The following is a 115,343-nucleotide window of genomic DNA, read 5'->3' on the forward strand; positions in this document are numbered from 1 at the left end:
GGCTGCCGGACGCGATCGACCATGTGGCCAAGGTGCATCGCGCTCACTATCCCGGCGCCGACCTCGAGCCTTTGCGTCGGGCCTACCTTCTCGCCGAGTCCTCCCACCGTGGCCAGTTGCGCAAGAGCGGGGAGCCGTACATCACCCACCCCTTGGCGGTCACCCTGATCCTGGCCGAGTTGGGAGCCGAGACGACCACTCTGACCGCGTCACTGCTCCACGACACCGTCGAGGACACTGATGTGACGCTCCATCAAGTGGGCGAGGAGTTCGGCGAAGAAGTCCGCTACCTCGTCGACGGGGTCACCAAACTGGAGAAGGTCGACTACGGCTCCGCGGCCGAGCCCGAGACCTTCCGCAAGATGCTCGTCGCCACCGGCAACGACGTCCGCGTGATGTCCATTAAGCTGGCCGACCGGCTCCACAACATGCGCACCCTCAGCGTCATGCGCCCGGAGAAGCAGATCCGGATCGCCAAGGTGACGCGGGATGTGCTGATCCCGCTGGCGGAACGGTTGGGCGTCCAAGCGCTCAAGACCGAACTGGAGGACCTCGTCTTCGCCGTCCTCCACCCCGAGGAGTACGTCCGCACGCGCGCCCTCCTCCTCGACCACGCGAGCCGCCCGGACCCTCTGGACGGGATCGCGGTGGAGGTGCGGTCGGTCCTGAGGGAGGCGGGCATCGCCGCCGAAGTCCTGGTCAGGCCGCGGCACTTCGTGTCCGTCCACCGGGTGCTGCTCAAACGGGGCGAGCTGGGCGGCACCGACTTCGGCCGGATCCTGGTGCTCGTCGCGGAGGACGCCGACTGCTACGCCGTGCTCGGCGAGCTGCACACCTGTTTCACCCCGGTGATCTCCGAGTTCAAGGATTTCATCGCGGTCCCCAAGTTCAACCTGTACCAGTCGCTGCACACCGCGGTCGCGCGCCGGCCGGGCGGGGAGGTCGCCGAAGTCCTCATCCGCACGCACCAGATGCACCGGGTGGCGGAGGCTGGTGTGGTCGCCCTGGGCAACCCGTACGCCCCGGGCTCCGAAGGCACCGAAGCGGGCGACGCTGCGGACGGCGAGCGGGCCGATCCGACGCGCCCGGGGTGGCTGTCCCGGCTCCTGGCATGGCAGCAGGCCGTTCCCGACTCCGACACCTTCTGGGCCTCGCTCCGCGACGACCTCGCCCAGGACCGGGAGATCACGGTGTTCCGCACCGACGGCGGCGCGTTCGCCCTTCCCGCGGGCGCCAGTTGCGTGGACGCCGCGTACGTGCTGTACGGGGAGGCGGCGCACACCTGCATCGGCGCCCGGGTCGACGGACGCCTGGTGTCCCTGGCCACCGTTCTCGCCGACGGCGACACCCTGCAGCTCCTCATGGGGGAGGGGGAGACCGCCGCCGGACCTTCCCCGGACTGGCTCGAGTACGCCCGGACACCGGCAGCCCGGATCGCCATCTCCCGTTGGCTGTCGGCCCACCCTGATGCGGCGAAGCCCCCTGCCGACCTGGTGCATCCGATGGAGCACGCCGGCGCCCCCGCCGAGCCGGCCGCTCGGGAAGCGGATCAGTCCGCGCCAGCCGCGGTCATTCCGGACCTGCCCGGCGTGACCGTACGGCTCGCCCGATGCTGCACCCCCGTGCCTCCCGACGCGGTCACCGGGTTCGCCGTGCGCGGTGGCGCCGTCACGGTGCACCGCACGCAGTGCCCCGCCGTCGGCCGGATGCAGGTGGGCGGCCGGCCCCGGATCAGGGTGCTCTGGCGTGGCGACGGCGGTGGCGGGGACTGCCGGGTCACCCTCGTCGCCGAGGCTTTCGGGAGGCCGCGGCTGCTCGCTGACCTCACCGAGGCGATCGCTCTGAAGGGGGCGGCCATCGTCTCCGCCGCCGTCGAACCTCCGCATGAGCAGCGCGTCCGCCACACGTACACCCTCCAACTGCCCGACGCCGAGGGGCTGCCCGCCTTGATGCGCGCCATGCTGCGGGTCCCCGGGGTGTACGACGTCAGCCGTGCGCAGCGACCGGTCGCCGCCGCTGGGGGCACCTCTGGGGGCACGCCCCCTGGCTTCGCCGGGGGAGGTAGCTGGGGGAGGTAGCTCAGGCAGGGCCGCGACTTGAGGTGAGTTGCCGCCTCGAGGCGTCGGCTTGACCAGCGGGACTGAGAGAGGGGCCGGAAGCGCCCGTTCGAGTGTGTTTGGCGGGGCCTCCGGCTGAGGTCGCAGCCGCGTTGGTAGCCGTAAGTCATGATCCGACGCCCATTCCGCAGGGCCGCTCTCGCCGCCGCTGCCATGGCCACCTTCGTCGCGGCCGGCGCGCCGTCACCTGTTCCGCTCGGGGTGGGTGACCGGCTCTTCCCGTACCTGGGGAATCCCGGTTACGACGTCCTGGCCTACGACATCGCGTTCGCGTACTCCGGCAGCAACAGCAAGCCGCTCGAGGCCGTCACGGCGATCGACGCCCGTGCCACCGCGCGGCTCAAGGCGTTCAACCTCGACTTCGCGCGCGGCAGGGTCCGGTCCGTCCGGGTCAACGGCAAGCCCGCCCGGTTCCAGACGGTCCGCGAGGACCTGGCCGTCACCCCGGCGGAACCGGTCCCGCACGGCGCCCCCCTGCGGATCACCGTCGCCCACACCAGCGCTCCGGACTCCCAAGGCAACGGCGGGTGGGTGCGTACCCAGGACGGCCTGGCGATGGCCAACCAGGCGGACGCCGGGCACCGCGTCTTCCCCTGCAACGACCACCCCTCCGACAAGGCGCGCTTCACCTTCCGCGTGACCGCCCCCAAGAACCTCACGGTCGTGGCGAGCGGGCTGCCGCTGTCCCGGGAGAAGCGCGGGCGGACCACGACGTGGGCCTACCGCACAGCCCACCCCATGGCGACCGAGCTGGCGCAGCTCTCCATCGGCCGGTCCGCGGTACTGCGGCGCAGTGGGCCGCGCGGGCTGCCGATCCGGGACGTGGTTCCCGCTGCGGACCGCAAGCGGCTGGCGAAGTGGCTCGCCAAGACTCCTGGGCACATTTCCTGGATGGAGCGGCACGTCGGCCGGTTCCCGTTCGAGACGTACGGCGTGCTGATCGCTGACGCGCGGACCGGCTTCGAGCTGGAGACGCAGACGCTCTCGCTCTTCGAGCGGCGGCTCCTCACGGATCCCCGGTTCCCCGAGTGGGCCGTCGAGTCGATCATGGTGCACGAGCTGGCCCACCAGTGGTTCGGCAACAGTGTCAGCCCGGCGACCTGGTCCGATCTCTGGCTCAACGAGGGCCATGCCACCTGGTACGAGGGGCTGTACATGGCGAAGGCGGCCAAGTCGGCCAGGTCGCCCTTGGCCGCGAAGGTGACGCTCGACGAGCGGATGCGTCAGGCCTACGCGCGCTCCGACAGCTGGCGGGCCGCGGGAGGGCCGCCCGCCGCCCTGAAGGTCCCCGAGCCCGGCAAGAAGACCGGCATCTTCCGTCCGGTCGTCTACGACGGGAGCGCGCTGGTCCTGTACGCGCTGCGGCAGCGGATCGGGGCGCCGGCCTTCGAGCGGCTGGAACGCGCCTGGGTCACTAAGCACCGCGACGGGAACGCCTCGACCGCCGACTTCATCGCGCTGGCCTCGAAGGTGTCCGGACGCGACCAGACCGCGTTCCTCCGGTCGTGGCTGTACGACACCAAGACGCCGCCCATGCCGGGACACCCGGACTGGAAGGCCGATAAGGCCGCCCCCGGGTCAGGCGGCGGGAAGGGCGCGGGAGAGGGCTCCGGACGGGCGCCGAGGCCCCCGCACGCGGCGACCATGCTGATGACGGGCCACGGGCCCGGAAAACCCGCGTGACGGCCCGGCCCGGCCGTGCGACCATTTCCAGGTCGGCGGCGCGAGGCCGGACGGGGGGAATCCTCCGGACGTTCCGGACGTTGTATCCGACGAAGCCCCCCAGCTACCTCCCCTGGCGAAGCCAGGGGGCGTGCCCCCTGAGGTGTCCCCAGCATCGACGTAAAGGATCAAATGACCTCCTCTTCATCGCCTTCCCAGGACGCCCAGCGCTTCTCGACAAGCCTCCGGGCCGACGCCCTGATGGAAGAGGACGTCGCCTGGAGCCTAGAGATCGACGAGGAACGCGACGGCGATCAGTTCGATCGCTCCGATCGCGCGGCGCTGCGCCGGATCACGGGCCTGTCGACCGAGCTCGAGGATGTCACCGAGGTCGAGTACCGGCAGCTGCGCCTGGAGCGCGTGGTGCTCGTCGGCGTCTGGACCGCCGGCACCGTCGAGGACGCGGAGAACTCCCTCGCCGAGCTGGCCGCGCTGGCCGAGACGGCCGGTGCACTGGTGCTCGACGGGGTGATCCAGCGGCGCGACAAGCCCGACCCGGCCACGTATATCGGCTCGGGCAAGGCCCAGGAGCTGCGTGACATCGTGCTCGAGACCGGGGCGGACACCGTCGTCTGCGACGGCGAGCTCACACCTGGCCAGCTGATCCACCTCGAGGATGTGGTCAAGGTCAAGGTGGTCGACCGCACCGCCCTGATCCTCGACATCTTCGCCCAGCACGCCAAGTCCCGAGAGGGCAAGGCGCAGGTCTCGCTCGCGCAGATGCAGTACATGCTGCCGCGGCTGCGCGGCTGGGGTCAGTCGCTGTCCCGGCAGATGGGTGGCGGTGGCTCCGGCTCTTCGGGTGGCGGCATGGCCACCCGCGGCCCCGGTGAGACCAAGATCGAGACGGACCGGCGGCGGATCCGCGAGAAGATGGCGAAGATGCGCCGGGAGATCGCGGCGATGAAGACCGGCCGGGACATCAAGCGGCAGGAGCGCCGGCGCAATAAGGTGCCCTCCGTCGCCATCGTCGGGTACACCAACGCGGGTAAGTCCTCCCTGCTCAACCGGCTGACCGGCGCCGGTGTGCTGGTGGAGAACGCGCTGTTCGCCACGCTCGACCCGACCGTACGGCGCGCGGAGACGCCCAGCGGGCGGCTCTACACCCTCGCCGACACCGTCGGGTTCGTACGGCACCTGCCGCATCACCTCGTGGAGGCATTCCGCTCCACGATGGAGGAGGTCGCCGACGCCGACCTGATCCTGCACGTGGTGGACGGAGCCCATCCGACGCCGGAGGAGCAGCTGGCCGCCGTACGGGAAGTGATCCGCGATGTGGGTGCGGTCGATCTGCCCGAGATCGTGGTGATCAACAAGGCGGACGCCGCCGACCCGCTGGTGCTCCAGCGGCTGATGCGCATCGAGAAGCGCGCGCTCGCGGTGTCGGCCCGCACGGGCCAGGGCATTAACAAGCTGGTGGCACTGATCGACGCGGAGCTGCCGCGCCCGCAGGTCGAGGTCGAGGCACTGGTGCCGTACACGCAGGGTCAGCTGGTCTCGCGGGCGCACGCCGACGGCGAGGTGATCTCCGAGGAACACACCCCGGAAGGCACCCTGCTCAAGGCGCGGGTCCACGAAGAGCTGGCCGCCGAGCTGCAGCCGTACGCACCGGTGGGCCGCCACTGACCGCTGGCCTGGAGCCGGCTGTCGCGTCGGCGGACGCACGGTGCAGAAGGCCCGTTCCCATCGTGTGCGTGTTGGGAACGGGCCTTCTGCAGCGTTGCGCCCACGGGCGGGCTACCGGCCCGCGAACTTCCTACTGACCGCGTCGAACATGTTCTGTGCCTCCCGTCCCAGGTGCGGACCGGCCAACCAGGTGGCCGTGACCGGGCCGATGGAGGTGTTGGACACCAGCGCCGGGCGGCCGTCGGCGCCGGCGGCGAACCAGCCACCGCCCGAGGAGCCCCCGGTCATGGTGCAGCCGATGCGGTACATCGTCGGCTGTGACGAGGACACCGAGAGGCGGCCCGGCCTGTCGACGCACTGGTGCATGGACACGCCGCTGAACGGCTGGGCCGCCGGGTAACCGATGGCCCGGATGCTCTGGATGCTCTGCACGGGCGGGGCGTTGAACTCCACCGGGAGTGCCGCCCCGACGGTCTCCTCCAGCGACTTGCCCTCCCGGCCCTCCTCCGGCTTCACATGCAGCACCGCGTAGTCGTGCGGAGCGCCGCCGCCGCCCGAGGCCGAGCCCTCGGAGATCCACTGCTGGGAGGTGGAAGCCCAGTCGGCCCACCAGACGCCGTAGGGCGCGAGCTCCTCGCGTGGTGCGCTGTTCACCTGTTCGGCCGGAAGGCCGTTGTCATTGAAGGACGGGACGAAGGCGATATTGCGGTACCAGCCGCCGTTCCTGCCCGCGTGCACACAGTGCCCGGCCGTCCAGACCATGTTGGACCTGCCCGGGTTGGCCGGGTCTTTCACGACCGTGGCGGAACAGACCATCGCACCCTTGGGGCCGTCGAAGAAGACCTTGCCGACGGGAGCGGCGTTCTCGTGGTACGGCGTCTGGACCGGCTGGGCCCGGACCGGCTGCGGCTCGGGATCCGTCACGCCCTGGTCATCCGAGACATCTGCGGGAACGGTCTTCTGCGGATCCTCCGCCTCCTGCATCCGCTCCGGCTTCCACAAGTCCTGGATGATCGGGTTGACGAAGTCCCCGGCCTCACGAAGCCAGTCGTCCTTGCTCCAGTCCTTCCACTCGCCGTTCTTCCACTTGTCCAGGTCGAGGCCCAGCTCCTTCAGACGGTCCTCGAGGTCGGGCAGCGCGATGTCGCCCGGGCCCTGCCGCCCCGCGGAGGCACCCGGCTGGTCCAGCGCACCGTTGCCCTCCGGGCCGCACGCGGTCGCGGTCACCGCGAGCACGGCCGCCAACGCGGCTGCGGCAAGGGTCGATCCGATGCCGCGGGCGCGCTGCGCCCCCAGGGGGAGGTGGCGGTGGAGGCCCCCATGCCGAAGTCCGGGGGAGGGCGGGCGTATGGCTGGCATGGGTGGGACTCCCCCTGATCTGGTCGCGTCGGCGATGGACTGGTCATGTGGCCCGACGAGAGGCGCGGGGCCCCACTATGCCGGTGACGTTGGGGACGGTCACGGGCGTGTCCGTGGTTCCTCCCCCAGCTAACGCCGGGTGGGGTCCCCCCCCGGCCGAAGCCAGGGGGCGTGCCCCCAGCTCGGCGGCTCCCGCCCGTCCGTCGGCCAACGATCTTCCGCTTGCCCGTGATCCGCCGCTCGCGGCGTCGTTGGTACGTACGCGGGACAGCGCAGAAGCGTTCAGCGGGAGGATCGACGAAACGTGGCCGTGACCCAGCCACCTCCCCCTGGGGGTACTCCCCCAGCGAAGCCAGGGGGCGTGCCCCCAGGGTGGGGGTCCCCCCGGCGAAGTCAGAGGGCGTGCCCCCAGGTGGCCTCCTCCGAACCTGCGATCGATGCCGTACAGGACGGCATCCTGCGGCGGCAGTCGCTCCGAGAGTCGGCGGCCCGCACCTATGCGCGGTCGCTGCCCATCGTGCCGGTGAGAGCCAGGGGGATGACGATCGAGGGCGCCGACGGGCAGCGCTATCTCGACTGCCTTTCCGGAGCAGGGGCGTTGGCCCTGGGACACAACCACCCCGTGGTTTTGGAGGCCATCCGGTCGGTCCTCGACTCCGGGGCGCCGCTGCACGTCCTCGATCTGGCCACACCCGTCAAAGACGCCTTCATCACAGAGCTGTTCCGCACCCTGCCCCGCGAACTCGCCCGCCGGGCGCGGGTGCAGTTCTGCGGCCCGGCCGGCACGGACGCAGTGGAAGCGGCGCTCAAACTGGTCCGGACCGCGACCGGACGCACCGGGCTGCTCGCCTTCTCCGGCGCACACCACGGAATGACCGTCGGGGCACTCGAGGCATCGGGCGGCGCCGACGACCCGCGGGTGGCACGGCTGCCGTATCCGTACCACTACCGCTGCCCCTTCGGGGTCGGCGGCGAGCAGGGCGCGGAGCTCTGCGCCCACTGGGCGGAGAACCTGTTGGGTGACCCGAAAGGCGGGGTGGGGGCCCCTGCGGGAATGATCCTCGAACCCGTTCAGGGAGAGGGCGGCGTGATCCCGGCCCCCGACAGCTGGCTGCGCCGGATGCGTCAGCTCACCGCCGCTCGCGGCATTCCGCTGATCGCTGACGAGGTGCAGACCGGCGTCGGTCGGACCGGCGCCTTCTGGGCGGTCGAGCACAGCGGGATCGTGCCCGATGTGATGGTGCTGTCCAAAGCCGTCGGGGGAAGCCTCCCCTTGGCGGTCGTGGTCTATCGGGACGATCTGGACACCTGGGAGCCCGGCGCCCATGCCGGCACCTTCCGCGGCAATCAGCTCGCCATGGCCGCAGGCACGGCCACCCTGGCGTACGTACGGGAGTATGGACTCGCCGCGCGGGCCGCGACCATCGGCGGTCTCATGCTTCAGCGACTGCGTGAACTCGCCGCGCACCAGCCGTGCATCGGGGACGTACGCGGCAAGGGGCTCATGATCGGCGTGGAGCTGGTCGATGAGGAGGCGGAGGGTGACGCGGACAGCTCGGGGCGACCGGCCGCCCCGGGCCTCGCCTCGGCGGTTCAGCAGGAGTGCCTGCAGCGCGGGTTGATCGTCGAACTCGGCGGCCGTCATTCCAGTGTGGTCCGGCTCCTCCCGCCGCTCACCATCACCGACGAGCAGGCGGAGGCCGTGCTCGACCGCCTGAGCGACGCCATCGTCACCGCCGGTCGCACCGCGGGGCGCAGAGACTCCCGGGACGGCGGCAGGCCTCGCCTGCCCCGGCCGGCTGCCGGCACCCACCGGTGACCACAGTCCGGTGGCACCCCGGTGCCCCGCCCGGCCGGCCGCACCGGGATCACGAGCACAGGTTCCGGGAGCCCGGCGGCCGCTCCAGGCACCCCACGCCCAGCCCATAGACGAAGGAGGAAGGCGCCTCCTCCGCGGCCTCACCGCCGGGATCAGCGCGCCGACGAGACCATGACCGCACGCACCGGCCGCACGACCCCCGTGGCCACCGTCGAGCACACCGTGCCACAGCAGGCCCGCCCCGCCGACCCCGGCCCTGTCGCCCCCGACCCGCTGGACCACCCCGATCCCCGAGCGGCGGCAGATGCGGCGGCCGTGGAGAATCTGCTGCGCTGCTGGGCGAGAGAGCACGGCATGCCGCAGCCGAACGGTGACTGGCTGCGCATCCCCCTCGGCGCCAGTGGCACCGCGCTCCGGGTCCCCGTCCGCTACTGGTCGGCCACCGGCTGGCACCGGTTCGGCAGCCCCGCCCTGGAGAACGCCCCCACGGATGCACCGGCCGTGGACGCCGTCACCCTCGCAGCTCTGCTCAGCCGGGAGGGCGGACGTGGCGCCGGCCCCATCGGCGGCGCAGAGGGAGCGGACCTGGTCGGCCGCGTCGCCGATTCCGTACGCCGTACCGCCGAGTTCATCCGCGACCGACGGAGCCGCCCCGCCCCACCGGCCACCGGTGATCTCTTCCTCGACGCCGAGCAGTCGCTCGTTCTCGGTCATCCGCTCCACCCCACTCCCAAGAGCCGCGAAGGGCTCTCTGACTCGGAACTCCGCGCCTACTCGCCGGAACTGCGCGGCTGCTTCCCCCTGCACTGGATGGCCGTCGACCCGGCCATCCTGACCACCGACTCGGCCTGGACCGAGCACGGCCGCCCGGTGACCGCCGGGCAGCTCGTGACCGACCTGGCAGCCGGTGGTCTCGAACTGCCCCACGGCACTGTGCCGTTGCCCCTCCACCCCTGGCAGGCCCGCGACGTCCTGCACCGCCCCGTAGTCGCCGACCTCCTCGACGCGGGGCTGCTGCACTATCTGGGGGCCCATGGCCAGCCCTGGCACCCGACCTCCTCCGTACGCACCGTGCACCGGCCCGGCGCGGCCGCCATGCTCAAGCTCTCCCTGGGACTGAGGATCACCAACTCGCGCAGGGAGAACCTCCGCAAAGAGCTGCACCGCGGTGTTGAGGTCCACCGCCTGCTGCGCACCGGCCTGGCCGACCAGTGGCAGACCGCGCACCCCGGCTTCGACATCGTCCGCGACCCGGCTTGGCTCGCCGTCTCCGGAGTGGACGAGCGCCCGGCCCCTGGTCTGGACGTCGTCATCCGGCACAACCCCTTCGGTCCGGGTGACGACGCCGTGTGCATCGCCGGACTCACCTCGCCGCGCCCCTATCCCGGAAGCGACTCCGTCGGCACCCCGGTGATGCGCTCCCGGCTCGCCGACGTCGTGGGCAGGCTGGCAGCATCCACCGGCCGTACCTCGGGCGCCGTCTCCACCGAGTGGTTCCTGCGCTACCTCGAGGCCGTAGTCCGGCCGGTGCTGTGGCTCGACGGTGAAGCCGGGATTGCACTCGAGGCCCACCAGCAGAACACGCTCGTCCTGCTGGACGCCGACGGCTGGCCTGCGGGCGGCCGATACCGCGACAACCAGGGCTACTACTTCCGCGAGTCCCACCGGGCGGAGCTCGACCGGAGACTGCCCGGTATCGGGACCGAGAGCGACACCTTCGTCGCCGACGACGTCACCGACGAGCGCTTCGCCTACTACCTCGGCATCAACAACGTGCTCGGCCTGATCGGGGCCTTCGGAGCTCAGCGTCTCGCCGACGAGCGTGTCCTCATCGCGGCGTTCCGACGCTTCCTGCGCGAAGCCGCCTCGGGAGAGGCCAAGCTCGGCTCGCCGCTGCCCGAGCTGCTCCTCGAGTCGTCCACCCTTCGCTGCAAGGCCAACCTCCTCACCCGCCTGCACGGACTCGACGAGCTCGTCGGGCCGGTGGAAACCCAGTCTGTGTACGTCACCGTTCCCAACCCACTGGTCGCCTGAGCGGCATGACCCCGAGCCGCCCCTCAACAGTGGGGACCGAGATCAGAGGACTATCCGAACCCATGGGACTGACCAGATCCGCGGGATGCATCCCAGCGTCGAGAGGAGACCGCCGCCGTGCCGTCCCCCGAATCCAGTGCCGGCTCCACCTCCGACGACACCCTCGATCTGCCGCTGCCGGACGAGCTGACCACGCTGATCGCCCGGGAATGCGCCCTCCTTGCTCGCACGGACACCTCGTCCGAGAAGCCGACGCCCCACCAAGCGACCGAACCCGACCTGCTCGACGGCATCGCCCAGTGGGGACCCGGCACGACGCCGTCGGGCGGATCCTTCCAGCTCGTACCCGTGCGCATCCCCCGGGATCTCCCGCTCATCGCACGCTGGATGAACGACCCCGCGGTGGCTGCCTTCTGGGAACTCGCAGGCCCCGACGAGATCGCCGCCGCCCACCTACGTGCCCAACTCGAGGGCGACGGCCGGCGCGTGCCCTGCCTCGGAGTCCTGAACAGCACCCCGATGAGCTATTGGGAGCTCTATCGCGCCGATCTCGACTCCATCGCCCGCCACTATCCCGCGCGACCCCATGACACGGGCCTCCATCTGCTCATCGGCGCCATCGGCGACCGCGGCCGCGGAGTGGGCACCTCGCTCCTGCGCACCGTGTCCGACCTGGTCCTGGACAACCGCCCCCGGTGTACCCGGGTCATCGCCGAGCCCGATCTGCGCAACACCCCTTCCGTGGCCGCCTTCCTGGGCGCGGGCTTCCGCTTCCACGCCGAGCTCGATCTCCCCGACAAGCGGGCTGCCCTCATGATCCGCGATCGTGTCCACCGCCATCTCCTCTGATCCGGCTCGTCCCGGCATCCCGCCGGTTTCCCCACTGCTTTCTCTACACCGCTCGGCCCATGTCCGTTCCCATCCCGTCCCCGTCCGAGGAGCCCAGACCCTTGCGTCCGTCACCGACACAACGGCCTGCCGCCTGGCACCGAGCGGCCCGCCGCCTGCTCGCCAAGATGCTCGCCGAGTTCGCGTACGAAGAGGTGATCGCGCCCCGGCCCGACGGCACCGACGCGCTCGCGTACCAGCTCCCCGTCGCCGACGGCATCACCTATCGCTTCCGGGCCCACCGCGGCGCGTACGGGCACTGGCGGGTCGACCCGGACTCGATCACGCCAAGTGCCGACCCTCTGCAGTTCGTCGCGCAGGCCCACGACACGGTCCTCGGCCTGACCGGTGACACCACCGGCCACCTGCTGCGCGAGCTCACCGCCACCCTCGCCGCCGACACCCGGATCGACGCCACGGCGGCAGGCGTCACGGATCTCGCCGACCTCGGCTACGCCGACCTCGAGGGCCACCAGACCGGCCATCCGTGGATCGTCGTCAACAAGGGCCGTCTCGGTTTCTCCGCCGGCGACACGACGCACTGGGCGCCTGAAGCGCGCATCCCCCGTCGCCTGCCCTGGCTCGCCGTCCACCGCGATCTCGCCCAGTACCGCGGCGTCCCCGGACTCGCCGACCCCGAGCGGCTCTATGCCGAGGAGCTCAGCGCCGTCACCCGGGCAGCCTTCTCCCGCACCCTCACGAACCACGGCCGTGACCCCGCGGACTACCTCTGGCTCCCCGTCCACCCCTGGCAGTGGGACGAGAGCATCGCGCCCCTCTTCGCCCCGCAGATCGCTGACGGAACGATCATTCCGCTCCCGGAGGACGAGGACTTCCGGCTGCCTCAGCAGTCGATTCGCACCTTCCTCAACACCAGCCGCCCGCACGCCCGCACGGTGAAACTGCCACTCTCCATCCTGAACACCCTGGTGTGGCGGGGCTTGCCCACCGAACGCACCCTCGCAGCGCCCGCGGTCACCGGCTGGGTGCACGCCCTGCGCGACGCCGATCCCTTCCTCCGCGACGAAACACGCGTCGTCCTGCTCGGGGAGACCGCCTCCGTCACGGTCGAGCACCCGCTGTACGACCGGTTGCCGGGCGTCCCGTACCAGTACCGGGAGCTCCTCGGCTGCATCTGGCGAGAGCCGCTCGGCCCCCGCCTCGACGCCAGGGAACGGGCCCGCACCCTGGCAGCGCTCCTGCTCACCGATCCCCAGGGCCGCTCGTTCACCGCGGAGCTCGTCCGCCGCTCCGGACTCGCGCCGACCGCCTGGCTGGCCCGTCTCTTCGCCGCACTGCTGCCCCCGCTGCTGCATTTCCTCTACCGGTACGGCACGGTCTTCTCGCCGCACGGCGAGAACGCGATCGTGGTCTTCGACGAGCACGACGTGCCGGTGCGGCTGGCGGTGAAGGACTTTGTCGACGACGTGAACGTGAGTGCCGAGCCGCTGCCGGAGCACGACACCATGCCCGACGAGGTACGGGCCGTGCTGCTCACCGAGCCGCCCGACTTCCTCACTCAGTTCATCCACTCCGGCCTCTTCGTCGGCGTCTTCCGCTACCTCGCACCGCTCTGCGAGGAGCACCTGGGGGTGCGCGAAACCGCGTTCTGGTCACTCGTGAGGGAGGAGATCCTCCGCTATCACGCACGTTTTCCCGAGCTCAAGGACCGGTACGAGACCTTCGATCTGCTCACTCCCCGCATCGAAAGGCTGTGCCTGAACCGCAACCGGCTCCACCTCGACGGCTACCGCGACCGCCCCGACCGGCCGCACGCCGCCGTCCACGGCACCGTGCCCAACCCCCTGTGCAGGCCGTGACGGTGAGCGATGTCAGTGCGGCCACGTAGGGTGGGTCCGCTATGACGAAGCCCTCACTTGCCGACCTGCTGCACGCCGCCGTCACCGCAGTCGGCGGCACCGAGCGACCTGGTCAGGTGACCATGGCCGAGGCCGTGGCCGCGGCCGTCGACAGCGGCCGTCACCTGCTGGTCCAGGCCGGTACCGGCACCGGCAAGTCCCTGGGATACCTGGTGCCCGCGCTCGCGCAGGGGGTGGCGGCACCACCCGGCGAAGCCGGGGGGAGGGTGGTCGTCGCGACCGCGACGCTTGCGCTCCAGCGGCAGCTCGTCGAGCGCGATCTGCCGCGCACCGTGGAGGCGCTGCATCCGCTGCTCCGCAGGCGCCCACAGTTCGCCATGCTCAAGGGACGTTCCAACTATCTGTGTCTGCACCGTCTGCACGAAGGCGTTCCACAGGAGGAGGAAGACGGCCTGTTCGACGTCTTCGAGTCCGCGACGCCGACCAGCAAGCTCGGCAAGGACCTGCTGAGGATGCGCGACTGGGCGGACGAGACGGAGACGGGGGACCGGGACGATCTCACCCCCGGCGTTTCGGACCGGGCGTGGGCCCAGGTGTCGGTCTCCTCCCGCGAGTGCCTCGGTGCTTCGAAGTGCCCCTACGGCGCCGAGTGCTTCGCCGAGGCCGCGCGGGAGCGGGCCAAGCTCGCCGAGGTCGTGGTGACCAATCACGCTCTGCTCGCGATCGACGCCATCGAGGGGGCGCCAGTACTGCCCCGCCATGACGTGCTGGTCATCGACGAGGCTCATGAGCTGGTCTCGCGTGTGACGGGCGCGGCCACCGGTGAGCTGACCCCCGGGTCCGTCAACCGCGCTGTGCGCCGTGCCGCCAAGCTGGTCGACGAGAAGGCGGCGGACGCGCTGCAGACGGCTGCCGAGACCTTCGAGAGGCTGATGGAGCTGGCGCTTCCCGGCCGGCTCGAGGAGATTCCGGAAGACCTCGGCTATGCGCTCATGGCGCTCCGCGACGCGTCCCGCACGGTGATCACCGCACTCGGCACCACACGCGACACATCGGTGCAGGACGAAGATGCCGTGCGCAAGCAGGCCCTCGCCTCGGTCGAGAACGTCCACGCCGTCGCGGAGCGCATCGCGAACGGGTCCGAGTACGACGTCGTCTGGTACGAGCGGCACGACCGGTTCGGGGCCTCCCTGCGGGTCGCGCCGCTCTCGGTGTCCGGACTGCTGCGCGAGAAGCTCTTCGCCGACCGCTCCGTCGTCCTGACCTCGGCGACGCTCAAGCTCGGCGGTGACTTCACCGGGGTGGCCGCGTCGCTCGGCCTGTCCCCGGAAGGCATGAAGGACGAGGGAGGCGGCGAGGACGCCGACGCCGCCGGCCTGCTGTGGACGGGCCTCGACGTCGGCTCGCCGTTCGACTATCCGAAGCAGGGCATCTTGTACGTGGCCAGACACTTGGCTCAGCCGGGCCGCGAAGGAGCCCGCACGGACATGCTGGACGAGCTCGCCGAGCTCGTGGCGGCCGCGGGCGGTCGCACCCTCGGTCTGTTCTCCTCCATGCGGGCGGCACAGGGGGCGGCGGAGGCCTTGCGGGAGCGGCTCGACCTGCCGGTCCTGCTGCAGGGCGAAGAGACGCTCGGTGAACTGATCCGGGCCTTCGCAGCCGACGCCCGGACCTGCCTCTTCGGCACCCTGTCGCTGTGGCAGGGGGTCGACGTGCCAGGGTCGAACTGCCAGCTGGTCGTGATGGACAGGATTCCCTTCCCCCGGCCCGACGACCCGCTGATGAGCGCCCGGCAGAAGGCCGTCGAGGAGGGCGGAGGGAACGGCTTCATGGCCGTCGCGGCGAGCCATGCGGCGCTGCTGATGGCGCAGGGCGCCGGTCGGCTGGTCCGGGCCTCGGGAGACCGGGGCGTGGTCGCGGTGCTCGATCCCCGGCTGGCCACCGCCCGCTACGGCGGCTTCCTCCGCACCTCGATGCCCGACTTCTGGTACACCACGGACCGTAACCAGGTACGCCGCTCGCTCGCCGCCATCGACGCCGCCGCCAAAGCGGCCGATCAGTAGCCCCTGATCGCCGTCTTACCGCAACCATCAATTGAGTAACCCCGACGGTGATCAACCAGGTCCTCCCCCCGCTACCGCTGGGAGGTGCCCCCCAAGCGGCGCCGGCTTAGGCGCAAGAAACGGGCCCCGGAACCGGCGCAGGGGTCCCGGGGCCCGGTCGCAACGGGCGTCTCAGACCCGGCGGAGAACGGCAACCACCTTGCCGAGGATCGTCGCCTCGTCACCGGGGATCGGCTGGTAGGCGGAGTTGTGGGGGAGCAGCCACACATGGCCGTCCTCCCGCTTGAAGCGCTTCACCGTGGCCTCGCCCTCGAGCATGGCGGCCACGATGTCGCCGTTCTCCGCGACCGGCTGGCGGCGCACGGTCACCCAGTCACCGTCGCAGATCGCCGCCTCGACCATCGAGTCACCCACGACCTTGAGCACGAACAGCTCACCGTCACCGACCAATTGGCGGGGGAGCGGGAACACGTCCTCAACCGATTCCTCGGCGAGGATCGGGCCACCGGCTGCGATCCGGCCGACCAGCGGCACGTAGGACGCGGCTGGCTTTCCCGTGGTGTCGGTCGGCTGGGCGGTCGGTCCGTCCGAGCCGCGGACCTCGTAGGCCCGTGGGCGGTGCGGGTCGCGGCGCAGGAAGCCCTTGCGCTCCAGAGCCATGAGCTGGTGGGCGACGGAGGACGTGCTCGAGAGTCCGACTGCCTGGCCGATCTCGCGCATCGACGGTGGGTAACCGCGCCGCTGCACTGAGTCCCGGATCACCTCGATGACCCTTCGCTGCCGGTCCGTGAGGCCGGAGCTGTCGGCCCGGATTCCTGGAGGTCGGCCGGGCAGCGAGCGAGCGGGCTTCTGCCCTTCAGGGTTCATGGCTGCCGTGTCGTTCATCGTGCGCGTCTGGTCGAGTCGGTGCTGGGAGCGGTCCTGGGCGGTGATGGTGGCACTGTCTGCGGTGGTGGTCACGTCGTCGGCCCCTCTCGAGATGTTCTCCCCAGGGCACAACGGTAGTTGCTTTCGAAAGGTTGCGCCAAACACACGTTCGAGTGAAATTTCGTAGATGTGCTGACGTGATCACGGGGGCGGGTGTATTAGGCGGGCACTCCCGCCGCTGCCCCGTCCCCGCCGACATGGCCGACGGGTGCCGGGCCCGGAGGGTTCCCGTCGTGGCACCCAGTGTGTCATCTCCGCCCCCGCCGGTCGGCCCGCAGGGGTCTCCCGTACGCTCATGGCGACCGCGACAGCGCGACACGCAAATCGGCGCGCCTGGCGGGCGACCACCACATCTAGTGGTTAGATTGTCGGCAGTCACCTACAAGTTGTGGTGCCCGGTCCTCCATGAGCCCGGATATCGCCTATGCTTGAGGCTGTTCCCAGGGCCCGTTCGCGGGTCCGGCGGAGCTGTGCAGCCGTGCTGTGTCGTGCTGCGTCGCGCTGTCCTGTGTCGTACGACGGTCATGAGGGTCGAGGAGGGTGAGGACATGCACTGCCCCTTCTGCAGGCACCCCGACAGCCGCGTCGTGGACAGCCGTACCACCGACGACGGGACCTCCATCCGCAGGCGTCGTCAGTGCCCCGACTGCTCCCGCCGATTCACCACGGTGGAGACGGCGTCACTCATGGTGATCAAGCGGAGCGGGGTCACCGAGCCCTTCAGCCGCGACAAGGTCATCTCCGGCGTGCGCAAGGCGTGCCAGGGCCGTCCTGTCACTGAAGACGCGCTCGCCAAACTCGGCCAGCGGGTCGAGGAGGCGGTGCGCGCCACCGGCAGCGCCGAGCTGTCCACCCATGACGTCGGACTCGCGATACTCGGCCCGCTCCAGGAGCTCGATCTCGTCGCTTACCTGCGGTTCGCGTCCGTGTACCGGGCGTTCGACTCGCTGGAGGACTTCGAGGCCGCAGTCGCGGAGCTGCGCGAGCAACGATCTTCCGCGGGCGCCGCCGGGCCCGCCGGGGACCGCGAGGAACCTGCCCCGGCGACTGCCGCCGACTAGCGGCGCACACAGACCTGCCCGGAGCGCGGCGAGCGCGCGGGCACCAGACAGACACCGTGCCCAAGGGGAAGAGAATGGGCACATCAGGGCGTTATAGCCCGTACAGGGAGGCGGCATGACAGAGACGACGAGCGGCCCGGCACGAGGCTCCCGCGCCAAGGGCAGTAAGGCGAGCAAGGGGCTGCGCATCGAGCGCATTCACACCACCCCCGGCGTGCACCCGTATGACGAGGTGGTGTGGGAGCGCCGTGACGTCGTCATGACCAACTGGCGTGACGGCTCGGTCAACTTCGAGCAGCGTGGCGTCGAGTTCCCCGACTTCTGGTCGGTGAACGCGGTCAACATCGTGACGAGCAAGTACTTCCGGGGTGCGGTGGGGTCCCCCGACCGCGAGTCGAGCCTGAAGCAGCTCATCGACCGCGTAGTCGGGACGTACCGCAAGGCCGGTGATGACCACGGCTACTTCGCCTCTCCGGCGGATGCCGAGATCTTCGACCACGAGCTCACCTACGCCCTGCTGCACCAGGTGTTCAGCTTCAACTCCCCGGTGTGGTTCAACGTCGGCACCAAGCAGCCGCAGCAGGTCTCCGCCTGCTTCATCCTCTCCGTCGACGACTCCATGGAGTCGATCCTCGACTGGTACAAGGAAGAGGGGATGATCTTCAAGGGCGGCTCCGGCGCCGGTCTGAACCTCTCCCGCATCCGTTCTTCCAAGGAGCTGCTCTCCTCCGGCGGCAACGCCTCGGGTCCGGTTTCCTTCATGCGCGGGGCCGACGCGTCCGCAGGAACGATCAAGTCCGGTGGTGCGACCCGCCGCGCGGCCAAGATGGTCGTCCTGGATGTGGACCACCCGGATGTCGAGGCCTTCATCGAGACCAAGGTGAAGGAGGAGGAGAAGATCCGCGCACTGCGCGACGCGGGCTTCGACATGGACCTCGGCGGCGAGGACATCACCTCCGTCCAGTACCAGAACGCCAACAACTCGGTCCGGGTGAACGACGAGTTCATGAAGGCCGTCGAGTCGGGTTCCAGGTTCGGCCTGCGCGCGCGGATGACGCATGACGTCATCGAGGAGGTCGACGCCAAGGGCCTCTTCCGGAAGATGGCCGAGGCCGCCTGGGCCTGCGCCGACCCGGGGATCCAGTACGACGACACCATCAACCACTGGCACACCTCGCCGGAGTCGGGCCGGATCACCGCCTCCAACCCGTGCAGCGAGTACATGCACCTGGACAACTCCTCGTGCAACCTCGCCTCGCTCAACCTGATGAAGTTCCTGCGCGACGACGACCTGGGCAACCAGTCGTTCGCCGCCGAGCGCTTCGCCAAGGTCGTCGAGCTGGTCACCACCGCGATGGACATCTCCATCTGCTTCGCGGACTTCCCGACCCAGAAGATCGGCGAGACCACGCGCGCGTTCCGCCAGCTGGGCATCGGCTACGCCAACCTGGGCGCCCTGCTGATGGCCACCGGCCACGCGTACGACTCGGACGGCGGCCGCGCGCTGGCCGGCGCTATCACCTCGCTGATGACCGGCACCTCGTACAAGCGCTCCGCCGAGCTCGCCGCGGTCGTCGGCCCGTACGACGGCTACGCGCGCAACGCCGACGCCCACAAGCGCGTTATGAAGCAGCACGCGGACGCCAACGACACCGCCAAGCGCATGGACGACCTGGACACCCCGGTGTGGGCCGCGGCCACCGAGGCGTGGCAGGACGTCCTTCGCCTCGGGGCGAAGAACGGTTTCCGCAACGCCCAGGCGTCGGTGCTGGCCCCGACCGGCACCATCGGCCTGATGATGGACTGCGACACCACCGGCGTCGAGCCGGACCTGGCCCTGGTCAAGTTCAAGAAGCTCGTCGGCGGCGGGTCGATGCAGATCGTGAACAACACGGTCCCGAAGGCGCTGAAGCGGCTCGGCTACCAGCCCGAGCAGGTCGAGGCGATCGTCGCCCACATCGCCGAGCACGGCAATGTGATCGACGCCCCGGGCCTGCGCCAGGAGCACTACGAGGTCTTCGACTGTGCGATGGGCGAGCGCTCCATCTCGCCGATGGGCCACGTCCGGATGATGGCGGCCGCCCAGCCGTTCCTGTCCGGCGCGATCTCCAAGACCGTGAACATGCCGGAGCAGGCCACCGTCGAGGAGATCGAGGAGATCTACTTCGAGGGCTGGAAACTCGGGCTGAAGGCGCTCGCGATCTACCGCGACAACTGCAAGGTCGGCCAGCCGCTCTCGACCAAGAAGTGGAAGGAGAAGGCAGCGGAGGTGACCGAGCCGCCGGCGGAGAAGATCGTCGAGTACCGACCGGTCCGCAAGCGCCTGCCGAAGGGCCGCCCCGGCATCACCACCTCCTTCACGGTGGGTGGCGCCGAGGGCTACATGACGGCCAACTCCTACCCGGACGACGGCCTCGGCGAGGTCTTCCTGAAGATGTCCAAGCAGGGCTCGACCCTCGCGGGCATGATGGACGCCTTCTCCATCGCCGTCTCGGTGGGCCTGCAGTACGGCGTGCCGCTGGAGACCTACGTCTCGAAGTTCACCAACATGCGCTTTGAGCCGGCCGGTATGACCGACGACCCGGACGTGCGGATGGCACAGTCGATCGTCGACTACATCTTCCGCCGCCTGGCGCTGGACTTCCTGCCGTTCGAGACCCGTTCGGCGCTCGGCATCCACTCGGCCGACGAGCGTCAGCGCCACCTGGAGACCGGTTCGTACGAGCCGTCCGACGACGAGATGGACGTCGAGGGGCTCGCCCAGTCCGCACCGCGTCAGGTCGAGGTGCCCAGGGTGACCTCGCAGAACTCGCCGAAGCCCGAGGTGACGGCGGCTGTGCCCGCACCCAAGGAGGCGCACAGCTCCACCGAGCTGGTGGAGATGCAGCTCGGGCTGAACGCGGACGCCCCACTGTGCTTCTCGTGCGGCACCAAGATGCGCCGCGCGGGCAGCTGCTACCTGTGCGAGGGCTGTGGCTCGACCAGCGGCTGCAGCTGATCGCGAACGATCGACGCGTGGGAGCCGGCCGGTGGTCGGCTCCCACTACGATGGCGCGGTGCTGGTCAAGTGGATTCGCTGCACCGTGGTGGACCGCCGCGGTTTCGAGCGGGGGCAGCGAAAGTGGGCGGGGCTGCTCGGCGAACCGGGATTCCGGGGACAGGGCGGTGGATGGAGCCGGGCGCGGCCGGATGTGGTCCATCTCTTCGCCTTCTGGGAGAGCCGGGCGTTCTACGACTCCTTCATGGCGCGGTCGCACACCCGGCTCGCAGCCGCGCAGTCCGGCACCTTCAAGGACGCCCGGATACGCCTCTTCGAGCACCGCTTCGATGTGAAGGTCGGTTTCCGGCCGGTCTTCTCCGACGCGGATGTGGCGCGGGTGGCCCACTGCCGAGTCCGTCCGGACCGGGTGGAGCACTTCACACTCATGCAGGAGAAGGTGTGGAATCCGGCCATGGCCGGGTCGCCCGGCATGCTGCGGGGGGTCTTCGGGGAGGCGCCGGGCAATGAATTCCTGGTGCTGTCGCTGTGGGACTCCGCGGCGGAGCACGGGAAGTACCGTGCGGAACGCGTGGAGCGCCTGGCGCTGCGCACCCAGATCGAGGCCGACGTATCCGCACTCGCCGGCGACGTCGTCGCCCTCGAACCGTCCTGGTCGGTCTGAGGGCGCGCCGGTCCCCGGCCCGCGATCTATGGTGGCGGCATGGCACGGCCGCGGCGCATCGTTCTCCTCCGGCACGGAGAGTCGGAGGGCAACGTCGATGACACGGTCTACGAGCGGCAGCCCGACCATGCGCTGCACCTGACCCCGGCCGGATGGCGCCAGGCGGAGGAGGCGGGGGAGCGGCTGCGGGCACTCTTCGGTGACGAGAGGGTCAGCGCGTACGTCTCCCCGTACCGGCGGACCCACCAGACCTTCCGGGCGCTCGGACTCGACCCGAGGCTGGTGCGGGTCCGGGAAGAGCCGCGCCTTCGGGAGCAGGACTGGGGCAACTGGCAGGACGCCGAGGACGTGCGGATGCAGAAGGTCCACCGTGACGCGTACGGGCACTTCTTCTACCGCTTCCCCCAGGGGGAGTCCGGTGCGGACGTCTACGACCGGGTCGGGGCGTTTCTGGAGAGCCTCCACCGGAGCTTCGAGCGGCCGGATCACCCGCCGAACGTCCTCCTGGTCACTCATGGCCTGACGATGCGGCTGTTCTGCATGCGCTGGTTCCACTGGACGGTGGCCGAATTCGAGTCCCTGTCCAATCCTCGGAACGGAGAGTTCCGGACGCTGATCCTCGGCGCGGACGGCCGCTACCGCCTGGACCGGCCGTTCGAGCGCTGGTGCACCCCCGAGTCGTACGACACCACCGGTTAGAGTGTCACGGCGATGACCGCTGATCCCCCTCTGATGCGACGCTGTGAGCGCGCCCTGGCGAGCCTGCGGGGGCTGGCCGTGGGCGATGCGCTGGGCTCCCAGTTCTTCGTGCCCTCGAACTACCCGGCCCTGAAGCGGCGAGAGCTGCCTCCCGGTGTCTGGCAGTGGACGGACGACACGGAGATGGCGTGCTCGGTACTGGCCGTCCTGGTCGACCACGGACGCGTCGACCAGGACGCGCTCGCCCGGTCCTTCGCCGAGCACCACGACGTCGACCGCGGCTACGGCCCGGCCGTCAACCGGATGCTGCGCCTGATCCGGGAGGGCGGCGACTGGCGTGAGCTCGCCTCCGCCCTGTTCAACGGGCAGGGGTCGTGGGGTAACGGTGCCGCGATGCGGATCGCTCCGCTCGGGGCCTGGTACGCGGGCGACCCGGAGCAGGCCACGCACCAGGCGGAGATCTCGTCCTACATCACGCACCAGCACCGTGAGGCCGTCGCCGGAAGCATGGCGGTCGCCGCCGCGGCGGCCCTGGTCGCGGACCCGAAGGGCTGCGCCGGACCGGAAGCCCTCCTGGACACGGTGATCGAACTCGTGCCGCGCAGCGCCATGCACGCCGGACTGCGGCGCGCCCGCGACATGCTCGACTACGGCGATGCCGGAACGGTGGCCGCCGTCCTCGGCTGCGGGCGCCGTACCAGTGCACACGACACCGTGCCCTTCACGCTCTGGGCCGCCGCCCGCCACCTCGGGGACTTCACCGGGGCGTTCTGGACCACGGCGCAGGTGGGCGGCGATGTGGACACGACCTGCGCCATCGTGGGCGGCGTCGTCGCGGCCGCCGAGGCAGGTGCGCCGCCGCGCGAGTGGCAGGAGCACACCGAGCCGTTGCCTGCCTGGGCACCGGCGGAGGCGGGCTGACCCGTCGTCCGGACCGCCTGACGGGGGCCCGGCCTGTGTCACGGTCATGCCACAGCTTCCGCTTACCGACCCCCGGTCGCCGTCACCTGCATCGGAGCGGCTTACCCTGACGCCCATCCACGGGCCGATCATGGCTGGTGGTACCAACGAGACACCGGGCCGACCTCGCCGATGCACCAGGGGCGGCGGCCTGGTCGGGAGGGGGTCCCGTGTCCGATTCGCCGTCCACCGCTCCGAGACCGGAGGAACAGGCCGAGGAGCACGACCAGCAGGCGGAGCAGTTCGACGAGTACGTCGACGCGGATGCCGACGAGCACGAGCACAGCTCAGCCGGGGAGCGCGCGGAGGAAGAACCGGAAGCCTCCATGCCGGATCCCTGGCATGCACCGTCGCACCTCCGGAAGGAGCAGCACCCGACGCAGTGCAGCAAGGCGCAGTCGCTCTCCGGCCCGCTCCCGCCACCGCACTGGCGTGAGAAAGTCCAGTCCGGACGGCCCGCTGCCATCCGGCCCGCCACCGCGTGGGCGGCACTCGCCACCGCCGTCCTGAGTGCGCTGCTGCTCGACGAGGGCATCGGAATCAACCTGCTGATCGTTGCTGTGCCGGCGGCTCTCGCGGCGGCCTTCGCAGCCCGGGAGGCAGGCCGTCGGACCCGGCCCTGGACCCTGGTCTGGGCGGGCGGAGGCCTGGCCCTGCTCGCCGTACCCGCAGTGCGCGACGCCGGTTGGCCGACGTTCCTCGCGATGCTCGCCGCACTTGCGCTCGGCTCCCTCGCCCTGCACGGCTGCCGCACCTGGCGGGGCACCCTCCTCGGCTCGGTCGGTGTGCTGGGCGCGGTGCTGCCGGGGGCCCGTTGGGCCTGGCAGGGACTGCGCCAGTCCTCCGAGGGCACGCGGCAGCGCTGGGCACCGGTGGCGCGCCCGGCGGGAGTCGCCGTCCTCCTCCTCGCCGTCTTCGGGGCCCTCTTCGCAGGCGCCGACGCCGCCTTCGCCGATCTGCTCGGCAGTCTGGTGCCCGATGTCACCGTCGCCCCGCTCCGCGTCTTCTTCTTCCTGCTGGGCCTGCTGGGCGCGCTCGCCGCTGCCCGGACCGCTGCGGCACCGCTGCACTGGGACCGGCTGGGGAGCACCGGCGGGCGGCCGCGCGCCCGCCTGGAGTGGGCCCTTCCGCTCATCGTGCTCAATGTGCTCTTCGCCGCCTTCATCGCGGTCCAACTCGCCGTGCTCCTCGGCGGCTACGACACGGTGCTCAAGGAGACCGGTCTGACGTACGCGGAGTACGCCCGCCAAGGGTTCTGGCAACTGCTCTGCGCCACGCTCCTCACGCTGGTCGTCATCGCTCTGGCGCTGCGCTGGGCGCCTCGCGGAAACCGGCACGACCGCACTCTCGTCCGCGCCGTGCTCGGCACGCTCTGCGTCCTCACCCTGGTGGTGGTCGCATCCGCCCTGCGGCGCATGGACCTCTACGTCGACGCCTACGGGCTGACCCGGCTCCGGGTGTCGGTGGCCGGCGCCGAACTCTGGCTCGGCCTGGTCCTCGTGCTCATCATGGCCGCGGGACTGCTCGGTGACGGTCGGCTGCCGCGCGCGGTCATCGGCAGCGCCGCGGCGGCGGTGCTGGCCTTCGGCCTGCTCTCACCGGACGGACTCGTGGCGGAGCAGAACGTCGGGCGGTATGAGCGCACCGGCAAGATCGACCTGGAGTATCTGCAGGACCTCTCGGCCGACGCCGTACCGGCCCTCGACCGGCTCCCGGAGCCGCAGCGCTCCTGCGCCCTGCGCGACATCGAGCGCAGCCTGGTGGCACATCGCGACCCCTGGTATGCCACCAGCCTCGGCGCATCCCGGGCCCGTGCCATCCTGAAGGACCGGCCGGTTTCCGACCCCCAGGCCGCCTGCGCCCGCGCGGGAGCGTACGAGGCCGAGCGTGACGCCTACTGAAGGGCATCACCCGGTGCGGTGCTCTGCTGCCGCACCGGGTCTGGGCCCGCCTCCCGTAGCGCGGCCCGAGCGGCGTAATCTGAGGACGCCATGACGTACGAACCGCCTACTCATCGCGTCGAGCGCTCACTGCGCGCCACCACCGGAGCCAGAATGGTGGCCGGCGTCGACGAGGTCGGGCGTGGTGCCTGGGCCGGTCCGGTCACGGTGTGCGCCGCGGTCACCGGCCTGCGCCGACCACCCGAGGGCCTGACGGATTCCAAGCTGCTCACGCCCAAGCGGCGAACGGAATTGGCGGGGGTGCTGGAAGGCTGGGTCACCTCCCACGCCCTCGGGCACGCCTCGCCCCAGGAGATCGACGAGCTGGGGATGACGGCAGCGCTGCGACTCGCGGCGGGGCGAGCCCTGGAGGCGCTGCCGGTCCGGCCCGATGCGGTGATCCTGGACGGCAAGCACGACTACTTGGGAGCGCCCTGGCGGGTCCGTACGGTCATCAAGGGCGATCAGTCCTGTGTCGCGGTCGCCGCCGCCTCCGTGATCGCCAAGGTCTGCCGGGACGCCATGATGGCGGAACTGGGCCTGGAGTTCCCCGACTTCGACTTCGTGGGAAATGCGGGCTACCCGTCGCCTGTGCACCGTGCGGCACTGGAGTCGCTCGGGCCCACGGTCCACCACCGGATGTCCTGGGCCTACTGGGACGGCCTGCCGCACTGGCGGCATCTGAAGCGGGAGCGCGTCGTGCCGCGGCAGACGTCCCTGGAATCCGGAGGGCAACTCGGATTCGACTTCTGAGCGGCCGTCCTGTCATCCACCCGGCCCCGCGGATGCGCATCGCACCGACGTTTGATAGACATCAGCCCATGCCTCTCATCCCCGAGGAGCCTCCGATTCACGAGAGTGTCCCGGGTCCCCGCGTCAGCCCGGCCGCCGGCCGTACCGCGCAGACCCCTCGTCCCGTCCCCGGTCCGGGGCTCAGGCCTGCCACTGGGCGGCCCGGTCGCCCCGGACCCCAGCGTGGCCCAGCCGCCACACCGGTGCAGCGCAGCCCGCGTGATGCCGCCAAGTCCCCGGCGTCCACCTCGGGTCCGCAGATCCAGCTGATCCCTGCCCCGGCCGAGGGGGCGCTGGACGCGGCCGAAGAGGCCGTGGATCTGCTGCTGGACTCCGGACGTGCCCCCCACGACGTCCTGGTGCTGACCACGGGCGATCAGCATCCATGGGCCGCACACGAGTTGTCCTTCGGCGAGGAGTCGTACTGGGCGCAGCACGATGCCCGCGACGATGTGTTCTACGCGGACGCCGCGGTGGCCGGGCGAGCGGCGGGGCGTCCTGTCGTGGTCGTCGCGGTGAACGGGGGCGCGGACGATGCCGCGATCCGTGCGCTGCCCGCCGCCATGGCCAAGGCGGGAGTGCTGCTGATCATCTGCGGAGATCCGCAGCGGATCAACGCGCTCATCGGCGCCGGGGTCTGACCCGACCGCCGGAGTCGGTGAGCGGCGGCGTCATCGAGCGGCGGTGCGGGCAAGGTCGGTGACTCCGGCCGTCATGTGCCGGGGGACAGGGGGCTTCGTGCCGTGCCGCCGACCCTGTCGAGGGCCCTCCTCCTGGTGGGAAGCGGAGTGGGGCCGACGACCCCCGCGCCCCTCGCCGAGCACCTGCCAGCCGTCACCGGTCAGCGTGATGTACGCGCCACAGCGCAGGCCGTGGAGAGTGCAGGCGTCGCGCAGTCCCCACATCCATGCGCCGTCCTCCTCCGTCCACCGGGCCTCGCCGTCCCGGCAGTAGAGCAGAACCGCGGTACGGACCGGGACCCGGCGCCGAAGGTCGTGCGGGATGATGCGGCGCAACTGTGCCAGCAGGGCGTTACGGAGCACCCAGCCGTCGGGTGCGATGGAGCGCCGCGTGAACGAAGCGCTCGCGGTGACTCTCTCGTTCGGGTCGAGGACGGCGACGACCGCCGTCGTGGGCGTGGGCAGATGACGGACGTGCAGGCCGGTGACGACCTCGCGGGGATTGCGGAGCAGGGGGATGCCCGCCGAGGCCCACTCCGACGGCTCGAGCATGCGGCCCAGGCGCGCGGCGGAGTCGGTCGGCACCGAGAGCGACGCGGCCGGGGACGGAGCGAATCCGGAGGTCACGGTCCTCCTTCGTCTGCACGCCCGCACACCGGGCAGGGTCGGTTCGGGCGCACCGCAGCACAGCTCCTTGCGAACCGAGGAAAGGGCGGTGCGGGAAGCACGGACAATTCTTGCGGCCCTACTGGCCAGCGGCAATGAGCAATTGGCGCCACTGACCGGTATCGGCCGGTCCGGCTGCTATATCCCTGCCGGACGTCTGCCCGGTGCTGCTCCCCTCGTCCCTGGTCATCCCCCTAGTCATCCCTGGACCGCGAGGACCAGCGGGAACACCCCCTCGGCTCCTGCCTGGCGGAGCAGTCGTGCGGCCACAGCGAGCGTCCAGCCCGTATCGGTCAGATCGTCCACGAGGAGCACCGGCCCGCCGGCCGCCGTCAGTGCCGCGACGAGCGCGGGAGGGACCGTCAGCGCGCCATGCAGAGCGCGAAGCCGCTGTGCGCTGTTGGACCGCGGAACCCTGGTATCCGCGCCCTCCGCGTAGGCGAGGGAGCCGAGCAGCGGCATTCTGCCGATGGCCGCGATGCGTTGGCCGAGAGATCCGATCAACTCCGGGCGGGTGTGCGATGCCATGGTGACCACTCCCACCGGCCGGGCGGGGGCATCCGGTGCTCCGGACGACCAGCCTCCAGGGCCTTTCGCCCAGTCGGCGAGCACCGTCACCACCGCGTCGGCGACATCGTCGGGCACCGGTCCGTCGAGGGCCTGGGCGGAGAGCATCGGCCGCAGCCGGTTTCCCCATCCGATGTCGGACAGTCGGCCCAACGCGCGGCCGGGAGCGGCCTGTTCGCCCGCCGGGATGCGGCCCTTCAGGTCCACCCCGACGGCAGCGAGCCCGGACGGCCACATGCGGCGCGGGTCCACCTCCACCCCGGGCCTGCCCAGCTCGCCACGGGCCGCCTCCAGGGAGGTCGCGGAGACGTCGGCGGTGAAGCGGGCCCCCGCGCAGTTGTCACAGCGCCCGCAGGCCACCGCTGCCTCGTCGTCCAACTGCCGGCGCAGGAACTCCATGCGGCAGCGGTCCGTGGTGGCGTAGTCGCGCATCGCCTGCTGCTCGGCCTCGCGCTGCCGAGCCACCCAGGCGTATCGCTCGGCGTCATAGGTCCACGGCCGTCCTGTGGCGGTCCAGCCGCCGCGGACCCGGTGCACGGCCCCGTCCACGTCGAGGACCTTGAGCATTGCTTCCAGTCGCGATCGCCGCAGATCGACCTGGGGCTCGAGTGCGGGAAGGGACAGCGGCCGCCCCGCCTGGGCCAGGACGTCGAGCGTACGGCGCACCTGCTCCTCGGCCGGAAAGGCGAGCGATGCGAAGTAACGCCAGATCGCCTCGTCCTCACGGCCGGGGAGCAGCAGCACCTCGGCGTGCTCCACCCCGCGCCCCGCGCGCCCCACCTGCTGGTAGTAGGCGATCGGCGAGGACGGAGAGCCGAGGTGCACGACGAAGCCCAGGTCCGGTTTGTCGAAGCCCATGCCGAGTGCCGATGTGGCGACGAGCGCCTTCACCCGGTTGTCGAGCAGGTCCGCCTCCGCCGCCCGGCGGTCGGCATCCTCGCTCTTTCCCGTGTACGAGGCCACGGCGTGTCCGCGCTGCCGGAGGAAGGTGGACACCTCCTCGGCCGCAGCCACCGTCAGCGTGTAGACGATCCCGGATCCCGGGAGGTCGTCGAGGTGGTCGGCCAGCCAGGCCAGCCGGTGGGCCGCATCCGGCAGCCGCAGCACGCCGAGGCTCAGACTCTCGCGGTCGAGCGGGCCGCGCAGGACGAGCGTTTCCGAGCTCTCCTCTCCAGTGCCGAGCTGATCGGCGACGTCTGCGGTGACACGTGCGTTGGCCGTCGCCGTCGTCGCGAGCACGGGAACGCCGGGAGCGAGCTCGGCGAGCATCGTGCGGAGCCGGCGGTAGTCCGGCCGGAAGTCGTGGCCCCAGTCGGAGATGCAGTGCGCCTCGTCGACCACGAGCATCCCGGTGCTCGCGGCGAGCTTCGGCAGCATCTGGTCGCGGAAGTCGGGGTTGTTCAACCGCTCCGGGCTGACCAGCAGCACATCGACCTCGCCCGCGGCCACCTCGGCCTGGACGGAGTCCCACTCCTCGGTGTTCGCGGAATTGATCGTGCGCGCCCGAATGCCCGCACGCTCGGCGGCCTCGATCTGATTCCGCATGAGCGCGAGCAGCGGCGAGACGATCACCGTGGGCCCACTGCCGCGGCTCCGCAGCAGCGCTGTGGCCACGAAGTACACCGCCGACTTGCCCCAGCCCGTGCGCTGCACCACCAGCGCCCGGCGGTGGTCCGCGACCAGGGCCTCGATGGCGCGCCACTGATCCTCGCGGAGTCTGGCGGCTCCGCCTGCGTCCCCGACCAGGCGGGCGAGTACGGCATCGGCTGAGGCGCGGAGTTCTTCGTTGCTCATGCCCCCATGCAACCCGATGGCACGGACACCTCGCGAATGCGGGTGCCCGGCCTGTGGAAAACTCGTCGGCGACACGCACCGTCCACACCGTTCGGTACGACAGAACTGCCGAGAGTTATCCACAGGGGTTTCGGCGGTGAGCGGCGGGGCGGCACTGTCGGGGCATGACTGATCACATCGAACCGCTGCAGCCGTCCGCCGATGAGCAGATCACCCTGCGCAGTCCGGCGGAACTGGCCGATGCACTCCCGTACTTGATGGGTTTTCATCCCGACGACAGCATCGTCATGGTCGCCCTGCACGGCCGTCGCGGCCGCTTCGGCGGACGTCTTCGGCTGGGCATTCCGGGCAACTGCGATGAATGGCCGGATGTTGCCGCGCAGCTCGCCGAATGCCTGGTCGCGGGCAGCGCGAAGCGCAGTGGCCGACCCGACGGCGTTGTCGTCTTCTTGTGCAAGGACCCTTCCGGGAAGCAGACGGGTCAGGAAGTGATGGAGCAGCTGCGACCGCTGGCCGGGCGACTGCGCACCGCCTGTGGTGAGCTGGATGTGCCCGTTCTGGAAGCCCTCTGCATTTCCGGCGGCCGCTTTTGGTCCTACTGCTGTCCCGATGACCGGTGCTGCCCTGCGGAAGGCACACCGCTCGTCCTGCCCGGCACCTCGGTGATGGCGGCTGCCGCAACCTACGCCGGGATCCAGGTGCGCGGCTCGCTGCGGGACATGGAGGCCAGACTGGCTCCTCTGGGACCGCCCGCCGCGGCGGCTCAGGAGGAGGCCCTGGACGCGGCCACTGCGGAACTCGTTCCGCGGATCCTCGGGGGAGTGGACCGCGAGACGGTCTGCGAAGAGACGATCGCTCTCGTCCAAAGGCTTCTGGACCGCCTCTCCGAGGCGCCCGCGACCGGTGATCCCCGTGCGGCGGATGCTCGCGACGACCTGATCGTGACCGACGAAGAGGCCGCAGCGATCATCCTCGGGCTGCAGGACCGTGCCACCCGGGATCGCGCCGCGGAGTGGATGGAGGGCCCGCAGGCCGAACGCGCGCTCCGGGTGTGGCGAGCGCTCGCCCGGCGCTGTGTCGGGGCCTATGGCGACCACGCGGCGGCTCCCCTCACCCTCGCCGGGTGGGTGGCCCTGTCCACCGGGGACGAACCGTCTGCCCGGGTTGCCTTGAGCATGGCGTTGCGGGTCGACCCCGATTACCTCTTCGCCAAGCTCCTCCACCAGGGCGCCAATGAAGGCCTCGACCCGGAATTGCTCCGACGCTGCCTCCGACAGGAGCGGGCGGGCCGCACCGCCGGGCGCCCCGTACCCATCCCTGCGCCTCCTGGAAGCGGCCGGCGCGAGCGAACCCGGCCCACCGGACCCGCGGGCAGCCGTCAGCGCAGTCGCGCGCGTCGTCGCCGGACGCGCCGACGCGGGGCGAGGAGCGATGCATGACGCTCGGGTGCGGCATCGCGGCGGATGAGGTCGGCGCGCGGCTCCGGTCGCCGGTCGCCGGTGTGAAGTGGATCCTGAAGATCCTGATTATCGTCAGGCAGACGACTATGATCGCCGCATGGCGCCCTACGACCCGTCGGCCTTTCCGCCCTTCGCCGTCACTGTCGACCTGGTCGTGCTCACCGTGCGGCGGCATGCGCTGTGTGCGCTCGCCGTCCGTCGCGGCGAGCCGCCGTTCCAGGGGCGCTGGGCGCTGCCGGGCGGGTTCGTGCGACCCGACGAGGACCTCGCGGCGGCCGCGGCACGTGAGCTCGCCGAAGAGACCGGGCTGCTCGTGCACGACCCCTTCGGCCCGACCGCCGCCAACGGAGCGCATCTCGAGCAACTCGCCACGTACGGCGACCCCCAACGGGATCCCCGGATGCGGGTGGTGAGCGTGGCACATCTGGTGCTGGCGCCCGACTTGCCGGCTCCCCGGCCGGGCGGTGACGCGCACAGCGCGCGGTGGGCTCCGGTGGAGGTGCTGCTGGCCCAGGAGGGCGGCCTGGGCCGCGACGGGGAGGCGGCGGCACCGCTCGCCTTCGACCATGCCCGGATTCTCGCGGACGGCGTCGAGCGAGCCCGCTCCAAGATCGAGTACTCCTCGCTGGCCACGGCCTTCTGTCCGCCGGAATTCACGGTCGGAGAGCTGCGCCGGGTCTACGAAGCGGTCTGGGGGGTCGCCCTCGATCCACGGAACTTCCATCGCAAGGTGACGGGCACGCCAGGTTTCCTGGTGCCGACGGGCGGCACCACGACGCGCCAGGGCGGCCGTCCGGCCCAGCTGTTCCGTGCCGGTGGGGCGACGCTGCTCAACCCGCCGATGCTGCGTCCCGAGGTCTGAGCGGAATCCAGGACACGACCGGGCGAGGCAGGGCCACGCTCCGCAGGAAATAGGACATATCGGGTTATCTTGCTGCGGTACGTGCCGCAGCCGCCGAGCGGTCTTCCGTCCCGCGGGAGAAGCGATGATCCAGGCCATCGGACTGACCAGCGCCGCACGGCGCAGTGCCCCGCCCGCCGTCGAGGACCTGACGTTCGAGGCCCGCCCCGGCCATGTCACCGTCCTGCTCGGAGCGGCTGGCGCGGGCAAGACGACGGCGCTGCGACTGATGCTGCAACTCCAGCCGGGCCGTGGGGTGGCTCTGATCCGAGGCCGTCCTCTGCACCGCATCCCGCACCCGCCCCGTGAGGTCGGAGTCCTGCTCGGGGATGTGCCGGGCCACCCCGCGCGCAGCGTCCGTGGCCATCTGCGCATGCTCGCCGCTGCCGCGGGCGTCTCCACTGGCCGGGCCGACACCGTGCTCGAACTCGTAGGTCTCAGCGGTCTCGCCTACCACAGGCTCGGGTCGCTGTCCCTCGGGATGGACCGCAGGCTCGGTCTGGCCGCCGCACTTCTGGGCGACCCGCACACTCTTGTCCTCGACGAACCCCTTCTCAGCCTGTCGCCCCGCGAGTCGGCATGGGTGCGCGGGCTGCTCCGCAGCTACGCCGCTCAAGGCGGAGCCGTCCTGGTGACGACGCCCGACCCCCTCGAGGCGACCCGCGTCGCCGATCGGGTCGTGACCATTGACGGAGGGCGTCTCGTGGCCGACCAGAGTGCGGCCGACTTCTCCCGCACCCGTCTGCGCCCTCGCGTCGCCGTCCGGTCTCCGCACGCCGACCGGCTCGCGGCCCTCCTCAGCGACGGAAAGCGCCGGGGCGGTCCGGTCGAGGTCGTACGCGAGAGCAGAGCTCGTATCTCCGTCTACGGCAGCAGCTGTGCGGCCGTGGGTGAGACCGCCTTCCGCCACGGCATCCTGGTCCATCAACTGGCCGACGAGATCGGTGACACCGGCCCGGTGCCCCCGCTCGACCGGGCCGATGGCCGTCCCGTGACGCCTGAGCCTCGGACCGCTGCGACCGCTTCGGCGCACAGGGGCTCAACTGCCGTGCCACCGGAGGCCGGAGGCTCCTTCCCCCGGGCCGCGCCGCCGGGCCCGGCCTGGCCGCTCCGCTACGAACTGCGCCGCGCGGGCGGCGTACGGACCGGGTGGCTGGCGGCCGGGGCCACGCTTGCCGCCTCTCTGCTGGCCTCCGCGCTGGCAGCGCGCGCGGGCGAGACGTCCGCCGCGCGCCTGCTCGCAGGCTGGCCGGTAGAACTCCCACTCCCACCGACGGCGTTCGGCGCCGCTCTCCTCGGAGCCCTGGCATTCGGGCAGGAGTTCCGTTACCCGGTGCTCGGCTACGCTCACACTCCGGTTCCACGGCGGCTGGGACTGCTGCTCGCCAAACTCGCCGTCTGCACCGCGGCCGCGGTTGTCCTCGCCCTGGTTTCCGTGGTGCTCAACGAAACGGCCCTGAGGCTGATCTTCGGAGCGGAGGCGGCGGTTCTGCCCGCCGACTGGCCCGTGGCATTCGCGGGCTGGGCCGGGCTCGTCACCGGCTGTGCCTGCGCCGGGCTGCTCGCCGCGGGTCTGTTCCGCTCCACCGCCATGGGTCTCGCGGTGGTTCTGGCCGGGCCCGTGGCCGCGGTCCCCGCGGTCCGGGCGCTCCTGGCCCGCCCGGATTCTCGCCCGCTCGCCGGTCTGCCCGGGTGGCTCCGCACAGGAGGCCCGGCGCGGTGGCCCTCGGGGCTCGACGGATGGATCTCCGGCGTGCTGCGACTCGTATCCCAACCTGTCGGCCGGGCCTTGGCGTTGTCGCTCTGCCTGTTGCTCTGCGCATATCTGATGACGGTGTTGCACCGCAAGGCGCGTTAGTGCCGGTAATCCGCCGACATGTGCCCTGCGAACTGCCCACAACCCAGCGGAGATAGCCCGATTACTTCCGATTGGGCGTCAATTATCAGGTGATGGGCGATCACCCTTTCGTGTGCTTTTCACCAAAGACCTCAAGGGTGCCTGGAACGTCGCCGACAAAGGATGCGTGAGTACCCTTGCGCACACCATGATGACCGCGGCTCGCCCCGTCGACTCCGGACTATCCGGTCCGGGCGAGCTTGACCGCTATCCCTACGGCGAAGCTCCCGGCGTCGACCGGACCGGCAGCCCTTCCTGGGACGGGGGCGACACGGAGATGGGCCGGGTCGGCCGGCGCGCAGCCGGCAGTCGCGGCCGCGGGCTCCACGGCCAACTCGTCCAGCAGCTCGGCCAGATGATCGTCTCCGGCGACCTCGGCGCCGACCGGCCGCTCGTCCCCGAGGAGATCGGGCAGCGTTTCGAGGTCTCCCGGACCGTCGTCCGCGAGTCGCTCCGAGTCCTTGAGGCCAAGGGCTTGGTCAGTGCTCGGCCCAACGTCGGTACCCGGGTACGTCCGGTGAGCGACTGGAATCTGCTGGACCCGGACATCATCGAGTGGCGGGCGTTCGGCCCGCAGCGCGACGACCAGCGTCGGGAGCTGTGCGAACTGCGCTGGACGATCGAGCCGCTCGCCGCCCGCCTCGCGGCGGGACACGGGAGGGAGGACGTACAGCAGCGGCTCGCCGACATGGTGGAGATCATGGGACACGCCCTGGCGCAGGGTGACACCCTCACGTTCTCCCGCGCCGACACGGAGTTCCACGCGCTGGTGCTCCAGCTCGCGGGCAATCGGATGCTCGAGCACCTGTCGGGGATCGTCTCGGCCGCGCTCCAGGTCTCCGGCGGTCCGGCCACGGGCTGCGACCGCCCGGCCGAGGCCTCCGTGGGCCTGCACTCGCGGATCGTCGAAGCGCTCGGCAGCGGTGACGCGCCTGGAGCCGAGGTGGCCATGCGCCAGCTGCTCACCGTGCACCCCGAGGTGGAGCGCGTGGTGCCCGCACCGCGCGAGCACTGAGCCCACCGACGCGATACCGGGAGCTTTCGTGCCGCCGGAACCCGGGCCGGGTCACTGAACTCCGGCCCGGCCCGGCGGCCGCTGCCGCGGGCGGACAGGCCGTCCGGACACGGTGGACCGGACGGCCACTGCGACGGGACATCCGGCGGGGAGGGACGAGTCGCGCGTCAGTCGCCATATTCGACATTCGACCGGTCACAACCAGTTTGTGGTCGCTGCGTGGTGTGACTCGGACCACGTGGATTGGGCGTAACACTCTGCGGGCAAGCGCGATGACCTAAGAGGTGACAGCCGCTGGGGGAATACGAGTGTCGTGCGCGATGCTGTGTTGCTCTGCGGTTCCGCCCGCGCCGTCGGGTCATCCCCGCCGGCGGTCGTCGGCTCCGGTCCACTGTGGACGGGGCCGGAAGCCGTTCCCATCGTTCCGAGAGGTTGTTCGTGTCGGCCAGCACATCCCGTACGCTCCCCGCGGAGATCGCCGAGTCCGAGTCTGTGATGGCGCTCATCGAGCGGGGAAAGGCTGAGGGGCAGATCGCCGGCGATGACGTGCGTCGGGCCTTCGAGGCTGACCAGATTCCGCCAACCCAGTGGAAGAATGTTCTGCGCAGCCTCAACCAGGTCCTCGACGAGGAGGGTGTGACGCTGATGGTCAGTGCCGCAGAGGCGCCCAAGCGCACCCGCAAGAGCGTCGCAGCGAAGAGCCCGGCGAAGCGCACCGCCACCAAGAGCGTCGCGGCCAAGACGGCAGCGGCCAAAACGGCGGCGGCCAAAAAGGCCACCGCGCCCGCCGCCGAGGCCGCTCCCGCGCCGGAAGCCGTGGACGCTGTCGTCGACGAGGCCGTGGCTGCGCCCGCCAAGAAGACCGCTGCGAAGAAGACCGCGGCCAAGAAGACGGCTGCGAAGAAGACCGCGGCCAAGAAGACGGCGGCCAAGAAGACCGCGGCCAAGAAGGACGCCGAGGAGCCGGTCGAGGCCGATGAGGCCGTCGACGAAGCTCCTGCCCCAGGGAAGGCCGGCGCCGAGCCGGCCGAGGGCGGCCCAGAGAGCGAGGGCTTCGTACTGTCCGACGAGGACGAGGACGACGCCCCGGCGCAGCAGGTCGCCGCAGCCGGCGCAACCGCCGACCCGGTGAAGGACTACCTCAAGCAGATCGGCAAGGTCCCGCTGCTCAACGCCGAGCAGGAGGTGGAGCTCGCCAAGCGCATCGAGGCCGGCCTGTTCGCCGAGGACAAGTTGTCGAACTCCGACAAACTCGCGCCGAAGCTCAAGCGCGAGCTGGAGATCATCGCCGAGGACGGCCGCCGCGCCAAGAACCATCTGCTGGAGGCGAACCTCCGCCTGGTGGTGTCCCTGGCCAAGCGCTACACCGGCCGCGGCATGCTCTTCCTGGACCTCATCCAGGAGGGCAATCTCGGTCTGATCCGCGCCGTCGAGAAGTTCGACTACACCAAGGGCTACAAGTTCTCCACGTACGCCACCTGGTGGATCCGTCAGGCGATCACGCGAGCGATGGCCGACCAGGCCCGCACCATCCGTATCCCGGTGCACATGGTCGAGGTCATCAACAAGCTCGCCCGTGTGCAGCGTCAGATGCTCCAGGACCTGGGCCGCGAGCCCACCCCGGAGGAGCTGGCCAAGGAACTCGACATGACCCCGGAGAAGGTCATCGAGGTTCAGAAGTACGGCCGCGAGCCGATCTCCCTGCACACCCCGCTGGGCGAGGACGGCGACAGCGAGTTCGGTGACCTCATCGAGGACTCCGAGGCCGTGGTCCCGGCTGACGCGGTGAGCTTCACCCTGCTGCAAGAGCAGCTGCACTCGGTCCTGGACACGCTCAGCGAGCGCGAGGCGGGCGTGGTGTCCATGCGCTTCGGCCTCACCGATGGTCAGCCGAAGACGTTGGACGAGATCGGCAAGGTCTACGGCGTGACGCGTGAGCGCATCCGGCAGATCGAGTCGAAGACGATGTCGAAGCTGCGCCACCCGTCCCGGTCCCAGGTGCTGCGGGACTACCTCGACTGACGGCCGCGCGGCAGCGGGCGGCAAGCACAGCCCTCGGCCCGGAACCTTCAGGGGTTCCGGGCCGAGGGCTGTTCGATTTGATGCGTCCGTCCGAGTGCGTACGACGCCCATTCGGGTCACTCTGGGTGTGCGAGGTGCGTCTCAGAGTGAGGAGTCACCCCATGCGTCCCATTCCCCGAGTCCTCGTCGGCGCGCTGGCTCTGGCATCGGCCGCAGTCGCGCTCCCCCTTGCGGAACCGGCCCCCGTGGCGGCGGACGGAGTGATCATAGGAGGCCAGCCGGTTTCGGCGGCCCGAACTCCCTGGGCGGTGGCGCTGGGGAGCCGAGAGCGGTTCGGTGACGTGCGGTCGGGACAGTTCTGCGGCGCCGTCCTGGTCGGGCGGGCGAAGGCGATCACGGCAGCGCACTGCATGAGCCGGGAGGTGCTGGGCACGGAGCGGAGTGCCGTGCGCGATCTGCGGATCATTTCGGGGCGCGGCGATCTGCGGGGCTCGGAGGGCAAGGAAATCCCCGTGCGCGAGGTCTGGGTCAATCCGGCCTATGACACGGTGACGAATGTTGGGGACGTCGCGGTGCTCACGCTGGAGCGCCCGCTCCCCGCGAACCACGTCATATCCATGGCGGCGAACGGTCACCCCGCGTACCGGCCGGGTACTCCGGCGACCGTCTACGGCTGGGGGGACACCACCGGGCGGGGTGCGTACTCGACCAGGCTCTACGCGGCGAAGGTCCGGGTACTGCACGACGCCGCTTGCCGGAAGACCTATCCCGGGACCCTGGAAGGCCGCTACGAGCCCGCGTCCATGCTCTGCGCCGGGGAGGCCACGGGCGGGCGTGACGCCTGCCAGGGAGACAGCGGAGGGCCGTTGGTGGCTCGGGGACGGCTGATCGGGCTGGTCTCGTGGGGAAGCGGCTGCGGCAAGGTCGGCCGACCCGGCGTCTACACCCGGGTCTCGGCGGTTGCGGGACTGGTCGGGGCGCGGCCATGACCGCGCCTGGAGGAAGATCGCGCGCGATGGATCGCACGCGGATCGGTGAGGAAGGCGGGACGAGAGTGGGCGGCCGCCCCTGCGTCACAGGGATGACCGCCCACCGACCGGCCCTGGGCCGGCACTGGCTCGTCGGGGATGCGAAGCGTCAGTGCTCCTCACTCGTCGCGGAGGGGGGAACTGTGGTGAGGCGCTCAGTCTCGTCCTGTATTTCCGCGGCGATCTTCTTGAGCTCCGGCTCGAACTTCCGGCCATGGTGGGCGCAGAAGAGCAGTTCGCCGCCGCTCATCAGGACGACGCGCAGGTATGCCTGTGCGCCGCAACGGTCGCAGCGGTCAGCGGCCGTCAGCGGGGTCGCGGGGGTCAGAACAGTAGTCACGTCGCCTCTTCTCTAGCTCGACGAGCTGTCGTACCAGGGTCAACATCCAACCAGGCCGAAAACGTTCCCGCTCGGGGCTTCTCCTCGAAACTGCCATTCCGAGGTGGCGAATGTTGCCGGTTGGCGGCGAATGAGCCGTATTGCGTTGGCTTACGTATTCATCGCGCTTGTGGGGGCTTGTCTGGCTTTGTCCTTCCGGCCGGGTTGCCGGTTGTTCATGAGGACGTGCCCGGAGCCTAAATGGTTCATGCCTGGAAGGGAACGTGATGTGTGTGTCACTCGATCGACGTATCGAACACATAAGCGACTCTGGACTACCATGGACGTTCTCACGGGTGGCTGCGCAACGGCTCTATCAGGCCTCGGTACTCTCTGACGGGCGACCCAGCCACCCCTGAGCCCCCTGATACGGGCCAGCCAGAAAAATTCAGCGAGGAGCGAACCGCGTGACCGCCGAGACGTCCGTGCCGTCCACTGCGCTGCTGACGGGAGCAGACCGAGACGGTTCCAACTACACCGCGCGGCACCTGCTCGTCCTGGAGGGCCTGGAGGCCGTGCGGAAGCGGCCTGGCATGTACATCGGATCGACCGACAGCCGTGGCCTCATGCACTGCCTCTGGGAGATCATCGACAACTCCGTCGACGAAGCCCTCGGTGGTCACTGCGACCGCATCGAGGTCATCCTCCACGAGGACGGCTCGGTCGAGGTCCGGGACAATGGCCGCGGCATCCCCGTCGACGTCGAGCCGAAGACCGGTCTGTCCGGCATCGAGGTGGTGATGACCAAGCTCCACGCCGGCGGCAAGTTCGGCGGTGGCTCGTACGCGGCCTCCGGCGGTCTGCACGGCGTCGGCGCGTCCGTCGTCAACGCCCTGTCCGCGCGGCTCGACGTCGAGGTCGACCGCGCCAGCCGCACCCACGCGATCAGCTTCCGGCGTGGCGTTCCCGGGATCTTCACCGAGTCGGGTCCGGACGCGCCCTTCGACCCCTCCAGCGGCCTGCTCAAGGGCAAGAAGGTGCCGCGGACCCGTACCGGCACCCGGGTCCGCTTCTGGGCGGACCGGCAGATCTTCCTCAAGGACGCCAAGCTCTCGCTCGAGACGCTCCACGCCCGCGCCCGGCAGACGGCCTTCCTGGTGCCGGGTCTGACCATCGTCGTACGGGACGAGCGGGTGCTCGCCGAGCAGGACGGGGCCGACAAGCCGAGCGAGGAGATCTTCCGCTTCGACGGAGGGATCAGCGAGTTCTGCGAGTACCTGGCCCAGGACAAGCCCGTCTGCGACGTGCTGCGGCTCACCGGCCAGGGCACCTTCAAGGAGACCGTGCCGGTGCTGGACGACCGCGGCCACATGACGCCGACGGAGGTCACCCGGGAACTGGGGGTCGACATCGCACTGCGCTGGGGGACCGGCTACGACACCACGGTCAAGTCGTTCGTCAACATCATCGCCACGCCCAAGGGCGGCACGCACATCGCCGGCTTCGAGCGCTCCCTGACCCGTACGGTCAACGAAGTGCTGCGGCAGTCCAAACTCCTGCGCGTCGCCGAGGACGACATCGTCAAGGACGACGCGATGGAGGGCCTGACGGCGGTGGTGACCGTACGGCTCGCCGAGCCCCAGTTCGAAGGGCAGACCAAGGAGGTGCTCGGCACCTCCGCCGCCTCCCGGATCGTGGCCAATGTGGTGGCCAAGGAGCTCAAGGCCTTCCTGACCTCGACCAAGCGCGACGCCAAGCAGCAGGCGCGGTCGGTGCTGGAGAAGGTCGTGGCGGCGGCCCGTACGCGCATCGCAGCGCGCCAGCACAAGGAGGCGCAGCGGCGGAAGACGGCACTGGAATCCTCCTCGCTGCCCGCGAAGCTGGCGGACTGCCGAAGTGACGACGTGGACCGCAGCGAGCTGTTCATCGTGGAGGGCGACTCGGCGCTCGGTACGGCCAAGCTCGCGCGCAACTCCGAGTTCCAGGCGCTGCTGCCGATCCGGGGCAAGATCCTGAACGTTCAGAAGTCCTCGGTCTCCGACATGCTCAAGAACGCCGAGTGCGGGGCGATCATCCAGGTCATAGGGGCCGGGTCGGGACGGACCTTCGACATCGACCAGGCGCGGTACGGGAAGGTGATCTTCCTTGCCGACGCCGATGTCGACGGCGCCCACATCCGCTGCCTGCTGCTCACGCTCTTCCAGCGCTACATGCGGCCGATGGTGGAGCAGGGCCGGGTCTTCTCGGCGGTGCCGCCGCTGCACCGGATCGAGCTGATCAACCCGAAGAAGGGCCAGGACAAGTACATCTACACGTACACCGACAACGAGCTGCGGGAGACGCTGCTGGAGCTGCAGCGCAAGAACGTCCGCTTCAAGGACGGCATTCAGCGCTACAAGGGCCTCGGCGAGATGGACGCGGACCAGCTCGCGGAGACCACGATGGATCCGCGGTACCGCACGCTGCGCCGGGTCAACATCAGCGATCTGGAGGCGGCGGAGGCGGCCTTCGACCTGCTGATGGGTAACGAGGTCGCGCCGCGCAAGGAGTTCATCACCAACTCCGCCGCCACACTGGACCGTTCGAGGATCGACGCCTGACGTGCCATCGGGTGGCGGTGGCCCCCCGGCCGTCTAACCGAGGGTCCGGTCGCGGTCCCATACGTAACGGTGCTCAGGATGGCCCGTCTCGCCGTACTTGAGGCTCATCCGTACCCGTCCTGCACGCTCCAGCAGCTTCAGATAGCGCTGCGCCGTCTGGCGGCTCAGCCCGGAGCGTTCGGCGACCTCCTGCGCCGACAGCGGGCCGTCCGCGCCGCGCAGTACCTCACGGACGAGATCCGCGGTGAGCGCCGAGTGCCCCTTGGGTAGCTGGGCTCCCGCGGCTGCGGCGCCTGCGGCGGCGCCCGCCGGGGGCGCCCCCAGCGCTCCGAAGATCCGGTCCACCTGGGCCTGTTCGGCCTCACCGCTGCTGTCGAGAGCGCGGCGCAGAGCGGCGTAGCCGTCGAGCTTGGCGCGCAGCCCGGCGAACGTGAAGGGCTTGACCAGGTACTGCAGCGCGCCGTGGCGCATCGCCGCCTGTACGGTCGCGATGTCCCGGGCGGCCGTCACCATGATCACGTCGGTGTGGTGACCGCGCTGCCGCAGCCGCCGTACCAGGGCCAGCCCCGTCCCGTCGGGGAGGTAGTGGTCCAGGAGGACGAGGTCCACCGCAGTGCGCTCCAGAAAGGCCAGCGCCTCGGCCGCGGTGTGTGCCGTGCCCACCACCCGGAAGCCTGGGACCCTCCCGACGTACGCGGCGTTGATGCCGGCGACCCGCACGTCATCGTCCACGACCAGTATGTCGATCACCGAGACTCTCCCGCCGTGGCCGGCACCGCTGGGTCCAGCTCCTCCGCCAGCGCCTCCGGCAGGACGACCGTGAACTCGGCCCCGCCGCCCGACCGGGCGGCGACGCGGGCGCTGCCGCCCTGCCGCTCGGCCAGCCGCCGCACCAGTGCCAGCCCGATGCCGCGCTGCCCGTGCGCCGGCGGCTCCTTTGTCGACCAGCCCTCCGTAAAGATCAGTTCGCGCTGCTCGGGCGGCACACCCGGACCGGAGTCCCCGACCCGCAGCACCGCCGTACGCCCCTCCGCCCGCAGGGCGACCTCCACCAGCGGATCCGCGGTGCCTGCCGCCGCGTCCAATGCGTTGTCGACGAGATTGCCCACCACGGTCACCATGCCGCGCGGGTCCACGACCCGGTCGGGCAGCAGGGTGTCATCGGAGATCCGCAGCGGAACACCGCGCTCCGCCGCGACGGTCGCCTTGCCGACGAGCAGGGACGCCAGCAGCGGATCCCGCACCCGCTCCGCCACCTGCTCCGCCGTCGCCCGGTGCACCCCGACGACCTCGGTGACGAACTCCATCGCCTCTTCGTGCAGCCCGAGTTCGAGCAGCCCCAGCACGGTGTGCATCCGGTTGGCGTGCTCGTGGTCCTGGGCGCGCAGCGCATCGATCAGGCCCCGCGTGCCGTCCAGCTCCCGCCCGAGCCGCTCCAGCTCGGTGCGGTCGCGGAGGGTCGCCACGGCTCCGCCGTCGTCGGTCGGCATCCGGTTGGCGACGAGGACCCGGTTCCCCCGCACGGTGAGCAGATCGTCGCCGGTCACCCGGCCGGCCAGGACGTCGGTCGTACGACCGGGGCCCAGCACCTCGTCGAGCGGTCGCCCGGTGTCCACGGGGGTGAGGCCCAGCAGCCGCTGCGCCTCGTCGTTCATCAGCCGGATCCGACCGTGCACGTCGATGGCGACCACGCCCTCGCGGATGCCGTGCAGCATCGCCTCACGCTCGGCGAGCAGGGCGGAGATGTCCGAGAAGGCCAGGTCATGGGTGCGCCGCTGGAGCCGGCGGGACACCACGTACGCCGCCAGCGCCCCGACGGCGAGTGCCCCGCCCGCGTACGCGAGCAGTCCGGGCACGGCCGAGATCAGCCGGTCGCGGACGCTCTCGTAGGCGATGCCGACGGACACGGCGCCGACGACGTCGCCCGCGGAGTCGCGCAGCGGCACCTTGCCCCGGGCCGAGCGTCCGAGCGTGCCCTCGTCGATCTGCATGACCTCGTGGCCTGCCAGCGCCTGGCTGGGGTCCGTGGAGACGTGTCTGCCGATCTCGCGCGGCGAGGTGTGCGACCAGCGGATCCCGCGCTTGTCCATGATCACGACGTACTCGGCGCCCGTGGACCTGCGGATGCGCTCCGCCTCCGCCTGGACGGGGCCGTCGGGGGAGGGCGGGGAGTTCTGCAGCCGGTCCGCCAGGCCAGGCCGGGTCGCGGTGGTCTGCGCGATCGCCAGGGCGCGGCGCATCGCCTGGTCGTCGAGCTGGTCGCCCAGCGGCGCCAGGAAGAGACCGGTGGCCAGGGCGGTCACCCCGGTGGCGATGGTGAGCTGCATCAGCAGCACCTGGGAGAAGACACGGCGGGGCCACCCGATGCGCATACGTCCGCCTCCGTCCCGCCGCCCGCCGTCCCGGAGCCCCGGCCGCGGGGCCTCCTCCGCCGATTCGCTCATGCGAACGAAGCGTAAGGGGCGGGTCCGATGAGTGTCGTGTCTCGCTGTTCACAGCGGTTCTAGCGCGAGCGAAAAGCGCAGAACAGGGGCTGCGTCAGAATGCGTCCAAGGCCCTTTCGCGGACGGCGACGACGGCCATCCCGGCGGGGGAGCCGAGGGCCGCACCGCAGCTCTCCGGCCGCGGGGGATGTGCCATCCGCTGCACGACGTCCGCCTGCCAACTTCGGCCGTCGGTGTGGGCCACGGTTACGGTCCAGGCGGGAGCGGGGCCCCCGGGCCGTACCGCAGTGCCGATCACCTCGAGCGCATCGGCCCGGTCCTCGCCGGTCAGCTCGCGGACCGCCAGGTCCGCCGCCTGCCCCGGCCGGTCCCAGGCCGAGCGCCCGCGGGAGCCCGCCGTCACGACCCGCCCGTCGCGTGCCGCCTCCAGCACGTCCTTGATGGCATGGGGGGTGGCCCGTCCGTACGCGTAGCCATAGGGGAGTACGAGGAGCGTGGGGGAGAAGCGGTGACCGCCGATATGGGTCACCTCCCAGACCTCGGCGCCACCGTGGGCCACCAGATCCGCCGCGAGCGGGCGGCCGAGCAGCGCGCAACAGCGGTCCCGCTTGCCGTTGGTGCACACGAGGGCGAGCGGGTCGCCGTGGTAGGCGTGCCACAGGTCGCCGTGCTCGCCTGCCCCTAGCGCGGCGAGGTCCAGGGCGAGGAGCTGTTCCGGCTCGTCGATCTCCGCTGTACGGATCCATGACCGGCCGGGCCGGGTGTGTGCCGCGTACACCCTCCGCCGGGAGGGTGTGTGCAGGTCCGCGTGGCGCCCGGGCTGCCGGATGAGCGCGAGGCGCACGCCCGTGCCGTCGGCGGCCCGCTCCAGCGCGCGGCCGACCGCCGGGTCGAGATGGCTGGACGTGAGCGCCTTGACGCCCCAGGGGCCGGGTTGTTCGATCAGCAGCCACGTCCTGGCGGTGGCAGCCGTGGCCGCCATGGGCTCGGCCAACTCCCGCGAGGCGGTCGCGCAGGTACTCACAAAGGTGAGCCTAACCCGGTGGCCACCAGCGGCACGGTGTCGGGCCGTCCTGGCTACGGGAGCGGCCGGGGCGGGAGCGGGGCGCGGTAGTGGCCGGTGGGGCGCATCCGCAGCGGCTGCTCTTGGTACTCCTCCAGCGCATGCGCGATCCACCCGGCCGTACGGGCCACCGCGAAGATCGTCTCGCCGGCTTCCGGAGGCATGTCCATCGTGACGGACAGGACGGCTAGTGCGAGATCCACGTTGGCGTGCAGCGGGACGTGGCGCGCGGTGGTCGCCTCGACCTCACGGGCGGCGTCAAGGGCCCTCGCCGCGCCCGGAATGTCCTCCAGCATCCCGAACAGCGCCTGCGCGCGCGGGTCTTCGCCCGGCTGGAGCCGGTGACCGAGTCCGGGCACCCTCCGCCCGGCCCGCAGGTGGTCCGCGACGACCGCGGCCGCGCTGCCCCGCTGCAGGACCTCGGTCAGCATCCGGTGCGCCAGCCCGCTTGCGGCACCGTGCAGCGGTCCGTCGAGGGCTCCCAGCCCGGCGGAAACCACGGCGTACGGGTGGGCGCGCGCCGAGGCGGCGAGTGGTTCCGAGCCGGGCCCAGCCGCGGTGCCCGCTATCGAGCGCTATCTGATCTCCACCGACTCTGTGCCGAGGGTGCGCCGTCTCTTCAGGCGGGGAGGGGATCGGCTCCTTGGAGTGCCAATATTCTGGAGCAGGCCGAGGACGGCAAGATCATCCGGCCCGCTGCGCGCTACGTGGACCGCCCCCTGCGCAGCCGGTCCCGGCGGCGTGACGCCGGTCCGGAGCTGGACGGGAAGTCCCGTAGCGCGCCTGTCCGGTTGGGGTACGTCCCGGCGACAGCTGGGGATGGGAACCGGCCGCCGACCCGGCTGAGGTGCCCCACTACCATCGCCTCTCGTGGCGAAGAAGCAGATCCCGGTCGTCGTCCTCGCAGGATTCCTGGGGTCCGGCAAGACCACTCTCCTCAACCATCTGCTGCGCAGCAGCAGAGGCAGCCGCATCGGCGCGGTCGTCAACGACTTCGGCAGCATCGAGATCGATGCCATGACCGTCGCCGGACAGGTCGATTCGATGATCTCCCTGGGGAACGGCTGCCTCTGCTGTGCCGTCGACACCACCGACATGGACGAGATGCTGGACCGTCTCACTCGGCCCGCGGCCCGGATCGATGTCATCGTGATCGAGGCGAGCGGCGTGGCCGAGCCGGAAGAGATGATCAGGCTGATCCTGTCCAGTTCGAACCCGCGCATCGTCTACGGCGGACTCGTCCAGGTCGTCGACGCGGCCGAGTTCATGAGGACGCGGGCCAGGCACCCGCAGATCGACCGGCATCTGGGCGTCGCGGACCTGGTCGTGCTGAACAAGACCGATCGCCTGGAGGAACAGGAGCGCCGGGACATCACCGGGCTGCTGGAGAAACTCGGCGCCGGTGGCCCGGTGGTCCATGCGTCGTACGGCAGGGTGGACCCCGAGCTGCTCTTCGACCGGAAGCCGCGGGTGCGGGACGAGGCGGCGGTGCGGCAGCTCTCCTTCGACGAGCTCTGCGATGACGACCACGATCACAAGGGCCACGGTCACGACGACCAGCACGCCGGTCATCTCCACGCCGCCTACGAGAGCGTGGAGTTCACCTCTGAGGACCCCATGGACCCGCGCCGCCTCATGGAGTTCCTCGACGCCCGGCCCCAGGGGCTCTACCGCATCAAGGGCTTCGTCCACTTCGGGGTGACCGGACACCGGCAGAAGTTCACCCTGCACGCCGTCGGCGACTTCCTCCGCTTCTACCCCTCGCCCTGGGGGCGAGGCGAGAGGCGCACCACCCAGCTGGTGATGATCGGTTCCGGGATCGACGCCGGTGCCCTGCACAGCGGGCTTGCGGCATGCACCGGGACCGGCCCGGAGAAGGCCGGCCCCGAGAGCATGTGGGGCGTGCTGCGCTACGCGCAGGCGTCATGACCGCCGTACAGCAGGGGAACGCGCTGACTACACCGGCCCGGCCACCACCGCTACCGCCTTCGCCAGCGATACCCCTGACCCGTCGCGCCGCGGGTCCATATCGGGGAGGTCCGCCGGGGATCCGTTCGCTGTCGCTGCACGGGCGGGCGTGGCGCCGGCCCAGGCGAGGACCAGGCACTCCTCGCCCTTGAGGAAGCGCTGGCAGCGCACGCCGCCGGTCGCCCGCCCCTTGCGCGGATACTGGTCGAACGGGGTCAGCTTGGCCGTGCCCTGCGTGGTGCCGACCAGAGTGCCCCGGGAACCGGCCACCGTGAACACCACGGCTTCGGCCGCCGGATCCACCGCGGTGAAGGAGATCACCTTCGCGCCGGAGCCCACCTTGACGCCCGCCATCCCGCCCGCCGGGCGGCCCTGCGGCCGGACCTGCGAGGCCGGGTAGCGCAGCAGCTGGGCGTCGTCGGTGATGAAGACCAGGTCCTCCTCACCCGTGCGCAGCTCCACCGCGCCGACGATGCGGTCGCCCTTCTTGAGGGTGATGACCTCCAACTCGTCCTTGGTGGCGGGATAGTCGGGCACCACCCGCTTGACCACGCCCTGCTCGGTGCCGAGCGCCAGGCCCGGTGAGGACTCGTCCAGCGTCGTCAGACAGACGACGGTCTCGTCGGCCTCCAGGGAGAGGAACTCCGAGAGGGGCGCGCCTCCCGCGAGGTTCGGCGCGGTGGCGGTCTCCGGCAGCATCGGCAGGTCGATCACCGACAGCCGCAGCAGCCGCCCAGCCGAGGTCACGGCGCCCACCTCGGCGCGCGCCGTCGCCGGAACCGCCGACACGATCACATCGTGCTTGGCCCGTCTGGCCGTGCCCTCCTCGGGGAACGGCTCGCCGTTCGACGTACGGGCCAGCAGCCCGGTCGAGGACATCAGCACCCGGCACGGGTCGTCGGCGACTTCCAGCGGCACCGTCGGCTCCGTGGCGCCTCCCGACTCCAGCAGTACGGTGCGCCGCTCGGTGCCGAACTTCTTCGCCACCTGAGCGAGTTCGCCTGACACCAGCTTGCGCAGCTCCGCATCGGACTCCAGGATCCGGGTCAGCTCCTCGATCTCCACGCCCAGCCGGTCGCGCTCCGCCTCCAGCTCCAGCCGGTCGAACTTGGTCAGCCGGCGCAGCGGGGTGTCCAGGATGTACTGCGTCTGGACCTCGCTCAGCGAGAAGCGGGCGATCAGACCCTCCTTCGCCTCCGCCGCGTTCTCACTCGACCGGATGATTCTGATGACCTCGTCGATGTCGACCAGGGCGACGAGCAGACCCTCGACCAGGTGAAGCCGGTCGCGGCGCTTGCCGCGCCGGAACTCGCTGCGCCGCCGCACCACGTCGAAGCGGTGGTCCAGATAGACCTCCAGCAGCTCCTTCAGGCCCAGCGTCAGCGGCTGCCCGTCCACCAGCGCGACGTTGTTGATGCCGAAGGACTCCTCCATCGGCGTCAACTTGTAGAGCTGTTCCAGCACGGCCTCGGGGTGGAAGCCGTTCTTGATCTCGATCACCAGACGCAGGCCGTGCGTGCGGTCGGTGAGGTCCTTGACGTCCGCGATGCCCTGCAGCTTCTTCGCGTTGACCAGATCCTTGATCTTGGAGATCACCTTCTCGGGACCCACGGTGAACGGCAGCTCGGTGACGACCAGGCCCTTGCGCCGGGCCGTCACGTTCTCCACCGTCGTGGTCGCACGGATCTTGAAGGAGCCGCGCCCCGTCTCGTAGGCGTCCCGGATCCCGCTCAGGCCGACGATCCGCCCGCCGGTCGGCAGGTCCGGACCGGGAACGTGCCGCATCAGGGTCTCGAGGTCCGCGCCCGGGTGCTTGATCAGGTGGCGGGCCGCGGCGATCACCTCGCCCAGGTTGTGCGGGGGCATGTTCGTCGCCATGCCCACAGCGATCCCGGAGGCGCCGTTGACCAGCAGGTTCGGATACGCGGCCGGCAGGGCGGCGGGCTCCCGCTCCTGCCCGTCGTAGTTCGGCGCGAAGTCGACGGTGTCCTCGTCGATCGATTCGGTCATCAGGGACGTCGCGGCGGCCATCCGGCACTCGGTGTACCGCATCGCGGCCGGCGGGTCGTCGTTGCCCAGCGAGCCGAAGTTCCCATGCCCGTCGACCAGCGGCAGCCGCATCGAGAAGGGCTGCGCCATGCGCACCAGCGCGTCGTAGATCGAGGCGTCGCCGTGCGGGTGCAGCTTGCCCATGACCTCGCCGACGACCCGGGCGCACTTCACATAGCCCCGGTCGGGGCGCAGGCCCATCTCGTTCATCTGGTACACGATGCGGCGGTGCACCGGCTTCATGCCGTCGCGGGCGTCGGGGAGCGCACGCGAGTAGATGACCGAGTAGGCGTACTCCAGGAAGGATCCCTGCATCTCGTCCACGACGTCGATGTCGAGGATGCGCTCCTCGAACTCGTCCGGCGGCGGGGTCTTCGTACTGCGGCGGGCCATCGCGGCTGCTGCTCCTTAGAACTGCCTGAGCGGGTCCTGGCCCCTCCCTGCGCCGAAGGCGGCGAGGGGAGGGAGGGTCTGACGCGGACCATTGTGGACCCACCCGCCGACAACGTGGTCCGCGACCCGTGTGAGCTCCGCACGGTACGGGAACTTCGCCAGGTGGCAGCGCGCTTGCATACAGTGGCAGCACTGTTCACGACCTGCAGTCACACCCGCGATCGAAGGGACGTACATGCCCATGGGTCACACGGCCACGCAACAGGCCGGTTCCGGCGGCCTGACAGCGACCGAGCACCGCCTGGCCAACGGCCTGCGCGTGGTGCTCTCCGAGGACCACCTGACCCCGGTCGCCGCGGTCTGCCTCTGGTACGACGTCGGCTCCCGTCACGAGGTCAAGGGCCGGACCGGCCTGGCGCACCTCTTCGAGCACCTGATGTTCCAGGGTTCCGCCCAGGTGCCGGGCAACGGCCACTTCGAGCTGGTCCAGGGCGCCGGCGGCTCCCTCAACGGCACCACCAGCTTCGAGCGGACGAACTACTTCGAGACCATGCCTGCCCACCAGCTGGAGCTGGCGCTCTGGCTGGAGGCCGACCGCATGGGGAGCCTGCTCGCCGCGCTCGACCAGCAGAGCCTGGACAACCAGCGGGACGTGGTGAAGAACGAGCGCCGCCAGCGCTACGACAACGTGCCGTACGGCACGGCCTTCGAGCGGCTGATCGCCATGGCCTACCCCGCGGGCCACCCGTACCACCACACCCCGATCGGCTCGATGGCCGACCTGGACGCCGCGTCCCTGGAAGACGCGCGGAACTTCTTCCGCACCTACTACGCGCCGAACAACGCGGTGCTGTCGGTCGTCGGTGACATCGACCCGGAGCAGACGCTCAGCTGGATCGAGAAGTACTTCGGCACCGTCCCGGCCCACGACGGCAAGCCGGAGCCGCGTGACGGCTCACTGCCGGACGTCATCGGCGAGCAGCTGCGCGAGGTCGTCGAGGAGGAGGTCCCGTCCCGTGCCCTGATGTGCGCCTACCGCCTCCCGCACGACGGTGCCCGCGCGGCGGACGCCTCCGACCTGGCGCTCACGGTCCTCGGCGGCGGCGAGTCCTCCCGCCTCCACAACCGCCTGGTGCGCCACGACCGTACGGCCGTCGCCGCGGGCTTCGGTCTGCTGCGCCTCGCCGGCGCGCCGTCCCTCGGCTGGCTGGACGTGAAGGCCTCCGGCGGTGTGGAGATCCCGGACATCGAATCAGCGGTCGACGAGGAGCTGGCCCGCTTCGCCGAAGACGGGCCCACCTCCGAGGAGATGGAGCGGGCCCAGGCGCAGCTGGAGCGCGAGTGGCTGGACCAGCTCGCCACCGTCGGCGGCCGCGCCGATCAGCTGTGCCGGTACGCGGTGCTGTTCGGCGACCCGCAGCTGGCGCTCACCGCCGTCCAGCGGGTGCTCGACATCACCGCCGAGGAGGTCCGAGCGGTGGCCGCCGCTCGGCTGCGCCCGGACAACCGCGCGGTCCTGGTCTACGAGCCGACCGCCCCCGCCGACAGCCAGGCCGCCGACGAGACCGTAGAAGAGGAGGCGGCCCAGTGAACGACGCCACCCCCACTGGTAGCACGATGACCTTCCACCCCCAGCCACAGGGCGGAGTCGCCAAGCCGTGGGCCTTTCCGGCCCCGCAGCGCGGCACCTTGCCCAACGGCCTGACCGTGCTGCACTGCCATCGCCCCGGCCAGCAGGTCGTGGCGGTGGAGGTGAACCTGGACGCCCCGCTCGACGCCGAGCCCTCGGGGCTGGACGGCGTCGCCACGATCATGGCGCGGGCGCTGTCCGAGGGCACCGACAAGCACACGGCCGAGGACTTCGCCGCCGAGCTCGAGCGCTGCGGTGCCACGCTCGACGCGCACGCCGATCACCCCGGCGTCCGCGTCTCGCTCGAGGTCCCGGCCTCCCGGCTGCCCAAGGCGCTCGGTCTGCTCGCCGACGCCCTGCGCGCGCCCGCGTTCCCCGACAACGAGGTCGAGCGGTTGGTCCGCAACCGGCTCGACGAGATCCCGCACGAGCAGGCCAACCCCGCCCGGCGGGCCGCCAAGGAGCTCTCGAAGGAGCTGTTCCCGGCCGCTTCCCGGATGTCCCGCCCGCGACAGGGCACCGAGGAGACGGTCGAGCGGATCGACGCCGCGGCCGTACGGGCCTTCTACGAGGCGCACGTCCGGCCGGTGACTGCGACCGCCGTGGTCGTCGGCGACCTCACCGGCATCGACCTGGCCACGGTGCTCGGCGACACCCTGGGGGCATGGACCGGCGGGACCGCCGAGCCCCGCCCCGTGCGGCCGGTGACCGCCGACGACACGGGGCGTGTCGTCATCGTCGACCGGCCAGGAGCCGTGCAGACCCAGCTGCTGATCGGCCGGGTCGGCTCGGACCGGCACGACCGGGTGTGGCCCGCCCAGGTGCTCGGCATCTACTGCCTCGGCGGCACCCTGACGTCGCGTCTCGACCGGGTGCTGCGCGAGGAGAAGGGCTACACGTACGGCGTGCGCGCCTTCGGTCAGGTGCTCCGATCTGCTCCGGACGGCACGGGCGCGTCGCTGCTCGCCATCAGCGGGTCGGTGGACACCGCCTCCACCGGCCCGGCCCTGGGGGACGCGTGGAAGGTGCTGCGGACTCTCGCCGCCGAGGGGCTGACGGACGCCGAGCGCGATGTCGCCGTGCAGAACCTGGTGGGTGTCGCACCGCTCAAGTACGAGACCGCGGCCGCGGTCGCCGGCACCTTCGCCGATCAGGTCGAGCAGCACCTGCCGGACGACTACCAGGCCCAGTTGTACGCCCAGCTCGCCGACACCGGCACGGTCGAGGCGACGGCGGCGGCCGTCAGCGCCTTCCCGGTCGACCGTCTGGTCACCATCCTCGTCGGCGATGCGTCCGCCATCGAGGAGCCCGTACGGGCCCTCGGCATCGGCGAGGTGAAGGTCGTCGGCGGCTGACCGCCACCAAGAATCCTCCCTTTTCCAGGGATATGACGTGCCCCGGCGCCTCCACGGCGCCGGGGCACGGCCGTTTGGGGTGGTGTGGCCCCTGTCCGTTTTGTTGGTGAGGCTGCCTGTTCTTCTGTGGTGTGCGCTACAAAACCCTGTATCCGTTTGGTGCTTGACAGATGTCCCGTTTAGCGTCGGTCCGGCTGTCCGGCCGACCACCGGCCGCATCCGCGGCCCCGGGCAGCCATCGCCGAGTCCCCGTACGGCGCGAGCCAGGGGAGCCGGGGACCCACGTCCCCTGGGGTGAATCGGGTGCCTCTCCGAGAGGGCCCGTAGGAGACCTTCCTGCTCCGAACCCGTCAGCTAACCCGGTAGGCGAGAAGGAAGGAAAGGAGTACGCCGCCCCATGGCGTTCACCCGTGCCGCCGGGAAGCACCGCCGGCCTCGCCGTCTTGCGCGCTCCGGCGCGAACCTCGCGGGCATAGCCACGCTCGCCGCCACCGGCGTCGTCGCCTCCCTCGCCGCCACGCCCGCGCTCGCCGCCCCCTCCGCCGAGGCACCGGAAGCCGAGGAGACCGGGCTGCGCCAGGCAATCGTCGCCGGCGACACCCTCGAGGACACGATCGAGCGGCAGGCCCAGGCGCAGCAGGAGGCCGCCGAACGAGCCGCGGCCCGGGCGAAGGCCGAGGCCGAGGCGAGGAAGCGAGCCGAGGAGGCACGGCGCGCCGCCGAGGCCGAGGCCAAGAAGGAGCGCGAGGCGAAGGAGCGCGCCGCCCGCGAGGCCGAGCGCAAGCGCCTGAACACCTACGTCCTGCCGGTCGAGGGGAGTTACGTCTCCGCCCAGTACGGGGCCTCCGGCGGTGCGTGGTCCTCCGGCAGCCACACCGGCGTCGACTTCCACGCCGGTTCGGGCACCTCTGTCCGCGCGGTCGGGGCGGGCACCGTCGTCGAGGCCGACTGGGCCGGCGCTTACGGCTACAACGTCGTGATCAAGATGACCGACGGCACGTACACGCAGTACGGCCATCTCTCGTCCATCGGAGTCTCCGTCGGCGAGCGTGTCACCCCCGGTCAGCAGATCGCCCTGTCGGGGAGCAGCGGCAACTCCTCCGGTCCGCATCTGCACTTCGAGGCCAGGACGTCCCCGGACTACGGCTCGGACATCGACCCGATCGGATATCTCCGCTCGCACGGCGTGAGCCTCTGAGGCACCGACCAGGCCCCGTCTGGCCGGTCCTTTGGCCAAAAGATATCCATATCCGGGCCGTCGCTGTCGGAAATTCAACCGCATTGCAATAGAGTCCCTGAACAAGCGGTGTTCGAGCGTGTTTCACGGGGATTAAAGCGGAGGTCCGGCCATGCGGGGTCGAGTGTGAGTGGCGAAACAGTGGCCAGGAGCCGCATTCCGGCGCACGCGGTCTGTCAGGCGATTCGCGACGACATCGTCGCGGGGGTGCACCCGCCCGGCGGCCGGCTGACCGAGGAGGTCCTGGCCCGGCGCTACGGCGTCTCGCGGGTGCCCGTCCGCGAGGCCCTTCGCACCCTGGAGTCCGAGGGCTTCGTGACCACCCGGCGGCACGCGGGCGCTTGTGTGGCCGAGCCGTCCGAGCAGGAGGCGGCGGACCTGCTCGACATCCGCGCTCTCCTGGAGCCGCTGGGCGCCGCGCGTGCCGCCCAGCGGCGCACGGAAGCACACCTGAAGGTGTTGCGCGGACTGGTGCGACTGGGGCAGGAGCGCGCCCGGCGTGGACACTTGGCGGATCTGCGGTCGCTGGGCGGCTGGTTCCACGAGACGCTCGCCCAGGCCTCGGGCAGCCCCAGCCTGGCTGCGCTGCTCACCCAGGTCCGGCTGAAGATCGCCTGGATGTACGTGCCCGAGGCGGCGGTGCGGGCGGTCGACTCCTGGGAGGAGCACGGGGCGATAGCGGACGCGGTGGCGCGCGGTGACGCCGACCGGGCGCGCGCCGTCATGGCGGTGCACACCGAGCGCACCCTCGCCGGATATCGGCGCCGTCGCCCGCCTCATGTGAGAACTTCGAAACCCGCCGTAAACACGGTGAGCGCCCGGAATTAACAGAAAGCCTGTATACAAAGGCCGGGAATTCCTCTGGGCACTGCGGGAAAAGCAGAAAAGAAGGGAGCCGCGGTGGCGAGTACGGCCACCGCGGCTCTCTCATGCATTCCGCCGCCGCCGAATCGGCGGAGCGGAGAAGAATTCAGACGGTCTCAGGGAGCTCTTCGAGCCCCTCCGCGACCAGCTTCGCCAAGCGGTCCAGAGCGATCTCGGCGCCATCGGCCTCGGAAGCCAGGACGATCTCCTCGCCTCCCTGGGCGCCCAGGCCCAGTACGGCGAGCATCGAGGCGGCGTTGACCGGGCTACCGTCGGGCTTGGCGATCGTCACGGGAACGCCGGCGGCGGTCGCGGCGCGGACGAAGATCGAAGCGGGCCGGGCGTGCAGGCCCTCAGCGAAGCCGACGGTGACGCGGCGCTCAACCATGGTGTTGCCCTTCGGGTGGTGTCAGGTCGTGTCAGGTTAGGTGGTCACGGTTGTCTAGACCAGTCGCGTCCGTCAAGTCTCTCACGTCGTGTGGAGTGCTCCGCTCCACCCCCCGCCCGTACGCTTGGCCTCATGCGGACGCCGTCGGAGCATGTGTACCCGACCCATTGGGAGGCCGACGTCGTGCTGCGCGACGGTGGCACGGCGCAGATCCGTCCCATTACCCCCGACGACGCGCAGCGCTTGGTGAGCTTCTACGAACAGGTCTCGGACGAGTCGAAGTACTACCGCTTCTTCGCACCGTACCCCCGGCTCTCCGACCGTGACGTCCACCGCTTCACCCACCACGACTACGTAGACCGCGTCGGACTGGCCGCCACGGTCGGCGGGGAGTTCATCGCCACGGTCCGCTACGACCGGATCGACTCCCGTGGGATGCCCGCATCGTCCCGCCAGTCTCCCACCGCCACCCTCAACGGACGCTTCGCGGTACCCCCTGATATCGCCGACGAGGCCGAGGTCGCCTTCCTTGTGCAGGACGCCCACCAGGGCCGCGGCGTCGCCTCCGCCCTCCTGGAACACATCGCCGCCGTCGCGCGCGAGCGCGGTGTCCGCCGCTTCGCCGCCGAGGTGCTGCCCGCCAACACCAAGATGATCAAGGTGTTCACGGACGCCGGCTACACCCAGGAGCGCAGCTTCGAGGACGGCGTCGTCCGCCTCGAACTCGACCTCGAACCCACCGACCAGTCGCTGGCCGTCCAGCGCGGCCGTGAGCAGCGCGCCGAGGCCCGGTCCGTCCAGCGGCTGCTCGCCCCCGGCTCCGTCGCCGTCGTCGGCGCGGGCCGTGCGCCCGGTGGCGTCGGGCGCACGGTGCTGCGCAATCTCCTCGACGGTGGCTTCACGGGCCGGGTGCACGCGGTCAACCACGCATTCCCCGAGGGGTACCCGACCCTCGAACCCGAGGGCGTCCCGGCCCACCGCTCCGTACACGAGATCGCCGAGCCGGTGGATCTGGCGGTCGTCGCCGTCCCCGCCGAGCATGTGCCGGCCGTCGTCGCGGACTGCGGCGAGCACGGGGTGCAGGGTCTGGTCGTGGTCTCCTCCGGCTATGCGGAGAGCGGGCCCACCGGGCGCGACCGGCAGCGCGAGCTGGTCCGCCAGGCCCGCTCGTACGGCATGCGCATCATCGGGCCGAACGCCTTCGGCCTGCTCAACACCGCCCCCGCGGTACGCCTCAACGCCTCGCTCTCCCCCGAGCTGCCGCCCGCCGGACGGCTGGGGCTGTTCTCCCAGTCCGGCGCGATCGGCATCGCGCTCCTCTCCGGACTGCACCGGCGCGGTGCGGGCCAGGTCGGCATCTCCACGTTCGTCTCGGCGGGCAACCGCGCCGATGTCTCGGGCAACGACTTCCTGCAGTACTGGCACGACGACCCGGATACGGACGTCGTCCTGATGTACCTCGAATCCATCGGCAATCCGCGGAAGTTCACCCGGCTCGCCCGCCGCACCGCCGCGGTCAAGCCGGTCGTGGTCGTCAAGGGCGCCCGGCACAGCGGCAGCGAGCCGCCCGGCCACACGGTGCCCACGACGCGTATCCCCGACGCCACCGTCTCCGCCCTCTTCCGGCAGGCCGGGGTGATCCGCGTCGACACGATCACCGAGCTCGCCGACACCGGTCTGCTGCTCGCCGGACAGCCGCTGCCGTCCGGCCCGCGGGTCGCGATCCTCGGCAACTCGGAGTCCCTCGGCCTGCTCGCCTACGACGCCTGCCTGACCGAGCGCCTCCGTCCGCTCCCGCCGCGCGACCTCACCACGGCCGCGACCCCCGACGACTTCCGCGAGGCGCTGACCGAGGCCCTGGCCGACGACGTGTGCGACGCGGTCGTCGTGACGGCCATCCCCTGGGTGGCGGACGACGTGCACCCGGACCCCGCGGAGGGCGAGCCCGCCCTGGCGGCGGCGCTACGCGAGGCGGTCGCCGCAGCCGGCGCGACCAAGCCGGTGGTGGTCGCCCACCTGGAGATGGAGGGCCTGACCGCCGCCCTCCAGGAGCCGCTGCCGACGCGCGGCGCGTGCATCCCCACCTACCCGGCCGCCGAGCGGGCCGTGCGGGCGCTCGGCGAGGCCGTGCGCTACGCACAGTGGCGGCGGTACGCCGCGGAGCCCGGCCGGGTGCCCGAGTACGAGGACATCGAGGAGGCCGCGGCCGGGGCCGACATCGACACGCTGCTCGGGGCCGTCGAGGACTTCGCAGGACCGGACGCCGTGGAGCCCGGCGGGGTACGCGCTCCCCGCAGCACACCACTCGCCGCCCCCGACGCGGAGCGGCTGCTCGCCCGCTACGGCATCGCGGTGCTCCGCATGCTCCCCGCGCCCGACCCGGACGCCGCCGTGGCGGCGGCCGCCCGGCTCGGCTACCCCGTGGCGCTGAAGACCACCGCCCCGCACCTCCGCCACCGCGTCGACCTCGGTGGCGTACGGCTCGACCTCACTACCGAGGACGAGTTGCGCCGGGCCCACCAGGAGCTCACCGACGCCCTCGGCAAGGCCGACGAGCTGCGTCCGGTCGTCCAGGCGATGGCTCCGCGGGGCGTGGACACGGTCGTACGGGCCGCCATCGACCCCGCGGTCGGCGCGGTGCTGTCCTTCGGACTCGTCGGCGCCCCCTCCGAGCTGCTCGGAGACACCGCCCACCGGCTCGTCCCCGTCACCGACCGCGACGCCGCAGAGCTGATCCGGAGCATCCGGACGGCCCCCCTCCTGTTCGGCTGGCGCGGCTCCCAGCCGGTCGACACCGCCGCCCTGGAAGAGCTGCTGCTCCGGGTCTCCCGGCTGGTGGACGATCACCCCGAGGTCGTCCAGGTGGAGCTCGAGCCGGTGGTGGTCGCACCGCACGGTCTGACCGTGCTCGGGGCTTCCGTACGCCTTGCGCCCCGCCCAGCCCCGGCGGACCTGGGCCCCCGCCGCCTCCCCGCGTACTGAGGTCGTCCGTGCTCCGCCTGCCCGTGAGCGGGGCGCTCGGGATGCGAGTGGAGCAGGCCCCGGCGGGGGAGGCTCGGGGCGTGTTCCGCCCCGTAGGATGGGCCCATGGCGAAGACCGGTACGACGACCCAGGGGCTGCGCGCGGCGATCGAGCGCAGTGGTTACTACCCGGCTCTCGTGGCCGAGGCGGTGGAGGCCGCGGTGGGCGGCGAGGCCGTCGCGTCGTATCTGGTCCACCAGGAGACCACCTTCGACGCCAACGAGGTGCGCCGGCACGTCACCGTGCTCGTCCTCACCGGCACCCGCTTCATCGTCAGCCACACCGACGAGCAGCCCGCCGACGGCACGTCCCCGTCGCCGTACGCCACCACCTCCACCGAGTCGGTCGCGCTCGAGCGGATCTCCTCCGTCGTGGTGAGCCGGGTCGTGGCGAACCCCGAGTCGTACACCCCGGGCACGCTGCCCCGCGAGGTGGTCCTCACCATCGGCTGGGGTGCGGTCAACCGCATCGACCTCGAACCCGCGGCCTGCGGCGACCCCAACTGCGAGGCGGACCACGGCTACACCGGCTCCTCCACCGCGGACGATCTGAGCCTGCGGGTGAGCGAGGCGGGCGACGGACCCGACACCGTCCGGCAGGCCCTCACCTTCGCCCAGGCGCTGTCCGAGGCCACCGTGGCCTCCATGACCGGCCGCTGATGGTTCAGCCGGCCACCGCGGGCTCCGCCTGGCACGAGCCCGCATCCCTCGACCCGTTCAGCGCACCGGCGCCGGAGTTCGGCACCGGTTCGCTGGCCGATCTGCTGCCGACCGTCGCCACCGGCCAGGGCGTACCGGGGCTGTCGTCCGGGCTCGGACTCGCTCCGGCCGACCGGGTCTGCGTGTTCCTCGTCGACGGCCTCGGCTGGGAGCAACTGAAGGCGCATCCCGACGAGGCGCCCTTCCTGACCAGCCTGCTCGCCACTTCGCGGGGCGGCACCGGCACCCCGATAACGGCCGGATTCCCGTCCACCACCGCGACCTCGCTGGCCTCCGTCGGCACCGGCCGCCCACCGGGTGTCCACGGGCTGCCCGGGTACACCGTCATGAACCCGGACACCGGCGAGCTGATGAACCAGCTGCGCTGGAAGCCCTGGGTCGACCCGCAGCTCTGGCAGCCGTACCCCACCGTCTTCCAACTCGCCGCCGCCGCAGGGATCCACACCTGCCAGGTCACCTCGCCGGACTTCCAGCACACGCCGCTGACGAAGATCGCGCTCAGTGGCGGCAGCTTCCTCGGCCGGCTCTCCGGCGAGGAGCGGATGGACGTCTCGGCCGAGCAACTGGCCGCCGGGGACCGCTCCCTCGTCTACACCTACTACAGCGAGGTCGACGGCAAGGGCCACCGCTTCGGCGTGGACTCCGACGCGTGGCGCGGCCAGCTGATGTACGTCGACCGGCTCGCCCAGCGCCTCGCCGAGCAGCTGCCGCAGCGCTCGGTGCTCTACATCACCGCGGACCACGGCATGATCGACATTCCCTTCGACCCGGAGTCGCGGATCGACTTCGACGAGGACTGGGAGCTGCGCGCCGGAGTCGCCGTGCTGGGCGGGGAGGGCCGGGCCCGGCACGTCTACGCGGTGCCGGGCGCGGCCGCCGACGTGGCCGCGGTCTGGCGCGAGGTGGTCGGCGACCGGATGTGGGTGGCGAGCCGTGACGAGGCGATCGAAGCCGGCTGGTTCGGCCCGGCGGGAGCCGGCGTGGACGAGCGCGTCTACCGGCGGATCGGCGACGTGGTCGTGGCGGCCTGCGACGATGTCGCGATCGTGGCAACCGAGACCGAGCCGCACGAGTCGGCGATGGTCGGGCTGCACGGCTCGATGACCGCGATCGAGCAGCTCGTGCCGCTGCTCGAAGTACGGACCTGACCGGCGGGCTCGCATGGCCTTGCGCCCCCACGCCCGGCGCAGCTTCCGCCCCCAGATCTCCGCCTTACGAAAGGCCCCAAATCCCCATGCCAGAGCTGGTGTTCTTCAGCGGCACGATGGACTGCGGCAAAAGCACCCTCGCTCTCCAGATCGAACACAACCGCTCGGCGCGCGGTCTGCAAGGGATGATCTTCACCCGGGACGACCGGGCCGGGGAAGGCAAGCTGTCCTCCCGGCTCGGGCTGGTGACGGAGGCGATCGAGGCGGGCCCCGGCTTCGACTTCTACGCACACCTCGTCGGCCATCTGTCCGCCGGCAGCCGTGCCGACTACGTGATCGCCGACGAGGCGCAGTTCCTGGAGCCCGCGCAGATCGACCAGTTGGCGCGCATCGTGGACGACCTCGCACTGGACGTCTTCGCTTTCGGGATCACCACCGACTTCCGCACCAAGCTCTTCGCCGGCTCCCAGCGGCTCGTCGAACTCGCCGACCGGATCGAGGTACTTCAAGTCGAGGCGCTGTGCTGGTGCGGCGCCCGTGCTACGCACAACGCCCGTACGGTGGGCGGCCGGATGGTCGTCGAGGGCGCCCAGGTCGTCATCGGCGACGTGGGCGGAGCCGGGGACCAGGTCGGGTACGAAGTGCTGTGCCGGCGCCACCACCTGCGGCGGATGACCGCGGCCGTCGCGCGGGCCGCTGCCCTCTCACCCGACGTGCTCCCGGTCGACTCCGCCGAGCCCGACGTCCGCGAGCCGTACGGCCCGGATCGCTCCGACGCGATGGGCTAGGCCCTGCGCACGATCGTGAAGACCGCGCCCTCGGGGTCCGCGACGGTCGCCAGCCTGCCCGTCGACGCGTCGCGTGGCGATCGCACCACCTGCCCGCCCAGTTCGGCCACCCGGCGGGCCGCCGCGTCGGTGTCCGCCACCTCGAAGTACGTCATCCAGTGCGGGCCGCGGTCGTGCGGCAGGGCGTTCCCCACGCCGTGGATCGCGGCGACCTGGCGGCTTCCCAGATGCAGGGTGAGATGGCCGTGTTCGGCCGAGGCGAGCACCTGCGACTCGTAGCCGAAGACGGCCGCGTAGAACTTCCCGACCATCGAGGCGTCCTGGGTCAGCAGCTCGTTCCAGACCGGGGTACCGGGTTCGCCGACCGCTTCCGCCTCGATGTGCCTTCTGCCCTGCCAAGCGCCGAACACCGCGCCCGTCGGGTCGGAGGCGATGACCAACCGCCCTGCCTCACCCGCGTCCAGCGGGCCGACGCCGACCGTGCCGCCGCAGCACCGGATCTGCTCGGCCGTCACGTCGGCGTCGTCCGTGGCGAAGTAGGGCGTCCAGGCGATCGGCAGATGGCGGTCGGGGGGCAGGGTGCCGATCCCGGCGACCACCCGGCCGTCGAGCAGCGCCTGCACATATGGGCCCAGTTGGCGAGGGCCGGGGCTGAACGTCCAGTCGAACAGAGCGCCGTAGAAGTCCTGGGTGGAGTCAAGGCCGTGCACCATCAGGCTCACCCAGCAGGGCGTGCCCGGTGTGCAGCGGACCTTTCCCCGACCGCTTCCCCGGAGGTCGTCCGGTTGGGAGAGCTCGCGGGGGGACCCCGAAACCTCGGTCATCGTCACATTCTCCTCGGACCATCGTGGTGGTCGTGCGGGACCGTACGGGGGCGCGCGCCGTCGTCCCGGAGGCGCCCCGTCCAGATGCTTGCACCACCGTTCGCGGAGTACGCCTCGGCCGCGCCGCAATCGGCCGGTTCCCGCCGAGGTATGCCCGATTTGGTGTTTCACTTCCCTTTCTGGGCTGTGGGGGCACCCCTCAGGGGAGGTCGGGTCTTGGAGGCGCCGTCGTCCCGGGAGTCGTACCGCTTGCGTCAGGATGGGAACCATGAACGCCATCGTCACTGCATCCCGACTCGCGAAGGAGCTGGGCCCCTCCTGCGCCGAAGGCGGCGACAGGAGGGAGGGTGCGAACCCTCCGGTTCTGCTCGATGTCCGCTGGCAGTTGGGCGGTCCGCCCGGACGGCCCGGATACGAGGCCGGGCACATCCCCGGAGCCGTCTACGTCGACCTCGACACCGAGCTGGCCGGACCGGCCGGTGCAGCCGGCCGCCACCCGCTGCCGGCTCTCGACGCCTTCGGGACCGCCATGCGCCGGGCGGGTGTGTCCGCCGACCGGCCGGTGGTCGCGTACGACGGCGGGCTGGGGTGGGCCGCCGCGAGGGCGTGGTGGATGTTGCGGTGGGCGGGGCACGAGGACGTACGGGTGCTGGACGGCGGGCTTTCGGCCTGGACGTCCGAGGGACACCCGCTCACGACCGAGGTCCCCGCGCCGGACGGGGGCGGATTCGTCCCGCGGCCCGGGGGCGTGCCGCTGCTGTCCGCGGACGGCGCGGCGGCGTTGGCACGCTCCGGCGTGCTGCTGGACGCGCGGGCCGGAGAGCGGTACCGGGGTGAGGTCGAGCCGATCGACCCGGTCGCCGGCCACATCCCGGGTGCGGTGTCGGCGCCCACGACGGAGAACGTCACGGAGGACGGCCGGTTCCGGCCGGCGGCGGACCTGCGGGAGCGTTTCGCCTCGCTGGGGGCGGGCGAGGACGCCACGGTCGGCGTCTACTGCGGATCGGGCGTGTCGGCTGCGCACGAGGTCCTGGCCCTGGCGGTCGCGGGCATCCCCGCTGCTCTCTACGTCGGTTCCTGGAGCGAATGGTCCTCGGATCCCCAGCGGCCAGTGGCGACAGGGGCCGATCCGGGCTGACGGTCCTCACGACGAGGACGACGAGGCCCCCCGACCGAACGGCGGGGGGCCTCGTCGTACGGACCCGGTCAGTCCTGCTTCTTGCGGCGCGTGCCGAAGACGATCTCGTCCCAGCTCGGCACGGCGGCACGGCGGCCCGGCCGGACACCGTCCGCCTCCGCCTGGCGGTCCGTCGTACCCGTGAGCCGGTCCCGGTGACCGGCCACCGACCGGGGCATCAGCACGTCCGCGTACGCCGACCCCGCACCGGCAGCCGCGGGCGCCGCCGGTTCCGCCGGAGTCTCCGGCTCCTCCTCGGGCTCCTCGGTGCGCGGTGGCGACGTCTGTTCCGGTACGACCATGTCGCCACGGAAGTTCGGCACCGCCTCCAGCAGGCTGGTCAGGGAGTCCCGGTCGCCACTCTCCTCCGGCTCCGGTCCCGGGGCGGACGCCGGCCGGTCCTGCGACCGTTCGCGGGGCAGCCGTGCGATGCGTGGAACGAACGGGAAGCTCGGCTCCGGCGTGTCGTCGGTCTCCCCGATGAGCGAACGCGCTTCGTCGTCCACGGCCTGCACCAGCCGCCGCGGCGGGTCGTACGTCCAGCTCGCCGAGTGCGGCTCGCCGGCCACGCAGTAGCTGAGCAGCACCTCCCAGGTGCCGTCGTCCCGCCGCCAGGAGTCCCACTGGATCGTGTCCCGGTCGGCGCCGCGCAGCAGCAGCCGCTCCGACACCGCCTCACCGAGCTGCGGACCGGTGTTCTCCCCGGGCCGCCGGACCGGCGTCTTCCGGGCCCGCTCGGCCATGAAGGCGCGCTCGGCGAGGACCGGACCCTCGAAGCGCCGTACCCGGTCGACCGAGATGCCCGCGAGTTGCGCGACCTCCTCCGCGGAGGCACCGGAACGTATCCGCGCCTGGATGTCGCGGGGACGGAGATGGCTCTCGACCTCGATCTCGATCTGGCCCAGCCGTGCCCGGTCGTTGCGCACGGCGGCGCGCAGCCGCTCGTCGATCGGAAGCGTGTACTCCGTGTTGTCCGCAGCCTTCAGCACCAGCCGTGTGCCGTCGTTGCTGACGGCCACGACACGCAGTTCGGGCATGGGGACCTCCCGGGTGGTGCCTGCCGACGTCACGTGCGTCGCTGCTTCCGCTAGACGAGTGTGGCCTGCCCGGGGTGCAGCCTGCCACAACATTGCCGAGTTGCCTGACGTGTCGGGCATGCGCCCGGATCCGCCGTTATGACACGGTTACCTATTTGCACTCTCAGTGACCGTGCCGGTCGTCCCGTGCCCCGTTCCCGTGCCGTGCCGCGGCCCCGCCGGTCCGAGCACCGCCGCCGGCCCTCTCGGGTAGGTCCGGGTGGCTTGACGGGAAACCGGACCCAGGAATCGTCACAGTACTCCATTCGGGCCACCCCGGTGCAGCCGCCGCGCCGCTCAAGTTCTCACGGGGTGTGGCAGTTGGGCATAGAGCCGAGAGGGGTGGGGGTGGTGATGTTCACAGGATCCATCGAATTGGAAGCGGAATCTCCGGATAGCCGGGCTCCTGGCGGCCCTGGCAGCGATGGTGACGGTCCGTCAGTCAGTCCCCGAGGACGCGTCGCAGATAGGCATTGCCGAACACTCGTTGCGGATCCAACCGGTCACGCAGGGCGGTGAACTCACCGAAGCGCGGATAGACCTCGGCCAGATACCCGGCGTCCCGGGTGTGCAGCTTGCCCCAGTGCGGCCGTCCGCCGTGCGCGGTCATGATCCGCTCGACCTCGGTGAAGTACCCCTGGTGCGGAGTTCCCCGGTACAGGTGGACGGCGATGTACGCGGTGTCCCGGCCCGAGGCGGTGGACAGGGCGATGTCGTCGGCCGGCGCGATCCGTACCTCCACGGGGAAGCTGATGCGGAAGTCCGAGTGCTCCACGAGGGACTTGAGTTCACGCAGCGCGTCCACGGCGACGGCGCGTGGCAGGGCGTACTCCATCTCGATGAAGCGGACTCGGCGCGGGCTCGTGAAGACTTTGTAGGGGATGTCGGTGTAGGTACGGGCGGAGAGCGCGCGGCTGGAGATCCCGGCGATGGCGGGAATGGTCGCGGGAACGGCGCGCCCCAGCGAACAGGCCAGCTGGAAAGCGCCGTTGGAGAGGAGCTCGTCCTCGATCCAGCCGCTGATCCGGCCGGGAGGGGAGGCGGGACCGGCGCTGCGGTTGTTGCGCTTGGTGTTGCAGTTGTCGGTGTGCGGGAACCAGTAGAACTCGAAGTGTTCGTTCTCGGCCACGAGTTGATCGAAGTCCGCGATGACCTGGTCGAAGCGCATCGGCTCCTCACGGGCGGTGAGGAGAAAGACCGGCTCCACGGCGAACGTGAGGGAACTGACGACGCCCAGCGCTCCCAGCCCGATCCGGGCCGCCGCGAAGATCTCCGGGTTCTCCTTCTCGGAGCAGTTGACGATCGAGCCGTCGGCGGTGACGAGCTCGAGCGCCGTGATCTGGGCGGCGATCGAGGCGGATTCCCGGCCGGTGCCGTGGGTTCCGGTGCTCGTCGCCCCGGCGACCGTCTGCTCCATGATGTCGCCCATGTTCGTCAGCGACAGGCCGGCGGCCGCGAGCGCCTGGTTGAGGTGCTTGAGCGGGGTGCCCGCGCCGACGGTGACGGTTCCGGCGGCGCGGTCGATCTCGCGTATGCCGACGAGCCGGTCGGGTCGTATGAGCACCCCGTCCGTGGCGGCCGTGGCCGTGAAGGAGTGGCCTGTCCCGACCGGCTTCACCGTCAGTCCGTCCTCCGCGGCCGCCGCCACGATCCGCGCCAGCTCCTCGGCCGACGACGGTGTCAGGGACCGGACCGGTCGGGCGGTGACATTCCCCGCCCAGTTACGCCACGTGCTGCTCTGCTCGCTCATCCGCCGCAGACCCTTCCCGCTCGGGCGCCGGCCGCAGCCGGCGGGACCCCAGGAATGCCACCGCCGCCGCGAGCGCCCCGGCCGCCGCCGGCACCGCGTACGCCGCGTCCCCTCGGCTGTTGCCGCCCGTCCGGCGGCGGACGAGCCGAGCACCACAGGCGGTCGCGAGCCCGGTGCTCGTCCAGGTCCTGCCCGTAGGTCAGTCGCGCGCGGTACGTGCTGTTCGACGAGGGCCATGGTGGTCACCATCGTGGGAGCGATGGACAGGCCCGCGACAAAGAGCGCCACGGCCAGCAACGGCGAGTTCCCGGCCAGTTGGAGGGGGATCATACTCATGGCCATCGCATATGCACCCAGTGGCCACCGGCGGGCGGCCCGACCGTGGGATGCGGCAGCCCGAAGAGGGCGCCCGTGAGGCAAGCGCACCCCGGTCTGGAATGTCTTGACTGACCCGGCTGACGGAAGGGGCTCCCGCGGATGTCCGGCCGTGGTGGGGCACCCCCGTCGGAGCCGGGGAGAGGGTGGCAGGATCGGCGGTATGCCCGAACAGCCGGTCCACGCTCCGTACGACGCCCTGCTTCTCCTGTCCTTCGGCGGCCCCGAGGGCCCGGACGACGTCGTGCCGTTCCTGGAGAACGTCACCCGAGGCCGCGGAATCCCCCGCGAGCGGCTGAAGGAGGTGGGGCAGCACTACTACCTCTTCGGCGGCGTCAGCCCGATCAACGCCCAGAACCGGGAGCTGCTGGCTGCGCTGCGCAAGGACTTCGCGGAGCACGGTATCGGCCTTCCCGTCTACTGGGGGAACCGGAACTGGGCGCCGTATCTGACCGACACGCTGCGGGAGATGGTGCGGGACGGCCGTCGGCGCATCCTCACCTTCGCCACCAGCGCCTACGCCTCGTACTCCGGCTGCCGGCAGTACCGCGAGAACCTCGCGGACGCCCTGGCCGCACTGGAGGCCGAGGGACTGCCACTGCCCCGGGTGGACAAGCTGCGGCACTACTTCAACCACCCCGGGTTCGTCGCGCCCATGATCGATGCGACGCTCGCGGCACTCGCCGACCTGCCACCCGCTGTACGAGCCGGGGCGCATCTGGCCTTCACCACGCACTCCATCCCGACCGCAGCGGCCGACACCTCCGGACCAGTCGACGGGCACGGCCACGGCGGCACGTACGTCTCCCAGCACCTGGACGTGGCGCGGCTGATCGCCGAGGCCGTGCGCGCGGAGACCGGCACCGAACACCCCTGGCGGCTCGTCTACCAGTCGCGCAGCGGCGCTCCGCACATCCCCTGGCTGGAGCCGGACATCTGTGACCACCTGGAGGAGCTCCACGGTGCCGGGGCACCGGCGGCGGTGATGGTGCCGATCGGCTTCGTCTCCGATCACATGGAGGTCAAGTACGACCTCGACACCGAGGCCGCGGCGAAGGCCGCGGAGCTCGGGCTTCCGGTATCCCGGGCCGCGACCGTCGGCGCCGACCCGCGCTTCGCGGCGGGCATCCGCGATCTGATCCTGGAGCGCGCGGCAGCGGAGAGGGGCCGCGTGGCCGAGCGCCGTGCGCTGGGGGCACTCGGCCCGAGCCACGACCTCTGCCCCATCGGCTGCTGCCCGGCACGCACCCCGCACGCCGCGGCCGCGGGCGCCGACAGCCCGTACGCGTGACAGCACGGCGACAGCACTTGTGAGGAGCACTGTGACGGACCAGCTCGAGAACGAACTCCTGGACCTCGCTCTGGAGGCCGCGCGCCGGGCGGGCGCGATGCTGCGCGACGGCCGCCCCGCCGACCTCGGCGTCGCCGCGACCAAGACGAGTGCCATCGACGTGGTCACCGAAATGGACCTGGCCTCCGAGAAGCTCATCACCGGCTATCTCGCCGAGGCGCGGCCGGACGACGGCTTCCTGGGCGAAGAGGGCGCCAGCATCGCGGGAAGCAGCGGCGTGCGCTGGATCATCGACCCCATCGACGGCACGGTGAACTACCTCTACGGACTGCCCTCCTGGGCAGTGAGCATCGCGGCCGAGATCGACGGCGAGACAGCTGTCGGGGTGGTCGAGGTCCCGGAGCGGGGCGAGACCTTCCGGGCGGTGCGGGGCGAGGGCGCGTACCTCGGCGAGCAGCGCCTGCGGCATCGCAGCGCGCCCCCGCTGGCACAGGCGCTCGTCGGTACCGGCTTCGGCTACGTCACCGAGCGCCGTGCGGCTCAGGCGGAGACGCTGCGCGGTCTGCTGCCGCAGGTCCGGGACATCCGGCGGGGTGGGTCGGCCGCGATCGACCTCTGCGACGTGGCCTGCGGGCGGCTCGACGGCTACTACGAGCGTGGGCTCAACCCCTGGGACTACGCGGCCGGCGAGCTGATCGCCCGCGAGGCGGGCGCCCTCACAGGCGGGCGGCCGGCCGAACCCCTGTCGCACGAGCTGGCCGTCGCCGCGTCCCCGGGCGTCTTCGAGCAGCTCCAGGCCCTGCTGGAAGACCTGGGCGCCTGGCACGACTGACTTGTGCAAACAAGCGTCGGGAGCCCCGGGGAGATCTTCCCGGGGCGCCCAACTGTCAGCGCAACCATCACAAATTCTGAGGGCAACCATCAATTGAGGAACCCCCACGGCGCGCCACCAGGTCCGCGCGCGGCGGTTCAGCCGCAAACGCGAGCGCCGATCTGCACGCCGTGCTCGGCGGCCAGGCGGTGCAGGTCGTCCAGCTCGGCCTGCTCCACTTCGGCGAGGAAGTCGTCGCCCGTCTCGCGAGCGCGCGTGAGATCGGACTCCGTGGTTCGTATGCGCTGCAGAAGGCCTGCGGTGAACGCGTCCATTGCGCCCCCTCGTCGTGGGTCGGTGGCACAGGGTGTGCCGACGGCGGGTTGCTGATCACGCAGCCTGCCCCTGCGGGGACAGCAGGTCGCACAAGCGCGCACAGGGCGTGATCTCAGGTGTGCCATTCGTCCTCCCCCCGGCTCACCTCAGAGAAACCTCAACGGAGAGGTGAATCCGGATTTCCCCCTTCGGCCCGACCCCTTACCTCCGGTTTATGAGCGTTCGAGGCACGATGGAGTGGCCCGAACGAAGGACATCCGGCCTGCCCACAGGCCTCTAGGGAAGGACACCCGCCGTGCGCGTACTCGTCGTCGAGGACGAGCAACTGCTCGCCGATGCGGTGGCCACCGGACTGCGCCGGGAGGCCATGGCCGTCGACGTCGTGTACGACGGCGCCGCCGCCCTGGAGCGGATCGGGGTCAACGACTACGACGTCCTGGTCCTCGACCGCGACCTGCCGCTGGTGCACGGCGACGACGTCTGCCGCAAGGTCGTCGAGCTCGGTCTGCCCACGCGCGTCCTGATGCTCACCGCCTCGGGTGACGTCAGCGACCGCGTGGAGGGCCTGGAGATCGGCGCGGACGACTATCTGCCCAAGCCCTTCGCCTTCAGCGAGCTGACGGCGCGGGTACGGGCCCTGGGACGCCGTGCGACGGTCGCGCTGCCGCCTGTGCTGGAGCGCGCCGGGATCAAGCTGGACCCGAACCGCCGCGAGGTGTTCCGGGACGGCAAGGAGGTGCCGTTGGCGCCGAAGGAGTTCGCGGTGCTGGAGGTGCTGATGCGCAGTGAGGGGACCGTGGTCTCGGCGGAACAGCTGCTCGAGAAGGCCTGGGACGAGCACACCGACCCGTTCACCAACGTCGTACGGGTCACTGTGATGACCCTGCGCCGCAAACTGGGCGAACCGCCCGTGATCGTCACCGTCCCCGGCTCCGGCTACCGGATCTGACGCGATGGCTCAGACCCCGGCACCCCCCACGGCCCCGCCGAAGCCCTCCTGGGACCCGCCGCAGCCGGCCCGTCCGTTCCCCTGGCTGCGCCCGACGATCCGGATCCGGCTGACGCTGCTCTACGGCGGAATGTTCATGATCGCGGGCATCGTGCTGCTCTCGATCATCTACCTGCTGGCCGCCCAGGCCCTCAACGTGGGCAACGAGCCGCTGTTCAAGCTGTTGCCGGAGAGCGCGGTGGAGCTGACGAGCAACGAGTGTCCGGGCCTGAGGCCGGGCATGTCGGCGAACGAGGCCAATGTCGCGCTCGACGCCTGCATGGATCACCAGAAGCAGCTCGCCCTGGACAACCTGCTGCGCCGCTCGCTACTCGCTCTGCTCGGCCTGAGCGTCGTGGCATTCGCCTTCGGGTACGCGATGGCCGGCCGGGTGCTTTCGCCCCTGGGCAGGATTACCCGTACGGCCCGCAGCGTCGTCGGCTCCGACTTCTCCCGCCGAATCGAACTCGACGGCCCCGACGACGAGCTCAAGGAGCTGGCCGACACCTTCGACGAGATGCTCGACCGCCTCGACCGCGCCTTCGCCGCGCAGCGCCGGTTCGTGGCCAACGCCTCGCACGAGCTGCGCACGCCGTTGGCGATCAACCGCACTCTCCTGGAGGTCCAGCTCTCCGACCCGGCTGCTTCCCCCGAGCTGACGCAGCTCGGCAAGACGCTGCTGGCCACGAACGAGCGCAGCGAACAGCTGGTGGAGGGCCTGCTGCTGCTGGCCAGGAGCGAGAACGAGATCGTCGACCGCAAGCCCGTCGACCTCGCCGAGGTCGCCGGCCAGGCGCTGGACCAGGTCCGTCAGGAGGCGCAGGCGTGCGGGGTGGAGCTGCGCGGCGAGAGAACGCCGGCCGTCGTCCAGGGCAATGGGGTCCTGCTGGAGCGGATCGCGCTGAATCTGGTGCAGAACGCCGTGCGCTACAACACCCCGGGCGGCTGGGTCGAGGTCACGACCGAAGCCGTTCCCGGCCAGGCGTCGCTGGTCGTCGCGAACACCGGGCCGGTGATCCCGGCGTACGAGATGGACAACATCTTCGAACCGTTCCGTCGGCTCCGTACGGAGCGGACCGGCAGCGACCGGGGCGTCGGGCTCGGGCTGTCGATCGCGCGCTCCGTCGCGCGGGCACACGGCGGAAAGATCACGGCCGAGCCGCGGGAGGGCGGCGGGCTCGTGATGCGCGTCACCCTGCCGCTCTGAGAGACCCGGGTGGATTCGCTATGCGGGGAATTTTCCGAGTTATCCTCGGTTATCTCGCTGTGTGATCGATCACACGAGCGAGTTTCCAACCCTTTACTCTCCGTGCGACCAAGGTCGCCAGAAAGCCTGGAACATCCGGGTTTCATGGGGTCCTCATCACGGGAAGTACACGGGGTGGCCCCTGTGAAGTGCGACATTCGGACCGTGTACGGTCCCGATCGCCATCCAACCCGATCACCTCTTCAGGGGTGCGGTTGGGTGTCGATTGAGTAACAGACCTTGATGTGAGGCAAAATCTCCGCCTCGGGTCGGGCACAAGTCCGGCCTCTCACGCGTTACGTGCGCTGGAGACACCGCAGACACCCAGAGGGGGAGAGCGACATGGCAACGGACTACGACACCCCACGCAAGACCGATGACGACCTCAACGAGGACAGCATCGAAGAACTGAAGGCTCGGCGGAACGACAAGTCGACCTCAACGGTCGACGTGGACGAGTTCGAGCAGGCCGAGGGCCTCGAGCTGCCCGGCGCGGACCTGTCCAACGAGGAGCTGTCCGTGCGGGTCCTGCCCCGCCAGCAGGACGAGTTCACCTGCATGAGCTGCTTCCTCGTCCACCACCGCAGCCAGCTGGCCGAGGAGAAGAACGGCCAGCCCATCTGCCGCGACTGCGCGGCCTGAGCACGGCCGGCCATGGCAGGCTCCACGCCGACCGGGAAGGGTCCCTTCCGGCGGCGCGGCTCCTCCCTCAGCCACCTTCCCCGGCTACGTCCCCCCACCGGCTCCCCCTGGCGGAGCCAGGGGGCAGATCCCCAGGAAGGTGCCCCCCAGGAGGTGCCACCACCGGGCGCACGCGATGAGCGAGGCCGAGCGGCCTCGCTCGCAGCAGCAGCCCGCCGTGCCGCCAGAAAGGGCGGCCAAGGCGCACGGAACCGACTCTTGGAGATCGTCGAGCGGATCATCGAGAACGCCCCGCGCGTCCCGGTCCGAGACCTGGACACGTTGCGCCGCCAGTTCCCGGGCCTGGGGCCGGAGCAGATCGCCGACCGGCTGGTCGCGGGCGCGATGAAGGGGTCGGCGGCCGTGGGCGCGGGCGTGGGGACCGCGGCGATGCTGCCGGTGCCGCCCGCGATGACCGCCGAGCTCGCGACCGAGATCGTCGGCGTCGCGACCGTGGAGATCAAGCTCATCGCCGAGCTGCACGAGGTCTACGGCCTACGGGCGCCGGGGACCGCGAAGCAGCGTGCCACCGCGTATCTCACCGCCTGGACCGAGGAGCGCGGAATCGATGTCGCCAAGCCCGCCAGCGTCAATGCCGCCCTCGGCGGCCAGCTGAAGCGGCAGCTGCGGCAGCAGATCCTGAAACGGTCGGTGCGCAACATGCCCAACCTGCTGCCGTTCATGGTGGGGGCCGCGGTCGGGGCCGTGATGAACCGGCGCGACACCAAGAGGCTGGCGGAGAAGGTCCGCCGGGATCTGCGCAAGCACCAGGTGCCATGGGACGCCCTGCCGTCCGCCGGGCCGCACCCGCAGCTCGAGGAGCCGGGCAGCCCGAAGGCGCTCCAGAAGCACGAGGAAGCGCCCCCGCGGCACGAAGAGGGGTGACCCCGCCGAGGACGCGGCTCAGGTCCGGTGCGCCGACAGCGCCGTGGCCAGCCCTTGCGGATCCCGGGTCGACAGATACACATACGGTGTCGGGTCGTCCGGATCCGTGATCTCCACCCGCAGTGCGGTGGGAATGTAGCTGCGCAGCACCAGATACGCCCGCGGATCGGCCTTGTACGTCCGCCAGGCGACCGCCTCGTCGGCGTCCAGCACCTCGGCGGCCCCGAGGGCGTCCACCGGAATCCGCGCGTCCCCCGCGACCAGCGAGCCCGCCACCACCCGGATCCGCACCGAGCCGTAGGCGCTGACCGCCGCCGCCGCGAGGGCCGAGCCGCCGACGACCCCGGCCAGCATCGGCAGGACGCCGAGGGGGAGCAGGATCAGTCCGAGCGAAACCCCGGCGAGGACCGCGACGATCCACCACGACCGGGGGGCGGTCAGACGTTCTTCATAGGACGGCATGTCCACAAGCTTGGCACGGCTGCGCTCCCGCGCCCCGGGCGCGGGTATGGTCAGCACTCGTGAGTGGACCAACTGCATCGTTTAAGGCCCCGGCCGACGCCGCACCGCCGGTGCGGCACCCCGACGCACCCGCGCCGGGGGAGCTCCTCGGCTCGCACTACGACCAGTGTTTCGGCTGTGGCGGGAAGCAGGCGCACGGGCTGGGCCTTGCGGCGCGCGCCGGCGAGGGTGTGAGCGTCACCGCGGAGTTCACCGTCAAGCCCGCACACCAGGGTGCCCCCGGTCTCGCGCACGGCGGCGTCCTGGCCACCGCTCTGGACGAGACGCTCGGCTCGCTCAACTGGCTGCTCCGGGTGATCGCGGTGACCGGGCGGCTGGAGACGGACTTCGTGCGTCCGGTGCCGGTGGACACGGTGCTGCACCTGGATGCGCAGGTCACGGCGGTGCACAGTCGCAAGATCTACTGCCGCGCGGTCGGCCGGATCGGCGGGCCCGACGGACCGGTCGCGGTACGCGCCCAGGCCGTGTTCATAGAGGTCAAGGTCGACCACTTCATCGAGAACGGGCGGGACGCGGAGATCAAGGCCGCACTCGCTGACCCGGACCAGGTCAGGGTGGCACGAGCCTTCGAGGTGAACCCGTGAGCCGTCATCCTGTCGATGTGCTGATCCGTCGACTCGACCCGGAGGTGCCGATTCCGGCGTATGGTCACCCGGGCGACGCGGGCGTCGATCTCGTCACCACCCGGCCCGCCGAGCTGGCCCCCGGCGAGCGGGCCGTCCTGCCCACCGGGGTGGCTCTCGCGCTGCCCGACGGGTACGCGGCCTTTGTGCATCCGCGCTCGGGTCTCGCCGCCCGCTGTGGCGTCGCCCTCGTGAATGCGCCCGGGACGGTCGATGCCGGGTACCGTGGAGAGATCAAGGTGATCGTGGTCAATCTCGATCCGCGGGAGACCGTGCGGTTCGAGCGGTTCGACCGGATCGCCCAACTGATCGTCCAGCAGGTCGAGAAGGTGCGATTCCACGAGGTGGCGGAGCTTCCCGGCTCGGCACGGGGCGACGGGGGCTTCGGGTCCACCGGGGGGCATGCCGCGGTGGACGGCTCCACCGGGGGAATTGATTACGCAGCGGTCGTTGCCGACCGGGAAGGACAGTGACGTGTTCGGACGTCGTCGCAAGGGACGCGCAGACGCTCAAGAGACTGCGGGCACAGCCGGCGAGCTGGCCGACGGCGTGGGCTCGGACGAGTTCGAGTCGGACGGCGCGGTGTCGGACACCGGCCAGCATCGCAGGGTGAACCTGCCGCCGGCGCCGCGCCCCGACGGCCCGTGGGACATCTCCGAGGTACGGGAACCCGCGGAGGGCCGGATCGACCTGGGCGGCTTCTTCGTCCCCGGGGTCGAGGGCATGGAGCTGCGGGTCGAGGTCGCCGGGGACGCGATCGTCGCGGCGACCGTGGTCGTGCGGGACAGCGCCGTACAGCTGCAGGCGTTCGCGGCACCCAAGCGGGAAGGCATCTGGGGCGAGGTGCGCGAGGAGATCCGCGCCGGAATCACGCAGCAGGGCGGCATCGTCGACGAGGTCGAGGGCCCGCTCGGCTGGGAGCTCCGCGCTCAGGTGCCCGTACAGCTGCCGGACGGTACCAACGGCGTGCAGCTGGTGCGCTTCGTCGGCGTCGACGGGCCGCGCTGGTTCCTGCGCGGTGTGATCTCGGGCCAGGGCGCAGTGCAGCCGCAGGCCGCCGGACTGCTGGAGCAGATCTTCAGGGACACCGTCGTGGTGCGTGGAGACGGGCCGATGGCGCCGCGGGACCCGATCGTTCTCAAGCTGCCGACCGACGCGCAGATGGTGCCGGAAGGTGTCCAGCAGGACACGGTCGAGGGTTCGCGGTTCGCGGGTGGCGTGGACCGGCTGCAGCGAGGACCGGAGATCAGCGAGGTGCGCTGACGCTGGTCCCAGCTACCTCCCCAAGGGACCCCGAGCGTCTGTGGCGGCATCCTGAGCGGGCCCGGCCGGTTCGCCCCGGCCGGGCCCCACTCACGTCACGGCCTGTCAGGCGGCCGCGACCAGTGCCTCTGACCGTGGGCAGCGTCACCCGAGTCCTGGGATGAAGCGCACGACGAGCAGGTCGATGAGTTTGATGCCGATGAACGGGAGCACCAGACCGCCGAGTCCGTAGATGCGGAGGTTGCGGCGGAGCAGCGCGTGTGCCGAGGACGGTGTGTAGCGGACGCCCGCGAGCGCCAGCGGGATCAGCGCGATGATGATCAGGGCGTTGAAGATGATGGCCGAGGTGATGGCCGAGGTGATGGCCGAGGTCGGGCTGTGCAGGCCCATGATGTTGAGCTTGTCCAGGCCCGGGTACGCCACCGCGAACATCGCCGGGATGATCGCGAAGTACTTCGCGACGTCGTTGGTGATGGAGAAGGTGGTCAGCGCGCCGCGGGTGATGAGCAGCTGCTTGCCGATCTCGACGATCTCGATGAGCTTGGTCGGGTTGGAGTCCAGGTCCACCATGTTCCCGGCCTCCTTGGCGGCCGAGGTGCCGGTGTTCATGGCCACGCCGACATCCGCCTGGGCCAGCGCCGGCGCGTCGTTCGTACCGTCGCCGGTCATGGCGACCAGCTTGCCGCCCGCCTGTTCCCGCTTGATCAGCGCCATCTTGTCCTCGGGCGTGGCTTCGGCGAGGAAGTCGTCCACGCCCGCCTCGTCCGCGATGGCCCGGGCGGTCAGCGGGTTGTCACCCGTGATCATGACCGTACGGATGCCCATCCGACGCAGCTCCGCGAACCGCTCGCGGATGCCGTCCTTGACCACGTCCTTGAGGTGGACGACGCCCAGCACCCGCGCGCCGTTCGCATCGTGCACGGCGACAAGCAGCGGGGTGCCGCCGGCGGCGGCGATGCCGTTCGCGAACGAGTCCGCCTCGGCCGGGACGCCGCCGCCCTGCTCGGCGACCCAGTCTTCCACCGACGCGGCGGCGCCCTTGCGGATCCGGCAGGTGACGCCGTCGCCCCACTCGATGTCGACGCCGCTCATCCTCGTGTGGGCGCTGAACGGGACGAACTGCGCGTGTCCGAGCTCCCCTTCGGCCGGGGTCTGCAGACCGAACCGCTCCATGGCCAGCACGACGATCGAGCGGCCCTCCGGTGTGTCGTCGGCCAGCGAGGCCAGCTGGGCCGCGTCGGCCAGCTGCACCTCGGCGACTCCGGGGAGCGGTACGAAGCCGACCGCCTGGCGGTTGCCGAGGGTGATGGTGCCGGTCTTGTCGAGCAGCAGCGTGTTCACGTCCCCCGCGGCCTCGACCGCACGCCCGGACATGGCCAGCACATTGCGCTGCACCAGCCGGTCCATGCCCGCGATGCCGATCGCGGACAGCAGCGCGCCGATGGTCGTCGGGATGAGTGCCACCAGCAGGGCGACCAGCACCGTCGTGGACTGCTCGACACCCGCGTAGATGGCCATGGGCTGGAGCGTGACGACCGCGAGGGTGAAGATCACGGTCAGCGCGCAGAGCAGGATGTGCAGCGCGATCTCATTCGGGGTCTTCTGCCGGGTGGCGCCTTCGATGAGGGCGATCATCCGGTCCATGAAGCTGTGGCCGGGCTTGGCGGTGACGCGGACGGCGATCCAGTCCGAGAGCACGGTCGTACCACCGGTGACCCCGGTGCGGTCGCCGCCCGACTCCCGGATGACCGGCGCGGATTCGCCGGTGATCGCCGACTCGTCCACGGCCGCGACGCCGTCGACGACCTCGCCGTCGGCGGGGACCAGCTCCCCGGCCTCGACCAGGACGAAGTCGAACAGCCGCAGTTCGGAGGCGGCGACGGTCTCCGTCTCGGCCATCGCCAGATCCATGCCGACCCGCCAGGAGCGCAGCCGCAGCGCGACGGTGTCCGTACGCGCCCTGCGCAGCGTCTCGGCCTGGGCCTTGCCACGGCCCTCGGCGACGGACTCGGCGAGGTTGGCGAAGACCACCGTCAGCCACAGCCAGCAGCTGATCAGCCAGGCGAAGATGCTGGGGTTGAAGAGCGCGGACAGGGTGGTGAGCGCCGAGCCGGTCTGGACGACGAAGAGCACCGGGTTCTTCACCATCGTCCGGGGGTGCAGCTTGCGCAGCGCCTCGGGGAACGACCTCAGCAACTGGACGGGGTCCAGCAGACCTGAGACGCCCCGGCGGCTCCGGCCATGCGGGCGGGGAGTTGGGGGCGAGGTGCTTTCCTCGTGGGTCGACCGGGCTTGGTCGGGGGCGGACTGAAGCATCAGTGACCTGGGGCCCTTCGTAGTGCGGTGCGGGCGTGGGAGGCGTCCGCACCTGGGACTTCCGGTGGCCTCGGGGACAGGAATCTAGGCGTGGCCGGAGCCCGTCAGAAGGCGGTGGCCGGTTCATTTGCGCGTCCATGACGCCTTCCCGGAGGAAAGCCCCGACAGCGGTCCGTTCCAGGGGCTCTCGTGTTAAGAGCGCGTCAGAAGCGCCGTCTCACGTGTGCTGGCGATCCTGGGAACGCAGCAGGTAGGGCACGCTGGTGACCATGACTCCCGGGGTGAACAGCAGCCGGGCCTTGAGGCGCAGCGCGCTCTGGTTGTGCAGGAGTTGGCCCCACCAGCGGCCCAGTACGTACTCGGGGATGAAGACCGTGACCACGTCCCGGGGGCTTTCCCGCCGCAGGTCGCGCACGTACTCCAGGGCCGGGCGGCTGATCTCGCGATACGGCGAGTCGAGGACGATGAGGGGCACCTCGGTCTCGTGGGCGTCCCACTCGCGGCGCAGTGCGTCGGTCTCCGCCGGGTCCACCCGGATGGTCAGCGCCACCAGGGTGTCCGGGTTGATGGACTTGGCGTAGCCGACCGCTCGCAGGGTGGGGGCGTGGATCTTGGACACCAGGATGATGGCGTGGTTGCGCGAGGGGCGTTCGGGGCGGGCGTCCGGGGCCACGGCCAGCTCGGCCGCGACCGCGTCGTAGTGCCGTCGCACGCCCTTCATGGTGAAGAAGAGCAGCGGCATGGCGATGGTGACGATGTACGCACCGTGGGTGAACTTGGTGCTCAGCACGATCACCAGCACGATGCCGGTGAAGGTCGCCCCGATGGCGTTGATGATCCGCGAGCGGTGGATCCGGCGCCTCTCCTTGAGGTCGTAGGTCCCGGGCAGCAGCTTGTTCCAGTGCTTGACCATGCCGGCTTGGGAGAGCGTGAAGGAGACGAAGACGCCGATGATGTAGAGCTGGATGATCGCCGAGACATCGGCGTCGAAGGCGACGATGAGCCCGATGGCGGCCAGTGACAGCAGGATGATGCCGTTGGAGAAGACCAGCCGGTCGCCACGGTTGTGCAGCTGGCGGGGCAGATACCGGTCCTGAGCGAGGATCGAGGCCAGCATCGGGAAGCCGCTGTAGGCGGTGTTGGCGGCAAGGATCAGGATTCCGGCCGTGGCCGCCTGCACGTAGTAGAAGAAGAACTCCGCGTCCCCGAACGTCGCCTTGGCGATCTGCGCCAGGGCCGTGGCCTGGTCGGCGTCGGCGGGCAGGCCCAGTTCGGTGGGGTCGTCGGCGACGTGCACCTCGTAGACCAGTGCCAGGGTCGTGATGCCGGCGAACATGGTGACCGAGAACACGCCCATGATCGCTAGTGTGGTGGCGGCGTTGCGGGACTTGGGCTTGGTGAAGGACGGCACGCCGTTGCTGATCGCCTCGACGCCGGTCAGCGCGGTGCAGCCGGAGGCGAACGCCCGCATGGCCAGGAAGACCAGAGCGATCCCGGTGAAGCTGCCCGTCGCGTGGATCGGCAGGTCGGCGGACTCCGCGTGGATGTCGGCGCCACCGGCCAGCCGCACCGCGGCGACCGCGAACATCGTGTAGATGCCCAGCACGAAGCCGTAGGTGGGGATCGCGAACGCCCGCCCGGTCTCCCTGATCCCGCGCAGGTTCACCAGCGCCAGCAGCACGACGAAGCCGACCGACATGGAGACGGCGTGCTCGGAGGCTTCGGGGATCGCCGAGGTGATCGCGGCGACGCCGGCGACCACGGAGACGGCGACGGTCAGCACATAGTCCACGAGCAGGGCGCTGCCGGCGGTGAGAGAGGCCGTCTGTCCGAGGTTGTCGGAGCTGACGGCGTACGCTCCACCGCCGTTGGGATAGGCGTGGCAGGTCTGCCGGTACGAGGTGACGACCACGGCCAGCAGCACCACGATGACGACGCCCACGTACCAGGCGAGATCGAGGAACGCGGTGCCGGCGAGCGCGAGGATCAGCAGGATCTCCTCGGTGGCGTACGCGACCGAGGAGAGCGGGTCGCTGCAGAACACCGGCAGGGCCAGCCGCTTCGGCAGCAGCGTCTCTCCCATCTGCTCGGTACGCAGCGGGCGTCCCAGGAGTGCCGCCTTGGGGAGCCAGGTCACACAGCAGGATGGTAGGAAACCGGTGTCCGGGAGCAGTTCCGCCGAACGGCCGCACGGCGTCAACAGGCGGTCGGAATGCGCGGCGCCCTACCGAGACGAGCGCCACGCGAATCACCTGAACGTGTCGCGCCCCGTGGCGTGTGGCGTGATCCGCCGATAGGCGCCGACCGCATCGGCCACCCGCGCGATCCCGGTGCCGAGCAAGGCGAGACCGATCAGCAGGCCAAGCCGCGTGGCGTCCACGGGCCCGTTCCAGCTGAGTTCGCCCTGCGGAACCACCACGAAGCCGTTGTAGAGCAGCCAGCACACCGCGGCCGTACCCGGCGCCGCGACGGCGCGCCCGCACAGGCCCAGGATCACGGCGAGGGCGCCGAAGGTCGCCAGGGCGAGCAGCGAGCGGTGCAGCCCGCCGGTCACTCCCAGCACCAACAAGATCACCAGGGAGCCCGTGAGCGCAGCCGCCCAGACCAGCGGGCTGGGGACCGGGTCGGGCACGGGGCCTGTGGTGCCGTGCCGGTACCACAAGGGAAGGATCATGCTCCCAACCTCGGGTGTACGGATCGCCGCCACGACCGGATCGCCGTGGCGTCCGACCCAGCGAAGCCCGTCGCTGCGGCTCGGGGGCACGTCTTGACGCGTTCTGAGCGGCGACTCGGCGCTTCTTGACGCGGTCGACACGCGACCTGGCGTTGCCGGCCGATACGCACGGCGGCGGGCAGGCGCCGTCTGAGGGGCGCCACCGAGCCCGGGGATGGCCTGAATTCACCCCTGTCGACGGGCCGCAGGCCGCTGTTCGGGGTACGGCCCACCGCTGTTCACGCAGATCAGGGCGATGCCCGTCAGGAAGCCGTCAAAGCCGCGCCAATGGCCGTAAGGGAGCCGTCAACGGCGGCCAGCAACGCTCGCATCAACGGTTAGCTCTAGGGGTCATTGCAGGTCCGAACTTCACTAGGAGTACGCGATGGCCGATGTGGCCTTCGTCCTCACCACGATCGCGGTCTTCGCGCTGGTGGCGTTCATCGCCAAGGGGGTGGCGAAGCTGTGACCGCCGAGAACATCGTCGGCCTCGTCGTGGCCGTCGCTCTGCTGGGCTATCTGGTCCTCGCCCTCGTCTTCCCCGAGAGATTCTGACTGTGACATCACTCGCTGCCGCTCCGGGCTCTATGAGCCCCGTCCTCGCTGACGTGCTCCAGGCGTCCACGCTCATAGCCGCGCTCGCCCTGGTGCACCGGCCGTTCGGCGACTACATGGCCGCCGTGTTCGGCGCCAAGAAGCACCTTCGTGTCGAGCGGTGGATCTACCGTTCGGTCGGTGCCAACCCGGACGTCGAGATGCGCTGGCCCGCGTACCTGCGGGCGGTCCTGGCGTTCTCGCTCGTGGGAGTGCTGTTCCTCTATCTGCTCCAGCGGGTCCAGGACGATCTGCCGCTGTCGTTGGGCTTCGCGCCGATCTCACCGGATCAGGCGTTCAACACGGCCGCGTCGTTCGTATCGAACACCAACTGGCAGTCGTACTCGGGTGAGTCGGCCATGAGCCATGTCACCCAGACCGCCGGTCTGGCGGTGCAGAACTTCGTGTCCGCGGCCGTCGGCATCGCCGTGGCGGTCGCGCTGGTGCGCGGCTTCGCCCGCTCCCGCACCGGCGAACTCGGCAACTTCTGGGCCGACATGGTGCGCGGCACCATCCGGATCCTGCTGCCGATATCCGTCGTCGCGGCGATCGTGCTCGTCACGCTCGGTGCGGTGCAGAACTTCGGCGACATCCACCACATCACCACGCTGACCGGTGACAAGCAGGCCCTCAGCCCCGGCGCCGTGGCCTCCCAGGAGGCCATCAAGGACCTGGGCACCAACGGCGGCGGCTACTACAACGCCAACTCCGCGCACCCGTTCGAGAACCCGGGCGGCTTCTCCAACCTGCTGGAGATCTTCCTCCTGCTGCTGATCCCGTTCTCGCTGCCGCGGACCTTCGGCAGGATGGTCGGCAGCGTCAAGCAGGGGTACGCGATCGTCTCCGCCATGGCGGTCATCTGGTTCGCCGGTGTCCTGGCCGTCACGTGGCTGGAGTTCGCCCACCCGGGCACCGCCTCCCAGCTCGCGGGCGGCGCGATGGAGGGCAAGGAGCAGCGGTTCGGCGAAGGGGCGTCGTCGTTGTTCGCGGTGTCGACGACCATGACGTCGACCGGGTCCGTCAACTCCTTCCACGACTCGTTCGGCGGGCTGAGCGGCGGGGTGCTGCTGCTGGGCATGATGCTCGGCGAGATCGCGCCCGGCGGCGTCGGATCCGGCCTCTACGGGATGCTGATCATGGCCGTCATCGCGGTCTTCATCGCGGGTCTGATGGTCGGCCGGACACCCGAGTACCTGGGCAAGAAGATCCGCACCCGGGAGATCAAGCTCGCCGCCTGCTACATCCTTGTCACCCCGGCCCTCGTGCTGATCGGTACGGCGCTGGCGATGGCGCTCGGCACGGGCGAGTCGTCGATGACGAACGTGGGCGCACACGGCTTCTCCGAGGTGCTGTACGCGTACACCTCCGGATCCAACAACAACGGCAGTGCGTTCGCCGGCTTCGCCGCCAACACCCCGTACCACAACACCGCGCTCGGCATCTGCATGCTGCTGGGCCGGTTCCTGCCCATGGTGTTCGTGCTGGCGCTCGCCGGATCGCTCGCCGAGCAGAAGCCGGTCCCGGCCACCGTAGGCACCCTGCGCACCGAGAAGCCGCTGTTCACCGGGTTGCTGGTGGGAGCGATCCTGATCATCACGGGTCTGACGTTCTTCCCTGCCCTGGCGCTCGGCCCGCTCGCCGAAGGGCTGACGGCATGACGACCGACACGACCAGAGACGTCACCACGGAAGAACCTCACCCCATGTCCATTCCCCCTGTGACCCTGGCTCCGCACCAGGCCGCACCCACCGGGCGTGGCCCCGGCGGCGGGCGCGTCAGCGGGGGTCTATTCGACCCCAAACACCTGGTCACATCGCTGCCGGAGGCGTTCCGGAAGCTCAACCCGCGGATCATGGTCAAGTCCCCGGTCATGTTCGTGGTCGAGATCGGCTCCATCGTGACGACGGTGCTCGCGGCTCTGGATCCGGCCGACTGGTTCGGCTGGATGATCACCGGCTGGCTGTGGCTGACCGTGGTGTTCGCCAACCTGGCGGAGGCCGTGGCCGAAGGCCGCGGCAAGGCCCAGGCCGACACCCTGCGCAAGGCCAAGACCGACACCGTCGCGCGCCGGCTCAAGGACGGCGCCGAGGAGCGGGTGCCCGGTACCGAGCTGCACGTCGGCGATCTGGTGGTCTGCGAGGCCGGTGACATCATCCCGGGTGACGGGGACGTCGTCGAAGGCGTCGCGTCCGTGGACGAGTCGGCCATCACGGGTGAGTCGGCCCCGGTCATCCGGGAGTCCGGCGGCGACCGGTCGGCGGTCACGGGCGGTACGAAGGTGCTGTCCGACCGTATCGTCGTCACGATCACGACGAAGCCGGGCGAGACCTTCATCGACCGGATGATCGGCCTCGTCGAAGGCGCCGCGCGGCAGAAGACGCCGAACGAGATCGCGCTGAACATCCTGCTCGCGTCCCTGACGATCGTCTTTCTGCTCGCCGTCGTCACCCTGCAGCCGTTCGCCATCTACGCGGGCGCGGAGCAGTCGCTGATCGTGCTGACCGCGCTGCTGGTCTGCCTGATCCCGACGACCATCGGCGCGCTGCTGTCCGCGATCGGCATCGCGGGCATGGACCGGCTGGTGCAGCGCAATGTGCTGGCCATGTCCGGGCGTGCGGTCGAGGCCGCGGGGGACGTGTCCACGCTGCTGCTCGACAAGACCGGCACCATCACCCTCGGCAACCGCCAGGCGGCCGAGTTCGTACCGGTCAAGGGCACCACCGCAGCCGAGGTCGCGGACGCCGCCCAACTGTCCTCGCTCGCGGACGAGACCCCCGAGGGCCGCTCGGTCGTCGTGCTCGCCAAGGAGAAGTACGGCCTGCGCGAGCGGCACGAGGGCGAGCTCGGGCACGCCGAGTGGGTGCCCTTCACCGCCCAGACCCGGATGTCGGGTGTGGACCTCGTCGAGAACGGGGCCATGCGCAAGGTCCGTAAGGGCGCGTCCGGCTCGGTCATCTCGTGGGTCCGCGAGCGGGGCGGGAGTGTGCCGGACGAGGCCTACACCTTCGCCAACTCGATCTCGGAAGAGGGTGGCACCCCGCTGCTCGTCGCCGAAGAGGACGGCAAGGGCGCGCGGGTGCTGGGGGTCATCCACCTCAAGGACGTGGTCAAGGACGGCATGTGGGAGCGGTTCGCGGAGCTGCGTCGGATGGGCATCCGTACGGTCATGATCACGGGTGACAACCCGCTGACCGCCCGAGCCATCGCGGACGAGGCGGGCGTGGACGACTTCCTCGCCGAGGCCACGCCCGAGGACAAGATGGCGCTGATCAAGCGGGAACAGGCGGGCGGCAAGCTGGTCGCCATGACCGGCGACGGTACGAACGACGCGCCGGCGCTGGCCCAGGCGGATGTCGGCGTGGCCATGAACACCGGCACCTCGGCCGCCAAGGAGGCCGGGAACATGGTGGACCTGGACTCCAACCCGACCAAGCTCATCGAGATCGTCGAGATCGGCAAGCAGCTGCTCATCACCCGCGGCGCGCTGACCACCTTCTCCATCACCAACGACGTCGCGAAGTACTTCGCGATCATCCCGGCGATGTTCGCGGTGGCGTACCCGGGCCTGGACAAGCTCAACATCATGGGCCTGGCCTCGCCGCAGTCCGCGATCCTCTCCGCGGTCGTCTTCAACGCGCTGATCATCGTCGCGTTGGTGCCCCTCGCCCTGAAGGGCGTGCGCTACCGGCCGCTCAGCGCGGACAAGATGCTCCGCCGGAACCTGGGGATCTACGGCCTCGGCGGGCTGATCGCGCCCTTCATCGGCATCAAGATCATCGACCTGCTCATTTCTGCGATCCCCGGGATCGGGTGACTGACCTCATGAACGACTCCGTATCGAACACCGCCCGGCTGATCTGGGCATCGTTGCGCGCGCTGCTCGTCCTGCTCGTCCTGACCGTCGTGACCGGCATCGTCTATCCGCTGGTCGTCACGGGCATCGCGCAGGCGGCCTTCCACGACCAGGCCAACGGCTCGATGGTCACGGTGGGGGGCAAGGAGGTCGGCTCCGCACTGATCGGCCAGAGCTGGAACCTCAAGGGCACCGACAAGCCCGACCCGAAGTGGTTCCAGCCGCGTCCGTCCAACAGCGGCTACGACCCGCTCACCACCGGCTCCAGCCAGCTCGGCGCCAGTGACCCGACGCTGGTCAAGACGGTCAAGGCCGCCAAGAAGCAGGTGGCCGAGTTCAACGGCGTGCCCGAGTCCGAGGTTCCCAAGGACGCGGTCACCGGCTCCGCCTCCGCCATCGACCCGCACATCTCCCCGGCCTACGCCGAGATCCAGGTGGGGCGCGTCGCCCGGGCGAACGGCCTGGGCAAGGCAGAGGTGGCCAGGCTGGTCACGGAGCACACCGAGGGGCGCACCGCGGGCTTCCTCGGTGAGCCGCACGTCAATGTGCTGGAGCTCAACCTCGCGTTGAAGCAGTTCATGGAGAGCTGACCGGCGGAGCCGACCGGCTCCATGGGGCGGCCCGTCACCGGCAGGGGGCGGGCCGTCTCGGCATCCGCGCGGCTACCAGACGTCGCCGTCCCGCCAGTCGCACACCAGCACACCGGTCACATCCGGCGTCACCGACGCGGGCAGGACGTACGTGCTCCCGTCGTCCTCCTCGGTGCGCTCGATCCCCGACGGGGCGAGCACGCAGGTCGGGCCCTGCCACCGCTGCCAGCCACGCGCGGCGTAGAAGCCGGCCGCGTCGTCGGACGTGGACAGCGCGCCCAGGTCGTACGCCTGGTGCACCACCCGTTCCAGCGCTTCCAGCACGGCCGCGCCGTGCCCCTGCCGCCGGCGGTCGGCGCGCACCGCGACGCCCTCGAGGTAACCGGTGCGCAGAGCCCGGCCGGCGTGCAGCAGCCGCCGCTGCACCACGGACCCGTGCCCGATCAGCTCGTCGCCGTCCCACACCAGTGCGTGCACCCCGCCCAGCGTGTGGTCCCAGTCCGTATCGGAGAAGTCGCCTTCGAAGGCGGCGTCGAGCAGCGCCCGTATCGCCTTGAGCTCGCCGTCGCCCAAGTCCGCGGTGTGCGCGGTCCGTACCTCGGTCATACGGCCATCCTGGCAGTCCGAGCGCTCCCGTACGAGGGTGGTTGCGAGGCTCGTCGGGAGTCCGTCAGGGTTGCATCAAAGGCGCCGCGCCAGCGCACCCTCTGTCCGTTTTGTCCACTCCCTCGGTCGTACTGTCGTCAGCACGTACGAATCGGCTCCCTCGAAGACAATGAGGCCATGGGACGCGGCAAGCTCAGGATCTACCTCGGCGCGGCGCCGGGCGTGGGCAAGACCTACGCCATGCTGGCCGAGGCGCACCGCCGGGTGGAGCGGGGCACCGACTGCGTCGTGGGTTTCGTCGAGTGCCACGGGCGGTCGCGCACCGAGGTGATGCTGCACGGCCTTGAACAGATCCCGCGCCGCGAGATGGTGTACCGCGACACCGTCTTCACCGAGATGGACGTGGACGTGCTGCTGGCACGCCGTCCCGCCGTGGCCCTGGTCGACGAGCTCGCGCACACCAATGTCCCCGGCTCCCGGAACGCCAAGCGCTGGCAGGACATCGAGGAGCTGCTCCAAGCGGGCATCGACGTCATCTCCACCGTCAACATCCAGCACCTGGAGTCGCTGGGCGACGTCGTGGAGACCATAACCGGCGTCCGGCAGCGCGAGACGGTCCCCGACGATGTGGTGCGCCGGGCCGACCAGATCGAGCTGGTCGACATGTCGCCCCAGGCGCTGCGCCGCCGGATGGCCCACGGCAACATCTACACCCCCGACAAGGTGGACGCGGCCCTGTCCAACTACTTCCGGCCCGGCAACCTCACCGCCCTGCGCGAGCTGGCACTGCTGTGGACCGCCGACCGGGTCGACGCCTACCTGCAGCAATACCGCAGCGAGCACGAGGTCTCCACCATCTGGGGCTCCCGCGAGCGGATCGTCGTCGGCCTCACCGGCGGGCCCGAGGGCCGTACGCTCATCCGCCGCGCCGCCCGGATGGCCACCAAGGGGGCCGGTGGCGAGGTCCTGGCCGTCTACATCTCCCGCAGCGACGGGCTGACCTCGGCCTCGCCCAAGGAGCTGGCGGTCCAGCGGACCCTGGTCGAGGACCTCGGCGGCACCTTTCACCACGTCATCGGCGACGACGTGCCCGAGGCGCTGCTGGAATTCGCCCGCGGGGTCAACGCCACCCAGATCGTGCTCGGCGCCAGCCGCCGCCGCAGCTGGCAGTACATCTTCGGCCCGGGCGTCAGCTCCACCGTGGCCCGCGACTCCGGCCCCGACCTCGACGTCCACATCGTCACCCACGACGAGGTCGCCAAGGGCCGCAACCTGCCCGTCACCCGTCGCGCCCGGCTGGGGCGCCCCCGGATCGTCGCCGGCTGGCTGGTCGGCGCGCTGGGTCCGGTGCTGATGACACTGCTGCTGACCAGCCTGGAGACCGGTAGCGGGCTGGCCAACGAGGTACTGCTGTTCCTCGCCCTGACCGTGGGCGCCGCCCTGCTCGGCGGACTGCTGCCCGGACTGGCCTCGGCGACCATCGGCTCGCTGCTGCTCAACTACTACTTCACCCCGCCCACCCACACCTGGACCATCGCCGACCCCGAGAACATCGTCGCCATCGCGGTCTTCTTCGCGGTCGCGGTGTCCGTGGCGTCGGTGGTCGATCTGGCGGCCCGGCGCACCCACCAGGCCGCCCGGTTGCGCGCCGAGTCCGAGATCCTCTCCTTCCTCGCCGGCAGTGTGCTGCGCGGTGACACGAGCCTGGAGGCCCTGCTGGAGCGGGTCCGCGAGACGTTCGGCATGGACTCGGTGGCCCTGCTGGAACGGCAGAGCGAGGTCGACCCGTGGACCTGCGCGGGCAGTGTGGGCGACGGCCGCCCGCTCACCCGCCCCGAGGACGCCGAGGTCGACGTCCCGGTCGGCGACCACATGGCACTGGCGCTCAGCGGGCGGGTGCTGCCCGCCGAGGACCGCCGGGTGCTGGCGGCCTTCGCCGCGCAGGCCGCCGTCGTCCTCGACCGCCAGCGGCTGGTGGGCGAGGCCGCGCAGGCCCGTGAACTCGCCGAGGGCAACCGCATCCGTACCGCCCTGCTCGCCGCCGTCTCCCACGACCTGCGCACCCCACTGGCCGGCATCAAGGCCGCCGTGACATCCCTCCGCTCCGACGACGTCGCCTGGTCCGAGGAGGACGAGGCGGAGCTGCTCGCCGGTATCGAGGAGGGCGCGGACCGCCTGGACCACCTGGTCGGGAACCTGCTGGACATGTCCCGGCTGCAGACGGGCACCGTCACCCCGCTGATCCGCGAAGCGGATCTCGACGAGGTGGTGCCCATGGCGCTCGGCGGGGTGCCCGACGGCAGCGTCGTCCTCGAGATTCCCGAGAACCTGCCGATGGTCGACGTCGACAAGGGGCTGCTGGAGCGCAGCGTGGCGAACATCGTTGAGAACGCCGTGAAGTACAGCCCGGACGGGCAGCAGGTGCTGGTCTCCGCAAGCGCGCTCGGCGAGCGCGTCGAGGTCCGGGTGGTCGACCGTGGCCCCGGCGTCCCCGACGGCGACAAGGACCGCATCTTCGAGCCCTTCCAGCGCCACGGCGATGCCCCGCGCGGTGCCGGCGTCGGGCTCGGCCTCGCCGTCGCCCGTGGCTTCGCCGAGTCGATGGGCGGCACCCTCTCGGCCGAGGACACGCCCGGCGGCGGCATGACCATGGTGCTGACCCTGCGCGCCGCCCACGGCCGTCCGCTCGTCCGCCCGGACCTCCCGGCCACGGCCACCTCATGAGGGCGTACGGCACGACGACGCGCGAGATGCCCGTACGCCCCCGTACGACAGAAAGGCGACACACATGACGCGGGTGCTGGTGGTGGAGGACGAGCCGCAGATCGTCCGAGCGCTCGTCATCAACCTCAAGGCGCGCAAGTACGAGGTGGACGCCGCCCCCGACGGCGCGACCGCGCTCCAGCTGGCCGCCGCCCGCCACCCTGACGTGGTCGTCCTCGACCTCGGTCTGCCCGACATGGAGGGCGTGGAGGTCATCAAGGGGCTGCGGGGCTGGACCCGCGTGCCGATCCTGGTCCTCTCCGCGCGCCAGACCTCCGACGAGAAGGTCGAGGCCCTCGACGCCGGCGCCGACGACTACGTGACCAAGCCGTTCGGGATGGATGAGCTGCTCGCCCGGCTGCGGGCCGCGGTACGCCGCGCCGAACCCACGGCCGCCGCCGAGGAGCCCGTGGTCATCGAGACCGACGGCTTCACGGTCGACCTGGCCGCCAAGAAGGTCAACCGCGGGGGCCGGGACATCCGCCTGACCCCCACCGAGTGGCACCTGCTGGAGGTGCTGGTCCGCAACACGGGCCGACTGGTCAGCCAGAAGCAGCTGCTCCAGGAGGTCTGGGGGCCCTCGTACGGCACCGAGACCAACTACCTCCGGGTCTACATGGCCCAGCTGCGCCGCAAGCTCGAGGCCGACCCCTCGCGCCCCCGGCACTTCGTCACCGAGCCCGGGATGGGATACCGCTTCGAGCGGTAAGGAATTGGGATACCGCTACGAGGATCCGGCGGGCCCGCCCCCGGTACGCTTCCCGTATGAGCGCTGTTCCTCGTTCCGAGAAGCCGATCGGACGTTTCCGCCGGATGCTCGACCGGCTGTCCTTCTCCCAGGAGGAGCTGCACGCCGACGAGCTCCAGCAGGACGCCCAGGCCGCGGGGTGCACCCGGATCTGCGACTGCGGTGACCGCCAGATCGTGATGGTCACCGGGACGTTGCGGACCGTCACCCTGCGACCGCGGGCCGGAGTGCCCGCACTTGAGGCCGAGCTGTTCGACGGCTCGGCCGCGCTCGACGTCGTCTGGCTCGGCCGACGCTCCATCGTCGGCATAGAACCGGGCCGCAAACTCGTCGCGTCCGGTCGGATCTCGATGAGCCACGGCCGTAGGGTGCTCTTCAATCCGAAGTACGAACTGCGACCGCTCGGACAGGAGTAGCGGGTGACCTTTCGGGACAGAGAAACCGACGACCAGGAAGCGGGCCGGGGGGCCGGGTCCGACGACGCGCAGGCCAGGACCGTTACCGAGGCCGCACTCTTCGAGGCGTTCGGCGGGGTGCGGGGCATGGTGGAGACCACCGTGCCGGGCCTGGTGTTCATCGCGATTTACACCGTCAACCGGGACATCCACCTCTCCGCCATCGCGGCGCTCGGGCTCTCCCTGGTGCTCGGCATCGCCCGCCTCGCCCGCAAGGACACGCTCAAGCACGCCTTCAGCGGCGTCTTCGGGGTCGCCATCGGCGCGGTCTTCGCGATGATGTCCGGCGACGCCAAGAACTTCTACCTGCCGGGGATGCTCTACACCCTCGGACTCGCGGTCGCCTACATCGTCACGTCGGTCGTCGGCTACCCGCTGCTCGGCCTGATCCTCGGGCCGATCTTCAAGGAGAACCTCTCCTGGCGTCACCGCAACCCCGGCCGCCGGCGGGCGTACACCAAGGCCAGCTACGCGTGGGGCCTGATCCTGCTGGCCAAGTCGGCGATCCTGTTCCCGCTCTACTGGTGGGGGGACGCCACCCAGCTGGGATGGGTCAAGGTCGTGCTCGGCATCCCGCCGTTCCTGCTGGCGGTCTACCTGACCTGGGTCTTCCTGGCGAAGGCGCCGCCGCCGATCGACGTCTTCGCCGAGATGGAGGCGGAGGAGCAGGCGGAACGTGAAGCCGAGGAGGCGGGTGGCCGCCTCGCGCAGGACGCCGTGGACGCGGTGGCCCCACGAGCGGGCGAGGCCCGGCCCCCGCGCTGATCCTGCCGTCCCGCTTCCGCCCGGCGCGCGGATGGGGGAGAGCGGACCCGTCGAAGGCCCGGCAGCCATGGCTGCCGGGCCTTTCGTACGTCGTCCTACGCCTGCCGGGGGCGGGGACGGATCAGCTCTCGGCGGTCGTCTCCCGCCGCACCGAGAGCAGATCCTCCAACTGTTCCTCGCGCGCCTGCGCCGCGACGAACAGCAGCTCGTCCCCGGCCTCCAGCGAGTCCTCGCGGTTCGGCGTGAGCACCCTATTGCCGCGGATGATCGTGACCAGCGAGGTGTCCTCCGGCCAGTCCACCTCGCCGACCCGGGTCCCGGCGAGCGCCGACTCCGGCGGCAGGGTCAGCTCGACCAGGTTTGCGTCGCCGTGGCTGAAGCGCAGCAGGCGCACCAGGTCGCCGACGCTCACCGCCTCCTCGACCAGCGCCGACATCAGGCGCGGCGTGGACACCGCGACATCGACGCCCCAGGACTCGTTGAACAGCCATTCGTTCTTCGGGTTGTTCACCCGGGCCACCACCCGCGGCACCCCGTACTCCGTCTTCGCCAGCAGCGAGACGACCAGATTCACCTTGTCGTCGCCCGTCGCCGCGATGACCACGTTGCAGCGCTGGAGCGCCGCCTCGTCCAGCGAAGTGATCTCACAGGCGTCCGCCAGCAGCCACTCGGCCTGCGGCACCCGCTCCACCGAGATCGCGGTCGGCGCCTTGTCGATCAGGAGCACCTCGTGCCCGTTCTCCAGCAGTTCGCCGGCGATCGAGCGGCCGACCGCGCCCGCACCGGCAATGGCGACCCTCATCGCGCCTCCTCATTCTCCGCGCAGCGAAGGCAGTTGCCGTGCCCTGTCCGCGCCCCGGACGCCCCGCAGCAGCTGAGGGCGTGCGCCCCGCTCACGCGTGTGCCTCCTCGGGCCCCTCGGCGAAGGCGGCCTCGACCTTCTCCACCTCGTCGCCGCGCATCATCACATGCACCAGGTCGCCTTCCTGCAGCACCGTCTGCGAGGTCGGCAGTATGGCCTCGCCCAGCCGGGTGAGGAAGGCGACGCGGACCCCGGTCTCCTCCTGCAGTTTGCTGACGCTCTCCCCGATCCACGCGGAGGAGAGGTGCACCTCGGCGAGCTGGACGGTCCCGCTCGGATCGCGCCACAGCGGCTCCGCCCCGGACGGCAGCAGCCGTCGCAGCATCTGGTCCGCGGTCCACCGTACGGTGGCCACCGTGGGGATCCCCAGCCGCTGATAGACCTCCGCGCGACGCGGGTCGTAGATGCGCGCCGCCACGTTCTCGACGCCGAACATCTCGCGGGCCACCCGGGCGGCGAGGATGTTGGAGTTGTCGCCGCTGCTGACCGCGGCGAACGCACCGGCCTCCTCGATACCCGCCTCGCGCAAGGTGTCCTGGTCGTAGCCGACACCGGTGACCCGGCGACCGCCGAATCCGGAGCCCAGGCGCCGGAAGGCCGTGGGGTCCTGGTCGACGACCGCGACCGTGTGCCCCTGCTGCTCGAGGGACTGCGCGAGCGTGGACCCCACGCGCCCGCAGCCCATGATCACGATGTGCATGAGGTCTCTACCTCGCACCTTCCGCGGCCACTGTGACCTGTGCAAGCATCGTCCCTCATCTTTCCGCGCCCCGGGCGGGGCGGCCACTGATCATTACCGTCGCCGGTAACGCTACCCGGCAAGACCAATTCCGGGACCCCTGTGGTTGCTCCGCCATACGCCCAGCTCGGCGCGGCACCCGCCCGAGACTGGTTGCGGGAGGCGGCTGGGCGCCCGTCATGGCGAGGGCTTACGATCCCCTGGTGTCCAAACTGACCGACCTGCCCAAACGGATCCTCATCGGCAGGGCACTGCGCAGCACACAGCTCGGGGAGACACTGCTTCCCAAGCGGATCGCGCTGCCCGTCTTCGCCTCCGACCCGCTGTCGTCGGTGGCGTACGCACCCGGCGAGGTGCTGCTCGTGCTGTCCATCGCAGGCGTGTCGGCCTACACCTACAGCCCGTGGATCGCCGCCGCGGTGGTCGTGCTCATGTTCACGGTCGTCGCCTCGTACCGGCAGAACGTCCGCGCCTACCCCAGCGGCGGCGGTGACTACGAGGTCGCCACCACCAACCTCGGGCCCAGGGCCGGGCTCACCGTCGCCAGCGCGCTGCTCGTGGACTACGTCCTCACGGTCGCCGTGTCGGTCTCCTCGGGCGTGGAGAACCTCGGCTCCGCGATCCCCTGGGTCGCCGAGAACAAGGTGCTCGCGGCGATGGCCATCGTCACGCTGCTGACCTTGATGAACCTGCGCGGCGTCCGGGAATCCGGGCGGATCTTCGCGATCCCCACCTACGTCTTCGTCTCCGGCGTCTTCGCCCTCATCGCCTGGGGCATCTTCCGGGCCGCCGTGCTCGGCGACTCGATGTCCGCCCCCACCGCCGGGTACGACATCCACGCCGAGGAGACCGGGCTGGCCGGCTTCGCGCTCGTCTTCCTGCTGCTGCGCGCCTTCTCCTCGGGCTGTGCCGCGCTCACCGGCGTCGAGGCGATCAGCAACGGGGTGCCCGCCTTCCGCAAGCCCAAGAGCAAGAACGCCGCCACGACACTCGCCCTGATGGGCGGCATCGCGGTCACCATGTTCTGCGGTGTGGTCGGCCTGGCGCTCGCCACCGACGTGAAGATGGCCGAGAACCCCGCGAAGGACATCCTCATCGACGGGCAGCCCGCCGGCTCCGGATACATCCAGCAGCCGGTGATCTCCCAGGTGTCCGCCGCCGTCTTCGGCGACGGCTCGCTGCCCTTCGTCATCCTCGCCGTCGCCACCGCGCTCGTGCTGTTCCTGGCGGCCAACACCGCGTACAACGGCTTCCCGGTGCTCGGCTCGATCCTCGCGCAGGACCGCTACCTGCCGCGCCAGCTCCACACCCGGGGCGACCGGCTCGCCTTCTCCAACGGCATCGTGCTGCTCGCGCTCTTCGCGGCGGTGCTGATCTACTTCTACGCGGCCGACTCCACCCGGCTGATCCAGCTCTACATCGTCGGCGTCTTCGTGTCCTTCACGCTGAGCCAGACGGGCATGGTGCGGCACTGGAACCGGCACCTGAGGACCGAGCGGAACCCGGCCGAGCGGATGCGCATGATCCGTTCCCGCGCGATCAACACCTTCGGAGCCTTCTTCACCGGCCTCGTGCTGGTCGTCGTGCTGATCACGAAGTTCAGCCACGGCGCGTACGTCGCCGTCCTCGGCATGGCCGTGTTCTATCTGCTGATGACCGGGATCCGGCGCCACTACGACCGGGTGTCGGAGGAGATCGCGGCACCCGAGGAGCCGGGCGACGAGATGGTCCGCCCGTCCCGCGTGCACTCCATCGTCCTGGTGTCCAAGATCCACAAGCCGACGCTGCGCGCCCTCGCGTACGCCAAGGTGATGCGGGCCGGTGAGGTGGAAGCGCTCACCATCAACGTCGACCCCGCCGAGACGAAGGGGCTCCGGGAGGAGTGGGCACGGCGCGGCATCGACGTGCCGCTGAAGGTCCTCGACTCGCCCTACCGCGAGATCACCCGGCCGATCATCGAGTACGTGAAGCGGCTCCGCCGGGAGAGCCCGCGCGATGTGGTCAGCGTCTACATCCCCGAGTACGTCGTCGGCCACTGGTACGAGCACCTGCTGCACAACCAGAGCGCGCTCCGGCTCAAGGGCCGGCTGCTGTTCACCCCGGGTGTGATGGTGACCTCGGTGCCGTACCAGCTCGAGTCGTCCGAGCTGGCGAGGCAGCGGGCGCGGAAGCGGGCCGAGTGGAACGCCCCGGGCTCCGTGCGCCGCGGTCCCGTGAGTCCGCCCGCTCGCAACAAGGACGGGGCCGGGACTCGCCCCTAGGACGTGAGGCCGGGGACGTAGACTGGACGGCTGCGGTCCGCCCCCACCCCACCGGCTCAGGAGCACCTCCCCGTGACGAACCCATCCACCGCTTCGCTGGTCGGCGAGGAGTACGAGGTCGAGATCGGGCCCGTCGCGCACGGCGGGCACTGCATCGCCCGTACCCCGGAGGGCCGCGTGCTGTTCGTCCGGCACACACTGCCCGGCGAGCAGGTCGTCGCACGGGTCACCGAGGGGCGGGAGGACTCCCGCTTCCTGCGCGCGGACGCGGTGCGGGTCCTCCAGGCGTCGCCGGATCGCGTGCCTGCCCCGTGCCCGTACGCCGGTCCGGGCAAGTGCGGCGGCTGCGACTGGCAGCACGCCGCCCCCGGAGCGCAGCGTCGTCTCAAGGTCGCCGTGGTCGCCGAGCAGTTGAGCCACCTCGCAGGGTTGACACCCGAGGAGGCGGGCTGGGACGGGACCGTCGAGCCCGCGCCCGGGGACAAGGTGGCCAAGGGCCAGGTGCCGGCCTGGCGGACGCGCGTTCAGTACGCGGTGGACGCCGAAGGACGAGCGGGCCTGCGCAAGCACCGTTCGCACGAGGTACAGCCGATCGACCACTGTCTCATCGCCGCGCCGGGCGTCAGCGAGCTGGGCGTCGAGAAGCGGGAGTGGCCGGGGATCGCGGCCGTCGAGGCCATCGCCGCCACGGGTTCGCACGACCGCCAGGTGATCCTCACCCCGCAGCCGGGCGGTCGGCTGCCCCTGGTCGAGCTGGACAAGCCCGTCTCGGTGCTGCGGGTCGACGAGAAGACCGGGGGCGTGCACCGGGTCCACGGGCGCCCCTTCGTGAGGGAACGCGCCATCGGCCGGACCTGGCGGGTCGGCGCCGGCGGGTTCTGGCAAGTCCACTCCAAGGCCGCCGACCTGCTGGTCGAGGCGGTGCTCGACGGACTGCGCCCGCGCGAGGGCGAGATGGCGCTCGACCTGTACTGCGGTGCCGGGCTGTTCGCCGGCGCGCTCGCCGAACGGGTCGGTGGGCGCGGCGCGGTGCTCGGCATCGAATCCGGCAAGCGCGCCGTCGAGGACGCCCGGCACAACCTCCAGGACCTCGAGCGGGTCCGCATCGAACACGGCGCGGTCGAGCGGGTGCTCCCGCGCACGGGGATCACCGAGGCCGACCTGATCGTGCTGGACCCGCCCCGCGCGGGGGCGGGCAAGCAGACCGTCCAACACGTCGCCGGACTCGGCGCGCGCCGGATCGCGTACGTGGCCTGCGACCCGGCCGCACTCGCCCGCGACCTGGCGTACTTCCGCGATGCGGGCTACCGGCCGGTCTCACTGCGCGCCTTTGACCTCTTCCCTATGACGCATCATGTGGAGTGCGTGGCGATTTTGGAGCCTGCCGAAAAGGGACTCTGACCTGCGGCTTTCTCGTTGGTGAAGGTCAGCTCCGAGCTGTTTTCAGATCGCCAGGGTGCGGCGGTCCTACGGTCCACCTCTTGCTGGCAAGGAGCCGATGACCTGCAGTTTCCTCGGCTGTACTCGCCGGGCGAGGCAGGCGTTGAGGTGACGTGGACGAGGGCTGGTGGGCAACAGAAGCCGGGTCTTGGCGGGCAGTCCGGCCTGGCCGTTGACGCGGGACTTGGCCTGGGGCCATCAGGTCGCGGTCGGAGCGCTCGTGGGACGTGAAGCGGTTGAGGGGGGATCGTCGGCCACGTAATTCCGGGCCGGCTCTGCTGCTCGTTCGAGACTGGTCACTGGCCTCAGACGGGCGGGAACAGCTGCCAACCAGGCGGGCAGCCGTGTCGGTGGCGACCTGGAAGGTCGAAGACGAGGACCAGCCGGTACCGCCGCAGGGCCGCGACAAGCGGGCCATGGCCGGCCTGAATGACAGGCGGTTGATGCGGCACCGCTGCAGCACCAAGGGTCACCGACATCGTGCAGGACGTTCTTGTCCGTCTCAGCCCGTCCGGAGTGCGAATGCTCCCGCGTGTCCTTCCGGCACTGCCACATCCCCCAGCGCCCACCCCTGAGGGCCGGTGCCTGGCCTGGGCCCGGCACCCAGGTAGTCCCGTGCAAGATCTCGCGAGAGGCCGGTGCCGATCCCCTTGAGGTACGCCTCCTTGCGCGCCCAAGTACGGGCGAACGCAACCGCCTTGGTGTGATCAGGTTCAGCAGCCAGCTCGGCCGCTTCCTTCCGATGCAGGAAGGACGAGAGCTCCGCAACCACATCTGACCGGGGAACTTGTTCGATGTCCACGCCCACTGGCACATCGGCGATCCCGATCAACACAACATCGCCACTGCGGGAGATCGAGAAGTGCGCGTCTCCGCCGTGAACTGCAGGCTTCCCATGCGGCGCGCCGCAGGAAGGGCAAGGTTCTCGAACCAACTGCACCGCTTCGGCGGTGACACCCAGGCGGGCACCCAGCAGCACCCGTACCGCCACGTGCGCAACGACGTAACGCCGGCGGTCCTCAAGCCGACCAAAGGCAGCTGCACGTTGTTGTTCCGTCGGCTCAAGGACGCGGGGAGCGAGACGAGCTGCGCCTTCCCCCTGATTCAGGGCGTTGACGAGCCACAGCGACAGCATGCTGCCCCAAGGGGTGTCGGACGACGCTCGCCAGAGCTCGGGCGCTTCACCGAAGACCAACTCTGCAGGAAGCTGCTGATCATCGGGCAACTCGATCACCGGCAGGACCGGGGGCACCGTTCGCGCACCCTTGCCGCTCAGCTCCAAGGCCACGGTGTCAACGTACGACGTCCCAAGAGAACGGTCCAGCCGGAACGTGTGGAACGAAGACGCAGGCCGGCGACTCAGTGCACGTACTGCTCGGCTCATTACAAGCGGCTGACCACCACTCGTAGCCCTCTGGGACCCTCGTCGCCGTCGAGCACTCCCACCTCGCGGCACCCCCTCGCGGAGTCCGGCTTACGAGAAGTTTCCGAATGCGGAGATCTGCCCGCGTCCTGGCGCCGAATCAAGAGCATGGGTGGTTTTGGCAACAGCCCGCGTCGTTCGCACGCGACATCAGTCCGAAACCGGTGTCCAACGCACGCCGGTCAGTGCTGGCCGGCACTTCCCCGGAAGCTTCCCGGGAGCTGACATGGTGGACAAGCCGGTGGACACGCTGCCCTCCGTTCCGGAGGAATCCACGGCTCTCCTGGACGCGTACGGTGAACCGGCCGCAATCGAGAAGACCCTCGCCGCGGTGCTGGCCGCGGTCGTGCAGACCGAGCAGGTGCCGGTCGACGGTCACTTCTTCAACGAACTGGGTGCTGACTCGTTGGTGATGGCGCACTTCTGCGCGCGGGTCAGGAAGCGTGCGGATCTGCCGTCGGTGTCGATGAAGGACGTCTATCGGCACCCGACGATCAGGAGTTTGGCGACGGCGCTCGCGGATGCCCCGCCCGCTCCCCGGGCGGAGTCGGCGGCCGTGGCCCCGGCACCGGAGGCGTTCCCGGTATCGGCCCCGGCTCCGGTGCCGGCTCAGTCCCCAGCGGGCATGCCGCAGTACGTCCTGTGCGGCGTGCTGCAGTTCCTGGCCTTCCTCGGGTACTCCTATCTCATCGCCTTCGGCACCGCCCGAGGCTACGAGTGGATCTCCGCCGGATCGGGTGTGCTCGACGTGTACCTGCGGTCGGTCCTGTTCGGCGGTGCGGCCTTCCTGGGCCTGTGTGCCCTTCCCGTCCTCGTGAAGTGGACGCTCGTCGGCCGGTGGAAGCCTCAGCACATCCGTGTCTGGAGCCTTGCGTACGTCCGCTTCTGGATCGTCAAGACGCTGGTTCGGTCGGATCCACTGGTGTTGTTCAGCGGCTCGCCGCTCTACCTGCTCTACCTCAGGGCACTGGGTGCGAAGGTCGGGCGCGGCGCCGTGGTCCTCTCCCGGAGCGTGCCCGTGTGCACCGACCTGCTCGCCATCGGCGACGGCACGGTCATCCGGAAGGACTCGTCCTTCGCCTGTTACCGGGCCCACGCCGGACTGATCCAGACGGGCCCGGTCACCCTCGGCAGGAACGTGCTGGTCAGCGAGGCCACGGTGCTCGACATCGACACGTCGCTGGGCGACGGGGCCCAGCTCGGCCATGCCTCCTCGCTGCACCGTGGGCAGGCGGTCCCCGCTGGCGAGCACTGGCACGGGTCTCCGGCACAGCGGACCGACGTGGACTACCGAGTGGTGGGTTCGGCCCGCTGCGGTGCGGTGCGCAGGGCGGCCCACAGCGTTCTGCAGATGCTGATCGCACTGAGCCTGTACGTGCCGTTGGCGGTCGGCGGCGTGGTCGCGCTGCTCGTCGAGGTCCCGCAGCTCAGCGCGGCTCTGGAGCCGGGGCCTGCGGTCTTCGCCGACTGGGCGTTCTACCGCGACGCCCTGGTGTTCTCCTTCGTGCTCGTCTTCGGCGCCGTTCCCGCCGGTCTCCTCGTCCTGACCACCGTTCCCCGTCTGCTTGGCCTGACCCTCAAGCCGGGCAGGGTCTACTGCCTGTACGGCTTCCACCACGCGGTGCACCGGACGATCGCGCTCTTGACCAACTGGAAGTTCCTCAAGCGCCTGTTCGGGGACAGCTCCTGCATCGTCCACTACCTGCGGTGGCTCGGGTACGACCTTTCCCGGGTCGAGCAGACCGGGTCGAACTTCGGCACGGAGATGAAGCACGAGACGCCGTTGCTGAGCTCCGTCGGGCGCGGGACGATGATCGCCGACGGCCTGTCGATCATGAATGCCGACTTCTCCAGTACCGCGTTCCGCGTGTCCGGGGTGTCGATCGGGCCGCGCAACTTCCTCGGGAACAGGGTCGCGTACCCCACGCAGGGCAGGACCGGCGACAACTGCCTCCTCGCGACGAAAGTGATGGTGCCGGTCGACGGGGAGGTCCGCGAGGGCGTCGGGCTGCTGGGCTCGCCCAGCTTCGAGATTCCCCGTTCGGTCCTGCGGGACAGCAGGTTCGACCGGCTCAAGAGCCGTGAGGAGCTGCAGCGCAGCCTTGCCGCCAAGAACAGGCACAACGCCGCCACCATGGGGTGGTACCTGCTGACGCGTTGGATCTACGCTTTCGCTCTCGCCCTGCTCGCCTCAGGAGCCGCGGAGCTGTACAGGCCGTTCGGTGTGTCGGCGATCGCGCTGGCCGACGTCCTCGTCGTGGTGTTCACCGTCGCGTACTTCGTGCTGGTCGAACGCGTCGTCACAGCGTTCCGTCCCCTGGGGCCGCTGTTCTGCTCGATCTACAACGCGAGCTTCTGGCGGCGTGAGCGCTACTGGAAGGTGCCGTCGGAGACGTACCTGAAGATCTTCAACGGCACCGCGTTCAAGAACGTGATCTGGCGGCTGCTGGGGGTGCGGCTCGGCAGCATGGTCTTCGACGACGGCTGCTATCTGACGGAACGGGCCATGGCTGCCATCGGGGCCGGCTGCACACTCAACTCGGGGAGCGTCGTCCAGTGCCACTCGCAGGAGGACGGCGCCTTCAAGTCCGACCGGAGCACGATCGGCTCCGGCTGCACCCTCGGTGTCGGCGCTTTCGTCCACTACGGCGTGACGGTGGGCGACGGTGCGGTGCTCGCCCCTGACTCCTTCCTGATGAAGGGAGAGGTCGTCCCGCAGGAGGCGTGGTGGGGCGGGAATCCGGCAAGGCCGCTCCGCTCGCACAGCGAGGACGAGGGGAGGTAGGCCCCATGGCACCCATGACAAAGCCTGCGGAGGCCGGCCGGGAGTTCTGGCGGGGCGTGCTCACCGCCGGCGGGGTCACCACGGTCCCTCGGTGGACCCTCGACCCGGTGACCCGCATCGCTGAGCACAAGGCGACGCTTCCCGAGGATCTGGTGGACGCGTTGAGCCGCCTGGCGGACGATCTGGCGGTACCCCTCCGCTCGGTGTTGCTGGCCGCGCACGCCAAGGTGCTGGCCGCTCTGTCCGGCGAGCACGAGGTCACGACCGGTTACGTCGCCGTGCGGGGCGGCCGGCCGCTGCCCTGCCTGCTGACCACCGAACCCGACTCGTGGCGGACGATGGTGCTTCACACCCACCGTGCCGAGTCGGAACTGCGGACGCACAAGGACTTCCCCGTCGACGGTCTCAGGCGTGAGCTGGGCCTGCCCGGACCGTCGACCGAGGCCGTGTTCGATCCGACCGGCGACGGAGGCGAGCTCGCCGTGAATACCGTGCTGCGGGTGGAAATCCCGCGACGCGGCGATCGGCGAACGCTGCGGCTGCGGTACCGGACCGACGCGCTCGACGCGGACTGCGCCGCGAGGATCGTCGGCTACCACCTCACCGCGCTCACACTGATCGCCGCCGATCCGGACGCCGCGCACGGCCGGCAGAGCCTGCTCTCCGCCGAGGAGCGCCGCTTCCAGCTCGAAGGACTCGCCGGACCCCGCCGGGAGCTGCCCGACCACCGCTTCCACGAGCTGTTCGAACAACGCGTCAGGGCGCACCCGGACGCCGTAGGGGCCGTACGCGGCGACCAGCGGTGGACCTACCGGGAACTCAACGCGCGGGCCAACCGCCTGGGGCGGGCCCTGCTGGCGCGGGGGCTGCACCGCGAAGGCGTCGTCGCGGTGGTGACCGAGCGGAACCTGGACTGGGCGGCCGCCGTCCTCGCGGTCTTCAAAGCCGGTGGGGTGTACCTGCCCATCGAGCCGCACTTCCCGGCCGACCGCATCGCGACCATGCTCTCCCGTGCCGGGTGCCGGCTCGTGCTGACCGAGCCGGGCAGCACCAAGATGCTCGACCGAGCCCTCGACGCGCTGCCCGCGGTTCGGGCGCTCTCCGTCGACGCGGCCTACGCGGAGGGCCACCCGGACTCCGACCTCGGCGTCGGCGTCGCACCGGACCAGCTCGCCTACATCTATTTCACCTCCGGCTCCACCGGAGAGCCCAAGGGAGCCATGTGCGAGCACGCGGGCATGCTCAACCATCTCCGCGCCAAGATCGACGACCTGGGGATCGGCGAGGGGCAAGTGGTCGCCCAGACCGCGCCCCAGTGCTTCGACATCTCGCTGTGGCAACTGGCTTCCGCGCTCCTGGCCGGCGGGCGGACCCTGCTCGTGGAACAGGACGCGATCCTGGACGTCCCGCGGTTCGTCGACACGATCGCCCGCGGCGGGGTCAGCGTGCTCCAGGTCGTGCCGTCCTACCTCGACGCCGTCGTGTCCTACCTGGAGCGGCATCCGCGCGAGCTGCCGGGTCTGCGGTGCGTGTCGGTCACCGGCGAGGCGCTGAAGAAGGAGCTCGTACAGCGCTGGTTCGCGGCCCAGCCCGGTATCAGGCTGGTCAACGCGTACGGGCTGACCGAGACCTCGGACGACACCAACCACGAGGTGATGGACCGGGCGCCGGACACCGAACGGGTTCCGCTCGGTCGACCCGTCAACAACGTGCACGTCTACGTCGTCGACGAGCACCTGTCACCGGTGCCGCTCGGCGCCCCCGGTGCGATCGTCTTCTCCGGGGTCTGCGTCGGCCGCGGCTACGTCAACGACCCCGAACGCACCCGGCAGGCCTTCATGGCGGATCCGCACCACGCGGGCCGACGGCTTTACCGGGGCGGCGACTACGGCCGCTGGGTGCCCGGGGGAAAGCTGGAGTTCCTCGGCCGCCGGGACACCCAGGTCAAGATCCGCGGTTTCCGGATCGAGATCGGCGAGGTCGAGAGCGCCATCCTGCGGGCATCCGGGGTCCGCGACGGTGCGGTGGTGGCCGTCGAGAGGGCCGGGCAGGGCGGGCGTCTGGTGGCTTTCTACTCCGGTCAGGACCCGCTGGAGGACGGCATCCTCAAGGACTGGCTGGGCCAGTCGCTGCCCGCGTACATGGTCCCTTCGGAGTTCCACTGGCAGGAGAGCCTGCCCGTGACCGCCAACGGCAAGGTCGACAGGAAAGCGCTGACCGCACTCGCCGCACAGCTCGGCGCCGTGGTACCGGACGTCGGATCCGGCGGCACCCAGCTCGACACGGTCGAGGAGGACCGCGACGCGCCCCGCACGCCGACCGAGCGGCGGCTGGCCGCCTTGTGGGCCCAGGTGCTCGACATCCCGGAGTACACGATCCGCCGGCCCGACCACTTCTTCGACCGTGGCGGAACCTCTCTCGCGGCGGTGCGGCTCGCGATCGCCCTGGACCGTGCCGTGGACATCGCGGACATCACGCGCCACCCCGTCCTGGCCGACCTGGCCCGCATGGTCGACGGCAGGTCCAAGCCGCCGCAGCCCGAGCTGCTGTGGCCCCAGTCGGAACCGGATGGCCCCGGGCGGACACCTCGGTGTGCCTCCTCCGGCCCCCACTCCCTCAGCATCGGTCCGACCGGGGCGGCGCAGGCGGTTCTGCGCGTCGCCGGACCGCCGGCTTCCTCCTGAACCGCAACCGAAAGGAGACCGAGATGCCGTCCTCGCTCCCCCTGTCGATGCTCAGCGTCGACCTGCAGCCCGGCAAACCCCCGATCCTGCGTGTCGGCTCCACCGGCGACGCGGCGAGCTGGGCGGCCGAGCACCGGGACGCGCTGCGCGCCATCGTCGCCGAGCACGGTGCGGTCCTGGTCCGCGGCCTCGGGCTGAGCGACCGGGCCGAGACCGAGGCCGTCTTCCGGCGGCTGGTCGGCACTCTGATGACCGAGAAGGAGGCTTTCGCGTCCCGGCGGAGCTACTCCGACGGCGTGTACTCCTCGTCGAAGTGGCCGCCGAACCAGCCGATGTGCATGCACCACGAGCTCAGCTACACCCTGGAGTTCCCCGGCCTGATGCTGTTCGCCTGCCTCAGTGCTCCCGCCGTCGGCGGGGCGACCGCGCTGGCCGACGCACCGACCGTGCTGCACGCGCTGCCCACCGATCTCGTCGAGCGGTTCCTGAGGGAGGGCTGGCTGCTCACCCGCACCTACAACGAGGAGATCGGGGCGTCCTTGGCCGACGCCTTCGGCAGTGAGGACCGCGGGGCGGTCGAGAGCTACTGCCGCGCGGCCGCGGTCGAGTTCGAGTGGCAGCCCGACGGCGGACTGCGGACCTGGCAGCGCCGCAGCGCCGTGGTGCGGCACCCGGTCACCGGCCGGCGCTGCTGGTTCAACCAGATCGCGTTTCTCAACGAGTGGACGCTGGCCCCCGAGATACGTGAGTACCTGGTGGACGTCTACGGCGCCGACGGGCTGCCGTTCAACACCCGCTACGGGGACGGCGCACCGATCGGCGAGGACACCGTGCAGTTGCTGAACGACGTCTACCAGTCCCACACCGTGCGCGAGCCGTGGCAGGCCGGCGACCTCATGCTCGTCGACAACGTCCGCACCGCCCACAGCAGGGAGCCGTACGAGGGGCCGCGCGAGGTGCTCGTCGCGATGACGGACGCGGTGCACCTGGCCGACTGCTCGCCGACCGTGGAGGTGATCACCGAATGACCATCACCCGTTCCACCGCATGGGAGTCCGCACCGTCCGGCCCGGTCACCGTGCCGCCGTTCGCGGTCTTGTCCGGCGGCCAGGTCCAGCAAGCGCTGCAGGGGCGCGAGAAGCAGATCGTGGAGTTGGTCGAGGCCACCTACCGGCTGCACAGCGCGGGTGATTCGGTGAACCCGCCGTCCCACTTCCTGCGCTTCCCCGACCGCCCGGGGTCCCGGATCGTCGCCCTGCCCGCCTCGATCGGCGGGGAGGCAGGGGTGGACGGCCTGAAGTGGATCTCCAGCTTCCCGCAGAACGTGGCGGCCGGCATCCCGAGGGCCTCGGCGGTGCTCATCCTCAACGACCGCCACACCGGCTACCCGTTCGCCTGCATGGAAGCCTCGATCATCAGCGCGACGAGGACGGCCGCATCGGCGGCGCTGGCGGCGGACCGGCTCAGCCGCGGCCGACGGCGCCCGACGCGCGTCGGGTTCTTCGGGACGGGCCTGATCGCCCGCTACATCCACACCTTCCTGGCCGGGACCGGCTGGTCGTTCGACGCCATCGGCGTGCACGATGTGTCCGCCGACAGCGCGGCCGGTTTCCGCTGCTATCTGGAGCAGTCCGGAGCCACCGGCTGGATCGTCGTGCACGACAGCCCCGAGCAGGTGATCCGCGCGAGCGACCTGGTGGTCTTCGCCACGGTCGCCGCCCGGCCGCACGTCTGCGATCCGTCGTGGTTCGCACACCGACCGCTTGTGCTGCACGTGTCGCTGCGCGACCTGGCTCCGGAGGTCGTGCTTGCCTCGGACAACATCGTCGACGACGTCGAGCACTGCCTTCGGGCGGACACCTCCGTTCACCTGGCCGAACAACGCACGGGCAACCGCGACTTCCTGACGGGGACGCTGGCGGACGTGATGGCCGGGCGCGTAACGCCGTCGCGGGACCGGACGGTGGTGTTCTCGCCCTTCGGCCTCGGGGTGCTCGACCTGGCAGTCGGCAAGTACGTCTACGACGAGGTGGCCGACTCCGGAGAGCTGCAGGTCGTCGACGGCTTCTTTCACGAGCTGCGCAGGTACGGATGAAGCACATCCGGCCCGGGCCGCTCTTCAACCCGCGGAGGCCATCGTGTCAGTCATATCCGCTCCCTACACCTTCAACGAGGAGGATCTCTACGTCGACCTCCAGTCGATACTGGGGCACAGGCTCTTCCTGAAGTGCGAGGGCTTCAACTTCGCCGGCTCGATCAAGCTGAAGCCCGCGACCGAGATGGTGGAGGCCGCCGAGCAGGCGGGGGTCCTGACGCCGGAGTCGGTCCTGGTCGAGTCCTCGTCCGGAAACATGGGCGTGGCACTCAGCATGATCGCGGCGAGTAAGGGCTACCAGTTCTTGTGCGTGACAGACTCCCGTTGCAATCTGTCGACCAGGTTGCTGATGGAGGCCTTGGGCGCCCATGTGCACGTCGTCACCGAGCCGAGCACCGACGGCGGCCTCCTCCGTGCGCGGATCGACTACGTCCGTACGCTGTGCGCCGTGGACGACCGGTACGTGTGGCTCAGCCAGTACACCAATCCGGGCAACTGGAAGGCGCACTACCTCAGGACGGCACCGGCGATAGCCCGCTCGTTCCCAGGACTGGACGTGTTGTTCGTCGGGGCCGGCACCACCGGGACACTGATGGGCTGCGCGCGCTACTTCCGGGAGTGGCACCGGCCGGTCCGGATCGTCGCGGTGGACAGCGTCGGCTCGGTGACCTTCGGCGGTGCTCCGGGACGCCGGATGCTTCCCGGTCTGGGCATGAGCATGTGCCCTCCGCTGCTCGACGAATCCTTCGTCGACGAGGCGGTGCACGTCGAGGAAGCGGACAGCATCCGCGCCTGCCACCGCCTGGCCCGACGCGGCTTCCTGTTCGGCGGCTCCACCGGCACCGTGGTCAGCGGCGCGATGGGCTGGCTGGCTCTGCATGACACGCCTGGCCTGACTGCGGTGGCCATCGCCCCGGACCTCGGCGAGCGTTACCTCGATACCGTCTACCAGTCCAACTGGGTACGGGCCCTCTACGGCGAGGGCGTGTTCGACCCCGGCGGCACGGTCGCCGCCGCTTCACGGGCCGCCCGCTCCGCACCACCGGTGCCCTCGTCGGGCCCCCGGGTGCGCCACCGGCGCCAGGAGGACGAAGCGTGGGCCGGTGACACCACGACCGCCGGCCCGAGCCGGCCGTCACCGGGCTCCTGGACAGCCGAATCCGCCCCACTGCGGGATGCGGACGGCGGCCGGGCCTCGGACACTATGGGGGAGGGCGGGTGAACCAGCAGAGCGGATCGGGGCAGACACGCAGGCGGGAGAGGGTGTGGCGGAGCGGCAGGCCCCCGGGGCCCGGCACATCGGTACATCCGAGACGGATCGACTGTTGGTGTCCGTCGCCGCCGGCAGTCAGGACGCCTTCACCCGGTTGTACGACGCGGCCGCCGGCCCGATCTACGGAATCGCGTGCCGGGTCCTGCATGACCCTGCACGCGCCGAGGAGGTCGCCCAGGAGGTCATGCTGGAGGTCTGGCAGAGTGCCCCCCGCTACCGGCCCGAGAGCGGGCACGCCATGACCTGGATGATGACCATCGCCCACCATCGCGCCGTGGACAGCGTCCGCACTGCGCGGAGGTCCGCTGAACGTGAGCGCGCCCTCTCCCAGCACGTGTCGACTCCCGCCGTCGACGACGTCGTGGAGACGGTGGAGGCGCTCGGGGAACGCGAACAAGTCCGCTCCTGCCTGAAGGAGCTCAGCGCCGAGCTGCGGCAGCCGGTACTGCTCGCTTACTACCGGGGCCTGACCCATACCGAGATCGCTTCGGCGCTGTCCCTGCCGCTCGGCACCGTCAAGAGCCGCCTGCGCAGGGCACTGATCCGCCTGCGGCATTGCCTGGGAGCTCCACCGTGACCACAGCCGACTCACACGACCTCGCGGGTGCCTATGCAGCGGACGCCCTCACCCGGGAGGACCGGGAGGCGTTCCGGCGACACGTCTCCGACTGCCCCGACTGCGCCCACGAGACCGCCCGCCAGCAGGAGGCCGCGGCCTGGCTCGCCCTCGCGGCAGCCCGCACCCCGCCGCCGCGCCTGAAAGAACGTGTCCTCGCCGAGGTGGCCCGGTCTCCCCAGTTCCCACCGACGCTCCCCGGTCAGGCGGATGAGCGCCCCAGCCGGCGATCCCCGTCACGTCTGATGCGTCTCGCGCTGGCCGCCAGTCTGACCGCGGCCGCCGCGCTCGGCGGCCTGGCGGCCTGGCAGCACCAGGAGACGCAGCAGACACGCCAGGAAGCCGAGAGCCACGCCGCCGACCGCGCTCGGCTCCTTGCGGCCCCCGACACCACTTTCGTCAAAAAAGGCATGGCCTACGGCGGCTCGGGCACCGTTGTGGTCTCACGCCACCTGAACCAGGCCGCCTACTTCTGCCAGGACCTCGCTCCCCTGCCCTCCGACAGGACCTACCAGTTGTGGTACGTCGCCCCCGGGGACGAAGTCCGCCCCGCCGGGCTCGTCCCCGCCAAAGCCGACTTCCAAGCCGTGTCCCTCCCCCCGCCCGGTACCGCCGCCTCACTTGCCATCACCGTCGAACCAAGCACGGGCTCCGCCAAACCCACCACCGATTTCCTCGCCACATGGCCCCTCCCCACTTCCTGATCGTGTGGCCGGCCGGCGAGACCGGACCGACAGGAGGGTAGGGGCACGCGCGGCTTGGTCGGCGTCCTCCTCCAGACGTTCATTTCCGCCTGCACCTCCCGAGGGTGCTTGCAGTGCTCGACGTAGGAGCGGCCGTCCGCGGTGACGACAGCGACGTGTCCGCTACCGCGGCCAGGTCCTCTTGATCACTCCGAAGTCCTCGGAGCCTTCGAGTTGGCGCGGGCCGTCATGCGCCCGGCATCGTCGTAGCCGAAGGTCGCGTCTGGCGTGGTGTCCGAGTGGTCGGTCTTGCAGGGCGACACCCCGCTCGGCTGATCGACGCGCTGTAACAGCGGATTCTTCGGGAGATGGATCGTGACTGCGCCTGAGTTGGTGTCGGCATACTTGGCAGCGCTGGAACCGGGCGGATGCCGAGGCCGTACTCGAGCTGTTCGCGCCCGCGCCACGAGGACGACTGCCGGGTTGGCCGCCTCGAACAGGTTCTGCAGTGGCAGCAATAGGGTCGCCCTCTGTCATCGATGCCGACCTCCTGCGCATTACTGCCGTAGCGGGCCAACGGCCATCCCGGCGGGCGCACACCTCCTGGGCGGCCCTTGGCGTCCCGCATCGACCGTGACGCTCCGAGGCTGGTACAAGCGGATGCTGGATATCTGCCGACGAGGGGGTTTTGTCCCGACCCGGATCAGGCATGCCGGCAGCCCGGAGTTCCTGCTCGGACTCGTGACGGCGGGGCTCGGTGTGGCTTTCGAGCAGGACACGGCGGCCCGTCGCGAACCACGTGTCGTATGGCGGCCGTTGGCCGGGCGTCCGCTGGTCCGGGAGACCTCTGCCGCCTGGCCCTCCGTCGGGGCGCATCCGGGTGCGCGGCGTTTCGCGGATCTCGCCGCCGGGGTGTTCGCCCGCGCTGCCGCACCGTCCGCGAGGAGCCTGGAGCCCGTGCCCGAGGACCGGCCGCTGCCGTGGTCGGTGGTCTACGCGCCACTGGCGCCTGCCGAGGACGGCTCGCATCACACCCGGGGATCCTGACCGGGTGTCGCTCCGCCCGATTTCCGGGTGGCTGTCACTAGGCTGGCGTAATGCGGATAGTCAGCGAGCTCATCTGCGGGGAGGGCCGGTGAACAGGCATGATGTCACCGATGAGCAGTGGGAGGGGCTTGCGGAGGTCGTTCCGCTGCGCGGCAGCGAGTCATGGCCGTCCTGGCCGGGCCACCGCACCCTGCACGGTGCGGGACCCGGCGGTGAGACCTACCGCGACGGCACGTACCGCGAGCGGGGGCACGGCGACGGAGTGGGCGCCGGGGAGCCGAGCGCCCAGGACGGCCACCGGCGCTTCGTCGTCGTCCGGGTGCGGTACTTCGCCGACGCTCGCGGAGTCGCCGAGCAACTGATGGGGCACGTACCGGTTCTGCTGGATCTCACGGTCGCCGACGGCGATGTCGCCAAGCGCATCCTCGACTTCGCCAGTGGAGTGGTCTTCGGGCTGGGTGCGAGCATGCACCGGGTGGACACGAACGTCTTCCTGCTGACCCCGGTCGGCACCCGGGTCGAGGGGCCGCGGCTCGGGGCCGCTACCGCCCTCGACTGATCACGTACCCCGATCGTAGGAAGGTCATGGTGGCGGAACGGTTCGGCTGACCCGTCGCGGCCCGCGGCTGCGTACGGTTCCCGGTCATGGATTCCACCAGCGCCAACGCCGGAACCGTAGCGACCGCAGCCCGCCCGGCCGTGACCGAACTGCGGCTCTCCGCCTACAAGTCGCACCGCGGAACGGCCTTCCCCCTGGGGCCGATGACCGTCCTCTCGGGGCCGAGCGGCAGTGGCAAGTCCAGCGCGCTGGAGGCGTTTGCCGCGCTCTCGCGGCTCGGGGGCGGCGCGTCGCTGGACGAGGTGTTCCCGGATGCCGCCGCGTGCGTGCCCGAGCGGGCGAAGCCCGACGCCCAGCGGCGTCGCGGATTCCGGATCGGCTGCACCGTGAACGGTCCGGCGGGGAAGGTGCGGCTCGATGTGGCCGTCCAGGCCGAACCCGAACTACGGGTGGTGGGCGAGCGGTTGACCGGTGGCGGGAAGGTTCTGCTCTCCACGGCGCTGCGCGACCCCGGTCGGCGTACGGTCCAGGCGGAGTGGCACACCGCGGGATCCGTACCGGTGACGCGGGCGCCGCTGCCGGACGACCGGCTGGGAACGGCGCTGCTTCCGCTGCGGGTGGCGGGCAAGACGGCAGGGCAGCGCCTGGTGTTGGCCGCCGCCGAGCAGGCCGTCGTGGCGCTGCGTTCGGTCTTCGCGTGTGATCCCCAGCCGGAACGGATGCGGGCGCCGGTCGAGGCCGGGCCCGGGCGACTGCAGCAGGGCTGCGACAATCTGGCGGCGGTCCTCCGGCGCACCCGTGAGGAGTGCGCGACCCGGCACGCGGCCCTGGTCGCGGCTTCCCGAACGGGGTGTACCGGGGTGGTGAAGGACCTGGCGACGCAGGAGCTGACCGACGGAACGGTGCGGGCTGTCCTTGATAGGGGAGCGCTCGGCGCCACGCCCGTCGGGCGGCTCGGGGACGGGGAGTTGCGGTATCTGGCCCTGGCGCTCGTGCTGCTGACGGGGCCGGGTGTGCTGGAGATGGATCCGGCGGCCGAGGTGCTCCCAGCGCGGCAGGCGATGACGGTGCTCGCGGACGGCTTCGACCGCTGCCTCGACCCTCGACAGGCACGGGAGCTGCTCGCGCTGGCGGTGCGGATGGGGAAGCGCGGGCATGTGCGGATGGTGGCGGCGGTGCCGGACGGGGCGTACGCCACCGAGGTGGACGGTGTGTCGGTGGTAGACCTTGGGGTGTGAACGACCCCGCTGAGACTCCCGGAACCGGCCGCGAACGCGGTCCCGAACCTCGTCCGGAACGCCGTCCGGAACCACGTCCCGCACCTCGCCCTGAGACCGGCGCTGGGCTCCGCCCTGAAACCGGCTCGGACACCGGCTCTGACCCCGGCCTTGGTGCCGGCTCCGGCGAAGGACCCGATCTGCGGGCGCTGCAGCACCGGCTGGCCGCCTTCGCCGCGGCGCGGGACTGGCAGCCGTACCACACGCCGAAGAACTTGGCAGCTGCGCTGAGCGTGGAGGCTTCGGAGCTGGTGGAGATCTTCCAGTGGCTGACGCCGGAGGAGTCGGCCCGGGTGATGGACGACCCGGATGCGGCGCGCCGGGTGACCGACGAGGTCGCGGACGTGTTCGCGTATCTGCTGCAGTTCTGCGAGGTGTTGGGCATCGACGCGCTCGCGGCCTTGTCGGCGAAGATCGACCGGAACGAGCAGCGCTTCCCCTTGCCGCCCGGCAAGCGCCCCGATCGTCACTCTTCGGAGTGAGCGGGGTATCAACAGGGGCACAGTTGTCCACAAAATTCGGAATCCCACTGGCTTTTCGGACTGTTATCCATCACTCTGGGTAGTGGTTGGGTGACAAGTGGTTGCCTCTGGAAGCGGAGGGGGACGCGCGGATGGATGCCGTGAGGTTGATCGGTGCGACCCGTCATGCCCTGGCGCGCTCGCTGGCGGCTGAGGACATCGTGGCCGAGTCCTGGCAGGCCCAGGCGCTGGCCCAGGCAGTGGGCAACCACTTGGCGGTCAACGGACCGGCGGAGCTCCGGTCGGAGGCGACGGGCCTGAGCGAGGCCGGCGGACGTGCTTGCCGGGTGCTGCACGGCTCAGGTGCCGAGAGGGTACGGGCGGCGCAGCTGTCCGAGGTGCAGGACCCGTGGACTGCGCTCACGGGGCTGGGCGGGCTGCTGGGTGAGGTCGGGATGGCGCTCGTCCGGGTGGCCTGCGCGGCTGAGGACGAGACGCTCTACTGGCAGTGCATCGAGGCCATCGACGCAGCCGACGAGTCCAGCGACCGGGTGCGGGGCCTGCTGCGTCAGCTGGAGGCCCGGGAGCGAGGCCAGCCCGATTCGGTGGCGAGGCCGCCGTGAGCTTGGCCCGGCGGCCATGCGGGGCGCCGCTGTGCTGCATGGCCCTCCGTGCGCCCGGCGGTTGCCGGATCAGACGGTGCGGTCGTCGCGGGCGGAGAACCGCAGATCGGCGTCCAGCTGCGACAGATCGGCGTTGAGTGCGGCCAGCATCTCCTCCATCTGCTGCAGCAGGCTCTTCGGCGCCGCCTCCTGCTCGGATGCGCCGTGCTGCTGCGGTTCTTCCTGGGACATCGGTGGTCTGCTCTCCGCCCGAGCCAACGATCACTTGTGGCCACGGTCACGGGTGGCGCCGGTATGACAGTCGTTCGTGCGTGCAGGATGGGGGCATGGATCTTCGCATTTTCACCGAGCCTCAACAGGGGGCCGACTACGACACCCTCCTCAGGGTCGCCAGGGCCACCGAAGACCTCGGTTTCGACGCCTTCTTCCGCTCCGACCACTATCTCCACATGGGATCCGCCACCGGGCTGCCGGGCCCCACCGACGCCTGGATCACCCTGGCGGGACTGGCCCGCGAGACCCGGCGGATCAGGCTGGGCACCCTGATGACCGCGGCCACCTTCCGGCTCCCGGGCGTGCTGGCCATCCAGGTGGCACAGGTCGACCAGATGTCCGGAGGCCGGGTGGAGCTCGGTCTGGGTGCGGGCTGGTTCGAGGAGGAGCACCGCGCCTACGGCATCCCCTTCCCGAAGGACAAGTTCGCGCGCCTGGAGGAACAACTCGCGATCGTCACCGGCCTGTGGGGGACGGAGGTGGGCGCGACCTTCAGGTACGACGGCGAGTACTACCAGCTGGAGGACTGCCCGGCGCTGCCGAAGCCCGCCCAGCAGAAGGTGCCGGTGCTGATCGGCGGCCATGGCGCGACCCGTACGCCGCGGCTGGCCGCGCGGTACGCCGACGAGTTCAACATCCCGTTCGCCTCCGTGGCCGACAGCGAGCGGCAGTTCGGGCGGGTGCGGGCGGCCGCCGCGGCGATCGGCCGCGACGGCGGCGATCTGGTGTACTCGAACGTACTGGTGGCCTGCGTCGGCAAGAGCGACGCCGAAGTCGCCCGCCGGGCCGCTGCCATCGGGCGGGAGGTGGAGGAGCTGAAGGAGAACGGGCTGGCGGGGTCGCCCGGCGAAGTCGTCGACAAGATCGGTCGCTATGCCGAGATCGGCTCATCGCGGATCTATCTGCAGCTCCTGGACCTCGACGACCTCGAGCACCTCGAACTGATCTCCTCCGAGGTCCAGTCCCAGCTCACCTGACCCCTGGTACGCAAGGAGGAGCTCACGTTGCCCGTCCCCGGCACTCCGCTCGCCGCCGCCCTCGCCGCGGGGCCGGTCGTCCTTGACGGCGGGCTGTCGAATCAGCTCGCCGACCAGGGCTGCGATCTGTCGGACGCGCTCTGGTCGGCACGGCTGCTGGCCGACGCCCCCGAACAGATCGAGGCGGCGCACGCGGCATACCGACGAGCGGGCGCGCGCGTGTTGATCACTGCCAGCTATCAGGCGACGTACGAAGGCTTCGCCCGGCGCGGGCTGGGGGCCGAGCAGACCTCGGCGCTGCTGCGTCGCAGCGTTGAGCTGGCGCGGCAAGCCGCGGGGGCGCGGGAGGGGGGATGGGTCGCGGCATCCGTCGGTCCGTACGGTGCGATGCTCGCGGACGGCAGTGAGTACCGGGGGCGGTACGGGCTGAGTGTCCGTGAGCTCCGGCGCTTCCACCGGCCACGGATCGAGACGCTGTGTGCCGCCGAGCCGGACGTGCTCGCCCTGGAGACCGTGCCTGACGCCGACGAGGCAGAGGCCCTGCTCCATGCGGTCGAGGGGACCGGGGTGCCCGTCTGGCTGTCGTACACCATCGCGGGCACCACCACGCGGGCGGGCCAGCCGCTGGCATCCGCCCTGGCGCTCGTCGCCGGGAACGACCAGGTGATCGCGGCAGGTGTCAACTGCTGCGATCCCAGGGACGCGGACCGCGCGGTGGAGATCGCGGCGGCGACGACCGGCAAGCCGGTCGTCGTCTACCCCAACAGCGGGGAGAGATGGGACCCGAGGGCCCGTGACTGGAGCGGCGGTTCCGCCTTCGACCCGGCTCGGGCCCTGCAATGGCGTGCCGCGGGCGCCCGGCTCATCGGCGGCTGCTGCCGTGTGGGTCCGGACCGGATCGCCGAACTCGCCCGGCTGTTGGGCACCGTGGGCACCGTGCCGTGAGTAAACCGCTGTTGGGAGCGGGCGCGGCCGCCCATACTCGTACGCGTGTTCCTGACGATCAGCGCCACCGGCACTCCTGAGCGCCCCGCGACCGACCTGGGATTCCTGCTGCACAAGCATCCCGACAAGGCGCAGGCGTTCCCGACCGCGCATGGCACCGCGCACGTCGTCTACCCCGAGGCGAGCGCCGAGCGGTGCACCGCGGCCCTGCTGTTGGAAGTGGATCCGGTGGCGCTGGTCCGCCGTGGCAAGGGCACGGGGCGCGGAGGAGCGCCTGACGCGGCGCTCGCCCAGTACGTCAACGACCGCCCGTACGCCGCCTCTTCGCTGCTCGCCGTCGCCCTCAGCAGCGTGTTCGCCAGCGCGATGAAGGGTCGGTGCAACGCACGGCCCGAACTGGCCGAACAGCCGCTGCCGCTGCGCATCGACGTCCCCGCGCTGCCCGCCAAGGGCGGTCCCGGGCTCGTCCAGGGACTCTTCGCGCCGCTCGGCTGGAGCGTCACAGCCGAACCGGTGCCCCTGGACGACGCGTTCCCGGAGTGGGGGGACTCGCGCTACGTACGGTTCGTTCTGGAGGGCGAACGGCGGCTGGCCGATGCGCTGCGGCAGCTGTATGTCCTGCTCCCGGTGCTTGACGACGCCAAGCACTACTGGGTGGCGCCCGACGAGGTCGACAAGCTCCTGCTGGCCGGTGAGGGCTGGCTGTCCGAGCACCCCGAGCAGAAGCTGATCACCAGCCGCTATCTGTCGCGGCGCCGGGCGCTCACCCGGCAGGCGATGGAGCGACTCGAGCTGGTGCGCCTCGCCGACACCGACGACATCGAGGTCGAGGAGATCGACAACGCGGTCGACGAGACCACGGACACTGAAGAACAGCCGGTGCCGCTCGCCGTACAGCGGCGTGCGGCGATCGTGGCCGCGTTGCGCGCCGTGGGAGCGAGCCGGGTGCTGGACCTCGGCTGTGGACAGGGTCAGCTGGTCCAGGCACTGCTGGGGGACGGCCGCTGCACGGAGGTCGTCGGCGTGGATGTGTCCATGCGGGCGCTCACGGCGGCCGCGCGACGGCTGAAGCTCGACCGGATGAGTGAGCGGCAGGCCGAGCGCGTCACGCTGCTGCAGGGGGCGCTCACGTATACCGACAGGCGCCTGCGCGGCTATGACGCCGCCGTGCTGAGTGAGGTCATCGAGCACCTCGACCTGCCGCGGCTGCCCGCCCTGGAGTACGCCGTCTTCGGTTCCGCCCGTCCGCGGACCGTGATCGTCACGACCCCGAACGTCGAGTACAACGTCCGCTGGGAGACCCTTCCGGCCGGGCACGTACGGCATGCCGACCATCGCTTCGAGTGGACCCGGGAGGAGTTCCGCGGCTGGGCGCGGGCCGTCGCTCGGCGACACGGCTACGGCGTCGAGTTCGCGCCCGTGGGACCCGACGACCCCGAGGTCGGGCCGCCGACCCAGATGGCCGTCTTCCGTATCACCGCGACGACCGAGACCAGGAAGGCGGAGAAGGCCGCATGAGCCGGAGTCACACCGCCACCGGGCCGCAGAGCGGTGGCAAGCGCACGCTCGCCGTGACCGACCTGTCCCTCGTGGTCCTGGTCGGGGCCACCGGGTCCGGCAAGTCCACGTTCGCCGCCCGGCACTTCAAGCCCACCGAGGTCATCTCCTCCGACTTCTGCCGCGGCCTGGTCAGCGACGACGAGAACGACCAGGGCGCCAGTCGTAACGCGTTCGACGTCCTGCACTACATCGCGGGAAAGCGCCTCGCGGCGGGGCGGCTGACCGTGATCGACGCGACCAGCGTCCAGCCGGAGAGCCGCAGACAGCTCGTCCAGCTTGCACGGAAGTACGACGTCCTGCCGATCGCGATCGTCCTCGACATCCCCGAGGCGGTGTGCGCCGAGCGCAACGCCGCCCGGCCCGACCGTGCCGCTCTGCCGCGCCATGTCATCCAGCGCCACCAGCGCGAACTGCGCCGCTCGCTGCGTCACTTGGAGCGTGAGGGATTCCGTAAGGTGCACATCCTGCGCGGCGTGGCGGAAGTGTCGGCGGCCGAGGTCGTCCTGGAGCGGCGCTTCAACGACCTGCGGCACCTCACCGGACCGTTCGACATCATCGGGGACGTCCACGGCTGCCGGTCCGAGCTGGAGACCCTGCTCACCGAGCTCGGCTACGCCCTGGAGCGGGACGACCAGGGGCGCCCGGTGGGCGCCGGGCACCCCGAGGGCCGAACGGCCGTCTTCGTCGGCGACCTCGTCGACCGCGGTCCCGACAGTCCCGGCGTGCTGCGGCTGGTGATGGGCATGGTCGCGGCGGGCACCGCCCTGTGCGTGCCCGGGAACCACGAGAACAAGCTCGGCCGTTATCTGAAGGGCCGCCAGGTACAGCACACCCACGGACTCGCCGAGACCATCGAACAGCTGGAGAAGGAGGACGCGGCGGACCCCGCCTTCAGGACGCGGGTCGGGGAGTTCATCGACTCGCTGGTGAGCCATTACGTGCTGGACGGGGGACGGCTCGTCGTCTGCCACGCCGGGCTGCCCGAGCGCTACCACGGCCGCACCTCCGGCCGGGTCCGCTCGCACGCCCTGTACGGCGACACGACCGGCGAGACCGACGAGTTCGGCCTGCCCGTGCGCTACCCCTGGGCGGAGGACTACCGCGGCCGCGCCGCGGTCGTCTACGGCCACACCCCGACCCCGAGAGCCTCCTGGCTCAACAACACCATCTGCCTCGATACCGGCTGCGTCTTCGGCGGCCGGATGACCGCCCTGCGCTGGCCCGAGCGCGAGCTGGTGGACGTACCGGCCGAGCAGGTCTGGTACGAGCCAGCGAAGCCGCTCATCACCGAGGCGCCCGGCGGTCGCGAGGGGCGTCCGCTGGACCTCTCCGATGTGCACGGCCGGCGGATCGTGGAGACCCGGCACGCGGGGCGGGTCGCGGTGCGCGAGGAGAACGCGGCCGCGGCGCTGGAGGTCATGAGCCGCTTCGCGGTCGACCCGCGGCTGCTCGCCTACCTTCCGCCGACGATGGCGCCGTGCGCGACCGCGCAGCCGCAGGACGGCGTAGCCGGTGATGCCGGGTTCCTGGAGCACCCGGCGGAGGCCTTCGCCGCGTACCGGGCGGACGGCGTGCGCCAGGTGGTGTGCGAGGAGAAGCACATGGGCTCGCGGGCGGTGGCGCTGGTCTGCCGTGACGCGGAGGCGGCGGGGGAGCGCTTCGGTGTGACCGACGGGGTGACGGGGGCCCTGTACACGCGCACCGGCCGACCCTTCTTCGACGCGCCCGGCACCACCGAGCAGATCCTGGAGCGACTGCGGGCGGCCATCGGCGCCGCCGGTCTCTGGGAGGAGCTCGGCACCGACTGGCTGCTGTTCGACGCCGAGTTGATGCCGTGGTCGCTCAAAGCCTCCGGCCTGCTGCGCAAGCAGTACGCGGCGGTGGGCGCCGCCTCCGGTGCCGCCTTCCCGGGCGCGCTGGCCGCTCTCGAGGCGGCGGCGGCCCGCGGGGTCGACGTGGCGGGACTGCTCGCCCGACAGCGCGAGCGGTCGGCGGACGCCACC

91 protein-coding genes, 2 pseudogenes and 1 riboswitch (2 of these 94 cut by a window edge) are annotated in these 115,343 nt (G+C 70.7%); of the genes and pseudogenes, 69 read left to right on the forward strand and 24 right to left on the reverse strand.

The features are described from left to right. The 3 genes from ACTWQI_RS17400 to hflX all read left to right on the forward strand — a co-directional run. A protein-coding gene (locus ACTWQI_RS17400) for a RelA/SpoT family protein (RefSeq protein ID WP_443271424.1) crosses the window boundary here: on the forward strand, positions 1-2,078 show its 3' portion. Its footprint begins 112 nt before the window's first position; the window shows 2,078 of its 2,190 coding nt (coding positions 113-2,190); the start codon falls outside the window, past its left edge; it ends in the stop codon at positions 2,076-2,078. 147 nt (positions 2,079-2,225) lie between these two features. Continuing rightward, complete coding sequence (locus ACTWQI_RS17405) at positions 2,226-3,800, forward strand: M1 family metallopeptidase (RefSeq protein WP_443271426.1); 1,575 nt, start codon at positions 2,226-2,228, stop codon at positions 3,798-3,800. Between the two features lie 171 nt (positions 3,801-3,971). Beyond that, positions 3,972-5,465, forward strand: coding sequence for a GTPase HflX (gene hflX / locus ACTWQI_RS17410; protein ID WP_443271427.1), 1,494 nt, complete (start codon positions 3,972-3,974; stop codon positions 5,463-5,465). A 111-nt stretch (positions 5,466-5,576) separates the two neighbouring features. Here hflX and ACTWQI_RS17415 read toward each other — a convergent pair whose 3' ends face one another. Continuing rightward, complete coding sequence (locus tag ACTWQI_RS17415) at positions 5,577-6,824, reverse strand: trypsin-like serine peptidase (protein WP_443271428.1); 1,248 nt, start codon at positions 6,822-6,824, stop codon at positions 5,577-5,579. Between the two features lie 412 nt (positions 6,825-7,236). Between ACTWQI_RS17415 and ACTWQI_RS17420 the strand changes: the two genes are divergently transcribed. From ACTWQI_RS17420 to ACTWQI_RS17440, 5 genes are all read left to right on the forward strand, one after another. Continuing rightward, the gene (locus ACTWQI_RS17420) at positions 7,237-8,643 is read left to right on the forward strand and encodes a diaminobutyrate--2-oxoglutarate transaminase family protein (RefSeq protein WP_443271429.1); all 1,407 of its coding nucleotides are present in this window, start codon (positions 7,237-7,239) and stop codon (positions 8,641-8,643) included. Positions 8,644-8,814: 171 nt separating this feature from the next. After that, positions 8,815-10,677 (forward strand): IucA/IucC family protein, encoded by a 1,863-nt coding sequence (locus ACTWQI_RS17425; RefSeq protein WP_443271431.1) that lies wholly within the window; start codon positions 8,815-8,817, stop codon positions 10,675-10,677. A 117-nt stretch (positions 10,678-10,794) separates the two neighbouring features. Beyond that, entirely contained in the window at positions 10,795-11,526 is a 732-nt protein-coding gene (locus ACTWQI_RS17430; protein ID WP_443271433.1) for a GNAT family N-acetyltransferase, read from the forward strand. A gap of 59 nt (positions 11,527-11,585) precedes the next feature. After that, the gene (locus ACTWQI_RS17435) at positions 11,586-13,385 is read left to right on the forward strand and encodes an IucA/IucC family protein (protein ID WP_443271435.1); all 1,800 of its coding nucleotides are present in this window, start codon (positions 11,586-11,588) and stop codon (positions 13,383-13,385) included. Positions 13,386-13,426: 41 nt separating this feature from the next. Beyond that, entirely contained in the window at positions 13,427-15,448 is a 2,022-nt protein-coding gene (locus tag ACTWQI_RS17440; protein ID WP_443271437.1) for an ATP-dependent DNA helicase, read from the forward strand. Between the two features lie 171 nt (positions 15,449-15,619). Here ACTWQI_RS17440 and lexA read toward each other — a convergent pair whose 3' ends face one another. Beyond that, complete coding sequence (gene lexA / locus ACTWQI_RS17445) at positions 15,620-16,408, reverse strand: transcriptional repressor LexA (RefSeq protein WP_443271438.1); 789 nt, start codon at positions 16,406-16,408, stop codon at positions 15,620-15,622. Positions 16,409-16,923: 515 nt separating this feature from the next. On the opposite strand from lexA, the gene nrdR reads away from it, so the two are divergent. The 8 genes from nrdR to ACTWQI_RS17485 all read left to right on the forward strand — a co-directional run bounded on the left by nrdR (position 16,924) and on the right by ACTWQI_RS17485 (position 26,130). Continuing rightward, on the forward strand, positions 16,924-17,436 hold the full coding sequence (gene nrdR, locus ACTWQI_RS17450) for a transcriptional regulator NrdR (RefSeq protein ID WP_443271439.1): 513 nt from the start codon (positions 16,924-16,926) through the stop codon (positions 17,434-17,436). A gap of 115 nt (positions 17,437-17,551) precedes the next feature. Next, positions 17,552-20,434, forward strand: a complete 2,883-nt coding sequence (locus tag ACTWQI_RS17455) for a vitamin B12-dependent ribonucleotide reductase (protein ID WP_443271441.1) — start codon at positions 17,552-17,554, stop codon at positions 20,432-20,434. A gap of 58 nt (positions 20,435-20,492) precedes the next feature. Then, entirely contained in the window at positions 20,493-21,098 is a 606-nt protein-coding gene (locus tag ACTWQI_RS17460; protein WP_443271442.1) for a YdbC family protein, read from the forward strand. Positions 21,099-21,137: 39 nt separating this feature from the next. After that, entirely contained in the window at positions 21,138-21,797 is a 660-nt protein-coding gene (locus ACTWQI_RS17465; protein WP_443271444.1) for a histidine phosphatase family protein, read from the forward strand. Positions 21,798-21,809: 12 nt separating this feature from the next. Continuing rightward, positions 21,810-22,718, forward strand: coding sequence for an ADP-ribosylglycohydrolase family protein (locus ACTWQI_RS17470; protein ID WP_443271445.1), 909 nt, complete (start codon positions 21,810-21,812; stop codon positions 22,716-22,718). Between the two features lie 209 nt (positions 22,719-22,927). After that, positions 22,928-24,658, forward strand: a complete 1,731-nt coding sequence (locus ACTWQI_RS17475) for a DUF4153 domain-containing protein (RefSeq protein WP_443271447.1) — start codon at positions 22,928-22,930, stop codon at positions 24,656-24,658. A gap of 90 nt (positions 24,659-24,748) precedes the next feature. After that, positions 24,749-25,450 carry a ribonuclease HII gene (locus ACTWQI_RS17480; protein WP_443271449.1) on the forward strand — a complete coding sequence of 234 codons (702 nt, stop codon included), beginning with the start codon at positions 24,749-24,751 and terminating at the stop codon, positions 25,448-25,450. A gap of 68 nt (positions 25,451-25,518) precedes the next feature. Continuing rightward, positions 25,519-26,130, forward strand: coding sequence for a hypothetical protein (locus ACTWQI_RS17485; RefSeq protein ID WP_443271451.1), 612 nt, complete (start codon positions 25,519-25,521; stop codon positions 26,128-26,130). 30 nt (positions 26,131-26,160) lie between these two features. On the opposite strand, the gene ACTWQI_RS17490 is transcribed toward ACTWQI_RS17485, so the two are convergent. Together ACTWQI_RS17490 and ACTWQI_RS17495 are read right to left on the reverse strand one after the other, a co-directional pair. Next, positions 26,161-26,796, reverse strand: coding sequence for a hypothetical protein (locus ACTWQI_RS17490; protein ID WP_443271453.1), 636 nt, complete (start codon positions 26,794-26,796; stop codon positions 26,161-26,163). 237 nt (positions 26,797-27,033) lie between these two features. Further along, positions 27,034-29,196, reverse strand: coding sequence for a RecQ family ATP-dependent DNA helicase (locus ACTWQI_RS17495; protein ID WP_443271454.1), 2,163 nt, complete (start codon positions 29,194-29,196; stop codon positions 27,034-27,036). 164 nt (positions 29,197-29,360) lie between these two features. Between ACTWQI_RS17495 and ACTWQI_RS17500 the strand changes: the two genes are divergently transcribed. From ACTWQI_RS17500 to ACTWQI_RS17525, 6 genes are all read left to right on the forward strand, one after another. Further along, on the forward strand, positions 29,361-30,635 hold the full coding sequence (locus ACTWQI_RS17500) for a DUF4192 domain-containing protein (protein WP_443271456.1): 1,275 nt from the start codon (positions 29,361-29,363) through the stop codon (positions 30,633-30,635). A 118-nt stretch (positions 30,636-30,753) separates the two neighbouring features. Then, positions 30,754-31,518, forward strand: coding sequence for an NUDIX hydrolase (locus ACTWQI_RS17505; RefSeq protein WP_443271458.1), 765 nt, complete (start codon positions 30,754-30,756; stop codon positions 31,516-31,518). A 124-nt stretch (positions 31,519-31,642) separates the two neighbouring features. Next, the gene (locus ACTWQI_RS17510) at positions 31,643-33,415 is read left to right on the forward strand and encodes an ABC transporter ATP-binding protein (protein WP_443271459.1); all 1,773 of its coding nucleotides are present in this window, start codon (positions 31,643-31,645) and stop codon (positions 33,413-33,415) included. Between the two features lie 166 nt (positions 33,416-33,581). After that, complete coding sequence (locus ACTWQI_RS17515) at positions 33,582-34,469, forward strand: FadR/GntR family transcriptional regulator (RefSeq protein ID WP_443271461.1); 888 nt, start codon at positions 33,582-33,584, stop codon at positions 34,467-34,469. Positions 34,470-34,907: 438 nt separating this feature from the next. Next, on the forward strand, positions 34,908-36,491 hold the full coding sequence (locus ACTWQI_RS17520) for an RNA polymerase sigma factor (RefSeq protein WP_443271463.1): 1,584 nt from the start codon (positions 34,908-34,910) through the stop codon (positions 36,489-36,491). Positions 36,492-36,652: 161 nt separating this feature from the next. Then, complete coding sequence (locus ACTWQI_RS17525; RefSeq protein ID WP_443271465.1) at positions 36,653-37,480, forward strand: serine protease; 828 nt, start codon at positions 36,653-36,655, stop codon at positions 37,478-37,480. Between the two features lie 148 nt (positions 37,481-37,628). Here ACTWQI_RS17525 and ACTWQI_RS17530 read toward each other — a convergent pair whose 3' ends face one another. After that, a complete protein-coding gene (locus ACTWQI_RS17530; RefSeq protein WP_443271466.1) occupies positions 37,629-37,859 on the reverse strand; it encodes a DUF7455 domain-containing protein in 231 nt (76 codons plus the stop codon). Positions 37,860-38,305: 446 nt separating this feature from the next. On the opposite strand from ACTWQI_RS17530, the gene ACTWQI_RS17535 reads away from it, so the two are divergent. After that, the gene (locus ACTWQI_RS17535) at positions 38,306-40,438 is read left to right on the forward strand and encodes a DNA gyrase/topoisomerase IV subunit B (protein WP_443271467.1); all 2,133 of its coding nucleotides are present in this window, start codon (positions 38,306-38,308) and stop codon (positions 40,436-40,438) included. Positions 40,439-40,471: 33 nt separating this feature from the next. Here ACTWQI_RS17535 and ACTWQI_RS17540 read toward each other — a convergent pair whose 3' ends face one another. From ACTWQI_RS17540 to ACTWQI_RS17555, 4 genes and pseudogenes are all read right to left on the reverse strand, one after another. Then, a complete protein-coding gene (locus ACTWQI_RS17540) occupies positions 40,472-41,188 on the reverse strand; it encodes a response regulator (protein ID WP_443271468.1) in 717 nt (238 codons plus the stop codon). Continuing rightward, complete coding sequence (locus ACTWQI_RS17545) at positions 41,185-42,810, reverse strand: ATP-binding protein (RefSeq protein ID WP_443271605.1); 1,626 nt, start codon at positions 42,808-42,810, stop codon at positions 41,185-41,187. Before ACTWQI_RS17545 ends, ACTWQI_RS17540 begins: the two co-directional genes overlap by 4 nt. Before the next feature lie 166 nt (positions 42,811-42,976). After that, positions 42,977-43,906: a sucrase ferredoxin gene (locus ACTWQI_RS17550; protein WP_443271469.1), complete on the reverse strand. Its 930-nt coding sequence runs from the start codon at positions 43,904-43,906 to the stop codon at positions 42,977-42,979. Between the two features lie 53 nt (positions 43,907-43,959). Continuing rightward, a pseudogene (locus tag ACTWQI_RS17555) lies at positions 43,960-44,478 on the reverse strand (citrate/2-methylcitrate synthase); the annotation flags it as partial. 111 nt (positions 44,479-44,589) lie between these two features. Here ACTWQI_RS17555 and ACTWQI_RS17560 point away from each other — a divergent pair. Together ACTWQI_RS17560 and ACTWQI_RS17565 are read left to right on the forward strand one after the other, a co-directional pair. Continuing rightward, positions 44,590-44,690 (forward strand): annotated as a pseudogene (locus ACTWQI_RS17560) (citrate/2-methylcitrate synthase); the annotation flags it as partial. A gap of 125 nt (positions 44,691-44,815) precedes the next feature. Beyond that, complete coding sequence (locus ACTWQI_RS17565) at positions 44,816-45,874, forward strand: CobW family GTP-binding protein (protein WP_443271470.1); 1,059 nt, start codon at positions 44,816-44,818, stop codon at positions 45,872-45,874. Positions 45,875-45,901: 27 nt separating this feature from the next. Here the strand turns inward: ACTWQI_RS17565 and ACTWQI_RS17570 are convergent, their stop codons facing one another. Next, positions 45,902-48,355 carry a DNA gyrase/topoisomerase IV subunit A gene (locus tag ACTWQI_RS17570; protein WP_443271471.1) on the reverse strand — a complete coding sequence of 818 codons (2,454 nt, stop codon included), beginning with the start codon at positions 48,353-48,355 and terminating at the stop codon, positions 45,902-45,904. A 235-nt stretch (positions 48,356-48,590) separates the two neighbouring features. Here ACTWQI_RS17570 and ACTWQI_RS17575 point away from each other — a divergent pair, with 235 nt between their 5' ends. From ACTWQI_RS17575 to ACTWQI_RS17590, 4 genes are all read left to right on the forward strand, one after another. Next, entirely contained in the window at positions 48,591-49,946 is a 1,356-nt protein-coding gene (locus ACTWQI_RS17575) for a M16 family metallopeptidase (RefSeq protein WP_443271473.1), read from the forward strand. Between the two features lie 26 nt (positions 49,947-49,972). Beyond that, positions 49,973-51,340 carry a M16 family metallopeptidase gene (locus tag ACTWQI_RS17580; RefSeq protein WP_443271606.1) on the forward strand — a complete coding sequence of 456 codons (1,368 nt, stop codon included), beginning with the start codon at positions 49,973-49,975 and terminating at the stop codon, positions 51,338-51,340. Positions 51,341-51,569: 229 nt separating this feature from the next. Continuing rightward, positions 51,570-51,723, forward strand: a riboswitch (cyclic di-AMP (ydaO/yuaA leader). Positions 51,724-51,737: 14 nt separating this feature from the next. Continuing rightward, on the forward strand, positions 51,738-52,538 hold the full coding sequence (locus ACTWQI_RS17585) for a murein hydrolase activator EnvC family protein (protein ID WP_443271474.1): 801 nt from the start codon (positions 51,738-51,740) through the stop codon (positions 52,536-52,538). A gap of 165 nt (positions 52,539-52,703) precedes the next feature. Then, the gene (locus ACTWQI_RS17590) at positions 52,704-53,405 is read left to right on the forward strand and encodes a GntR family transcriptional regulator (protein WP_443271475.1); all 702 of its coding nucleotides are present in this window, start codon (positions 52,704-52,706) and stop codon (positions 53,403-53,405) included. Between the two features lie 142 nt (positions 53,406-53,547). Here the strand turns inward: ACTWQI_RS17590 and ACTWQI_RS17595 are convergent, their stop codons facing one another. Then, entirely contained in the window at positions 53,548-53,829 is a 282-nt protein-coding gene (locus tag ACTWQI_RS17595) for an HPr family phosphocarrier protein (protein ID WP_443271476.1), read from the reverse strand. A 132-nt stretch (positions 53,830-53,961) separates the two neighbouring features. On the opposite strand from ACTWQI_RS17595, the gene ACTWQI_RS17600 reads away from it, so the two are divergent. The 4 genes from ACTWQI_RS17600 (at position 53,962) to ACTWQI_RS17615 (ending at position 59,506) form a co-directional block, all read left to right on the forward strand. Then, complete coding sequence (locus tag ACTWQI_RS17600) at positions 53,962-56,811, forward strand: bifunctional acetate--CoA ligase family protein/GNAT family N-acetyltransferase (RefSeq protein ID WP_443271477.1); 2,850 nt, start codon at positions 53,962-53,964, stop codon at positions 56,809-56,811. A gap of 105 nt (positions 56,812-56,916) precedes the next feature. Beyond that, positions 56,917-57,510 (forward strand): DUF5998 family protein, encoded by a 594-nt coding sequence (locus ACTWQI_RS17605; RefSeq protein WP_443271479.1) that lies wholly within the window; start codon positions 56,917-56,919, stop codon positions 57,508-57,510. After that, a complete protein-coding gene (locus ACTWQI_RS17610) occupies positions 57,510-58,718 on the forward strand; it encodes an alkaline phosphatase family protein (protein ID WP_443271480.1) in 1,209 nt (402 codons plus the stop codon). The genes ACTWQI_RS17605 and ACTWQI_RS17610 overlap by 1 nt, the downstream gene beginning before the upstream one ends. Positions 58,719-58,804: 86 nt before the next feature. Then, positions 58,805-59,506 (forward strand): thymidine kinase, encoded by a 702-nt coding sequence (locus ACTWQI_RS17615; protein WP_443271482.1) that lies wholly within the window; start codon positions 58,805-58,807, stop codon positions 59,504-59,506. Here the strand turns inward: ACTWQI_RS17615 and ACTWQI_RS17620 are convergent. Then, entirely contained in the window at positions 59,503-60,336 is an 834-nt protein-coding gene (locus ACTWQI_RS17620; RefSeq protein WP_443271483.1) for a VOC family protein, read from the reverse strand. The genes ACTWQI_RS17615 and ACTWQI_RS17620 overlap by 4 nt on opposite strands. A 262-nt stretch (positions 60,337-60,598) precedes the next feature. Here ACTWQI_RS17620 and ACTWQI_RS17625 point away from each other — a divergent pair, with 262 nt between their 5' ends. Further along, entirely contained in the window at positions 60,599-61,468 is an 870-nt protein-coding gene (locus ACTWQI_RS17625) for a sulfurtransferase (RefSeq protein ID WP_443271485.1), read from the forward strand. A 68-nt stretch (positions 61,469-61,536) separates the two neighbouring features. Here the strand turns inward: ACTWQI_RS17625 and sepH are convergent, their stop codons facing one another. Next, positions 61,537-62,577: a septation protein SepH gene (gene sepH / locus ACTWQI_RS17630; RefSeq protein ID WP_443271487.1), complete on the reverse strand. Its 1,041-nt coding sequence runs from the start codon at positions 62,575-62,577 to the stop codon at positions 61,537-61,539. Positions 62,578-63,025: 448 nt separating this feature from the next. Beyond that, the gene (locus ACTWQI_RS17635) at positions 63,026-64,333 is read right to left on the reverse strand and encodes a D-arabinono-1,4-lactone oxidase (protein ID WP_443271488.1); all 1,308 of its coding nucleotides are present in this window, start codon (positions 64,331-64,333) and stop codon (positions 63,026-63,028) included. Positions 64,334-64,871: 538 nt separating this feature from the next. Here ACTWQI_RS17635 and ACTWQI_RS17640 point away from each other — a divergent pair. Continuing rightward, positions 64,872-65,999, forward strand: coding sequence for a ferrochelatase (locus ACTWQI_RS17640; protein ID WP_443271490.1), 1,128 nt, complete (start codon positions 64,872-64,874; stop codon positions 65,997-65,999). A 31-nt stretch (positions 66,000-66,030) separates the two neighbouring features. Further along, entirely contained in the window at positions 66,031-66,831 is an 801-nt protein-coding gene (locus tag ACTWQI_RS17645) for an inositol monophosphatase family protein (RefSeq protein ID WP_443271492.1), read from the forward strand. Between the two features lie 137 nt (positions 66,832-66,968). On the opposite strand, the gene ACTWQI_RS17650 is transcribed toward ACTWQI_RS17645, so the two are convergent. Further along, positions 66,969-67,145, reverse strand: coding sequence for a hypothetical protein (locus ACTWQI_RS17650; protein WP_443271494.1), 177 nt, complete (start codon positions 67,143-67,145; stop codon positions 66,969-66,971). A gap of 296 nt (positions 67,146-67,441) precedes the next feature. Between ACTWQI_RS17650 and ACTWQI_RS17655 the strand changes: the two genes are divergently transcribed. The 4 genes from ACTWQI_RS17655 (at position 67,442) to ACTWQI_RS17670 (ending at position 70,946) form a co-directional block, all read left to right on the forward strand. Then, positions 67,442-68,095, forward strand: a complete 654-nt coding sequence (locus ACTWQI_RS17655; RefSeq protein ID WP_443271496.1) for a response regulator transcription factor — start codon at positions 67,442-67,444, stop codon at positions 68,093-68,095. 4 nt (positions 68,096-68,099) lie between these two features. Then, a complete protein-coding gene (locus ACTWQI_RS17660; RefSeq protein WP_443271498.1) occupies positions 68,100-69,341 on the forward strand; it encodes a sensor histidine kinase in 1,242 nt (413 codons plus the stop codon). 381 nt (positions 69,342-69,722) lie between these two features. Then, entirely contained in the window at positions 69,723-70,022 is a 300-nt protein-coding gene (locus ACTWQI_RS17665) for a DUF4193 domain-containing protein (protein ID WP_443271500.1), read from the forward strand. A 12-nt stretch (positions 70,023-70,034) separates the two neighbouring features. After that, positions 70,035-70,946, forward strand: a complete 912-nt coding sequence (locus ACTWQI_RS17670; RefSeq protein WP_443271502.1) for a hypothetical protein — start codon at positions 70,035-70,037, stop codon at positions 70,944-70,946. Between the two features lie 18 nt (positions 70,947-70,964). Here ACTWQI_RS17670 and ACTWQI_RS17675 read toward each other — a convergent pair whose 3' ends face one another. Beyond that, positions 70,965-71,408, reverse strand: a complete 444-nt coding sequence (locus ACTWQI_RS17675; protein ID WP_443271504.1) for a DUF3093 domain-containing protein — start codon at positions 71,406-71,408, stop codon at positions 70,965-70,967. A gap of 59 nt (positions 71,409-71,467) precedes the next feature. Between ACTWQI_RS17675 and ACTWQI_RS17680 the strand changes: the two genes are divergently transcribed. From ACTWQI_RS17680 to ACTWQI_RS17690, 3 genes are read left to right on the forward strand one after another with little or no spacing between them, the layout of a single operon-like run. After that, positions 71,468-72,052 (forward strand): PaaI family thioesterase, encoded by a 585-nt coding sequence (locus ACTWQI_RS17680; protein WP_443271506.1) that lies wholly within the window; start codon positions 71,468-71,470, stop codon positions 72,050-72,052. Beyond that, complete coding sequence (dut, locus tag ACTWQI_RS17685) at positions 72,049-72,564, forward strand: dUTP diphosphatase (protein ID WP_443271507.1); 516 nt, start codon at positions 72,049-72,051, stop codon at positions 72,562-72,564. The genes ACTWQI_RS17680 and dut overlap by 4 nt, the downstream gene beginning before the upstream one ends. A gap of 1 nt (position 72,565) precedes the next feature. After that, positions 72,566-73,354: a DUF3710 domain-containing protein gene (locus ACTWQI_RS17690; protein ID WP_443271509.1), complete on the forward strand. Its 789-nt coding sequence runs from the start codon at positions 72,566-72,568 to the stop codon at positions 73,352-73,354. A gap of 144 nt (positions 73,355-73,498) precedes the next feature. On the opposite strand, the gene kdpB (ACTWQI_RS17695) is transcribed toward ACTWQI_RS17690, so the two are convergent. From kdpB (ACTWQI_RS17695) to ACTWQI_RS17705, 3 genes are all read right to left on the reverse strand, one after another. Beyond that, positions 73,499-75,670 carry a potassium-transporting ATPase subunit KdpB gene (gene kdpB, locus ACTWQI_RS17695; RefSeq protein ID WP_443271511.1) on the reverse strand — a complete coding sequence of 724 codons (2,172 nt, stop codon included), beginning with the start codon at positions 75,668-75,670 and terminating at the stop codon, positions 73,499-73,501. Between the two features lie 217 nt (positions 75,671-75,887). Then, entirely contained in the window at positions 75,888-77,753 is a 1,866-nt protein-coding gene (locus tag ACTWQI_RS17700; RefSeq protein WP_443271608.1) for an APC family permease, read from the reverse strand. Positions 77,754-77,918: 165 nt separating this feature from the next. Beyond that, entirely contained in the window at positions 77,919-78,344 is a 426-nt protein-coding gene (locus tag ACTWQI_RS17705; protein WP_443271513.1) for a hypothetical protein, read from the reverse strand. Between the two features lie 504 nt (positions 78,345-78,848). Here ACTWQI_RS17705 and kdpF point away from each other — a divergent pair. The 4 genes from kdpF to kdpC are packed head-to-tail and all read left to right on the forward strand — an operon-like array spanning position 78,849 to position 83,420. Then, positions 78,849-78,938 carry a K(+)-transporting ATPase subunit F gene (kdpF, locus tag ACTWQI_RS17710; protein WP_033264828.1) on the forward strand — a complete coding sequence of 30 codons (90 nt, stop codon included), beginning with the start codon at positions 78,849-78,851 and terminating at the stop codon, positions 78,936-78,938. A gap of 32 nt (positions 78,939-78,970) precedes the next feature. Then, positions 78,971-80,635 carry a potassium-transporting ATPase subunit KdpA gene (kdpA, locus tag ACTWQI_RS17715; protein WP_443271610.1) on the forward strand — a complete coding sequence of 555 codons (1,665 nt, stop codon included), beginning with the start codon at positions 78,971-78,973 and terminating at the stop codon, positions 80,633-80,635. Positions 80,636-80,679: 44 nt separating this feature from the next. Then, complete coding sequence (gene kdpB / locus ACTWQI_RS17720) at positions 80,680-82,791, forward strand: potassium-transporting ATPase subunit KdpB (RefSeq protein ID WP_443271515.1); 2,112 nt, start codon at positions 80,680-80,682, stop codon at positions 82,789-82,791. Positions 82,792-82,799: 8 nt separating this feature from the next. Further along, a complete protein-coding gene (gene kdpC / locus ACTWQI_RS17725) occupies positions 82,800-83,420 on the forward strand; it encodes a potassium-transporting ATPase subunit KdpC (RefSeq protein WP_443271517.1) in 621 nt (206 codons plus the stop codon). A gap of 72 nt (positions 83,421-83,492) precedes the next feature. Here the strand turns inward: kdpC and ACTWQI_RS17730 are convergent, their stop codons facing one another. Next, positions 83,493-84,026: a GNAT family N-acetyltransferase gene (locus ACTWQI_RS17730; RefSeq protein ID WP_443271519.1), complete on the reverse strand. Its 534-nt coding sequence runs from the start codon at positions 84,024-84,026 to the stop codon at positions 83,493-83,495. 177 nt (positions 84,027-84,203) lie between these two features. Here ACTWQI_RS17730 and ACTWQI_RS17735 point away from each other — a divergent pair, with 177 nt between their 5' ends. From ACTWQI_RS17735 to ACTWQI_RS17750, 4 genes are all read left to right on the forward strand, one after another. Continuing rightward, complete coding sequence (locus tag ACTWQI_RS17735; RefSeq protein WP_443271521.1) at positions 84,204-86,750, forward strand: DUF4118 domain-containing protein; 2,547 nt, start codon at positions 84,204-84,206, stop codon at positions 86,748-86,750. A 64-nt stretch (positions 86,751-86,814) separates the two neighbouring features. Continuing rightward, on the forward strand, positions 86,815-87,498 hold the full coding sequence (locus tag ACTWQI_RS17740; RefSeq protein ID WP_443271523.1) for a response regulator: 684 nt from the start codon (positions 86,815-86,817) through the stop codon (positions 87,496-87,498). Positions 87,499-87,554: 56 nt separating this feature from the next. Then, a complete protein-coding gene (locus tag ACTWQI_RS17745) occupies positions 87,555-87,953 on the forward strand; it encodes an OB-fold nucleic acid binding domain-containing protein (protein ID WP_443271525.1) in 399 nt (132 codons plus the stop codon). Between the two features lie 3 nt (positions 87,954-87,956). Continuing rightward, on the forward strand, positions 87,957-88,757 hold the full coding sequence (locus ACTWQI_RS17750) for a DUF3159 domain-containing protein (RefSeq protein ID WP_443271526.1): 801 nt from the start codon (positions 87,957-87,959) through the stop codon (positions 88,755-88,757). Between the two features lie 121 nt (positions 88,758-88,878). Here ACTWQI_RS17750 and ACTWQI_RS17755 read toward each other — a convergent pair whose 3' ends face one another. Both ACTWQI_RS17755 and ACTWQI_RS17760 read right to left on the reverse strand, forming a co-directional pair. Further along, a complete protein-coding gene (locus ACTWQI_RS17755) occupies positions 88,879-89,559 on the reverse strand; it encodes a potassium channel family protein (protein ID WP_443271529.1) in 681 nt (226 codons plus the stop codon). A 91-nt stretch (positions 89,560-89,650) separates the two neighbouring features. Continuing rightward, positions 89,651-90,319, reverse strand: coding sequence for a potassium channel family protein (locus ACTWQI_RS17760; protein WP_443271531.1), 669 nt, complete (start codon positions 90,317-90,319; stop codon positions 89,651-89,653). A 242-nt stretch (positions 90,320-90,561) separates the two neighbouring features. Between ACTWQI_RS17760 and ACTWQI_RS17765 the strand changes: the two genes are divergently transcribed. Together ACTWQI_RS17765 and ACTWQI_RS17770 are read left to right on the forward strand one after the other, a co-directional pair. Beyond that, entirely contained in the window at positions 90,562-92,619 is a 2,058-nt protein-coding gene (locus ACTWQI_RS17765; protein ID WP_443271533.1) for an APC family permease, read from the forward strand. A gap of 72 nt (positions 92,620-92,691) precedes the next feature. Beyond that, positions 92,692-94,020, forward strand: coding sequence for a class I SAM-dependent RNA methyltransferase (locus ACTWQI_RS17770; protein WP_443271535.1), 1,329 nt, complete (start codon positions 92,692-92,694; stop codon positions 94,018-94,020). A 541-nt stretch (positions 94,021-94,561) separates the two neighbouring features. On the opposite strand, the gene ACTWQI_RS17775 is transcribed toward ACTWQI_RS17770, so the two are convergent. Then, positions 94,562-95,347 carry a 4'-phosphopantetheinyl transferase family protein gene (locus ACTWQI_RS17775; RefSeq protein ID WP_443271537.1) on the reverse strand — a complete coding sequence of 262 codons (786 nt, stop codon included), beginning with the start codon at positions 95,345-95,347 and terminating at the stop codon, positions 94,562-94,564. Between the two features lie 361 nt (positions 95,348-95,708). Here ACTWQI_RS17775 and ACTWQI_RS17780 point away from each other — a divergent pair, with 361 nt between their 5' ends. From ACTWQI_RS17780 to ACTWQI_RS17835, 12 genes are all read left to right on the forward strand, one after another. Next, a complete protein-coding gene (locus ACTWQI_RS17780) occupies positions 95,709-98,267 on the forward strand; it encodes a Pls/PosA family non-ribosomal peptide synthetase (RefSeq protein ID WP_443271539.1) in 2,559 nt (852 codons plus the stop codon). 14 nt (positions 98,268-98,281) lie between these two features. Continuing rightward, positions 98,282-100,951 (forward strand): non-ribosomal peptide synthetase, encoded by a 2,670-nt coding sequence (locus tag ACTWQI_RS17785; protein ID WP_443271611.1) that lies wholly within the window; start codon positions 98,282-98,284, stop codon positions 100,949-100,951. 23 nt (positions 100,952-100,974) lie between these two features. Continuing rightward, complete coding sequence (locus ACTWQI_RS17790) at positions 100,975-101,979, forward strand: TauD/TfdA family dioxygenase (protein ID WP_443271540.1); 1,005 nt, start codon at positions 100,975-100,977, stop codon at positions 101,977-101,979. Beyond that, a complete protein-coding gene (gene sbnB, locus ACTWQI_RS17795; RefSeq protein ID WP_443271542.1) occupies positions 101,976-103,046 on the forward strand; it encodes a 2,3-diaminopropionate biosynthesis protein SbnB in 1,071 nt (356 codons plus the stop codon). The genes ACTWQI_RS17790 and sbnB overlap by 4 nt, the downstream gene beginning before the upstream one ends. 43 nt (positions 103,047-103,089) lie before the next feature. Next, positions 103,090-104,268 carry a 2,3-diaminopropionate biosynthesis protein SbnA gene (gene sbnA, locus ACTWQI_RS17800; protein WP_443271544.1) on the forward strand — a complete coding sequence of 393 codons (1,179 nt, stop codon included), beginning with the start codon at positions 103,090-103,092 and terminating at the stop codon, positions 104,266-104,268. Between the two features lie 43 nt (positions 104,269-104,311). Further along, positions 104,312-104,896 (forward strand): ECF RNA polymerase sigma factor SigK, encoded by a 585-nt coding sequence (sigK, locus tag ACTWQI_RS17805; RefSeq protein WP_443271546.1) that lies wholly within the window; start codon positions 104,312-104,314, stop codon positions 104,894-104,896. After that, positions 104,893-105,639 carry an anti-sigma factor gene (locus ACTWQI_RS17810; protein ID WP_443271548.1) on the forward strand — a complete coding sequence of 249 codons (747 nt, stop codon included), beginning with the start codon at positions 104,893-104,895 and terminating at the stop codon, positions 105,637-105,639. Before sigK ends, ACTWQI_RS17810 begins: the two co-directional genes overlap by 4 nt. Before the next feature lie 612 nt (positions 105,640-106,251). Then, on the forward strand, positions 106,252-106,665 hold the full coding sequence (locus ACTWQI_RS17815) for a LysR substrate-binding domain-containing protein (RefSeq protein WP_443271550.1): 414 nt from the start codon (positions 106,252-106,254) through the stop codon (positions 106,663-106,665). 88 nt (positions 106,666-106,753) lie between these two features. Next, positions 106,754-107,224, forward strand: coding sequence for a cell division protein SepF (locus tag ACTWQI_RS17820; RefSeq protein WP_443271552.1), 471 nt, complete (start codon positions 106,754-106,756; stop codon positions 107,222-107,224). A gap of 86 nt (positions 107,225-107,310) precedes the next feature. Further along, positions 107,311-108,462 carry an ATP-binding protein gene (locus ACTWQI_RS17825; RefSeq protein WP_443271553.1) on the forward strand — a complete coding sequence of 384 codons (1,152 nt, stop codon included), beginning with the start codon at positions 107,311-107,313 and terminating at the stop codon, positions 108,460-108,462. Positions 108,463-108,641: 179 nt separating this feature from the next. Then, on the forward strand, positions 108,642-108,983 hold the full coding sequence (locus ACTWQI_RS17830) for a nucleotide pyrophosphohydrolase (protein ID WP_443271613.1): 342 nt from the start codon (positions 108,642-108,644) through the stop codon (positions 108,981-108,983). Positions 108,984-109,114: 131 nt separating this feature from the next. Further along, complete coding sequence (locus tag ACTWQI_RS17835) at positions 109,115-109,585, forward strand: DUF6099 family protein (protein WP_443271555.1); 471 nt, start codon at positions 109,115-109,117, stop codon at positions 109,583-109,585. Positions 109,586-109,654: 69 nt separating this feature from the next. Here the strand turns inward: ACTWQI_RS17835 and ACTWQI_RS17840 are convergent, their stop codons facing one another. Continuing rightward, on the reverse strand, positions 109,655-109,816 hold the full coding sequence (locus ACTWQI_RS17840; protein WP_443271556.1) for a hypothetical protein: 162 nt from the start codon (positions 109,814-109,816) through the stop codon (positions 109,655-109,657). A gap of 95 nt (positions 109,817-109,911) precedes the next feature. Here ACTWQI_RS17840 and ACTWQI_RS17845 point away from each other — a divergent pair, with 95 nt between their 5' ends. The 4 genes in view from ACTWQI_RS17845 to ACTWQI_RS17860 are tightly spaced (at most 45 nt apart) and all read left to right on the forward strand, a layout consistent with a single transcriptional unit that may run on beyond the window. Then, the gene (locus ACTWQI_RS17845; protein ID WP_443271558.1) at positions 109,912-110,835 is read left to right on the forward strand and encodes an LLM class F420-dependent oxidoreductase; all 924 of its coding nucleotides are present in this window, start codon (positions 109,912-109,914) and stop codon (positions 110,833-110,835) included. Positions 110,836-110,862: 27 nt separating this feature from the next. Next, on the forward strand, positions 110,863-111,780 hold the full coding sequence (gene mmuM / locus ACTWQI_RS17850) for a homocysteine S-methyltransferase (protein WP_443271560.1): 918 nt from the start codon (positions 110,863-110,865) through the stop codon (positions 111,778-111,780). Positions 111,781-111,825: 45 nt separating this feature from the next. Further along, positions 111,826-113,298: a 3' terminal RNA ribose 2'-O-methyltransferase Hen1 gene (locus tag ACTWQI_RS17855; RefSeq protein WP_443271562.1), complete on the forward strand. Its 1,473-nt coding sequence runs from the start codon at positions 111,826-111,828 to the stop codon at positions 113,296-113,298. Continuing rightward, on the forward strand, positions 113,295-115,343 hold the 5' portion of the coding sequence (locus tag ACTWQI_RS17860) for a polynucleotide kinase-phosphatase (RefSeq protein WP_443271563.1). It continues 579 nt past the right edge of the window; only the first 2,049 of its 2,628 coding nucleotides appear in the window; its start codon is at positions 113,295-113,297; its stop codon lies off the right edge, out of view. Before ACTWQI_RS17855 ends, ACTWQI_RS17860 begins: the two co-directional genes overlap by 4 nt.

It is taken from the genome of Streptomyces sp. KR80 (genome assembly GCF_052245555.1).
Classification (GTDB): domain Bacteria; phylum Actinomycetota; class Actinomycetes; order Streptomycetales; family Streptomycetaceae; genus Streptomyces.

What these genes read in the sequence shown, in the direction of transcription:
- ACTWQI_RS17405 (WP_443271426.1), top strand. Translation starts at nt 2,226, where the DNA reads ATGATCCGACGCCCATTCCGCAGGGCCGCTCTCGCCGCCGCTGCCATG.
- hflX (WP_443271427.1), top strand. Translation starts at nt 3,972, where the DNA reads ATGACCTCCTCTTCATCGCCTTCCCAGGACGCCCAGCGCTTCTCGACA.
- ACTWQI_RS17415 (WP_443271428.1), bottom strand. Translation starts at nt 6,824, where the DNA reads ATGCCAGCCATACGCCCGCCCTCCCCCGGACTTCGGCATGGGGGCCTC.
- ACTWQI_RS17425 (WP_443271431.1), top strand. Translation starts at nt 8,815, where the DNA reads ATGACCGCACGCACCGGCCGCACGACCCCCGTGGCCACCGTCGAGCAC.
- ACTWQI_RS17435 (WP_443271435.1), top strand. Translation starts at nt 11,586, where the DNA reads ATGTCCGTTCCCATCCCGTCCCCGTCCGAGGAGCCCAGACCCTTGCGT.
- ACTWQI_RS17440 (WP_443271437.1), top strand. Translation starts at nt 13,427, where the DNA reads ATGACGAAGCCCTCACTTGCCGACCTGCTGCACGCCGCCGTCACCGCA.
- nrdR (WP_443271439.1), top strand. Translation starts at nt 16,924, where the DNA reads ATGCACTGCCCCTTCTGCAGGCACCCCGACAGCCGCGTCGTGGACAGC.
- ACTWQI_RS17455 (WP_443271441.1), top strand. Translation starts at nt 17,552, where the DNA reads ATGACAGAGACGACGAGCGGCCCGGCACGAGGCTCCCGCGCCAAGGGC.
- ACTWQI_RS17465 (WP_443271444.1), top strand. Translation starts at nt 21,138, where the DNA reads ATGGCACGGCCGCGGCGCATCGTTCTCCTCCGGCACGGAGAGTCGGAG.
- ACTWQI_RS17470 (WP_443271445.1), top strand. Translation starts at nt 21,810, where the DNA reads ATGACCGCTGATCCCCCTCTGATGCGACGCTGTGAGCGCGCCCTGGCG.
- ACTWQI_RS17480 (WP_443271449.1), top strand. Translation starts at nt 24,749, where the DNA reads ATGACGTACGAACCGCCTACTCATCGCGTCGAGCGCTCACTGCGCGCC.
- ACTWQI_RS17485 (WP_443271451.1), top strand. Translation starts at nt 25,519, where the DNA reads ATGCCTCTCATCCCCGAGGAGCCTCCGATTCACGAGAGTGTCCCGGGT.
- ACTWQI_RS17495 (WP_443271454.1), bottom strand. Translation starts at nt 29,196, where the DNA reads ATGAGCAACGAAGAACTCCGCGCCTCAGCCGATGCCGTACTCGCCCGC.
- ACTWQI_RS17500 (WP_443271456.1), top strand. Translation starts at nt 29,361, where the DNA reads ATGACTGATCACATCGAACCGCTGCAGCCGTCCGCCGATGAGCAGATC.
- ACTWQI_RS17505 (WP_443271458.1), top strand. Translation starts at nt 30,754, where the DNA reads ATGGCGCCCTACGACCCGTCGGCCTTTCCGCCCTTCGCCGTCACTGTC.
- ACTWQI_RS17510 (WP_443271459.1), top strand. Translation starts at nt 31,643, where the DNA reads ATGATCCAGGCCATCGGACTGACCAGCGCCGCACGGCGCAGTGCCCCG.
- ACTWQI_RS17525 (WP_443271465.1), top strand. Translation starts at nt 36,653, where the DNA reads ATGCGTCCCATTCCCCGAGTCCTCGTCGGCGCGCTGGCTCTGGCATCG.
- ACTWQI_RS17545 (WP_443271605.1), bottom strand. Translation starts at nt 42,810, where the DNA reads ATGCGCATCGGGTGGCCCCGCCGTGTCTTCTCCCAGGTGCTGCTGATG.
- ACTWQI_RS17570 (WP_443271471.1), bottom strand. Translation starts at nt 48,355, where the DNA reads ATGGCCCGCCGCAGTACGAAGACCCCGCCGCCGGACGAGTTCGAGGAG.
- ACTWQI_RS17575 (WP_443271473.1), top strand. Translation starts at nt 48,591, where the DNA reads ATGCCCATGGGTCACACGGCCACGCAACAGGCCGGTTCCGGCGGCCTG.
- ACTWQI_RS17580 (WP_443271606.1), top strand. Translation starts at nt 49,973, where the DNA reads ATGACCTTCCACCCCCAGCCACAGGGCGGAGTCGCCAAGCCGTGGGCC.
- ACTWQI_RS17585 (WP_443271474.1), top strand. Translation starts at nt 51,738, where the DNA reads ATGGCGTTCACCCGTGCCGCCGGGAAGCACCGCCGGCCTCGCCGTCTT.
- ACTWQI_RS17595 (WP_443271476.1), bottom strand. Translation starts at nt 53,829, where the DNA reads ATGGTTGAGCGCCGCGTCACCGTCGGCTTCGCTGAGGGCCTGCACGCC.
- ACTWQI_RS17600 (WP_443271477.1), top strand. Translation starts at nt 53,962, where the DNA reads ATGCGGACGCCGTCGGAGCATGTGTACCCGACCCATTGGGAGGCCGAC.
- ACTWQI_RS17605 (WP_443271479.1), top strand. Translation starts at nt 56,917, where the DNA reads ATGGCGAAGACCGGTACGACGACCCAGGGGCTGCGCGCGGCGATCGAG.
- ACTWQI_RS17610 (WP_443271480.1), top strand. Translation starts at nt 57,510, where the DNA reads ATGGTTCAGCCGGCCACCGCGGGCTCCGCCTGGCACGAGCCCGCATCC.
- ACTWQI_RS17615 (WP_443271482.1), top strand. Translation starts at nt 58,805, where the DNA reads ATGCCAGAGCTGGTGTTCTTCAGCGGCACGATGGACTGCGGCAAAAGC.
- ACTWQI_RS17625 (WP_443271485.1), top strand. Translation starts at nt 60,599, where the DNA reads ATGAACGCCATCGTCACTGCATCCCGACTCGCGAAGGAGCTGGGCCCC.
- ACTWQI_RS17635 (WP_443271488.1), bottom strand. Translation starts at nt 64,333, where the DNA reads ATGAGCGAGCAGAGCAGCACGTGGCGTAACTGGGCGGGGAATGTCACC.
- ACTWQI_RS17640 (WP_443271490.1), top strand. Translation starts at nt 64,872, where the DNA reads ATGCCCGAACAGCCGGTCCACGCTCCGTACGACGCCCTGCTTCTCCTG.
- ACTWQI_RS17650 (WP_443271494.1), bottom strand. Translation starts at nt 67,145, where the DNA reads ATGGACGCGTTCACCGCAGGCCTTCTGCAGCGCATACGAACCACGGAG.
- ACTWQI_RS17660 (WP_443271498.1), top strand. Translation starts at nt 68,100, where the DNA reads ATGGCTCAGACCCCGGCACCCCCCACGGCCCCGCCGAAGCCCTCCTGG.
- ACTWQI_RS17665 (WP_443271500.1), top strand. Translation starts at nt 69,723, where the DNA reads ATGGCAACGGACTACGACACCCCACGCAAGACCGATGACGACCTCAAC.
- ACTWQI_RS17670 (WP_443271502.1), top strand. Translation starts at nt 70,035, where the DNA reads ATGGCAGGCTCCACGCCGACCGGGAAGGGTCCCTTCCGGCGGCGCGGC.
- ACTWQI_RS17675 (WP_443271504.1), bottom strand. Translation starts at nt 71,408, where the DNA reads ATGCCGTCCTATGAAGAACGTCTGACCGCCCCCCGGTCGTGGTGGATC.
- kdpB (WP_443271511.1), bottom strand. Translation starts at nt 75,670, where the DNA reads ATGCTTCAGTCCGCCCCCGACCAAGCCCGGTCGACCCACGAGGAAAGC.
- ACTWQI_RS17700 (WP_443271608.1), bottom strand. Translation starts at nt 77,753, where the DNA reads ATGGGAGAGACGCTGCTGCCGAAGCGGCTGGCCCTGCCGGTGTTCTGC.
- ACTWQI_RS17705 (WP_443271513.1), bottom strand. Translation starts at nt 78,344, where the DNA reads ATGATCCTTCCCTTGTGGTACCGGCACGGCACCACAGGCCCCGTGCCC.
- kdpA (WP_443271610.1), top strand. Translation starts at nt 78,971, where the DNA reads ATGAGCCCCGTCCTCGCTGACGTGCTCCAGGCGTCCACGCTCATAGCC.
- kdpB (WP_443271515.1), top strand. Translation starts at nt 80,680, where the DNA reads ATGTCCATTCCCCCTGTGACCCTGGCTCCGCACCAGGCCGCACCCACC.
- kdpC (WP_443271517.1), top strand. Translation starts at nt 82,800, where the DNA reads ATGAACGACTCCGTATCGAACACCGCCCGGCTGATCTGGGCATCGTTG.
- ACTWQI_RS17730 (WP_443271519.1), bottom strand. Translation starts at nt 84,026, where the DNA reads ATGACCGAGGTACGGACCGCGCACACCGCGGACTTGGGCGACGGCGAG.
- ACTWQI_RS17735 (WP_443271521.1), top strand. Translation starts at nt 84,204, where the DNA reads ATGGGACGCGGCAAGCTCAGGATCTACCTCGGCGCGGCGCCGGGCGTG.
- ACTWQI_RS17740 (WP_443271523.1), top strand. Translation starts at nt 86,815, where the DNA reads ATGACGCGGGTGCTGGTGGTGGAGGACGAGCCGCAGATCGTCCGAGCG.
- ACTWQI_RS17745 (WP_443271525.1), top strand. Translation starts at nt 87,555, where the DNA reads ATGAGCGCTGTTCCTCGTTCCGAGAAGCCGATCGGACGTTTCCGCCGG.
- ACTWQI_RS17755 (WP_443271529.1), bottom strand. Translation starts at nt 89,559, where the DNA reads ATGAGGGTCGCCATTGCCGGTGCGGGCGCGGTCGGCCGCTCGATCGCC.
- ACTWQI_RS17760 (WP_443271531.1), bottom strand. Translation starts at nt 90,319, where the DNA reads ATGCACATCGTGATCATGGGCTGCGGGCGCGTGGGGTCCACGCTCGCG.
- ACTWQI_RS17780 (WP_443271539.1), top strand. Translation starts at nt 95,709, where the DNA reads ATGGTGGACAAGCCGGTGGACACGCTGCCCTCCGTTCCGGAGGAATCC.
- ACTWQI_RS17785 (WP_443271611.1), top strand. Translation starts at nt 98,282, where the DNA reads ATGACAAAGCCTGCGGAGGCCGGCCGGGAGTTCTGGCGGGGCGTGCTC.
- ACTWQI_RS17790 (WP_443271540.1), top strand. Translation starts at nt 100,975, where the DNA reads ATGCCGTCCTCGCTCCCCCTGTCGATGCTCAGCGTCGACCTGCAGCCC.
- sbnB (WP_443271542.1), top strand. Translation starts at nt 101,976, where the DNA reads ATGACCATCACCCGTTCCACCGCATGGGAGTCCGCACCGTCCGGCCCG.
- ACTWQI_RS17825 (WP_443271553.1), top strand. Translation starts at nt 107,311, where the DNA reads ATGGATTCCACCAGCGCCAACGCCGGAACCGTAGCGACCGCAGCCCGC.
- ACTWQI_RS17835 (WP_443271555.1), top strand. Translation starts at nt 109,115, where the DNA reads ATGGATGCCGTGAGGTTGATCGGTGCGACCCGTCATGCCCTGGCGCGC.
- ACTWQI_RS17840 (WP_443271556.1), bottom strand. Translation starts at nt 109,816, where the DNA reads ATGTCCCAGGAAGAACCGCAGCAGCACGGCGCATCCGAGCAGGAGGCG.
- ACTWQI_RS17845 (WP_443271558.1), top strand. Translation starts at nt 109,912, where the DNA reads ATGGATCTTCGCATTTTCACCGAGCCTCAACAGGGGGCCGACTACGAC.